Here is a 102300-nt window from a genome sequence, read left to right as displayed (position 1 = left end):
ACTGTTATTTCTCATCGCAACAAAATTTATTAAAGTTAAATTTTGTTACCGAATTATCTAACCTTTACAATTTCGACGAAGGAGAAATCTTCGCGAGAAGCTCGGCAAAGATTGGGTTTTCGTTACGGAGTTACTTGCGAAGATTTCTCCTTCGTCGAAATGACAATATTGTGGAAATTAGAATTTGGAATTTAAGAATTTGAAATTTCTTAAAGAAACTTAGATTTCAACTCTGGAGTCGGAATCATACAGCTTTCTTTCTTGCCGTACCAATTATATCTGTTTTTTGCAACATAATCATAAATCCTATCACTTATAAAAATTGGTACAATTCTAAAAACGGGTGTTAACCTCCATAAACCTCCAAAATTTTTAGCTATTTCAATTACTGCCGAAGACTTATAAAAATAAGCTGTTTTTGGATCGTACAAAATAATACTATCCATTTTAGAAAAACTGATTCCTAGGTGTTTACAGATTGAAATGCCCAATTCTGATTGCAATGCAACAAATCTAAAAATGTCTTTTTTGTCATGGTTTATAATGTATTGCACAGCAGAACTGCACAGATTGCAAACTCCGTCAAAAAGAACTATTTTTTTATTTTTTGGAAGGCTTTCCATTTTATTAGGTTTATTTCAAATTTTACATTTCATGTTTAGATATACATGAAAGTGAACTTGGATTAATTAAATTAGCACTTATTTGTTTTGTTTATTGAATTGTTGTTTTTAATAAATTTTACAAATCAAAAACGGCTTTAATAAATCCTTTAAAATGAATTTTAAAAAATAAAGCATCTATTTTATCGTATTTTAGAAAAACGTTTCTTAAATCGTTTTATTTTGATTTTGTAGTTTTTTAACCGTTTTTAAAGACTGAAAACTGCCACTGACACTGAATTTTTTACTTTTTAACCGCTTCAACCAATTCCAATTCATCTAAACTTACTTTCGAAGTAAAAATTCCGTAATTAACTGTTGCTTTATTTTTTTCGATTAAATCAATACTTCCAACAGATCTTCCGTCAAGCATTCTTACTCTATCACCAACTTTCAAAATTGGTTTTGGTTTTTCAATAACGGGTTTAAGTTTCTTCTCTTTTTTCTCTTTTCGAATTTCCTCAACTTTTACCTGTACTTCAGCAATAATTTCTTTTTGTTTTTCAACTTTTGCTTTTACTTCTTTCGGAGTTGCTTTTTTACGTTTAGAGTTTTCAATCTCAACAATTTTTAAAAATTCACCGATCAGTTCTTTTTTGTTTTTGTTGTTGAAATACTTCTCAGCAATATCATCAATTTTTTGTCCAATGTAAATTATCTTTTGGTTGCTGTCATATAATTCCTGATAGCTTTCCAATTTTTGTTGGATTCTTGTATTGATGTTTTCCATCTTTTTGCTTTCTTCTCGAGCACGAGTTTCTTCTTCTTTCAGATTCAAAGAAGTTTTTTCCAACTTCGAACGCTCTTTCTGAAGTGTTGCAATGGTTTTATCAAAACGAACTTTTCCGACTTCAATTTTCTTTTTTGCACGATTGATCAATCCAAACGGAATTCCATTTTTTTGTGCAACTTCAAATGTAAACGAACTTCCTGCCTGACCCAAAGCTAATTTATACATTGGTTCAAGAGATTTTTCGTCAAACATCATATTCGCATTTGTAGCATATGGTAGCTCGTTTGCTAGAATTTTTAAATTGGAATAATGTGTTGTGATAATTCCGAACGCTTCACGATGATAAAATTCCTCCAGGAAAATTTCAGCCAAAGCACCACCCAATTCAGGATCAGAACCTGTACCAAATTCATCAATTAAAAACATGGTTTTGCTATTACATTTCTTTAAAAAGTAATTCATGTTTTTTAATCGGTAGCTATAAGTACTTAGTTGATTTTCAATAGATTGATTGTCTCCAATATCGGTTAAGATTCTATCAAATAAGAAAGTTTCGCTTCTTTCGTGAACCGGAATCAAGATTCCAGATTGGAGCATTAATTGTAATAAACCAACTGTTTTTAAGGAAATGGTTTTTCCTCCAGCATTTGGTCCCGAAATTACAATTATTCTATTTTCTTGTTTTAACTCAATGGTCTGTGGATGCGTAACTTCTTTTTTCTGTTTATTGTTGAGATATAAAATTGGATGATACGCTTCTCTAAAGAATAATCTTCTTTCTTCTGTAATTGTTGGTAAGATTCCGTTTATTCGATTTGCATATTTTGCCTTTCCCGCAACTACATCAATATCACTCAAAAAATCTTGATATTCAATTAATAAAGGAAGATACGGACGAATTACATTTGATAAATTCTTTAAAATTCTTGTAATTTCTTCTTTCTCTTCGTATTCCAAGTTGGCTAATTCGCGAGAATATTTCAAGGTAGCTTCAGGTTCGATATAAGCAATGCTTCCGGTTTTGGAACTTCCTAAAATTGAACCTTTTACTTTACGACGATACATAGCTAAAACCGCTAAAACTCTACGGTTTTGCACAAAACTTTCTTTAATATCGTCCAGATAACCTAAACCGTTGTACTGCGTTAAAGCGACACCAAAACTTTGATTCACTTTTCCGCGAACTAAATTCATATTTTGTCTAATCCCAGCCAAAGCAGGAGAAGCATTGTCTTTTATCTCTCCATACTTATCTACAATTGCATCAATTGCAGTGATAATGTCTTTGGTTAACTCTACTCTTGAAGCTCTAGCATTTAAATTGGGATAATAGTCATCGAATTTTTTCAAGAAATTCAATAAGACATTTGTTGTTGCAGAAAGATTAGCGATTTTTCTAAAACTTCCCACTTCAAGAAAACTGTCTTCGATTGCAAGAAATTTAATTTCATGCGTTATAGCGTCAAATCCGTGATTTGGAATTGCGTTATTATTTTGAAAAGAAGATACATACTCTGATGTTTGCATCAGCGATTGCATTAATTCTTCTTTATCTCTAAATGGTTTTATTTGTAAAGCCTTTTCTTTTCCAATATCGGTGTTGCAACCATCTGAGATGGTTTCCAAAACAGTTGGAAATTGTAAGTCTTGTAATGTTTTTTCTGTAATACTGATCATTTAATTTCTTTATGAAAGTAGAGGCAAAAGTACGAAAACAATAATGAATTGTGAATTATGAATTATGATTTATAAGTTTTTTTCTTTGCTATCATTTTGACTTTTGACTTTCGATTTTTGATATTTTTCTTTTTAGTAAATATGTTTTTAAGTAATAATTTCTGAAATTCGCATAAAAAAAATCATGGACATAAAAATGCATTCTTCGTGGAAACTAGTTTTAAATGAAGAATTTGAAAAACCATATTTTAAAGAATTAATTGATTTCGTGAAATCTGAATATACAACCAAGGTGTGTTATCCAAAAGGGAGTCAGATTTTTTCAGCCTTTGATCATTGTTATTTTGATCAGGTAAAAGTTGTTATAATTGGTCAGGATCCATATCATGGACCTAATCAGGCAAATGGATTGTGTTTTTCGGTTAATGACGGAATTCCTTTTCCTCCATCACTTCAAAATATTTTTAAAGAAATTGAAGTAGATTTAAATAAGCCAATGCCTAAAACAGGTAATTTGGAGCGTTGGGCAGATCAGGGTATTTTTCTGTTAAATGCAACTCTGACAGTTCGACAATCTGAAGCCGGAAGTCATCAGGGAAAAGGTTGGGAAAAATTTACAGATGCTGTCATCAAACAAATTTCTTCTGAAAAAGAAAATGTTGTTTTTTTACTTTGGGGAGGTTTTGCTCAAAAAAAAGCAGCATTGATTGATGCTTCAAAACATCATATTTTAAAGTCCGGGCATCCATCACCTTTAAGTGCAAACAGAGGATTTTGGTTTGGGAATAAACATTTTAGCCTGACAAATGAGTTTTTGAAATCGAAAGAAATGAAAGAAATTGAATGGTAACAGGCGTAGATGTAAAATTGGTCTTTATGCTTATTTTAATTATCTTTTTTATTCTTGATATTTATAATATTTATTTAATCAGAAAAAAGCTTTTAATAAATTTTTTAAAAGCTTTTTTTTTTAATTTAATATTATAATACAAAGTGTTGATATTTATATAATTGTGTTTTAAAAAGTTTTTTTTAGGAGTAAAAATATCTTTAAAGGCTAGGCATTTTTTTTGTGTAAGCTAGGATTTGTTATGGTTAAGACTATTTTTGCATTTTTGATAAAATGCCACCTATGAAACAAAAACTACTTTTAATTTTTCTTTTTTTTTCTTTTTATATTTCTTATGCACAAGAAATAATTATTATTCCTTCTAATCAATATAATATTGACATCAACAAGTCACTCATAGTAACTAATCTGGACGTAAACTATGTTAACACTACGTGGGAAGGTGAAAAATCTTCTATAACATTGGATGTTAGTTATAATTTTGAAATTCCTGTTAGTGTAATTAAATTAGGGACTCCATATAATTTAATTAATCCAAGCGATAGCAAAAAATACATTCTTTATTTTACTGCATTACCTTTAATTACAATTACTGCAAATAATGAAATTGTAGATGAACCTAACGTTTTAGCTAATTTTAAATTAATTGAGAGCAATCAAAACAGTATAACTTCCGATATAGGAATACAACTTAGAGGAGCTTATTCACAAAGTTTACCTAAAAAATCATTTGAAATTGAATTTTGGGAAGATCAAAATGGTAATGAAACTCATGATGTGAGTTTGTTAGGTATGCATTCTGATGATGGGTATAATTTGCAGGCAATGTATAATGAATCTCTTAGGTTTCATAGTAAAACCAATAATGATTTATGGAAAATGATACACGAGCCATATTATCTGAATTTAGAACCGGAAGTAGTAAGTGGTATTGAAATGAAATATGCAGAACTATTTTTAAATGGTGAATATAGAGGAATATATTGTGTTGGTGAAAAAGTAAACAGAAAGTTATTGAAATTAAAAAAACATAACGGAAGTATAAGAGGAGAGCTCTATAAAGGAGATCAATGGGGAAATAGTTCAACGTTTACATCTTTGATTCCATATAATAATGATGACTTATTGTGGGGGGGGATGGAGTACAAACATCCAAAAGAAGTAACGGATTGGAGTAATTTATATAAATTTGTTGATTTCGTCGTAAATGAGACAAATAGTAATTTTTATGCTGTGTATAAAACTAAATTTGATCTTAATAATGCTGTAGATTATTTTATATTTCTTAATTTGATAAGAGCCACAGATAATAGAGGTAAAAATTTATATATTGCTAAATACACAAACAATGAACCTTATTTTTATGTCCCATGGGATTTAGACGGAACTTATGGAACGATATGGAATGGTCAGCATGAAAATATTACAAATGATTTATTATCTAACGGACTTTACGATCGTCTTTTAAATGATTGCTCAAAAGATGGTTTTCGTGAAAAGCTTAATTTAAGATGGCAGGAATTAAGAAGTACATTAATTACTCATGATAAGTTAATGCTTATGCTTACAAGTAATTATAATACACTAAAAGAAAATGGAGTTTATGAAAGAGAACATCTTGCTTGGCCAGATTATAGTGCTAATGAAAATGAAATAGATTATATCTCTAATTGGCTGGCTAACCGATTGTCATATCTAGATGTGAAATTTTCTGAAAATTGTAATACTTTAGATGTTGTAAATTTTGAAAAAGTCCTTAAAACGATAGTTTATCCAAATCCAACATCTGATATTATTAATATTACTTTAACTGATTTTGGTAAACATACTATATTTATATATGACAGTAATGGGAAATTATTATTGAATAAGAATTCTGAAGGATATTATAATCAAATTTCTATAAAGGATTTTAGTAAAGGAATTTATTACATTAAAATTATAGATTCAGAGAATAAAGTTGATGTAAGGAGTGTTATAAAACAATAAAAAAAAGAAAGCCTGTTATTTTTTTGAACATGCCCCAAAAAGTTAGACACTATTTGGGGCATTTTTTATGGAAAGAAAAGTAAAGTATGACTATGCATTTAAGTTAGAATGTGTAGAATTGGTTTTAAAGAAGCACTATCCAGCTGAATAAGTTTCAAAATTGAAGCAGACTTCAAGATGGAATATTCGAAAGTGGGTGAGTTTTTATAAGACATATGGCGAAATTGGTTTATTGCCAAGAATAAATCAAACCTATTCAGCAAAATTTAAGCTGAAAGTGCTCAAAAGCATAGAAAAGGAATCTCTTCCTTTAATGCAGGCTAATTTAAGATTTAATATTCCCGATATTTCCATATTTTTAAAATGGAAAAAAGATTTTGCTAACTTTGGACTAGTAGGATTACAACCAAAACAAAGAGGCAGACCAGCAATGAGTGATAAAGGCAGAAAACGTAAATCAGACAAACCTCTTACAAGAGAGCAGGAACTGCTGAAAGAAAACGAAAGGCTTCGCTGTGAGAATGAACTGCTAAAAAAGCTTTTAGAAAAATACCAAACAATACAAATTTAATTCTTGACTCAGACCAAGGCTGGCAATATCAAATGAGACATTACCAAGATTTATTAAAACAAAAAGGAATCAAACAAAGCATGTCAAGAAAAGGAAACTGCTTAGATAATGCAATTATTGAAAACTTTTTTGGAATATTAAATCTGGAAATGTTTTATACCCAAAAATTCAAGTCAATAGAACAATTAAAAAAAGAAATTAATAAGTACATAACATATTACAATAACGAAAGAATTAAATCAAATTTGAACAAAATGAGCCCAATAAAATATCGAGCTTATTATTATCAAACTTAATTATAAATTTGTCTAAACTTTTGGGTGCAGTCTATTTTAACAGGCTTTCTTTTTATTTTTTTACAATTTCTTCTAAAACAGCTTTATTTTCATAATTAACTACTTTTAGAATAATCTCTTGATTTTTTACTGTTTTTCCTTCAATGATATAAAGTTTTCCTTTATTGAACGGAACATTACTTTGGTCAAAATCTACATCCCCATAAGTTAATGTATTTTTGACGTCTGCTGTGTCAACCCATTTTTCGCTTAAAGTCTGAACGGCTTTTGGAGAATATTGAAAAGGTTTTGTTCTAAGATTGTTTAGTACTCGAGCATTTGGGAAATAATTACAACGAGTGTCTTTTCCAATAAAAAATCCTGATACAATAAAACATCCCATTACGAGACCAATCAGATAATATGCAAAACGGTATGCGAACTTCATGAAATATTTTTTTTGCAAAGGTACACTAAAGTTCCTTTAGAATACAAGTAAATTAATATCGTTATCTGGCAAATCAAACCAATCGCCAATTGCTTTATTGGTCAAAATTCCATGATATAGATAAATTCCGTTTTTAAGACCTTTGTTGCAACGAATTGCACTTTCGATACCACCATCTTCAGCTATCTGATGGAGGTAAGGAGTTAGGATATTGCTTATTGATAATGAGGCCGTTTTGGAATAACGTGAAGGTATATTGGGTACGCAATAATGTAAAACGTTACTTTTTATAAATGTAGGTTTTTCGTGAGTTGTAACTTCTGAAGTTTCAAAGCAACCGCCAGTATCGATGCTGACATCAACAATTACAGCTCCTTTTTTCATGTGCTCAACCATTGTTTCATTCACGACAATCGGACATCTTTCTTTTCCGCGCATGGCGCCAATGGCTACATCACAACGTCTTAAGGCTTTTAATAAACCTTTTTGCTGAATAGTTGAAGTAAAAATTCTTTGATTTAAATTGTTTTGAAGACGACGTAGTTTTGTAATAGAATTATCAAAAACTTTTACGTTTGCACCAAGTCCAATAGCTGTTTTTGCGGCAAATTCACCAACTGTTCCTGCTCCTAAAATAATAACTTCAGTAGGAGGGACGCCTGTAATGTTTCCAAACAAAAGGCCTTTTCCAAATTCGTTGGTAATCATTAGTTCAGCTGCAATAAGGATTGAAGCCGTTCCTGCAATTTCGCTTAAAGATTTTACTGCAGGATAAGATCCGTCTTCATCTTTAATATATTCAAAAGCTAAAGCTGTAATTTTTTTTTGCGCTAGCGCTTCGAAGTATTCCTTCTTTTTAGTTTTAAGCTGAATAGCTGAAATGATAACTGTTTCAGGGTTAATCATTTCGATTTCTGCTAAAGTTGGCGGCTCTACTTTTAATAGAAACGGACAGCCAAAAACTCTTTTAGTGTCTTTTGTTATTTCTGCACCAGCATCTGCATATTCTTTATCTGTATAACTCGAACTTTCTCCCGCTCCAGATTCGATCATAACGCGATGACCTTCATAAGTTAAGGAAGTCACTGCATCTGGCGTAAGGCAGATACGGCGTTCCTGGTAACTTGTTTCTTTAGGAATTCCTATAAAAAGTTCTCTTTTAAAACGACCAACCTCAAGTTTTTCTTCTTGCGGTATTAATTGTTGTTTTGTAAATGGAGTTAATGTGATTGACATGGATAATGCAAAAAATTAAAGGTACAAATTACGTAAAAAGTTTTAAAATTAGTGTAAAAATTGTGCTAATACTACAGGCCGAATGTTAAAGATTCTGTTTAACACCCAAAATATCGCTTGGGTACACGTACTTTTGTCTGGTACCAATTTTTTGATAATGGCTTTACATAATCTGGGTAATTTGGATATCCAATAGGATTGTCCTTGCAATTGCATTCAGGTTTTTTTTCGTAGATTATGAACATTTTTTTATACGCGCCCACAATTTTATAATTATGTATCGATGTTTTTATACAAAACATAATACAATTTTCTGCTTCGCCAATTTCAATGTATTCACAAAAATTGCTATCAACCAATTGCTTAAATTTCTGTTTATCAGAATTGTTAATCTTGGAAAACAAATTATTAATGTCATTGCTGTTTTTAATGTAATACCTTATGCACTTTCCATCTGCAGGCGCATCGATACTAAGGCTGTCATTTATAAAATTACTATTTCGATCAATAATACTAACAATCTCTTTGCATTTTTCAATTTTAGAAGCTTCCACTTCGTCCGATAAAAAATCTGTCGTTATGCCCAAAAGAAAGAGGAAAAAAAGTCCAATTAAACTAAAGATAGTGGCAAATAAAATAAGTAATTTTTTCTTCAATGATATTTGTTTTAAAATAATCTCAAATCAATTTTAGTTCTCTTTTTCCGTCAGCTAACAATTCGATATTTATGGTAGAATGTTCTTCAGGAATCAAATTTGTAATTTTTTCAGACCATTCAATAAAACACCAATTTCCAGAATATAGATAATCATCAACTCCCATATCTAGCGCTTCGGTTTCTTGTTTTATTCTGTAAAAGTCAAAATGATAGACTTTTTTTGCGTTTGGAATTTGATATTCGTTTACTAAAGAAAAAGTAGGGCTGCTAGTTGTGTCAGTGATTCCAAGGCTTTTACATAGCTGTTTGATTAAAGTAGTTTTCCCAACTCCCATCTCTCCATTAAAAAGGATAATTTTATTAGGATTTGAAGCAATAATCTGCTCTGCAACTTCTTGAATTTGATCTAATGAAAAAACGATGTTCATTTTTATTTTTATTTATATATAAGTCTCAGTCGCAGTTTTCAGTCTCAGTCTGAAAACTTTTAATGGTCTTCCGCGAAAGCGAAATTATTTTTTTTGCCACAGATTAAAAAGATTTTAAAGGATTTTTTTAATTGTCTTAATTTTTTAATCTGTGGCAAAATCTAGTATTTTTAAATCAGTTTCTGGACTGCGACTGAAAACTGCGACTGCAAACTTTTTTATTTCGGATTAAATACCAAGAACGGAATAATCATTTCTTCTAAAGAAATTCCGCCATGCTGATACGTGTTTTTGTAATAACTCACATAATGATTATAGTTGTTTACGTATGCCAAAAAGAAATCATTTTTGGCAAAAATAAACGAACTACTCATGTTTATGGCAGGTAAACCGATTGTTTTAGGTTCTTTTACTACATAAACATCTTTTTGTTCGTAAGTTAAACTACGTCCAGTTTTGTAGCGCAAATTTAGACTTGTATTTTTATCTCCCACAACTTTCGACGGATTTTTTACATTAATGGTTCCGTGATCTGTGGTTAAAATTAATTTGAAGCCTAAAAGCTGTGCTTGCTGAATAATTTCTAATAATGGAGAATTTTTAAACCAGCTTAAAGTTAAAGAACGATACGCTTTATCATCAGAGGCTAATTCTTTTACTACTTCCATTTCGGTTTTAGCGTGCGAAAGCATATCAACAAAATTGTAAACCACGGTTACTAAGTCATTTCCTTTTAAAGCTTTAAAGTTTTCGGCTAACTTTTTTCCGCCAGCATAATTGGTGATTTTAAAATAATCTTCTTTAATATTTAAACCCAAACGTTTCAATTGAGCCGATAAAAATTCTGCTTCATAAAGGTTTTTTCCGCCATCTTCAACATCATTTTTCCAATATTCAGGAAACTGTTTTTCCATTTCTAAAGGCATTAAACCTGAGAAAATTGAATTTCGCGCATATTGCGTAGCTGTTGGAAGAATAGAGTAATAAGGTACTTCTTTTTCTAATTTGTAATAATTTGAAATAACAGATTCGAAAGATTTCCATTGATCGTATCTTAGATTGTCTATTACCACAAATAGAATCGGCTTGTCTTTCTTTTTAAGTTCAGGAACAACAAGTTCTTTAAATAAGGTGTTGGACTGTATCGGTTTATCTGCTTTTGGAGCAAACCAATCTTCGTAGTTTCGTTCAATGAATTTTCCGAATTGGGAATTAGCTTCTACTTTTTGAGATTCTAAAATTTCAATCATCGCTGTATCGTTGATGTCTTCTAGTTTTAATTCCCAAAAAAGCAATTTTTTATACAATTCAATCCAGTCTTCATAAGAATTAACCATTGCCAATTCCATTGAAATTTTTCTGAATTCCTTCTGATAGTCTAAAGTTGTTTTTTCTGTAATTAATCTCGAATCATCCAAGTTTTTCTTCAAACTCAATAGAATCTGATTCGGATTTACGGGTTTAATCAAATAATCAGCAATTTTAGAACCAATGGCTTCTTCCATTATATATTCTTCCTCACTCTTGGTGATCATAATCATCGGAATGGCTGATTTTTTTTCTTTCATTTCAGAAAGCGTTTCCAATCCGCTCATTCCAGGCATGTTTTCGTCGAGAAAAACAATATCAAAATTATCTTCTTCAAACAAGGCAATCGCGTCTAATCCGTTGTTGCAAGTAGTAACTTCGTAATTCTTTTTTTCTAGAAATAATATGTGAGGCTTTAAAAGATCGATTTCATCGTCGACCCAAAGTATTTTTATCTTATCCATAAATCAATTTAATTTTACTGCAATTTAAAGTTATAGAACTTAAAAAGTATTAAAAATAGTATAAAATTACCAAAGTTGAAACATGATTTTATTTTGAATTTTAACATTTTTAAATGTATTTTATTGATAATCATGGTAATTTAAAGTGTGATTTTTAAATAAAAAACACCAAACTCTTTATACTTATTTACTTATATTTGTTGACCAAAAAAATAACTGAACTGTGACTCAGATCAATAAATTAAAAATATTCAACGATCCTATATATGGTTTCATTACGATTCCGAACGAACTAGTTTACGATTTAATTCAGCATCCTTACTTTCAGCGTCTGCGTCGCATTTCGCAGATGGGATTGTCGTATTTGGTGTATCCTGGAGCAAATCATACTCGTTTTCATCACGCATTAGGATGTATGCATTTGATGAAGAAAGCAATTGATACGCTTCGTTTTAAAGATGTTGTGATTTCTGAAGAAGAAGAGAATGCACTTTTAATAGCAATTTTGCTTCACGATATTGGGCACGGGCCATTTTCGCATGCTATGGAAAAAAGTATTGTAGAAGATGTGCATCACGAAGCGATTTCGTTATTGTTTATGAATCAGCTGAATGAAGAATTTGACGGAAGATTAAGTTTGGCAATTCAGGTTTTTAAGGGAGAATATCATAGAAAATTTATGTTGCAATTGATTTCAAGTCAGTTGGATATGGATCGAATGGATTACTTAAAACGAGATAGTTTTTATACAGGTGTTGCTGAAGGAAATGTCAATTCTGAACGATTGATTCAGATGATGAATGTTGAAAACGATGTTTTGGTAATTGAAGAAAAAGGAATTTATTCCGTAGAGAAATTCTTACTTTCCAGAAGATTAATGTATTGGCAGGCTTATTTGCACAAAACTAGTTTAGTAGCTGAGTTAATTTTAATGAAAGTCTTGAAAAGAGCAAAAGAGCTGACTTTAAAAGGTGTTAAATTGCCTTGCAGTGAGCCTCTGATGTATTTCATGCAAAATAAAATTACACTAGAAGATTTTGATGCTGAGAAATTGGATTTGTTTTCGCAATTAGATGATTTTGATATTATTAGCGCGTTGAAAGCTTGGCAGAGACATAATGATTTTATACTTTCTACCTTAAGCAAAATGATTATTAATAGAGATTTGTTGAAAATTAAGCTTAGTGCAGAAAAAATTCCGATGGAAGAATCTCAGTCTTTAAAAGAAGAGTTTGCAGAAGCACATCAAATTTCGGCAGTAGATGCTGGATATTTTATTTTTAGAGGGAAAATAAAAAACCAAGCATACAGTAAAGAAGCAGAACCTATTCGTATTTTGAAAAAAGATAAAACAATTGAAGATGTTGTTGAAGCTTCTGACCAGCTGAATTTGAAATCGTTATCTAAATTGGTGACAAAATATTATATCTGTTTTCCAAAACAACTTATATAAAATTAACATTTAAAACCTATTTTTTATATTTTTGTCGCGATGAAATTTACAGCAGAACAAATAGCAGGAATTTTAGAAGGAGAAGTTGTTGGGAATCCCAATGCAGAAGTTTCTAAGCTTTCTAAAATCGAAGAAGGAGACGAAGGATCGCTTACTTTTTTGGCTAACCCAAAGTATATCAATTATATATATACTACAAAAGCGACGGTAACAATTGTTAATGATAGCTTTATTCCGGAACAAGAAATTACAACTACACTAATTAAAGTGGAAGATGCTTATGCGGCGTTTTCTAAACTTTTACATTTTTATAATCAGGTAAAATTAAACAAAACAGGAATCGAACCACAGTCATTTATGTCTGAGGGAACCAAATATGGAGAAAATCTGTATTTAGGAAGTTTTGGTTATATCGGACAAAATGTAGTTTTAGGTAATAATGTGAAAATATATCCAAATAGTTTTATTGGCGACAATGTTACTATTGGTGATAACGTATTCATTTTTGCTGGTGCAAAAATCTATTCAGAAACTGTAATTGGAAACAATTGCACGATTCACTCTGGCGTTATAATTGGTGCTGATGGTTTTGGTTTTGCTCCAAATGAAAATGGCGAATACAGTAAAGTGCCGCAAATTGGAAACGTTATTATTGAAGATAATGTAGATATTGGCGCTAACACGACAATAGACAGAGCAACTCTAGGTTCGACAATAATTAGAAAAGGAGTTAAGTTAGACAATCAGATTATGATTGCTCACAATGTAGAAATTGGAAAAAATACCGTGATAGCCGCTCAAAGTGGTGTTGCTGGTTCTACAAAAATTGGAGAGAATTGTATGATTGGAGGGCAGGTAGGTATTGCAGGTCATTTAACAATAGGAAATAATGTTAGGCTTCAAGCGCAATCGGGTGTAGCTAGAAACATTAAAGATGATGAAGTTCTACAAGGAACTCCATCTCTTGGATATACAGATTTTAATAAATCGTACGTTCATTTTAAGAATCTGCCTAAAATTGTGGCTGAAGTTGAAGAATTAAAAAAACAAATAATAAACCCAAAAAATGGAAATAATGGTTAAACAGAAGACCATCAAAAATGAAATTTCGCTAACAGGAGTTGGTTTACACACTGGAAAAGAAGTTACAATGACTTTTAAACCTGCACCCGTTAATAATGGTTTCACTTTTGTAAGAGTAGATTTGCAAGGTCAACCGGTAATTGAAGCTGATGCTAATTATGTTGTTAATACTCAAAGAGGAACAAATCTTGAGAAACTTGGTGTGAAAATTCAAACACCAGAACATGTTTTGGCTGCAGTGGTTGGCTGTGATTTGGATAATATTATTATTGAATTGAATGCCTCTGAACTTCCAATTATGGATGGTTCATCAAAATATTTTGTTGAAGCTATTGAAAAAGCTGGAATCGAAGAACAAGACGCACAACGTAATGTTTACGTAGTAAAAGAAGTTATCTCTTTTACAGACGAAGCAACAGGAAGCGAAATTCTTGTTATGCCAAGCGACGAATATCAGGTTACTACTATGGTAGATTTTGGTACGAAAGTATTAGGTACTCAAAATGCTACTCTTAAAAGTTTAACAGATTTTAAATCTGAAATTGCAAGCTCTAGAACTTTTAGCTTCTTGCACGAATTAGAGTCTTTGTTAGAGCACGGACTTATTAAAGGTGGAGATTTAAACAATGCAATTGTATACGTAGATAAAGAAATCTCTGAATCTACAATGGAGAATTTAAAGAAAGCATTTGGTAAAGAAGAGATTTCTGTTAAGCCAAATGGTGTTTTAGATAATTTGACTTTACACTATCCAAACGAAGCAGCAAGACATAAACTTCTTGATGTAATTGGAGATTTGTCTCTTATCGGAGTTCGTATTCAAGGAAAAATTATTGCTAACAAGCCAGGGCATTTTGTAAACACGCAATTTGCAAAGAAATTAGCAAAAATTATCAAAATAGAGCAGAGAAATCATGTTCCTACTTATGATTTGCATCAAGAACCATTGATGGATATTCATAAAATCATGTCTATGCTACCTCACAGACCACCATTCTTGTTAATCGACAGAATTATCGAAATGTCTGATCGTCATGTAGTAGGATTGAAAAATGTTACGATGAACGAGAATTTCTTCGTAGGTCACTTCCCAGAAGCTCCAGTTATGCCAGGTGTATTAATTGTAGAAGCAATGGCACAAACAGGTGGAATATTAGTATTAAGCACTGTTCCAGATCCTGAAAATTACTTAACATATTTCATGAAAATTGATAATGTTAAATTTAAGCACAAAGTGTTGCCAGGTGACACTTTAATTTTTAAATGTGAGTTAATTTCTCCTATCAGAAGAGGAATTTGCCATATGCAGGCTAACGCTTATGCAAATGGAAAATTAGTAACGGAGGCAGAATTAATGGCACAAATAGCAAGAAAACAATAATAAATTATCAAATTTATTGTTTAGGTTTGTTGCTTCAAATTAGAATATTTTAATTAAAAATATAAAACATACAGATGAATCAACCATTAGCATATGTTCATCCAGGCGCGAAAATCGCTAAAAACGTTGTAATAGAGCCATTTACAACAATTCACAATAATGTTGTTATTGGTGATGGTACTTGGATTGGTTCAAACGTCACCATTATGGAAGGTGCTCGAATTGGAAAAAACTGTAACATTTTTCCAGGAGCTGTAATTTCTGCGGTGCCACAAGATTTAAAATTCGGAGGTGAAGATTCTCTTGCTATTATCGGTGATAATTGTACTATTAGAGAATGTGTAACTATAAATAGAGGAACAATTGCTTCTGGTCAGACTGTAATTGGTAATAATTGTTTAGTAATGGCTTATGCTCACATCGCGCACGATTGTGAGATTGGAAATAATGCAATTATTGTAAATGGTGTGGCATTAGCTGGACACGTAGTGGTTGGTAATCATGCTGTTATTGGAGGTTTAGCTGCAATTCACCAGTTTATCCATATTGGAGATCATGCCATGATTTCTGGAGGGTCATTGGTTAGAAAAGACGTTCCTCCGTTTACAAAAGCGGCAAAAGAGCCGTTGTCTTATGTTGGAATCAATTCTGTTGGTTTAAGAAGAAGAGGTTTTACTACTGAAAAGATTAGAGAAATTCAGGAAATCTATAGAATTTTATATCAAAAGAATTACAATACAACTCAAGCTTTAAGTATTATTGAAGCTGAAATGGAAGCGACTCCAGAAAGAGATGAAATTCTAGATTTTATTAGAAATTCTTCTCGAGGAATTATGAAAGGTTACTCAGGTAACTATTAATTTTAGAGTTTAGATTTCTGATTTTAGATTTCTAAGCTATAATTGAAAAATAAAAAATAAAAAAAAAATGAAGATTGATTCTTTGTCTAGAATCTAAAATCTACATTCTAAAATCTAAAATAAAAAAACAAATGGCATCTACATCAGATATTAGAAACGGATTGTGCATTAAATTTAATCACGATATCTATAAAATCATTGAATTTCTTCACGTAAAACCTGGAAAAGGTCCAGCTTTCGTAAGAACAAAATTGAAAAGTTTAACTTCTGGTAAAGTATTAGACAATACTTTTTCAGCAGGTCACAAAATTGACGTTATTCGTGTTGAAACGCATACATTTCAATATTTATACCCAGAAGGTGATGAGTTTCACTTTATGAATGCTGAAACGTTTGAGCAGATTTCTTTAAACAAAAACATTTTGGATGCTCCAGATTTGTTGAAAGAAGGAACAAACGTTATGGTGCAAATCAACACAGAAACAGATTTGCCATTATCAGTAGATATGCCAGCATCTGTAATTCTTGAAGTTACTTATGCTGAGCCAGGAGTAAAAGGAAATACTGCTACAAATGCTACAAAAAATGCTACAGTAGAAACTGGAGCAAACATAAACGTTCCTTTGTTTATCAACGAAGGGGATAAAATTAAAATTGATACAGCTTCAGGTTCTTACATGGAGCGTGTTAAAGAATAGTTATTTTAATTAAGATAATTTGACAATGAGTCAATTAGATAATCTGTGAATCGACATAATTTTGTATATTCACATTCTAATTGACTCATTTTCTAATTTACAAGTTTTCTAATTATACTATATGAAATTTCCAAAGAGTCATTCTTTACAAGAAATTGCCAATTTGCTTAACTGCAAATTTATTGGAGACAAAGACTTTCAAGTTTTAGGCATGAACGAGATACACGTTGTAGAGCCTGGCGATATTGTTTTTGTGGACCATCCAAAATACTATGATAAAGCTTTACAATCGGCTGCAACCATTGTTTTGATAAACAAAGAAGTAGAATGCCCAGAAGGTAAAGCGCTTTTAATCTCAGATGACCCTTTTAGAGATTTTAATATTCTTACCAGACATTTTAAGCCTTTTCAGTTTGCCAATGTTGCTATTGCGCCATCAGCAGAAATAGGAGACGGAACTGTGATTCAGCCAAATTCATTTGTTGGGAACAATGTGAAAATTGGTAAAAACTGTCTAATACATTCTAATGTTTCTATTTACGATCATACTGTAATTGGAGATAATGTAATCATACATGCGGGAACTATTTTAGGAGCCGATGCTTTTTACTATAAGAAACGTCCAGAAGGTTTTGATCAGTTAGTTTCTGGCGGAAGAGTTGTTATTGAGGATAACGTTGGTATCGGAGCTTTGTGCACAATCGATAAAGGTGTTACTGGAGATACAACAATTGGTGCAGGATCAAAACTAGATAATCAAGTGCATGTTGGACATGATACCGTAATTGGTAAAAAATGTTTAATAGCTTCACAAACTGGTATTGCAGGCTGTGTGATTATTGAAGATGAAGTAACCTTATGGGGCCAAGTAGGAACGACTAGCGGTATTACAATTGGTGCAAAAGCCGTTGTAATGGGGCAGACGGGTGTTACTAAGTCAGTTGAAGGTGGAAAATCATATTTTGGTACTCCAATTGAGGAGTCTAGAGAAAAATTGAAACAATTAGCCAATATTAAGAAGATTCCTGAAATTTTAAGTAAATTGAAGTAATATGTCTATTAAAGAATTTGTTCAGAAATTTTACAAGTCAGATGCCTTAATTGATAGCGAAATTTTAAAAATTTATCTGCATCCTGATGTTATTCTTGAATGGAACAGCAGTAAAGGTTTTATTCAGATGGATTATGATTCGATAGTTGAAATGGCCAATGAACTTAGCCGTGCCTATGTGCGCTCTAAAGTTAGAATTAGCCATATTATTACCGAAGATGATTTAGTATCAGTACGTTACTCTCATTTTGTTAAAACAATCGAGAATCCGAGAGAAGAAATGCTTTTAGCGCATTTTGCAACCATTTGGCAGATAAAAGATGATAAACTTTATAGAGGTTATCAAATGAGTCAATTTTCTTAATATTTTTTTGACAATAAAAGAGGCAAAATACATTACAAAACCTTATTTTTGCAACACAAATTTAAAAACTACATAAAATATATATCATGAGTGTTTTAGTTAATAAAGATTCCAAAATAATTGTTCAGGGATTTACAGGAAGCGAAGGTACTTTCCATGCTTCTCAAATGATTGAGTACGGTACTAATGTTGTTGGAGGTGTTACTCCAGGAAAAGGTGGTACTAGCCATTTAGATCGTCCAGTTTTTAATACAGTAAAAGATGCTGTTGACCAAGCTGGTGCTGATACTTCTATCATTTTTGTTCCGCCAGCTTTTGCTGCTGATGCAATTATGGAAGCTGCTGATGCTGGAATTAAAGTAATTATTGCTATTACAGAAGGAATTCCTGTAGCAGATATGATTAAAGCAAATAATTATGTTAAAGAAAGAAATTCAAGATTAATTGGTCCTAACTGTCCAGGTGTAATTACTCCAGGTGAAGCTAAAGTTGGTATTATGCCAGGTTTCGTTTTCAAAAAAGGAACAGTTGGTATCGTTTCTAAATCAGGAACTTTAACTTATGAGGCTGCTGACCAAGTTGTAAAACAAGGTTTAGGAATCACTACAGCTATCGGAATTGGTGGAGATCCAATTATTGGAACTACAACTAAAGAGGCTGTTGAATTATTAATGAACGATCCAGAAACTGAAGCTATCATCATGATTGGAGAAATCGGTGGTCAACTTGAAGCTGATGCTGCAAGATGGGTAAAAGCTGACGGTAACCGTAAACCAGTTATTGGATTTATCGCTGGAGAAACTGCTCCTGCTGGTAGAACAATGGGTCACGCAGGTGCAATCGTTGGAGGTTCTGATGATACAGCTGCAGCTAAAAAACAAATTATGAGAGACAACGGAATTCACGTTGTTGATTCACCAGCTGAAATTGGTAAAAAAGTAAAAGAAGTACTTGGATAATTTTCAAGTTTCAAAATAAAAAATTCCAAAAAAAAAGTCTCAATATCCTGTTGAGACTTTTTTACATTTTAATGGCTGAGGCGTAAATGAAAAAAAACTTAGCATCTTAGAACCTCAGTATCTTAGAAGCTTAAAGAAGAAATATGTACAAAGAATTAGAAAAATTTAAGTCAACAAATAGTTTTGTTTTTACTGTAAATGATAGTTTAGAAGAAGCTTGCAACGCGCCAGAAGGAAGTGCAGGAATCTTTGTTGTTTATGCTGTTGAAGGTGATGAAAAAGAATTGATCATGGTTGGTTCTACAGGAACTGTTCAGAATGACGGAACTTTAAAAAGTAAAAATGGCGGACTTTACGACAAAATCGTAAACGGACACCAATTTGCTAAAACAGGAAGAAAATATTCTTGGCCAGCTCAAATGAAATTAGAAAACATCGAAGCGTTAGAAGTAGTTTGGTACGAAACTTTTAATGCAGATGTAAAAGCTATTCCAACTGCGGTTGAAGGACAGGTTTTGCAAAACTTTTTAGAGGCAAATGGTAAATTGCCAAGATGGAATGTAGCTTTCTAAGTTTCTTTCAATCTTAATATTATCAAAAAACCTTACTAATTAATTAGTAAGGTTTTTTTTATTAAGCTATTGGTTTTTAGTTTTCGGTTTTATATATTTAAACACCAAAAATAAACTAAATCTATGATAAAGAACTACTTGCTATTGCTGGCTTTGTGTCTTTTTTCTTCTTTAAATGCGCAAATAATTAATTTTCCGGATGCTAATTTCAAGGCAAAACTGTTACAGGCTGATATAGATAATTCGATATCTATGAATGATGATGGCACTTCGCAAAAAATTGACAAAAATAATGACGGAGAAATCCAAGAGTCTGAAGCATTATTAATTTCATCATTAGATATTCGACAAAGCGGCATATCATCTTTGGAAGGGATTCAAGGTTTTAAAAATTTATTTTTTTTAGAATGTTCTGATAATGAAATAGTAACATTAGATTTGACAAGTTTACATAATCTTCAAGTAATTTCCTGTGATAGAAACAATTTGATAAATTTAAATGTACAACAGCTAACCAAACTTAATACTATTTCTTGCTGGACCAATAAATTAACAGAATTAAATTTGAATGGGGTACCAAGTTTGCAAAATCTACAATGTAGCGAAAACATGATTACCTCACTTGATCTTACCCAATGCCCTGATTTACTAAATTTAGGATTTTATAAGAATAAAATATCAAATTTAGATTTAAGCAGTTTTTCTAAACTTGAAAATTTGTTTTGCGGTTATAATGAATTAGTTGAACTGGATTTAAGCAGTTCAATTAACATGAAAACATTGCATTGTGATAATAATAAACTTACTAGTTTGAAATTGCCTGTTACTGACAAATTATGGCAGTTAGGTTATGATCATAATTTTTTGGATAACGTAGATGTAAGTCATTTGTCTGGTCTTTTAGAATTATTCTGTACGTCTAATAAAATAACAAAGTTAGATTTGAAAGGGCTTGGAAAACTTCAATATTTGGATTGCTATAATAATGAAATTGATAAATTAGATTTACCGGAAGTACCTGATCTAACATTTTTAAATTGTTTTGGAAATTTGTTAACAGAGATTGATGCGACAAAATCTAGTAAATTGCAAAATTTTTATTGCGGTGAAAATCCATTATTAGAAAGAGTATTTTTGAAAAATGGGAGCATTGAGCCGAATTTGAATTTTTCAAATAATCCTAAGTTAAAATATATTTGCGTAGATGATGATCAGATGTTAGATGTTCAAAATATGCTTGTAAATGAAGGTAATACAGATTGTAACGTCAATTCGTATTGTACTTTTGATATAGGAGGTGAGAGTTCTTCAATTCAAGGAACAAATAGAATCGATTTGAATAATGATGGTTGTGATGTTTTGGATATTCCTGCTTCATTCTTAAAGTTCAAAATTGATGATGGATTGAAATCTGGATATTTTGTAAGTAACGAATCGGGAAAGTATAATATGAAAGTTCGAGCGGGAAACTATAAAATTGAGCCAGTTTTTGAAAATCCGAGTTATTTTTCTATTTCGCCATCCGAAATTCAAGTAGATTTTCCCTCAGCTTCAAGTCCGATTCTACAGGATTTTTGCCTTAATGCTAAAGGTTCTTTTAATGATTTAGAAATTGCAATACTTCCAATTGACGTTGCAAGACCAGGTTTTGATGTAAAATATAAATTGGTTTATAAAAATAAAGGAACTGCTGTTCAGTCAGGAACAATAACTTTTAATTTTGATGATGCAACTTTGGATTTTGTTTCTTCAAATTTTGGAATTTCGAATCAAACTTCTAATAAAATAGTTTGGAATTTTTTAAATCTTAAACCTTTTGAAAACAGAGAGATTGAATTGGTTTTAAATGTCAATTCTCCGATTGAAACTCCAGCAGTAAATAACGGAGATGTATTGAAATACAGTGTTGCAATTAGTTCGTCAGTATCAGATGAAACACCAGGTGATAATCTTTTTGAATTGAATCAAACAGTCGTAGGTTCTTATGATCCAAATGATAAAACTTGTTTAGAAGGAAAAGTCATTAAACCTGAACTTATTGGTGAATATGTTCATTATCTAATTCGTTTTGAAAATACAGGAACTTACAAAGCTGAAAATGTAGTAATTAAGGATATAATTGATACTTCGAAATTTGATGTTTCGACGTTAGTTCCTACTAGTGCAAGTCATTCGTATACAACCAAAATTTCTGATGGAAATAAAGTCGAGTTTATTTTCGAAAAAATAGACCTTCCTTTTGATGATGCAAATAATGATGGTTATATTGCTTTTAAAATTAAAACTCTGCCAACTTTAAATGTGGGCGATTCTTTTGAAAACGAAGCTAATATCTATTTTGATTATAATTTTCCGGTTCTAACAAATAAAGAAACCTCAACATTTAAAACTTTGGGAAGACAAGATTTTGAACTTTCATCTTCTTTTAATATTTACCCAAATCCAGTTCGCAATTATCTACAAATAGACTCGAAAGATTCTATTGAAATACAGTCAATGTATGTTTACAATGTATTAGGACAACTAATTCAAGTAATTCCGAATGCTCATAATATTTCAAAAATTGATGTTTCGAAATTTCAATCTGGGCAGTATATTCTTCAAATCAAAACCGCAACCGGAAAATCGGCAACTAAATTTATTAAGATTTAAAACTTATATTTTGGTTTATTATAAAAGTCTTACTGTGTAAGACTTTTTTTGTTTGAAATTTTACTTGAACATAATTTAGTTAATTAAAATTTAAATTATAGTAAATTTAAGTTTAATCAAAAACAAAAGGTAAATTCTGATGATTTTGGAAAAAGTTTATCTTTTTTTGTAATAAGTTGGTTTTTGATTATTGACTTTTCTATATTTATCAAACAAAAACAAAAAATAATGTTAAAATTTGATTCTTTTAGAAGCTCTTAAAATGAGTTGGCATGTAAAATACTTGTTTAATTTTTGTTAATTAAGCGTTTTATAGGTTAGTTTTAATTCTAGAAAAAAATCAAATTTAGTATACAATTTAATCCCTGTAATTAATCTGTTATTTAAAGAAATTTACCTTAAATAATTTGATTTTACGCCCCAAAGCTTTTTTGTATGAGCCAAATTTTAAAGAACAAAGTTTTAGACGATTTTATTCTATGGAATAATTTGAAAAATGGTAATGAGAAATCATTTTCTTTACTTTTTGAAAAATATTATAGAGACTTAATCAGCTACGGCAATTCACTTTGTCCGTATGAAGAGAAAGTGCAAGATTGTATGCAAGATGTTTTTGCTGATATCTGGCTTTATCGCGACTCTCTTCAAGATAATGTTATTGTTAAAGCTTATTTGCTTTCTAGTGTTAGAAAGCGAATTGCGCGTTTGCATGAAAGGGATCATGTATTTAGGAAAACAACGACGACAGATGTTTTAGAATTTCTTTTTGACTTTTCTATAGAAAACCGTTTGGTTGAAGATGAAGTTACAGCCGAGCGCGTTTTGTATTTAAATAAATTGTTGAACGATCTTCCTGGCCGTCAAAAAGAAGCACTGTATCTGCGTTATCACCAAGGTCTAAGTGTAGATCAAATAGCCGATTTGTTAGATGTAAATTATCAATCGGCCAGCAATCTTTTGCATCGTGGTTTGTTAAGTCTTCGAAAAGAATGGAAAGGCAGTATTCCGCTTTTAATCCTTATATCTTCAGGGGTTTTTTAAAAATTTAAGAAAAAATCAAAAAAAAATCTTAAATAGATGAGTATATAATAAAAAAACTGTCCTCTATGTTTTTGTAACCCTAATAGTGAGATGCAAAAACGTAACAATTATACCGAAATAGAAGACTTCTTAGCTGATGAATCTTTTCAATTATGGATTTTGTCCAAGATTGATGAACAAGGCTGGGAAGAATGGACTCTCGAAAATCTTCAAAGAGCCAAACTTGTTGAAGATGCAAGGCTTGTACTGTTGGCAATGCGAGTTCCAGAATCTAACTTATCTTCAAATGAAGTTCATGAAGCCTTACAGGAAACTTGGCGTAAGATTGAACAAAGAGAAGAACTTTCTCAGCAAACCTCAAAAATAAAAAAATTAAAAGTACAGAGATACTGGATTAGCGGTGTTGCTGCAGCTATTCTAGTTGGTATTTTTTCTGTATGGTTTTTTAGAACTGAATTGACCGCAAATGATAATGAAGTTACTTACAACGAACTGGTTCAAGAAAACAATGAAGGTTTAGTAGAACAAACCAACAATACTGAAAAATCTCAGACCATTACTTTATCTGATGGAAGTTCGGTCTTATTACAGCCCAATAGTAAATTAAGTTACCCTAAAATCTTTACCGGAAACGAAAGAAAGGTGTATTTATCCGGCGAAGGTTTCTTTGAAATTAGTAAAAATCCTAAAAAGCCTTTTTTTGTTTATGCTAACGAAATTGTAACTCGAGTTGTGGGAACAAGCTTTAGAATAAAGGCTTATCCAGATCAGCAAAATGTTGAAGTTCTTGTTCGCACCGGTAAAGTAAAGGTAAAATCGAATGATTTAGTTCGAAGTAACGAAAATAAAGAAATTGTACTGCTTCCAAATCAGGCGCTTCGATTTGCTCGTAAAGAATTGGTTTTTAATAAAATAACCAATATTACGCAAGACCCTATTTTAGTAAGCAGTGTTCGAAATATCGAGCAATTAAGCTTTGAGTTTACAGATATTCCTGTTGCACAAATTCTTGAAACTATAGAGCAGGCTTATTTAGTAGATATTGATTTTCCTCACGATAAATTGAAAGACTGCCGATTAACCACTTCATTAAGCGATCAGCCGTTAGCCGAAAAGCTGAAAATAATCTGCAAAAGCATCGGCAATGATACCAATTATGAAATGAATGGAAATCAGATTGTAATTACGACTTCTGGCTGTAACTAGAATTCTTGATTCAATTAAAATAAAAGAAAAACATCCAAAATTTTAACTAATCAAAAACTAAAAAATAATTTGTAATTGCCTATGTAAAAAATGAATGCATAAAAAAAGTGCCGAGAATGCTGTAACATTATCGACACTTAAATCTGAATAAATCACTCTCTGTAAAGGGTAATTTATGATGTTTCTTAAAATACACGCGAATAGTATTAATCAAAACAAACCAAAATTATGAAAAAACCTGTTGTCAAGCAACGATTACTTCACCAAATCATGAAAATAACGCTGTTTCAGTTTGTGTTAGCGCTTGTGTTTTCAAGTGTTACTCTCGCAAATAATGTAAATGGGCAGAAAAAATTAGATACTAAAGTTACTATTACAGTTGATAATTTAACTTTAGACAATGCTTTATCAAAAATCGAAAAGTCTGCTCATGTAAAATTTTCCTATAACTCAAGACTTCCTCAATTAGGAGAGAAGGTTAGTATAGAAGCAAACCAAGAAACTCTGTCGAGCGTGCTTAGCAGAATATTGGTTCCTTTTAATATTACTTTTTCAGAAGTAAGCAATCAGATTGTCCTTCAAAAGAATACGATTAATACTTTTTCTTATGGAAACAATCATGATTCTTTGTTTGAGATTTTAACTTTTGGACCCATTATTAAAGGAAAAGTTACAGACCAATCAGGAAGTCCGCTTCCTGGCGCTACTGTAATGGCAAAAGGCACAAAAACAGCTGTATTAACAGATTTTGATGGAAATTTTACAATCGAAATGCCTGCAAATGTAGACCGTTTGCTTATTTCTTATGTAGGTATGGAGACCAAAGAAATTGGTATTGACAATACTTCTCCAACAGTTGTTTTAACCGAAGCGGGTCAGAACCTAAAAGAGGTTGTGGTTACTACTGGATACGAAAAAACTTCAAAAAGAACGTTTACTGGTGCTATTAGTAAAATTTCGGGCACCGAATTAAAAATAGATGGTGTAGTTGACGTAAGCCGAATGATCGAAGGTAAAGCGGCTGGGGTTACGGTACAGAATGTTACAGGAACTTTTGGTACAGCTCCTAAAATTACCGTTCGTGGATCTTCTTCAATTTTTGGAGATACAAAGCCATTATGGGTTATTGATGGTGTTGTCCAAGAAGATATTATCAATATGTCTTTTGCTGATTTGGCATCTGGAAATTCAGAGACATTATTAAGTTCATCTGTAGCAGGCTTAAGTGCAAACGATATTCAAAGTATTGAAATTCTTAAAGATGCATCGGCTACGTCAATTTATGGTTCAAGATCGTTAAATGGAGTTGTCGTTGTAACAACAAAGCAAGGGCGTAGAGATTCTCCGTTAAAAATTAGCTACGGATTGGAGCAGACCGTAAGAACAGTTCCAAATTATAGCCAATTTGATATTTTAAATTCTCAGGAATCTATGAGTATTTTCAAAGAAATGGAAGCTAAAGGTTATTTGGACTTGCCAACTACTGTAAACGGAAGATATGGAGGCGCTTACAATATTTTAGGAAGAGCTATAAATACTTACAATCCTGAAACTGGAACTTATTTGGTTAATAATGATCCTGTTAGCCGTAATAATTTTTTGAAGAAATACGAACAAGCCAATACAGATTGGTTCAGCGTTTTGTTTAGGCCGTCTATTACGCAAAATCACTCTTTAAGTTTTTCTGGTGGAGGCAAAAACAATACATTTTATGCTTCATTGGGCTATTACACAGATCCAGGATGGACTATTGCAGATGATGTAAAACAGATTTCTAGCAACATTAAAGGTACTTTTTATGTAAACGATAAATTAAATATAACTTTATCTACATTGGCATCTATTAGAGATCAAGGTGCTCCAGGAAGTTATGAAAGTGAAAAAGATGTTGTTTTTGGTAAAGTAACTCGTGATTTTGATATCAACCCTTTTAATTATGTGTTGAATACAAGTAGAACTTTACGTCCGTATGACGATAATGGAAATTTGGAATACTACCGAAATAACTGGGCTAAAATGAACATCGTAAACGAATTGGCTAACAACTTCATGGAAATTGAGGTAAAAGACATTCGTTTTCAATTGGATTTAGATTATAAAATTAATCCGCATTTAACTTATAATTTAACGGGTTCAGCTCGTTATGCTAATACAAGCCGTGAGCATAAAATTTTAGAAGGTTCAAACGTTGTTGGTGCATACAGAGCAGGAACAGCAATTGGAGAAGATGGGGTAAACACATTGGTTAGAGATCAGAATATCTTTTTATACCAAGATCCAAACGATTTAACAGCTCCAAAAGAATCGGTTTTGCCAAATGGAGGATTCTTAAGAAAGTTTACAAACGACATGACATCTTACAATTTAAGAAATAGTGTTAGCTACAGAAATATATTTAGCGACAAGCACGAAGTAGAAGGCTTGTTTGGAACTGAAATGAGAGTTGTGGATAGAACTAGTGATCAATTTACAGCTGCAGGTTTGCAATATGATCGTGGTTTAACTGCTTTTACAGATCCGAGAATTATTGAAAAAATAATTAATGCTGGAGATTCATACTACGGTTTTAATGAAGAAAAAGAAAGAACAGTTGGTTTCTTTGGTAAAGTAGGTTATACTTATGATAGACGTTATACAGCTTCTGTTACAGGACGTTATGATGGTTCTAATAGACAAGGTGATAGCGATTCTTCAAGATGGCTGCCAACTTATACTTTTAGTGGAAAATGGAATGTGGCTGAAGAAGGCTTCATGAAAGATGTGCAATCAGTAAATACTTTAGCAGTAAGAGCATCATATGGTTTAACAGCTACTGCAGGACCGGCAACAAACTCTTTGGCGATTTACAAAAGTGCCATTACAGATCGTTTCGGACTTGATGATAGAGAATCAGGAATTAGAATTGAAGAGCTTCAAAACGGAAATTTAACTTGGGAAAAACAGTTTGAAACTAATATCGGACTTGATCTTGGAATGTTTAATAACAGAGTGCAGCTGACAACAGACGTTTACCGTCGTAAAGCTTTTGATCTTGTAGATTATGTAATTACTTCTGGTATTGGTGGACAAAGAATTAGACAAGGTAACAATGCCGATATGGAGACTAAAGGTTTGGAGGTTGGTATTACAACTAAAAACATTAATGGTAAAGATTTTAAATGGTCTACAAATCTTAATTTTTCTGTTTATCATCAAGAGATTACAAAATTGCAGAACACGCCAACGGCATTCGATTTAGTTGATTCAAACGGAGGAAATACGGTTGGACACCCAAGAAATTCATTATACTCTTACCAATTTACAGGTTTAAACAACCAAGGTCTTCCTACGTTTATATTGCAAGATGGAGCAGAGAATAATATTACAGATGCTAATTTTCAGGATAATTTAAATGTTACTAAATATTTAAAATATGAAGGTTCAATCGAGCCTAATAAATCATTTGGTTTTGCCAATACATTTACATACAAAAACTTGTCTCTGTACATATTCTTTGTAGGTTCGGGAGGAAATAAAGTTCGTTTAAATCCTGTATACGATAGTACTTACGATGATTTGACGGTATTTACAAAAGACTTTACAAACCGTTGGATTAATCCTGGTGATGAAAATTACACCAATGTTCCAGTTATTGCAGACAGACGTTTAAATGCTAATTATGGCGGAGACCGTACTTTGGCAAGAGCTTATAATACATACAACTATTCTGATGTTCGTATTGCAGATGGAGATTTTGTCCGATTAAAAAATATATCATTAAGCTGGGAATTTCCTGCTGATTTTAAAAAGAAAATCGGTGTGAGCACTTTTACATTAAAAGGCTCGGCGGTAAATCCTTGGTTAGTTTATTCTGATAAAAGATTAAATGGACAAGATCCTGAGTTTCGTAATTCTGGAGGAGTTGCTTTTCCTGTAACAACTCAATACACATTTACTTTAAACCTTTCATTATAATTGTCAAAATCATGAAAAACTTAAAAATAGCATTATCCCTATTAATACTTATTTGTATTACTAGCTGCGATGATTTCTTGTCGGAGAAACCAGATAATAGAACAGAAATTGATACGCCAGAAAAAATAAAAGAATTATTAGTAGAAGCCTATCCTCAAATGAGTTATTTCGAGATTGCTGAAACTATGTCTGATAATGTTTTTGATAGCGGATTACCAACTACGATTATTAGGAATGAGCAAAATTACAATTGGGAAATTAATACAGATGCAACTGATATTGATACTCAGGCTTATTACTGGGATGCTTGTTATAAAGCAATTGCACATGCAAACAAAGCTTTAGAAGCAATAGAAGAGTTGGGGAGTCCGGCAAGCTTAAATCCGCAAAAAGGTGAAGCTTTGATGGCGAGAGCGTATTCGCATTTTATGCTGGTTTCATTATGGTCAAAACGTTACAATCCAGCAACTGCCGATACAGATTTAGGGGTTCCTTATGTAACAAAACCAGAAACGGAATTGATAACAAAATACAAAAGAAACACACTTGCCGAAGTATATGCTTTTCTTGAAAAAGATATTGAAGAAGGTTTAAAATACGTGACAAACGATTATAAAGAACCAAAATTTCACTTTAATGTAGCGGCTTCAAAAGCTTTTGCAAGCAGATTTTATTTGGTAAAAGGAAATTGGGATAGAGTAATTGAATTGTCTGATGACTTAGGATCTAGACCTTCAGCAATAAGAGATTTTTCAGTTTACGAACCTTTAAGTGTAGAAGATCAACAGTTAAAATACGGAGCTAGTGATGTTGGAACCAATCTTTTGATCGTTTCTGCAAATACGATCGTAAGTAGAGTATACCATTTAAATCGTTTTAATTTATCAGGTTTACGCCGTCCAGAAATCTTTGGAACAAGCACAAATCTTTTCGGAAAAGCGTATTATTATAATTTCTATTCTTCAAACGGAAGTATCACATTGTTCTTGCCTAAGTTTTATGAATACTTTAAATATTCTAACGTAACAGCTGGAATTGGAGATCCTTATGTTGCTGAAGTATTATTAAGTAACGATGAGTTTTTCTTAAACAGAATCGAAGCGCATGTAATGAAAGGAGATATTGCTACGGCTACTGGAGAATTAGAATATTTCTTAGCGACAAGAACTCCAACATACAATCCGACAACAGATAAATTGACTGAGGCTAGAGTAGTGGCTAAATTCCCTGTAATTGCAGACGAATATACGCCATTCTATACAATGACTCCAGTACAGACCTCTTATGTAAAAGCAATTGCAGAAACAAGAAGAAGAGATTTTATACACGAAGGACTTAGATGGTTTGATATTAAACGTTTTAACCTAGTGGTTAGACATGAGACATCAAACAAGCCAGCTAATATTTTAGTAAAAGACGATAACAGAAGAGCATTGCAAATTCCGTTGCACGCTTCAAGTACTGGTATCGAACTAAATCCTAGATAATCTTAAAAATGAAAATTATGAAATTATTAAAATATAATAAAATTGCGGTTTTAGCTCTAGTTTCGATAACTCTATTTTCATGTGGAAGTGATGACTTGCCTGGAGAAAGCCAATTAGATTTTACACAACCAGAGAAAACAAGTTTAGATAATTGGATTGATGCAACTTATTTAAATTCATACAACATTAATGTTCAGTATAAATGGAACCAAAATACGGTAGACAACAGTCGTTATTTATTTCCGCCAGACGTTAATAAAGTAAAACCGGCTCTTGAAATAGTGGAAACCATTTGGCTAAAAAGTTATGCCGCAATTGGAGGTCCAGATTTTGTAAAGAAAATTGCTCCAAGAGAAATTGTTTTGGTTGGAGGAGTTAATTTAAATAGTGTTGGAACCAAAACTTTAGGTTTGGCCGAAGGAGGACAGAGAGTTACTTTGTTTGAAACAGATTATATCGATAAATCGGATCGCGAAAACGTAGCACAATTTATACATACAATTCAGCACGAATACATCCATATTTTAAATCAGAACAAACCTTTTGACGAAAAAACTTGGAAAACGCTTACACCGGGAGGTTATACTGCAGATTGGTACAATTTTGAAATTGAAGAATCAAATGAGCTTGGATTTATTACAAGTTATGCAAGATCAAATATTAACGAAGATTTTGCAGAAACTGCAGCAATGATTCTAATTTATACAAAAGCAGAATACGCGGCATTTTTGGATGGTATTGAAAATCCTTTTGCTCTTCAGGCTTTAAAATCAAAAGAAGCTATTGTGGTTAAGTATTTCAAAGAAGCATTCAATATGGATTTTTATGCTTTAAGAGACGAAGCAGAAAAGAATACAACATCTGTAATAAATTAAAACAAGCATTATGAAAATGAAACAACTATATAAGTACTTATTTGCAGCTGTTTTAATACTGCAATTGATCGCCTGTAATAATAATACAGATGCAGAACAACTTTTTAATGATACGCCTACCGCTCGATTAAATAAGCAAAAAACAGAGTTAAGCGAAGCATTGCTTTCATCTCAATACGGGTGGAAAGCGGTTTATTTTACAGATAATACCGTTTTAGGAGGATATACCCATTTATTTAGATTTGCAGACGATGGAACTGTACAAATGGCATCAGATTTTGATACTGATACAGCTACCTATAAAAGTGAATACGCGATTCAAGTAGGAAGCACGGTGAGTTTAACTTTTACGACAAAAAATAGAATTCATCTTTTGTCAGATTCAGACAATTATCCCATTCCAGCATTGCGAGCAAAAGGTTATTTAGGAGATTTTCAATTTTTGTACTATGGACAAGAAAATGGAGAAATCATTTTTAGAACCAACAGAAGTAATCAGGAATTACGTTTTGTAAAAGCAACGGCAGAAGATTGGACAGAATTGCCTAAAAATCTTCTGATGGAAAAGAATGTTATTGGAGGAGAAGAAAGACCACTTTTTAGACTATTAGAAACAAATGATGGTACGACTACACATAAATTCGATTTTTCATTTACGGCAGTAACGCGTTTTGCAAACTCAAATTCGATTGAAAACGGTTACTCTGTAAGCTACGACATGGGAATAGGATATTCTCCAACAGGAATTGTAGTAAGTCCTGCAGTTGAAGTAGGCGGGCAAAAATTATCAAATTTTGTTTATAACGATACTGATGGAAGCTTTACTGCAACAGGAACAGGTGGCGTATCTGCAGTTATAAAGTATACTGATAAACCGCTAGTTCTTACAGACGATTATAAATTATTGCTTCCAGGTAAACCATTAGCTTGGTTTGGATTCTTTGTAGACGATTACACAATCGATTCTCCTGCAAACTCACCGTTATTTTACGCTGAACTAGCAAAAGTAAACGCATCGTTGCCGGCAGGACAAAGCATCGCATCTATTGAAATCTATAGCAATCATGCTATTGGAACTTTTATCTATTACACTTTTGTCGGAAGATCTCCTTTACAGCATCATGTTACTATTGAAGAAGACGCAGCAGGTAAGAAAATGATTTTGAAACATAAATCATGGAACGGAAATACTACCGTAGCGACACCATTCTTCTTGGCAAGTATAGATAAATACTTCATGGATCCGCAAGGAATTTATGTAAAAGCAGAAACTTTCAGATTATTCTACGCAGATCCGGTTTATACATTTACAAGCGCGTCAAGCCCATTTAGAATGACAACTTGGAAACTTAATTAATTTTAAAGAGCAGCTTATTTTTTTGAGCTGCTTTTATCCAGCATAATTTCTGAATCAAGTATATAACTTCTTAATTTATAGATATTATGATTAAAAAAATAATTACACCAGCAACAATAGCAATATTCTTTTGGCTAATAGGACTGCTGATTGTAAATGAATATTATTATCCATATTTAAGACCTTATTTGTATCTGTCAATAATAATTGCGATTGCATGTGTAGTCATGGATAAGATTAATGAAGATAAAGACGAATAAATATTGCCAATAAGTTTTAAGGCTGTAAAAATATAATAGTGATACCAACTGCATCTTTAAAAATGCGGCACAATCATATTGAAGATTTTTAGTTTTGTTTTTTTATTTTGGGGAAACAGCTCATTTTATGAGCTGTTTTTGTTTTTTAAGTTTAATCTTTCTTTATGTAAAAATATTATACTTTTTTTCTTATATTTAAAGCTGAAATTAATTTTTCATGTCTGAAAACTCAACAGACATTAACGGATTGAGTTTACCAAAAAACCAAAGAACAATAATTATGTTAAAATCAATTTTAAATTTTCAAGGGGTTGAGATTTTGAACCGCGAAGAGCAAAGAAGTATTAAAGCTGGTGATTTAACTTGGGATTGTCAAACAGGAGATGGAGCCGTAATGGGGCAATACATTCATCCTTGTATTGATCAGCCAGTTGAGATTATTCCAGCTCCAGAATTTGATTTGCCTTAATTATATTACTAGGTAAACTTTAAGTAATAAAGCCGTTTCAAATTGAAACGGTTTTTTGTTTTATGCTAAAGAAAAGCTCTTATTTATAAATTACACTAATGCTATTTTTTTTAAAAAGGGAAATATTATATATTTGACAAGTCATTTATAGCGTAGGTAAAACTTATGGAATTTTCTTTTTTAGCAGAAAATGCAAATAAGTAATGGCACAAGCTGTAAAGAAATATTAACATTAATTTTGAATATGAAATTACTAGAAGGAAAAGTTGCAATTATTACTGGTGCAAGCCGTGGAATTGGAAAAGGAATTGCTGAAGTTTTTGCTAAACATGGAGCAAATGTTGCTTTTACATACAGCTCATCTGCAGCATCTGCAGAAGCTTTAGAAGCAGAATTAAATGCTTTAGGAGTAAAAGCTAAAGGATACCAATCTAATGCAGCAGATTTTAACGAAGCGCAGACTTTTGTTGATGCTGTTTTAGCAGATTTTGGAACTGTTGACATCTTAATCAACAACGCTGGAATTACAAAAGACAATTTGTTAATGCGTATGTCTGAGGCAGATTTTGACCAAGTAATTGATGTGAATTTGAAATCGGTTTTTAATATGACAAAAGCGATTCAGAAAACTTTCTTGAAACAAAGAGCAGGATCTATCATTAATATTAGTTCTGTTGTTGGAGTTTCTGGAAACGCAGGTCAAACAAATTATGCAGCTTCTAAAGCAGGTGCAATCGGATTTACTAAATCTGTAGCTCTTGAGTTAGGTTCTCGTAATATTCGTTGCAATGCAATTGCTCCAGGTTTTATCGAAACTGAAATGACTGCAAAATTAAGCGAAGATGTAGTAAAAGGATGGAGAGAAGGTATTCCGTTGAAACGCGGAGGAACTACAGAAGACGTTGCTAACGCTTGTCTTTTCTTAGCTTCAGACATGAGTGCTTACATTACAGGACAAGTTCTTAATGTTTGCGGAGGAATGCTAACCTAAGGTACTGAGGTGCTAAGTTGCAAAGGTTCAAAGGTTTTGAAATCTTTGAATTATTAATCTTCCAATTACTGAATAATTATGACTACAAACACGATTCTTTTATTATTGCTTTCTTTAGTAATTGCTGGTGGTTTGTCGTATTTTCAATATTTTTTCAAAGCCAAAAGTAAATCCAATGTGATTATACTTTTGGCTTTTTTACGTTTTCTAGCCATTTTCGGATTGTTGGTTTTATTGATCAATCCGATTATTTCAAAGAATTCTCTCGAAATCACCAAAACGCCTCTGGCAGTTGTGGTTGATAATTCGAGTTCTATTGCTGCTTTAAAATCAGACCAGAAAGCGGTTGAATTATACCAGAAATTGGTTTCGAATCCAGCTTTAAAAGAAAAATTCGATGTTCAAACTTATCAGTTTGATAATGATTTTAAAACTTCAGACCAATTTGATTTCAAAGGAAATCAGACTAATTTAGACGAAGTTGCTAAAAATCTAAAAAGCATCCACAAAAATCTGATTTTCCCAACAGTCATTATTACTGACGGAAATCAAACTACAGGAAACGATTATGTATATCGTTTTGATCCTGTCAATAAAGTTTATCCTTTGGTTGTGGGAGATACAACCACTTTTTTTGATTTAAAAATCAATCAGCTAAACGTAAATAAATACGCTTTTCACAAAAATAAATTTCCGGTAGAAGTTTTTCTGCAATATGCAGGAGACAAAACCACAAATGCAGAATTTACCATTTCGCAAGGAAACGCAGTTGTTGCAAAAGAAAAACTATCTTTCTCGCCATCAAAGAAAACAGCTTCGCTAAACTTGCTTCTTCCAGCAGACAAAGTAGGATTGCAAATTTATAAAGCCAATATTCAATCATCTGCAAAAGAAAAAAACAGTTATAATAACGTCAAAAATTTTGCAGTAGAAATCATAGATCAAAAATCAACTGTTGCGATTGTCTCTGCTATAAATCATCCAGATATTGCCGCTTTAAAACGTTCAATTGAAGTTAATGCACAGCGTAAAGTAATTTTAGCTAAACCAAATCAAATTAGCGATTTAGATGATGTTTCTGTTTTGGTTTTATATCAGCCAACAATAGCTTTCAAAGCGATATTTGACAACAATAAATTAAAAGGAATAAATACCTTTATTATCACAGGAAACAATACCGATTTCAATTTTCTAAATCAGCAGCAGAACAATCTGGTTTTTAAAATGAGTAATCAGCGAGAAGATTTTTTATGTGAATTCCAATCAGCCTTCAACCTGTTTGCAATAGATAATATTGGTTTTGAAAATTTCCCGCCTTTGCAAAATCCGTTTGGAAATATCAGTACTAACGGAAATGTGTCTGTATTACTTTCTTCAAAAATTAGAAACGTTTCTACCAATGCGCCTTTATTGGCTTTCGCAGAAAATCAAGGAAAAAGAACCGCTTTTCTTTTAGGAGAAAATAGCTGGAAATGGCGTTTGCAAAGTCATGTCGATAATCAGTCATTTGAAAAGTATGATGTTTTTATGGATAAAATTATTCAATATTTAGCATCATCGACTTCAAAGAAATCGTTAGTAGTATCTCACGAAAGTTTTTATAATTCTGGCGAAGAGATCATTATTAACGCGCAATATTTCAATAAAAATTATGAGTTTGATGAAAAAGCCAGACTTACCATTACTGTTGTAAATGCTGCGACAAAACAAACTAAGAATTATGATTTATTGAAAGGAAGTAATTCTTTCTCTGCTAATTTAGAAGGACTTCCGGCAGGAAAATACAACTTTACAGTAAAAGAATTAAACTCGAATACTTCATACGCAAGTCATTTTGAAATTTTAGATTTTGATATCGAAAAGCAATTTGTCAATCCAGATGTAGTTAAATTACAGCAATTGGCTCAGCAAACAGGAGGAAAAGCTTTCTTTGAAGATCAAGCCGATCAGTTGATTAATACACTTTTAGAAAACAAAGAATACAAATCAATCGAGAAAAATATCTCAAGTAAAACGCCAATTATTGACTGGGTTTGGTTATTGATTTTGATTGCTACTTTACTGACAATTGAATGGTTTGTTAGAAAGTATAATGGGTTGCTTTAAAAATGAATTGATTATGTCTTTTAAAAAAGTTTTCATTTTCTTTAGTCTGTTTTTTTGTACTATTTTTTTTTGGATTTATATAAACGCTAGAAAAGAAAATAGAAATGACTATCAATTTGTGATCACTAAAATTAATGAAAATGCAAAAGGTAACATTACTGTGGATGGTGTGGAAAAGAAATTCAATTTTGCTAATTTTAATTCTTATAAGATCGATATTCAAAAAGACGACAGTTTAGTTAAAAAAGCATTTTCAAAAAAAGTTTATATTTATAGAAAAGATAAAAAAATAGGTAAATATAATTTAGTTTTACTATTAAACGAATCTGGAACATTTCCAATAGATTGGCAATAATTATTTATCTTTAATTTTTTTGAAATGGACTTCAGGCTAAAAGTTTTCTACACTGTTGCGCTCCGCCTTAATTTTACTAAAGCGGCAACAGAGTTATACATTACGCAGCCAGCGGTTTCTAAACATATTCAGGAATTAGAGGAAACATATAAAACAAAACTCTTCGAACGAAACGGTTCTAAAATCGCTTTGACTCCAGCTGGAAAAATCCTTCTAAAATATACTAAAAGTATTTTCGATATCTATCGCGAAATAGACTTTGAAATGAGTTCTTTCAATAAAGAACGTCAAGGTTTGCTTAGGCTAGGAGCCAGTACAACCATTTCACAATATATTATTTCTCCAGTTTTGGCCAGTTTTCATCAAAAGCAAAAAGATATAAAAGTGAATTTGCTGAATGGAAATACAGAACAAATAGAAAATGCCTTAATCAATAAAGAAATCGAGATCGGAATTGTAGAAGGACAATCTAAAAATCAATCTATAAAATACATTCCGTTTTTAAAAGACGAATTGGTTTTGGTTTGTAACAGCAACAATTCTTTTGTCAAACAAAATGAAATTTCAGTAAACGATTTAAAATCAATGAAATTCATAACTCGCGAACGCGGATCTGGAACACTTGAAGTTATAGAATTTGCGTTAAAAAAAGCGGGTTTAAAATTTTCAGATTTGCAAATAGAGATGCAATTAGGAAGTACAGAAAGCATAAAATCATATTTACTAAACTCAGATTGTTTTGCTTTTATGTCTATTCATGCTGTGAGCAAAGAGCTGAAAAATAAAGAATTGATTGTTTTAGATGTAGAAAAGTTAGCAATAGAAAGATATTTTTATGTGGCTACATTACAAGGAAAATCAGATTCATTATCTGAGCTGTTTATTCAAAATTTAGCATCTCATTATAACTTGAAGTTATAGCCAATTGCAATTTACGATTGGTGTTTTCAATATAAACGGCGGAACTTTGCTACATAATATCAATACCCATTTATTTTGAAAACAAAAGAACAAACCACAGCACAATTATTTGAAATTAATCAATCATTCCAACAAGTCCTTTTTCTTGCTGTAATTCTTTTATGTTTATTTTCGATTATTTCTCCGCCGATCGCACTTTTGTTTGGCGTTTTAATTGTGAATCTTTTCGGAAATCCATTTGTAGAATTTAATCATAAAGCCATCACATTTTTGCTGCAGTTTTCGGTAGTCGGTTTAGGGTTTGGAATGAATGCTAATAGTGCAGTTTCAGCTGGAAAAGAAGGCTTTGTTCTAACGGTTTTTTCAATCTTCAGCACTTTACTTTTTGGATTATTGTTAGGCAAATGGCTTAAAACAGAGAAAAAAACGTCTCACTTGATTTCTTGCGGAACAGCAATTTGCGGAGGAAGTGCAATAGCAGCTATTTCGCCCGTTATCAAATCAAACGAAAATCAGACTTCAATTGCTTTGGGAGTTATTTTTATACTCAATTCAATTGCTTTATTTGTTTTTCCGTTTATCGGACATCAATTAGATTTGTCACAAAAAGATTTCGGTCTTTGGTGCGCTATTGCCATTCACGATACGAGTTCTGTAGTTGGTGCTGCCAATAAATATGGTGCAGAAGCATTGCAAGTTGCTACGACAGTAAAACTAGCCAGAGCTTTATGGATTATTCCCATTTCAATCTTGACCGCTTTTCTTTTTAAAAGCAAGAATTCAAAAATCAAGATTCCTTATTTTATAGGTTTGTTTGTTATAGCAATGCTAGTAAATACGTATGTTCCGTCAACAGCCATTTTTACAGGACATCTTGTAGGTATTGCAAAAATTGGTCTAACCATAACTTTGTTCTTAATTGGAGCAACTTTAAACTTCGCTACTTTAAAAGCAGTAGGAGTAAAGCCATTACTACAAGGGGGTTTTCTTTGGATTTTTATTGCTGTTTTAGCTTTAGTATCAATTCTTTATTTGAACTAATATTTTTTAACCGCAAAGAGCACAAAGAATTACGCAAAGTTCGCAAAGTTTTTTGTGCAAAGCTTTGCGAACTTTGCGTTTTATTCAAAATTTTAGGTAAATAAACTTTGCGCTCTTTGCGGTAAAACTATACTCAAAGTTTTTCAACTATTATTTTACATTGGAGAATTTTACAATTGGTTTGTCCATCATTTTGTAAAATTTTCCTTTGAATGAATAACGTCTTTCAATCTCAAAATCAAATGCTTTTTTGGTTTTGGCCATTGTTGCAATTTCTTCGGGAAATGTAACGTCAAATTCATCTTCACCTCTTGCTTTTATATTATAAGTTCCTTTTGTGGTAATGATAATGTCTCTAAAATGTTTCTTAGAATTATCATTGACTACTTTGTAAGATCCGCTCCAAGCAATAAAAGAAGAGTTAGTTAGCTGATAATTATTGACTTCCAGAATGGGCTGATATTTCCCGCCAAAACCAGCAATGAGGTAAAGATAGCCTTCGTAAGCGCCGCCAGCACCACCGTTTGCATGAATTAAAGTAAAAGCATATTGATCTTCTCCAATTTCAACCAATTTAGGAGTCGGACATCGCGCAAAAGCCCCAAACGCAGCTACTGCAGGTTGGAAAGATCTCATTTCCCAAACATTATCATTCTTTGCAAACTTAGCCACGCCTAACAATCCGCCAGAAAAACGCCCTGTTTGAAGTCCGTCTTCGTCATGAACAGAATGATTAAAAGCTAAAATTTTAAATTGATTTCCTTTTGAATCGCTGTAATCAATATTCGCTATAAGCCTTGTGGCAACGCCTTCTGTATAAGGAAACATTTGATCGCCTTCTACGCCATTTACATCAAGAAAAGGAGAAGGTTGGCATGATTTGCATTTCCAGCTTATAAAAGTATTTTTATCAGAAAGATGATATAAATTGCCAGGAAATAGTTTTTGCATTGTTTTCTCACCGTTTAGCGGATCGGAAACTTTAACGATTCTTTTCGGGTTTAACAAGGTGTCGCTAATATTTTTTAGCTGTAAATCAGTTTCTTGTGCAAAGCAAAAAGTAGAAATTAATAGAAATAAATTTAAGGTAATCTGGCGCATAGAATTGAATTTTGTTAGTAAAGCAAATGTATAAAGAAAATTAGTGTTAATATAAGCTTATACTCTTTTTAAAGCTTAAAATCTAAAAAAATTAAAATTGTAGAATCTTATTGATAGTATTTTTTGCGTATTCTTTAATTAAAGCTAAATTTGCTCCCTCTAATAAAAAAACAAATGAAAAAAATCCAAATGAGACCAAAATTAATCGCTTTCGGTGCATTAATTATTGGCTTTATTATGCTGTCATGGGGAAATGTTGGCCATGAGCGTATTAACAAAGCTGCTGTAATGGCTTTACCAAAACAATTACAGATATTTTTCTACAATCACATTGATTTTATTACACAAGAAGCTTCGGTTCCAGATATCCGTAAATATGCTTTAAATTATAAAGAAGAAGGCCAAAGACACTATTTTGATATGGAAAACTTTGGTGCTGCTGACACTTATCCAAAAACATTAGAAGAAGCGAAACAAAAATACGATGCTAAATTCTTATCGGATAACGGAATCTTGCCATGGTATTTGGAAGAAATGATGGCAAAATTGACTAAAGCTTTTAAAGAAAAAAACAAAGCTGAAATCTTATTCCTAGCGGCAGATTTAGGTCATTATGTGGGTGATGCACACATGCCATTGCATACTTCTGCAAATCACGATGGACAATTGACAGACCAAAAAGGAATTCATTCACTTTGGGAAAGCAGATTGCCAGAGCTGTTTGTTAAAAATTACAAATTAAATGTTCCTGAAGCACAATATTATCCAGATGTTCACAAAGCAATTTGGGACTTGATCAACGATACGCACAGTTTAGCACAGCCTTTATTGGATATCGACAAAAAACTAAGAGTAGCAACTCCGCAAGACAAAGTGTTTAAAATGGATGCTGAAGGAAATGTATTAAAAACGAAATACAATACAGCTGTTTTCTCTGATGACTATGCTAAAAAACTGCACGAACAATTGAATGGAATGGTTGAAAGCCAAATGAAAAAAGCTATTGCAGCAACTGCAAGTTTCTGGTATACGGCTTGGATTAATGCTGGAAAACCAGATTTGAGCGATTTAGACGCACCAGCTGTGACTCAAAGAAACTATCAATTTTTACAGGATGATTTGAAAATGTTCCAAAAAGGAGATTTGTTTGGAATGAAAAGTCAAAACGATTAAGTTTTTGTTTCAATTTTCCTATTGAAATAGAAAAAAAGCCGCAAATTATAGAATTTGCGGCTTTTTTGATTGCTTACATTAACGAATGTTTGCGTATAATTTTTTATTCTTATTGGCTAAATCTTTAAACTGGTATTCTTTCTCTTTCAATACGTAAGAAGCTGATTGATAATAAGAAATAGTTTCGTTAACTAGATTCTTGTTTTCAGTTTTTAAAGGTATTTCATCATAATGAATTTGGAATTCGGGAGAAATCCTAGCTTTGCTATTAAGTTTTAATTGAAACTGTTTTATTTGTTGTTTTGGAGATAAAATAGTTAAAACATTGTCTTTTATTAATCCTAAATCTTGATAGGTAGCAATAAAAGCTCTTGGCTGATAATCTGGTTTGAAAACATCACATCCAAAGAATTTACTTTGATAATCAAAATTTAAAAGGCCAAATAATGTTGGCATAACATCTATTTGAGACATCATTTTAGTATATTTTTCAGGCTTCATATCTGGGGTATATATTAAAGCTGGAATTCTGTATTTATCTAACGGAAGTTCTGTTTTTCCAGCGCTCGAAGCACAATGATCGGCAACAATTACAAAAACCGTATTTTTAAACCAAGGCTGCTTTTGAGCTTGCTTAAAGAATTGGTTTAAAGCATAATCGGTATATTTTACGCCGCCATCACGCGATTTAATATTTCCAGGAATGTCGATTTTATTATTTGGATAAGTAAAAGGCCTGTGGTTGCTTACTGTCATAATATGATTGAAGAAAGGCTTATTCTCTTTAGCTTCAGCATTCATAACTTTAATCGCTTTATTGTACATATCTTCATCACAAACTCCCCAAACATTAGAAAAAGTAACTTCATTTTCGGCAAAACTAGATTTGTCAATAATTTGATAACCATTTCCAGTATAGAAATCCTGCATATTATCAAAAAACGCATCTCCGCCGTACATGAATTTCACATTGTAACCTTTTTGAAGAAAGACAGATCCAGTCGAAAATTTATTTTTATTATCCTCTCTTTTTACAACGCTTTCTCCAGCTGTTGGAGGAAGACATAGGGTTACGGCTTCTAAACCTCGTACAGTTCTGTTTCCGGCCGCATACACATTTGTAAACAGCAGACTTTTTTGAGCAAGACTATCCAAAAATGGTGTAATATTTTGTTCGTTTCCGTACGTTTTCATGAAATCGGCACTTAAACTTTCAATTGTAATTAAAACTACATTTTTACGTTGTTCGAGCGAATCCTCTTTTATTTCATGTAAAGTATTTTTCCCTGAAATAGTGGGCATTTCTTGCTTTAGAATTGCAAAAGCTTTTTCGTTTGGAATCGTTTTGTAGAATTTAAAATAATCTAATTTGTTGTTCTGAAAAGCCAAATAGAACTTATAAATACCATTCGATTGAAGCTCATTAACAAATATGTTTTTAGAGTTTTCTGTTTTAGCTAAGCTAGGAATCGCCAATAAAGAAAAAACAAATAAAACGCCGTAAATGGCTGTAATTTTTAATTTTTCATTGAAGCTAGGAATCTTGTCAATATAGTTTCTTGATTTTTTTATGATAAAAAACGTTATAATTCCAGTGATAATAAATAATGCAGAGAAAATAGGAATTACAGGATAAGACTGCATAATGTTTCCAATTACTTCATTGGTGTAAATCAAGTAATTGACAGCAATGAAATTGTATTTAACACCAAATTCATTCCAGAAGAAAAATTCACTTATTGCGTTTTGTAAAATCAGTAAAACGTAAAGAAAAATTACAAAAGCAAAAAGCCAAAATCGAATCTTATCTCTGTGCTTTGGCAAGAAAAGAAAAAGCGAAAAAAGGAGCGTTTTTATCGAAACAAAAATCAAAACGATTCTAGGCAAAGCGCCACCGTATTCATCAAAAATGCTTTTTCCGGAAGCGATATAAATTAAAAGCGCCACAAAACCTCCAAGTATAATATATCCGTAAGGTTTGTTGTATTTAGAATTTGAAATAAAAATAAGATACAGCCACAAGAAACCTGAAGCTAAAATAAAAACAAAAAAGTCTGACACTAAACCTAATGAAAAGATTTTCAAGCTTTCAGCAAAAGTAAACGAACTTTGTGTAATTGGATGAAACAGTAAAACTATTCTAAGTATGAAACTCACGATAAAATAGAATACTGTAAGATTGTAAAAAGGTGAAAGTTTTTTATAAAAATCCATATGTTTTATTTTTTTACAAAATTACTTTCGAATGATTAATGCCAGATTAAGTTCCACTTTTACCTTACTTAACGTTAACTTAAAGTTTGCTTAAGATGCTGATTTTCTTTATTTATTGGGATATTCAATTATTTCCCAGTTCTAAATTTTCTATCTTTGAATTGAAAAAATGAAATTCAAATTTTAATCAGATACGATAAATGCATATTTTAATAGTTGAAGACGAAGTAGGAATTGTTCAATTTCTAAAACAAGGTTTGCAAGAAGAAGGTTATCAAATTACGACCGCAGCCGATGGTTCTAAAGGTTTTGAATTGGTTCAGGAACAAAAATTTGACTTGATTCTTTTAGATTGGATGTTGCCAAAAATCAATGGTTTAGATCTTTGCAAGGCAATCAGAGTTAAAGATCATACTACTCCAATTATTTTTTTGACTGCAAAAGATACGGTTCAGGAAACTATAGAAGGATTAAAAGCTGGAGCAAACGATTATATCAAAAAGCCATTTAGCTTCGAAGAATTGGTTGAGCGAATTAAAGTTCATTTTAGAAATAAACAACAAGCTGAAACTTTGAATCTTGGAAACATTACAATGGATTTGGCGAGACATATTGTTCTAAAAGGTGAGGAAGAAATTTCGCTTACACAGCGTGAGTTCGAATTGTTGGCCTATTTAATTCAGCATAAAGGAAAAGTCTGCACAAGAAATCAGATTTTAAGAGATGTTTGGGAAATCAACTTTGAATACGATACAGGTGTTATTGATGTTTTTATGAATGCAATTAGAAAAAAACTCAATCTTAAAATTGAAGAAGATTATATAAAAACTATCCGTGGCATTGGATATATCGCCAATGATTAATAAAATGACTTCATTATCCTTTAGAAATAGAATTGCATTAAATTATATAGTAGGAACAGGATTGCTAGTGTTGGCAGTCTTTTCTGCTATTTATTTTATTGTAAGACTCACCGTTTACAATCATATCGACGAGAATTTAAATATAGAAGTTCAGGACCATTTTAAAGAACTAAGAATAGAAAAAGGCGCTGTAATTTTTATGGATGCCGAAGAATGGGAGGAAAGAGAACATAATTCAGTAGATGTAAACCCTATTTTTGTTCAGTTTTTGGATTTGAACAAAAAAATTATCGAAAAATCGCCTAATTTAAAAAATGAGAAACTCGTTTTTCATGGTAAGAAAGAAGAATTTCATCCTTTTGACACGAAATTATTAGGAAATAAAATTCGCCAGATACAAGTTCCACTTCATGTACAATCTAAAAAAGTGGGTTATTTGATTATTGCAATGTCGCTTTCTGATTCTTCAAAAGTTTTGGATAATCTAATGGACACTTTATTGATTGCTTTTCCCATTATTCTTTTGATTTTATTTTTTCTAGCAAGATTTTATGCAGGGCGAAGTATTAAGCCAATAAATAATATTATTCAAACTTCAAAGATTATTACTAAAGACAATCTGAAAGCAAGAATTCCGTTGCCAAAAACAAGGGATGAATTGTTTACGCTTTCGAAAACAATTAATAATTTGTTGAACAGAATTGAAGATGCAATTGAACGCGAAAAACAGTTCACATCTGATGCTTCGCATGAATTAAGAACGCCTTTAACTGTTATTAAAGGAACACTTGAAGTACTTATTCGTAAACCTCGTGACAACAAGGAATACGAAGAAAAAATAAACTACTGTATTAATGAGGTTGACCATTTAAATTCTCTTGTAGATCAGTTGCTTATGATGGCTCGTTTTGAGAATCAAAAACAGAACATTTTAAAAGAAAAGGTTTATCTGAACGCAGTCGTTTTGGACGTGCTGACATTAAATACAGAGAAAATAAAGTCCGGACAAATAAATGTGATTTTGGATGCTCAAGAAGAATTTTATATTTATTCTGATAATTATTTAGTTGTAACTATTCTTCGAAATATCATTTCAAATGCTGTTAAGTATTCTAAACCGAATAGTGAAATTAGAATTTCATTATCAAGAGAAAATCAAAAAATTTCGTGCACTATTTCAGATCATGGAATTGGAATTGCAAAGAAAGATTTAGAGTCTATTTTGAATCCGTTTTTTAGATCAGATTCCTTAAATCACTCTGAAATAAAAGGAACAGGGCTTGGTTTGTTTATTGTAAAACGAATGACCGATCTGCTTCAGATTAAATTTAAAATTGAAAGCGAAATCGGGAAAGGAACCAAGGTATTATTGGTTTTTGAAGAATATGATAATTCGTTAAAGTAATTTTAAATTCATCAAGTAAAATGCTATAGAAAACGATTTTTAACAATAAACTGTCGTTAAGTTAAAATAAAAATTGCTTTTTAATTATTTTATCTAGTATATTTGCAACCGAATCAAAGAAGTAAAAAACAAAACCAATCATGATTTCAATTCAATTACATCATCATCATTTACATTATTGCTCTCAAGCGATGTGTTAATGATATGCGTGTAAATCATCATATTTTAAAACCCGTTTGAGTACATCAAACGGGTTTTTTAATTCTAACTCTCTTTGTACTCAAACTATTAATCCAACAAACAACTAAAAAAATGAGTACTTTAAAAATTGCAATTCAAAAATCGGGTCGTTTAAACGAAGACAGCATTCAAATTCTAAAAGATTGCGGTATTTCAATCAACAACGGAATCGATCAGTTAAAAGCAGAAGCTTCAAACTTTCCTCTTGAAGTTTTATACCTTAGAAATTCAGACATTCCACAGTATTTAATTGACGGAGTAGTAGATTTAGCAATTGTTGGCGACAATCTTTTGGTAGAAAAAGGAAAAGGAATCGAAGTGGTTCAGAAACTTGGCTTCTCAAAATGCAAAGTTTCGGTAGCGGTTCCTAAAACTTTCGAATACAATTCGGTTCAAGATTTAGCCAATCTTCGTATTGCAACTTCTTATCCAAACACGGTTAACGAATATTTCAGTAAATTTGGTATAAAGGTAGATATTCACCAAATTTCTGGTTCAGTAGAAATTGCACCAAATATTGGACTTGCAGATGCAATTGTTGATATCGTTTCAAGCGGAAGCACTCTTTTTAAAAACAACTTAAAAGAGGTTGAAGTAATCTTAAAAAGCGAAGCCGTTTTGGCAGTTTCTCCAAAAGTTTCTCCAGAAATCCAAAAACACATTGATACTTTAAAATTTAGAATTCAAGCGGTTTTAAGAGCTAGAAATTCGAAATATATCCTAATGAACGTTCCAAACGATAAAATCGAAGCGGTTGGAAAAATCCTTCCCGTTTTGAGAAGTTTAACGGTTCTTCCTTTGGCTCAAGAAGGTTGGAGTAGTGTTCACTCTGTAATCGACAAAGATACCTTCTGGGATGTAATTGACCAGCTAAAAGAAGTAGGAGCAGAAGGAATTCTAGTTTGCCCAATTGAGAAAATGGTACTATAAAAAAGAAATTACAATTTTTAAAATCCAAATTCCAAACTGTAAGTGCAGCTTTGCGAACTTAGCGTTTTTCTAGACAAAGAGAATAATAAAACCTTGCGCCCTTTGCGTTAAAAAAATAAAGGCATGAATAAAATAGATAATCCAAAACCAGAAATCTGGTCAGAAATATTAAAAAGGCCAACCAAAACCGTTGATGATATTGAGGTTACAGTAAAAGAGATCTTCAAAGAAGTACAAAGAAAAGGAGATGAAGCTGTAGCAAAATACACTTCTATTTTTGATGGAATTTCACAAGATAATTATGAAGTTTCAGAAGAAGAAATAACTGAAGCGATTGGTTTGATTCCGAACGAATTAAAAGAAGCTATTGAATTAGCAAAAGAAAATATTTATAAATTCCACAACGCTCAGAAAACAGACAGAGTAGAAGTGGAAACAATTGAAGGAGTAAATTGCTGGCAAGAGAAAAGACCAATTCAAAAAATTGGTTTGTACATTCCTGGAGGGACAGCGCCTTTATTTTCTACTGTTTTAATGTTGGCGGTTCCTGCTGAAATTGCGGGTTGTAAAGAAATTGTATTGTGTTCTCCACCAGATAAAAAAGGGAAAATTAATCCAGCAATCTTGTATGCGGCGAATTTATGCGGCGTAACGAAAATTCTAAAAGTTGGAGGAATTCAGGCAATTGCTGGAATGACTTTTGGAACGCAGTCAATCCCTAAAGTATACAAGATTTTTGGTCCAGGAAATCAATTTGTAACGGTAGCAAAACAATTGGCAACGCAATTTGGAGTTGCAATTGACATGCCTGCAGGGCCTTCAGAATTATTAATTGTGGCCGATGATACAGCGGTTCCAGCTTTTGTGGCTTCAGATTTATTATCTCAAGCAGAACACGGAACAGATAGCCAAGTGATTCTAGTTTCGACTTCAAAAAAACTAATTGGAGAAGTAGAGAAAGAAGTACAATCTCAGTTAGAAGCGCTTCCAAGAAAAGCAATTGCAGAGAAAGCGATCGAAAATTCGAAATTGATTTATGTGGAGAACGATCAAATCGCTTTAGATTTAATCAACGAATATGGACCAGAGCACTTTATAATCTGTTCTGAATATGATGATTTCTACTGTAACGGAATCGTAAATGCAGGTTCTGTTTTTATTGGAAATTATACGCCTGAAAGTGCCGGAGATTACGCTTCAGGAACGAATCATACTTTGCCAACAAATGGTTATGCAAAGAATTACAGCGGTGTAAATCTAGACAGTTTTATGAAATCGATGACTTTTCAGAAAATTACTAAAGAAGGAATTCTGAATATAGGAAGCGCCATCGAAACTATGGCTGAAGCTGAAGGTTTACAAGCGCATAAAAATGCTGTAACATTAAGATTGAAGAGTTTAGAATAAGGAAGTAGAGTAGAAGAAGCAAAGAATACTGTAGCATGAGAAGTCTTTTTTCTTTAATCTTGACTCTTTCTTCTAAAAAAAATAAATAAAAATGAAATTCGATATAAATACAATAACACGTGAAAACGTAAAATCCTTAAAACCATATTCGTCTGCAAGAGATGAGTTTGAAGATTTTGATACAGCCGAAATGATTTTTTTGGATGCTAATGAAAATCCGTTTCAAAATGGCGTAAACCGCTATCCGGATCCGCAACAGAACTCAGTTAAAGCTATATTGGCTAAAAATAACTTAGTAAAGCAAAATCAGATTTTATTAGGAAATGGGAGTGACGAAGTTTTAGACTTGCTTTTTAGAGCTTTCTGTGAACCTAGTAAAGACAATATTATTTCGCTTCCTCCAACATACGGAATGTATGGCGTTTTAGCGAATATTAATGCTGTTGAAAACAGAGAAGTTCTCCTTTCCACAGATTTTCAGCCTCAAGTTGAAAAGATTCTAGAAGCGGTTGACGAGAATACCAAAATTATCTTTTTATGTTCGCCAAACAACCCAACAGGGAATTCATTTTCAGATAAAAGTGTAGTTAAACTGCTTCAAAATTTCAAAGGTCTAGTTGTCATTGATGAAGCTTATATTGACTTCTCAGATAAAGAAAGCTGGCTGACAGAAATTGACGAATATCCAAATTTAGTGATTACACAAACACTTTCAAAAGCGTATGGTTTGGCTGGAATTCGATTAGGAATCTGTTATGCTTCTGAAGCTGTGATTTCGGTTTTAAATAAAATTAAACCGCCTTATAATGTAAACGAATTGACGCAGCAAAGAGCGAAAGAACGTTTGAAAGATTCTGATAAAATAAAACAAGAAATTGCTTCAATTATTGAGCAAAGAGAAGAATTGCTTAAAGTTTTACTTGAAGTAAGTTTTGTTGAAAAAGTATATCCAACAGAAGCCAATTTTATTTTAGCCAAAGTAGATGATGCTAACAAAAGATACGATCAATTAATTGAAAAAGGAATCGTTATTCGCAATAGAACAACACAGCCTTTATGCGAAAATTGTCTTCGTTTTACAATTGGAACAAAAGAAGAAAACGCGGTTGTAATTAGAGAATTGAAGTTATTGAGCTAAAAATTATTAGCCACAGATTAAAAAGATTAAAATGATTTCCTTTCTGTGCGTGATTTTTAGCCACGAATTACACAAATTACACGAATTGAATTAGAGAAATTCGTGAATTCGTGGCTAAAAAATCATGTTAATCTGTGAAATCTGTGGCAAAACAAAAAAATATGAAAAAAGTACTTTTTATCGATCGTGATGGAACGATTGTTTTAGAACCTGAAAACTTACAATTAGACAGCTTGGATAAACTAGAGTTTTATCCAAAAGCGTTTCAATATCTGGCAAAAATTGCCAATGAATTAGATTACGAATTGGCAATGGTAACCAATCAGGATGGTTTAGGAACGGATAGTTTTCCTGAAAACACCTTTTGGCCAACGCAGAATTTCATTCTAAAAGCTTTTGAAAACGAAGGAGTTGTTTTTGATGAAATCTTCGTAGACAGAAGTTTTCCAGAAGAAAATGCGCCAACACGCAAACCAAGAACAGGAATGCTGACTAAATATTTAAACAATCCAGAATATGATTTAGAGAATTCCTTTGTTTTAGGAGATCGTTTAACAGATGTGGAATTGGCTAAAAACCTAGGTGCGAAAGCCATTTTTATGAATGAAACAGATGGCGCTGGAAGCAATGAAATTTCAGCAAAACGTGAAGAATTGAACGAAACAATCGTTTTGCAGTCAATGGATTGGAAGAAGATTTATGAATTTTTGAAATTAGAAGCGCGTTCTGCTTCTATTACGCGTAAAACAAACGAAACGGATATTTACATCAACTTAAATCTTGACGGAACAGGAAAAAGTAAAATCGATACTGGAATTGCATTTTTTGATCACATGTTAGATCAAATTTCACGTCACGGTCAAATGGACTTGGAAATTACTGTAAAAGGCGATTTAGAAGTAGATGAACACCATACCATAGAAGATACTGCAATTGCTTTAGGAGAAGTTTTCGCGAAAGCGTTAGGAAATAAGCTAGGAATCGAGCGTTACGGTTTCTGTCTTCCTATGGATGATTGTCTAGCACAAGCAGCAATTGATTTTGGAGGAAGAAACTGGCTGATTTGGGAAACCGAATTTAAACGCGAAATGGTGGGTAAAATGCCAACAGAAATGTTCTATCACTTCTTCAAATCATTTACAGACGGCGCAAAAGCCAACTTAAATATCAAAGCAGAAGGAATCAACGAACATCACAAAATCGAGGCAATATTCAAAGCTTTCGCGAAAGCAATAAAAGTAGCCGTAAAAAGAGACACTGAGAAAATGATTTTGCCTTCGACAAAGGGAATGCTTTAAAATTTGTTTCAAGTTTCAGGTTTAAAGTTTCAAGTTGCTTAACAGAACGTGAAACCTGAAACTTTAAACTTGAAACAAAACAAACAAAAAACAAAATGAAAATAGTAATTATAAATTACGGAGCAGGAAATATTCAGAGCATTATGTTTGCTATTGAAAGATTGGGATTTAAGGCAGTTTTGAGTAATAATCCGGACGAAATTAAATCGGCCGATAAAGTGATTTTCCCGGGCGTGGGCGAAGCGAGTTCGGCAATGGCTAAACTTCGTGAAAGCGGTTTGGATGGTTTGATTCCAGAATTGAAACAGCCTGTTTTAGGAATTTGCCTTGGAATGCAATTGATGTGCAATAAAACAGAAGAAGGAAATACAGAAGGTTTAGGGATTTTTGATGTTGATGTTTTGAAATTTTCAAACAACGTAAAAGTGCCACAAATGGGATGGAATCAGATTTATGATTTAAAAACCGATTTGTTTAAAGGTATTTCTGAAAATGAATTCATGTATTTGGTTCATAGTTTTTATGCGCCAAATTGTGATGAAGCTATTGCTACAACAAATTACGACGTTGAATATGCATCGGCTTTGCAGAAAGATAATTTTTACGGAACTCAATTTCACCCAGAAAAAAGCGGTGATGTTGGGGAAAAAATACTAGGAAACTTTTTGAAATTAAATTCCAAAATTAAAAACCAATAAAAATATTAATCGGTTTTGGAGAATCAAAAATCTAAAATCGTTAATCTAAAATCTAAAATTAAATGCGAATAATACCAGCCATAGATATCATTGAAGGAAAATGCGTTCGTTTGTCCAAAGGTGATTATGATACTAAAATAATTTACAATGAAAATCCGCTTGAAGTAGCGAAATCATTTGAAGCACACGGAATTGAATATTTGCATTTAGTTGATCTTGACGGTGCAAAATCGAGCAAAATTGTCAATTATAAGATATTGGAACAAATTGCCAATCAAACGAGTTTAAAAATTGATTTTGGAGGCGGATTAAAGTCGGATGATGATTTGAGAATTGCCTTTGAAAGTGGTGCAAACCAAATTACGGGCGGAAGTATCGCGGTAAAAAACAGAGCAATTTTCGAAAAATGGATTTCAGAATACGGTTCAGAAAAAATTATTTTAGGAGCTGATGCTAAAGATGAAAAAATTGCGGTTTCAGGCTGGTTAGAAGAATCAAATGAAGATTTGGTTCCGTTTATTCAAGATTATCAATCAAGAGGAATTCAGTATGTTATTTGTACAGATATTGCCAAAGATGGAATGCTTCAAGGTCCAAGTTTCGATTTATACAGTAAAATTTTAGCAGAAGCTGAAGGCATAAAACTAATCGCTTCTGGCGGAATTTCAACTTTTGATGAGCTTCCAAAACTAGCTGAGTTAGGCTGTGAAGGAACAATTATCGGAAAAGCGATCTACGAAGGAAGAATTACTTTAAAACAGTTAGAAAATTATATTTTAAATAAATAGATTATTTCGCAAAGATGCACAAAGTAAAACGCAAAGATTCACAAAAAAATCTTTGCGAATCTCTGCGGACTCTTTGTGAGACTCTGTGAAACAACAAAAATATGTTAGCAAAAAGAATAATACCTTGCTTAGATATAAAAAACGGAAGAACCGTAAAAGGCGTTAATTTCGTTGATTTGCGCGATGCTGGAGATCCTGTGGAATTAGCTGAAATTTATTCAAGAGAAGGAGCAGATGAGTTGGTCTTTTTAGATATTTCGGCAACAGAAGAGAGACGCAAAACACTGGTAAATATGGTGCGAAGTGTTGCGGAGAAAATCAATATTCCGTTTACAGTTGGCGGCGGAATTTCATCTATAGAAGATGTTGATATTCTGCTGAATAACGGAGCCGATAAAGTCTCAATTAATTCATCGGCAGTAAAAAATCCACAGTTGATTAATGATTTAGCACAGAAATTTGGAAGTCAATGTGTTGTAGTTGCAATCGATGCCAAACAAATTGACGGACAATGGATTGTACATTTAGTTGGCGGAAAAGTGCCAACTGAATTAAATTTATTCGATTGGGCTGTTGAAGTTGCAGAACGTGGTGCTGGAGAAATTTTGTTCACATCGATGGATAATGACGGAACTAAAAACGGTTTTGCAAATGAAGCTTTGGCTAAACTTTCAGAACTAGTAAATATTCCGATTATTGCTTCGGGAGGCGCTGGAAATATTCAGCATTTTGTAGATTCTTTCAAAGAAGGAAAAGCTGATGCAGCTTTAGCGGCAAGCGTTTTTCACTTTAAGGAAATCGAAATCAAAGCTTTGAAACAAGAACTTAAGAATAATGGTATTGAAGTAAGGTTGTAAAAAATCCAAATTTCAATCAATAAATAAAAAAATCAATTTCAGCTTTAAGAATCTAAAATCTGAAATCAAAAATCTAAAATAATTATGGCCATCGATATCAAAAGCGCACACGGATTAATTCCGGCGATCATTCAGGATGCAGAAACAAAAAATGTTTTGATGCTGGGTTATATGAACGAAGAATCGCTTCAAAAAACAATAGAAACACAAAAAGTAACTTTCTTTAGTCGTTCAAAACAAAGACTTTGGACGAAAGGTGAGGAGAGTGGCAACTTTTTAAACTTAGTAAGCATTAAAAACGACTGCGACGGAGATACGCTTTTAATTCAGGCAAAACCAGTTGGGCCGACTTGTCACACAGGAGCAGATACTTGTTGGCAAGAGCCAAATGATGCGAATTACGGTTTTATTTCTCAATTAGAAAACACAATCAAAACCAGAAGAGAAAATGCTGATTCTGAGAAAAGTTATGTAGCTTCTCTATTTGAAAAAGGAATCAATAAAATTGCTCAAAAAGTTGGCGAAGAAGCTGTAGAAGTGGTTATTGAAGCTAAAGATAATAATGATGATTTGTTCCTTAGCGAAAGCGCTGATTTATTGTTTCATTATTTGATTCTGCTTCAAGCAAAAGGATATCAATTGAATGATGTTGTGGAAGTTTTGAAGAAACGTCAAAAATAGTTTCAAATAATTCCGTAAGCATCTATATGATATAGCCCGCGGTTTCAACCGCGGGAAACGTATTGCTATATTGCATGTCTTCCCGCGGTTGAAACCGCAGGCTATGTTTGTATTATCTTTTATAACAAAAAAATATACTATTTTAGTGTAAAATAATAATTTATGCGATTAGCTGTATACTTGTTTTTGCTTTTGGTTCCGATTTTAAACTATGGCTTTAAGAAAAATGTAATGCCATATTCGTTGGTTATTTCTAAAGCCGTTTTGATTGTTGACGGAACTATTTCTAAAGTTTCTAAAAATGAATATGAGTTCACGATAAGTGAGTTCATAAAAGGGAAATCGAGCTCAAAAATTAATATAGCAATCTGGAAAGAATGGTTATGTGATCCAAGAAATAAAGAATTAAAAAAAGGACAGAGAATGATTTTATTTTTGGAAAGATCTCCATATGGAAATTTTTATCCAATTAATGAAAGTACTGGAGAGCTGTATGTAGATAATAATGCTTTTCTCGATATATTCTTACCCAAAGCTTTTTTAAATCTTACAATTCTAAAGAAAGGGATTTCTATGTTTTTGGAAACGTATGCATTTTATGGAAATTTTAATGATAGATTTTATCAAAATGCTCATTTTGTACGCAACAAGTCTATTTTTGAAGTTTATAAAATGACAAAAACTAATACGGCTTTTAAGTTTTTAGTTGAGGATGCAGAATATTTTAAGCCAACAGAAGTACAATTTTTTCCCATTATATAATTACTTCACAAACTCAAAAACAGCAAATTCTTGCGGTTGATGAAATCCAAACTTTAAACTATTATAAGCCTGTAAAGCAAGATATTCGGTTGTGTTACCGTAATCGATTCTAAAAGCATTTCCTTTCCATTTAGTTCCGACTTTAGGTTTCGAAAAACCGCCATTTTTAATTTTTCTAAGACTAGAAAAAGGAATTTTTATTTCTACAGTGTATCCGTCTTTATTGATTTTACTGACAGTTTCTAAACCTTTAGCATCAAAATCCATTGAGGTATTCCATCCTCCGCATTCTTCCGAAATGCATTTTAAAAGTAAATCATATTTTGTAGAAAATGCGTTTACTCCAATTTCAATATAGTTTTGGCTATCTCCGTCTGGATCAAGAAAAATTTCAGCTAAATCATCTGTTTGAAAAATCTGCGAATCTTTTATTTGTGGCGTTCCAACAATTTTAGAATCAGTGCAGTTGTAAGCGATGTAAAGGTTTTTATTATTCCACGAAAGCGAAACCAAGGTTTTTTGAGTGGCGCTTTCTCCTGTATTATGAATTACAAAAGGGCCAAGAAAAGGTATTTTCCAGTCGGTTAAATCACCATCGATCTTTATTTTTTTATTTGTTTTATGAATGAAGATATTTTGTGAATTAACAGTAGTTGCAATTATTACCAGCAAAAACGAAAGTATTGTGCCAAATCTCATATATGATTCTAGTATTTTAAAACCACTAAAATAGAGAAGATTAATTGAAATAAATGATTTTTTTTTCTGTCGGAAATCATAAAATTTTAAAATACTTGATCTGAATGTTTACATTTGTTGAAAATAAACTGATTTAAATCCTTTATTTCGTACAAATTTATAAATAATGAAAAAATATTTTAGTGGCATTTTTATCGCCTTTTTGGTTGGTTTTACTGCCAATGCTCAGGGACTTTTAAATAAGTCAGAAACCGTTTTTACACATCAGGATACTTTACGCGGAAGCATCACAAAAGAAAGAGCCTGGTGGGATTTAAAATATTATCATCTTGATGTAAAGGTTAAGCCTGCAGAAAAATTTATTTCAGGTTCAAATACTGTTCGTTATACTGTTTTAACAGAGAACAATCTTATGCAGATCGATTTGCAGCAACCAATGAATATTACCAAAGTAACTCAGAATGGTAAAGATTTAAAATTTGAAAGAAATGGAAATGCTTTCTTTATTACTTTAACAGAAAAGCAAAAAGTTGGTGCAGTAAAAGAAATCGTAGTTTTCTTTGAAGGAAAACCTAAAGAAGCTGTTAGAGCTCCTTGGGATGGTGGTTTCTCTTGGAAAAAAGATAAAAACGGAAAAGATTTTATTGCGACATCTTGCCAAGGTTTAGGTGCAAGTGTTTGGTGGCCATGTAAAGATCACATGTACGATGAAGTAGAAAATATGCTAATCAGCGTAAATGTTCCAGGAGACTTAACAGAGGTTTCAAACGGAAGATTACAGAGCGTTAAAAAAGAAAAAGACGGAACTAAAACTTTCAATTGGTATGTTGCAAATCCGATTAATAATTATGGCGTAAATATCAATATTGGTGATTATGTGAATTTTTCTGAGGTTTTTAAAGGCGAAAAAGGAAACTTAGACTGCAATTATTATGTTTTAAAAGATAATCTAGCTTTAGCAAAAGAGCAGTTTAAAGATGCTCCAAAAATGCTGAAGGCTTTTGAAAGCTGGTTCGGACCTTATCCGTTCTACGAAGACAGCTATAAATTGGTTGAAGTTCCATATTTAGGAATGGAGCACCAAAGTTCTGTAACTTATGGCAATCAATATAAAAATGGATATTTAGGACGTGATTTGAGCGGAACAGGATGGGGATTAAAGTTTGATTTTATCATTATTCACGAATCTGGGCACGAATGGTACGCTAATAATATTACCTACAAAGATATTGCTGATATGTGGGTTCATGAAAGTTTTACAAACTATTCAGAAAGTTTATTTGTTGAATACTATTACGGAAAAGAAGCTGGTGCAGAATATGTTATAGGCTGTAGAAAAAACATTCAAAATGATATTCCAATTATCGGACATTATGATGTGAATAATGAAGGTTCTGGCGATATGTATCCAAAAGGAGCTTCGATGTTGCATATGATTCGTCAGGTCATCAATGATGATGCAAAATGGAAATCGATTTTAAGAGGTATGAATAAGACTTTCTATCATCAAACGGTTACTGGAAAACAGATTCAGGATTATATTAATGAGCAATCTGGAATTAACTTCAACAGGGTTTTTGCACAATATTTAACTACAACTCAAATTCCGGTTTTTGAATATATGTTTAAAAACGGAACTTTCGGTTACCACTGGACAAACTGTGTTTCTAAATTTGATATGCCAGTAAGAGTAAAATTAAACGGTGTTGAAACTTGGCTGAAACCAACGACAGAATGGCAATCAGTAAAAACAACAAGTGAAGACAGAAAAGTAGAAGTAGATAAAGATTTCTATGTAACAACTTCTAATATAGTCGAATAAAAAAACGATAATTTTCAATTTTTAAAATCCCAAATTCCAATTATCGGAGTTTGGGATTTTTTTATGGTTATTAACCCGACACGTTTTAAAAACCTGTCGGGTTTGTTGTTTTTAGCGTTTAGTATGTCATCCTGAACGAAGGATCACACTAGAAACTATCTAAAGGTAATTCTCCAATCTTTGTTGATTTACGAGTGTGATCCTTCGTTCGTCAGGATGACAAAAAGGGTTGAAAAACTTTGTTTTTCAACCCTTTTGATTGGAATTTGGAATTTCTTTATTGGAATTTAAAACATTTATCTGTTATTCAACTTCGCTTTCTCCTTTATAATATCAGCAATTTTTCTGTTTTCAATTTTACTTTCCAACCACGAAATAATATCAAGATATAAGAAAGCTCTTTTTTCGTAAGTGTTCTTTTCAAGTTCTACGAAACGAGTATGCATTTTTTTGAATTCTTTTTTGATGTCAGCAGGGTAAAAGTTGTTTAGGTTTCTTAAAAACTTGATAATTTCTTTTTGAACTTCGTGCAAGTCGTTCATTTTCAATAAGAACTTATATGTGCTTTTCAGGTGATTTTCTAAATAATAATCTTTCCCAAGCTCGTAATGCGCAATCAGAGACAATAATCTTGCAAAGCACATTAAATCTTCGCGCATGGTCAAGTTTTTGTTGTTGATGATTTTATCTAAGTAATTAATGCATTCATTGTATTTTTCGTTACCAAAATAAATAGAAGCAATCTTATAGAAAAACAACATTTCGTGATGCTCGTCAAGATGTTCGCTGTGTACTTTCAGTTTATTTAAAATCTCAGGAATCAAATATTCGCTTTCCGCGAAAGTACCTTCTAAAATATGTAGATTTAATTTATTGTTGTATACATATAAGAAAGACAATGATGCAAGATTATCATTTGAAGGAAACTTAGGATCTGCAATCGTTTCTTCTAAAAGATTCAAATATCTCTTGAAATTCGAGGTATATTTCAGCATATAAAGCGATTCCAGAAAATAGTGGTTTCCTTTTAAGAAAAACACAGGATTCAGATAAATCATATTTGGATTATCATAAAAAAGCTGAACCCATTTGTAGGCAAATTTATAACTCGCCAAGAAATCTTGCACTAGGAAGCTTCGCCAAAGATTAGCATTATAAAACCAGTATTTTTCGCGGAACCCAAACTTGCTTTCGTCTAGTTTTGCTATATGTCTGTTAAAATAGTCGTCTATATATTTGTATTCCTCATCACTCTTTACGTAACCCGTTTTTAGCATGATGCCGTACAATTGAAGCGATAAGTTAGATAATTTGCTTGAAATGGTATTTCGGTAGTTTAACTCTTTGGCCTGAACAACCAATTCGTCAGCACGGCCTTGAATACTTCGTGTAATATATTGCGATTCTATTAGTTTTTCGAATTCAACAATTTCATACGCCATATATTTTTCGTCATTTTCTAAAGCTTGCTGTTTGGTTTTGTCTAGAATTTTTAAACTCTGTTTGTATAATCCTTTATTATATAGAATAACAGCAAAATCCATTTGCTCTCGAAGCTGATAACGAATGTTCTGACTAGGAATATTTAACCTTATACTGACTAGAATCTGTTTGTATAAGTATGATTTTAAATTAGATAACTGTACTTTTTGGATAATACCACTTTTAAGAATGAGTTTTTCATCATAAACTTCAGATTTATCTAAAATATTGAATAATTCGATAAATTTTGTGTTTGAACTCGTTTCTAATCGGCTTGCAAAAATTTTAAACTGCCTTTTTTCTGATTTCGAAAGTGATTTGATTAGAACAAATAAGAAATCTTTTTGATGGTTAGCCATTGTAAAAAATAATAATATAACTTATTGGTTATGAGTTGTTTAGTATAAGATAAAACGTTTTATGAACAGTATAATTTCATTAAAATGAATTTCATACTGTAATAGTACAATATATATTTGTTATCAAGATGTGAAATTACATTAAATTAATGAATATGAATAGAGAGAAAGTTCAAATTTTTGACACCACATTGCGAGATGGTGAACAAGTTCCAGGATGTAAGTTAGATACTAAGCAAAAATTAGTTATCGCAGAACGACTAGACAAAATGGGAGTTGACATTATCGAAGCAGGCTTTCCTGTGTCAAGTCCGGGCGATTTTTTATCGGTCTCTGAGATTTGTAAAATTGTAGAAAATGCAACCGTCTGCGGACTTACAAGAGCCGTAAAAAACGACATTGATGTTGCAGCAGCTGCTTTAAAGCACGCTAAGAAACCAAGAATCCATACTGGAATCGGAACTTCAGAATCTCATATACTCCACAAATTACAAACAACGCCTGAAGATATTATTGCAAGAGCAAAATTTGCTGTAGCGCATGCTAAATCTTATGTAGAAGATGTAGAATTCTACGCAGAAGATGCAGGTAGAACAGATAATGCGTTCTTAGCTAAGGTTTGTGAAGAAGTTATTAAATCTGGAGCAACTGTATTGAATATTCCTGATACTACTGGATACTGTCTTCCAGAAGAATACGGAGCAAAAATTAAATACTTAAAAGAAAACGTAAAAGGAATCGAAAACGTAATCCTTTCATGTCACTGTCATAATGATTTAGGAATGGCAACTGCAAACTCAATAGCAGGTGCTATAAATGGAGCAAGACAAATAGAATGTACTATTAATGGTATTGGTGAAAGAGCTGGAAATACGGCACTTGAAGAAGTGGTAATGATTTTCAAACAGCATCCTTACTTAAATTTAGATACAAACATCAATACAAGAGAATTGAACGAAATGAGTCGTTTGGTTTCTGAAAGTATGGGAATGATTGTACAGCCAAATAAAGCGATTGTTGGAGCAAATGCTTTTGCACACAGTTCTGGAATTCACCAAGATGGTGTTATCAAAAATAGAGCAACTTACGAGATTATGGATCCGCTAGATGTGGGTGTTAATGAATCTTCAATCATTTTAACAGCAAGAAGCGGAAGAGCTGCTTTGGCTTACCGTGCTAAAAAAGTGGGTTACGAATTGACAAAAACACAATTAGATATCGTTTACATCGAATTTTTGAAATTTGCTGACATTAAAAAAGAAGTGGTTGATGCAGATATTCATCAGATTATCGAAGCTTCTAAAATAGAAGGAGAATTAATCAGAAGTTAATATTTCAAAATAAGAATTTAAGGAACAATAAGGATTTAAAGACATAAATAGCGAGAGATTATGAATTTAAAAATAGCAGTTTTACCAGGAGATGGAATTGGACCTGAAGTAATTTTACAAGCTAAGAAAGCTTTGTACGCCATTGGCGAAGTGTATAATCATGAATTTGTTTTTGAGGAAGCGCTGATGGGAGCGGTTGCTATTGATAAAACGGGAAGTCCTTTGCCGGAACAAACGCTGAATCTCTGTTTAAATACAGATGCAGTTTTGCTTGGTGCGATTGGAGATCCGAAATACGATAACAACCCAAATGCAAAGGTTCGTCCGGAGCAAGGATTATTAAAACTGCGAAAAGAATTAGGATTGTTTGCTAATATTCGTCCTATAAAACCTTATAAAGCCTTAATTGAAGCTTCTCCTTTAAAGAAAGAAATTATTGAAGGAGCTGATTTTACCATTTTTAGAGAATTGACAGGTGGAGCTTATTTTGGAGAAAAAACACTTAATGAAGAAGGAACACACGCTTCAGATTTATGTGAATATTCAGAAGAAGAAATTACTAGAATTGCACATTTAGCTTTTAAGTCGGCACAAAAACGACGCAAAAAGCTAACAATGGTAGATAAAGCCAATGTTTTGGAGACTTCAAGATTGTGGAGAAAAGTTGTTCAGAAAGTGAGCGAAAATTATCCAGATGTTAAACTTGATTTCTTATTTGTGGATAATGCAGCGATGCAGCTGATTTTAAATCCGAAACAATTTGATGTGATTTTGACTGAGAACTTGTTTGGAGATATTTTATCAGACGAAGCAAGCGTAATTACAGGATCTATCGGTTTACTGCCATCAGTATCTTTAGGAGAAAAAAATGCTTTGTTTGAGCCAATTCACGGATCATATCCGCAGGCAAAAGGAAAAAACATCGCCAATCCGATTGCTTCGATTTTAGCGGCAGCGCTTTTGTTAGAGCATTTTGGATTAACTAAAGAAGCTCATGTAATCTATAAAGCTGTAGAAAAAGCAATTGAATACAAAGTGGTTACAGTTGATTTGAAACCAGATTCAAAATTTGGAACAAACGAAGTAGGAGAGTTCGTTTCTAATTTTATTTTCAGCAAAGATGATTTGCTGTATTTCAATAATGATAATGTAAGTATTGGACAATCTACAATTGTTTAATATTTTTTGTTAAAATGTGAAGATAATAACAAGAAGACTTTGAAATGTTGAGATTTTATTTTTTTACTTCCAGAAGTTTGCTTACTTTTGTGACACTAAAAAAATAAATGATGCAAATCTCAATTATTATTACTTCTGTCGTTGTTGTCAATGTGATTCACACATCTGCATCGGGAATGTTATAAATATAATTGAAAGACTATATTACAAACCTTCCAAATTCTGGAAGGTTTTTTTTTGAATAAAAAATTAAAAATTAATAAAAGCAATAATGGAATTAAATAAGTACAGCAAGACCATCACACAAGATCAAACACAGCCTGCGGCACAAGCTATGTTGTACGGAATTGGTTTAACTGAAGAAGATTTAAAGAAAGCACAAGTTGGTATTGTGAGCATGGGTTACGATGGTAACACTTGCAACATGCACCTTAATGATTTAGCAAAAGATGTTAAAAAAGGTGTTTGGGATGCGGATCTTGTCGGACTTATTTTTAATACCATTGGTGTCAGTGACGGTATTTCTAACGGAACTGAAGGTATGCGTTACTCACTGGTTTCTAGAGATGTAATTGCAGATTCTATTGAAACTGTTGCCGGAGCGCAATGGTATGATAGTATTATTGCAATTCCTGGTTGCGATAAAAATATGCCAGGTGCATTAATTGCAATGGGGAGATTGAATCGCCCGTCAATGATGATTTACGGTGGTTCTATTCACTCTGGAAAATGGAAAGGAGAATCTCTTAATATTGTTTCTGCTTTTGAAGCTTTAGGAAAAAAAGTAAAAGGCGAAATCACTCCAGAAGATTTTAAAGGTGTTATTCAGAATGCTTGTCCAGGGGCTGGTGCTTGTGGTGGTATGTATACTGCAAACACAATGTCTTCTGCAATTGAAGCATTAGGAATGAGTTTGCCTTACAGTTCTTCTAATCCTGCTTTAAGCCAAGAAAAAAGAGACGAATGTTTGGAAGCTGGAAAAGCAATCAAAATATTATTAGAAAAAGATATCAAGCCAAGAGACATTATGACTCGTAAGGCTTTCGAAAATGCAATTACAATTGTAGCCGTTTTAGGAGGTTCTACAAATGCGGTTATGCACTTAATCGCAATGGCACACTCAGTTGGAATTACAATTACTTTGGATGATTTCCAAGCGATTAATGATAGAACACCAGTATTGGCAGATATGAAGCCAAGCGGTAAGTATATGATGGAAGACATTCACGAAGTTGGAGGTATTCCTGCGGTAATGAAATACTTGCTGAAAGTAGGACTTATTCACGGAGACTGTTTGACCGTAACAGGAAAAACAGTGGCAGAAAACTTAGCTTCAACTCCAGATTTGCAAGACGGACAAGAAGTAATTCATGAAATTCAAAAAGCATTAAAACCGACAGGAAATATTCAGGTATTATACGGAAATCTTGCTTCTGAAGGTGCTGTAGCAAAAATCAGCGGTAAAGAAGGAGAATATTTCGAAGGACCAGCTGTTGTATTTGAAGGTGAATTTGAAGTAATTCCAGGTCTTCAAGCCGGAAAAATTAAACCAGGTAATGTAGTCGTCATCAGAGGTTGTGGGCCAAAAGGTGGTCCGGGAATGCCTGAGATGCTGAAGCCTACATCTGCGATTATTGGAGCTGGATTAGGAAGCAGTTGTGCACTAATCACAGACGGTAGATTCTCGGGCGGTTCGCACGGTTTCGTGGTAGGTCACGTTACACCAGAAGCATATGACGGTGGTGGTATTGCACTAGTAAAAGATGGAGATTTAATTGCTATCGACGCTGTGAAAAATACAATCGACTTGAAGATATCTGACGAAGAATTTGCAGCAAGAAAAGCGGCTTGGGTTCAGCCGAAATTAAAAGTTGACAGAGGGGTTTTACTTAAATACGCTAAATCGGTTTCGAGTGCATCAACAGGATGCGTAACCGATAATTAATTACAATAACAATTTCAAAAAGCAATAACAATTACAATATCAAAAGTCAATAGCAATTACAATAAAAAATATAAAAGATTAATTTAAAATTGATTTTTGCCGTTGCCATTGAATTTTGATATTGAAATTGACATTGAAAAAACAATATACTATGAAAATATCAGGGGCAGAAGCCGTTATAAGATGTTTATTAGCAGAAGGAGTAGATTTAATTTATGGTTACCCAGGAGGTGCTATAATGCCAGTTTACGACGAATTATATAAATTTCAAGATCAGTTACACCACGTTTTAGTACGTCACGAACAAGGTGCAACACATGCAGCTCAAGGTTATGCAAGAGCTACGGGAAAAGTAGGGGTGGCAATTGCTACTTCTGGACCAGGTGCTACAAATTTAGTGACTGGTATTGCAGATGCTCAAATCGATTCAACTCCGTTAGTATGTATTACAGGTCAAGTTGGAAGACATTTATTAGGATCTGATGCATTTCAGGAAACAGATATTATCGGAATTTCGACTCCGGTTACAAAATGGAATTTTCAGGTAACTGAAGCTTCTCAAATTCCTGAAATTATTGCAAAGGCATTTTACATTGCTCGTTCTGGTCGTCCAGGGCCTGTATTGGTAGATATTACTAAAAACGCTCAGTTTGATGAGTTCGAATTTAGTTATGAAAAATGTACAGGGATTAGAAGTTATGTTCCGGTTCCAAAATTAAATTTAGATAAAGTTGCTGAAGCAGCAGCTTTAATCAATAGTGCCAAAAAACCTTTTATTGTTTTTGGACAAGGAATTATTTTGGGTCAGGCAGAAGCTGAGTTTAAAGCGGTGGTTGAAAAAGCTGGGATTCCAGCAGCTTGGACAATTTTAGGATTATCAGCTTTACCGACAGATCATCCTTTAAATGTTGGTATGTTAGGAATGCACGGAAATTATGCGCCAAATTTATTAACAAACGAATGTGATGTTTTAATTGCTTTCGGTATGCGTTTCGATGATCGTGTTACGGGTAAATTAAGCACTTATGCAAAACAAGCAAAAGTAATTCACTTCGAAATCGATCCTGCAGAGGTTGATAAAAATGTGAAAACAGAAATCGCAGTTTTAGGAGATGTAAAAGAATCTTTAGCTGCTTTACTGCCTCTTCTTGATGCAAAATCACATGATTTATGGCACAATGAATTCAAAGAATTGAATAAAATTGAGTACGATTCAGTAATAAAAGAAGAATTAAATCCAACAAATGGTAAAGGAATTTCGATGGGAGAAACTATCGAAATGATCAACAAACACTCAAAAGGAGATGCCATTATCGTTTCAGATGTGGGTCAGCACCAAATGTTTGCTTGCCGTTATGCTAAATTCAATTCAACTAAAAGCAACATTACTTCTGGAGGTTTAGGAACTATGGGATTCGCATTACCTGCTGCAATTGGAGCAAAAATGGGAAAACCAGAGCGTGAAGTAGTGGCGGTTATTGGTGATGGAGGCTTCCAAATGACAATTCAAGAACTTGGAACTATTTTCCAAACTCAAGTTCCGGTAAAGATTGTTATTTTAAATAATGAATTCTTAGGAATGGTTCGCCAATGGCAGGAATTATTCTTTGATAACAGATATGCTTCAACAAAAATGATTAATCCAAATTTTGTTGCAATTGCTGAAGGATATCATATCAAATCTAAAAAAGTTACACAGCGTGAAGATCTAGATGCAGCGGTCGCAGAGATGCTAGCTTCAAAAGACTCATACTTCTTAGAAGTTGTAGTCGAAAAAGAAAACAACGTTTTCCCAATGATTCCAACAGGAGCTTGTGTGTCAGAAATTAGATTAAGTTAAGAAAAGTTTCAATCCCGATTTTTATCGGGAAAAAAAAAACTAAAAAACAACATGGAAGATAAAACATTTACCATATCGGTATACTCAGAAAATAATGTGGGTTTATTAAATAGAATATCTGGAATATTCTTAAAGCGTCACATTAATATATTAAGTCTAAATGTTTCAGAATCAGAAATAGAGAATGTTTCAAGATTTATCATCGTAGTAAATACGACAGAAAAATGGGTTCAGAATATTGTAGGCCAGATTGAAAAACAAATTGAAGTTATAAAAGCATTTTATCATACAGATGAAGAAACGATTTTCTTAGAAAATGCTTTGTTTAAAATCGCTTCAAGTTTGTTGTTTGACGAGAAACAGATTCAGAATATCATCAAAGAAAGCCAGTCTACAATTGTAACGGTTTCTCGTGATTTCTTCGTGATTTCAAAATCAGGAAGACGTTCTGAAATTGAAGAATTATACGAAAAGTTCAAACCATACGGAATTATGCAGTTTGTGCGTTCGGGAAGAATATCAGTTTCTAAACAAAAAATGGAGATTTCTGCTTTATTAGAAACCTTTAAATAATAAAATCTTAGTTATATATAATCAATATTAAAATTTCATTTCATTAAATATTAAAACAAAAATGGCAAATTATTTCAATACATTACCACTTAGATTACAATTAGAACAATTAGGAGTTTGCGAATTTATGGAGCAATCTGAATTTGCAGACGGAATTGCAGCATTGGCTGGAAAGAAAGTTGTAATTGTTGGTTGTGGAGCACAAGGTTTGAATCAAGGTTTAAACATGAGAGATTCTGGTTTAGATATTTCTTATGCATTGCGTGCAGATGCAATTGCAGAAAAAAGAGCTTCTTATAAAAATGCAACTGAAAATGGTTTTACGGTAGGAACTTATGAAGAATTGATTCCAACTGCAGATTTAGTTTGTAACCTTACACCAGACAAACAGCACACGGCTGTGGTAACTGCTATTATGCCATTAATGAAACAGGGATCTACTTTGTCTTACTCTCACGGATTCAACATTGTAGAAGAAGGAATGCAGATTCGTAAAGACATCACTGTTATTATGTGTGCTCCTAAATGCCCAGGTTCTGAGGTACGTGAAGAGTACAAAAGAGGATTTGGGGTTCCAACTCTTATCGCTGTTCACCCAGAAAACGATCCAAACGGATTTGGTTTAGATCAAGCAAAAGCTTACGCTGTAGCAACTGGAGGACACAGAGCTGGAGTTTTAAGATCATCTTTCGTAGCTGAAGTAAAATCAGATTTAATGGGTGAGCAAACTATTCTTTGCGGTTTATTGCAAACGGGATCTATTTTATGTTTCGACAAAATGGTTGAAAAAGGAATTGATGCTGCTTATGCTTCTAAATTAATCCAATATGGATGGGAAACTATCACTGAAGCTTTAAAACACGGTGGTATCACCAATATGATGGATCGTTTAAATAATCCTTCTAAAATTGAAGCTTACGAATTAGCAGAAGAATTGAAAGATATCATGCGTCCATTATTCCAAAAACACCAAGACGATATCATTTCTGGAGAATTCTCTAGAACGATGATGGCTGACTGGGCTAATGATGATGTTAACTTATTGAAATGGAGAGCTGCAACAGGAGAAACTAACTTCGAAAAGACGGCTCCACAAGAAGCTCCAATTTCAGAGCAAGAATATTTTGATAATGGAGTATTAATGATTGCTATGGTAAAAGCTGGTGTTGAGTTAGCTTTTGAAACAATGACTGAGGCTGGAATCATCGAAGAATCTGCTTACTACGAGTCATTACACGAATTGCCATTAATTGCAAACACAATTGCAAGAAAGAAATTGTTTGAAATGAACCGCGTAATTTCTGATACTGCTGAGTACGGATGTTACTTATTTGATCATGCATGTAAGCCATTATTGACTGAATTCATGAAAAAAGTAGAAACTAATATTATTGGTAAACCATTTTCAACATCAAACGGAGTTGATAATGCAGTATTGATCGCTGTAAACAAAGAAATTCGTCAACACCCTATCGAAGAAGTAGGAGCTTGGTTGAGAGAGTCTATGACAGCAATGAAAAAAATTGGATAATAAAAAAAAAGGGAATTCCCGCAGAATTCGATTTTGCGGGATTTGCACTGTATCAATGATTTGTAATATTTTGAATTAGTAAGCACTTATTAAGATAAAAGATATAGATGCATATTGCATTCACTTAACTTCGATGAGAGAGTTAAGTGAAGCGGATCCCTAATAATGGGGTATATTTATAAAATATACTTGTTGAAATTTCTGTTTTAATTAATAATGATGCTGCTATTTTCAAAATAGAGAAAAGTCTCGCAGTGCGGTTTGCAAAAAATTAATTGTTATTGAAATTTGTTAAATTAAAAAAGGCATAATATCTATTTATTATGCCTTTTTTGCCTTAAGTGCCAATAAAAAATAAAGGATTTAAAATAATTTCAGATAATTATCATATTTTATTAAATAAATGTTTTTTTTTAATAAAATTTATGAATTAAATTATTTCACGGATACGTTCAGATTTAATACATTTATAAAAAAATTCAACAAACGATGAGCTATTACAAAATTGAAAATTTAGAACAATACTTTAAACATTACAATAAATCAATAAGGGAGCCAAGAAAGTTTTGGGGAAAAATAGCTGAGGAGAATTTCACATGGTACCAGCAATGGGAAAAGGTTGTTGATTTTAATATGGCTGAAGCAGAAGTAAAATGGTTTACAGACGCTAAAGTTAACATTACTAAAAACTGTATTGATAGACATTTAAGCAAAAGAGGAGAGAAGACGGCAATTATTTTTGAACCGAACGATCCTTCTGAAGAAGCTTTACATATAACGTATAATGAATTATACGAAAGAGTTTCAAAAATGGCAAACGTTCTTCGCGAGCAAGGTGTTCGTAAAGGAGACAGAGTTTGCATTTATTTGCCAATGATTCCAGAATTGGCAGTTTCTGTTTTGGCTTGTGCTAGAATTGGAGCTATTCACTCTGTTGTTTTCGCTGGATTTTCAGCTTCTGCAGTTTCTGCGAGAATCAACGATTGTGAGTGTAAAATGGTAATTACATCAGACGGAGGTTATAGAGGAAACAAAACAATTGACTTAAAAGGAATTGTAGATGAAGCTTTAGATACTTGCCCTTCTGTTACAAAAGTGTTAGTTGCAAAAAGAACTAAGACAGATGTGAAAATGAAAGAGGGCCGTGATGTTTGGTTGCAGCCATTATTAGACGCAGCTTTAGACAACAGCGTTGCGGAAATTATGGATGCCGAAGATCCGTTATTTATTTTATATACATCAGGATCAACAGGAAAACCAAAAGGTATGGTTCATACTACTGCCGGTTATATGGTTTATACTGCGTATACTTTCAAAAATGTTTTCAATTACGAAGACAATGATATTTTCTGGTGTACAGCAGATATCGGATGGATCACTGGTCACTCTTATATATTGTATGGTCCATTATTAAACGGAGCTACAACTGTAATTTTTGAAGGAGTTCCTTCTTATCCAGATTTTAGCCGTTTTTGGGATATTATCGAAAAACATAAGATTACACAATTCTATACGGCACCAACTGCAATTCGTTCATTGGCAAAAGAAAGTTTAGATTATATTCAAAAATATCCTCTAAAATCTCTTAAAGTTATTGGATCTGTTGGAGAGCCAATTAACGAAGAGGCTTGGCACTGGTTTAATGACCACGTTGGAGATAAGAGATGTCCGGTTGTAGATACGTGGTGGCAGACAGAAACTGGAGGAATCATGATTTCGCCAATTGCTTTTGTTACGCCAACAAAACCAACTTATGCAACATTGCCATTACCTGGAATCCAACCTGTTTTAATGGATGAAAAACGTAATGAAATCGAAGGAAACCAAGTAGTTGGAAGTTTATGTATTAAATTCCCATGGCCAGGAATCGCTAGAACTATTTGGGGAGATCATCAACGTTATAAAGACACTTATTTCTCTGCTTTCCCTGGAAAATATTTTACAGGTGACGGCGCTTTAAGAGACGAAGTCGGTTACTACAGAATTACAGGTAGAGTAGATGACGTAGTAATTGTTTCTGGTCATAATTTAGGAACTGCTCCAATTGAAGATGCGATCAACGAGCACCCAGCTGTTGCAGAATCTGCTATTGTTGGATTCCCTCATGATATTAAAGGAAATGCTTTATACGGTTATGTAATCTTGAAAGAAACAGGAGAAGTTCGAAATAAAGAAAACCTTTCTAAAGAGATCAACCAATATATTGCAGACCACATTGGGCCGATCGCTAAATTAGATAAAATCCAGTTCGTTTCTGGTTTGCCTAAAACGCGTTCTGGAAAAATTATGCGTAGAATTTTACGTAAAATCGCCGAAGGAGATTTTTCTAATTTCGGAGATACTTCAACTTTATTAAACCCTGAAGTAGTTGAGCAAATTATGAAAGAAAGAATTTCTTAAGTAAAAATATAAATCTAAAAACGCCTCTTAAAATTAAGAGGCGTTTTTTATTAATCGATTATAATTTGTTAATTTAAAAATGTAGATTTTTTTTATTATTCTGCAATTTTTATGTTTACATCGTTTACGAAAACAAGAGTTTCCGAATTACTTAAGTTAGTAAGAGATAAAATTCCATTTTTTTTCTCATTGACTCCATTTATTTTAAAACAAAATTCATTACCATCTTTATCTCGTAAAGTTACATATTCAGTATTGTTATCCGAATAATTCTGACAGCTGCGTGAGACAGTATATTTGTACATCACTTTCATTTGGTTGTTGTCATAATTGTAAACATTTCCATCTTGATTAAAAACCCATTTAGTATTCAAATTTGTTTTAGAATACCAGCTTCCTAAGATACGCTTAGATGAGGGATCTTGTTTTTGTGCAAAAATTGTTGATGCAAAAAATAGCATGGGTAAAATAAATAATAGTTTTTTCATAGAATTTAAATTTAAAGTAGATTTTCTGTTTGTACTGCTGAGATAATTTATACCAAAGTTACGAGGGGCTTTTTTGTAGTTTTAGTAATTGATGTTTTTTTTAAAAATTTATTTGATTCCCAATCTAGATTTTAGTTTTAAGAACAAAAGTCCAATTCGGTATGCATCTTCAGAAGAAGAATTGCGATCACTTTTTGGAATTTTATAAATTTCGCATAAATCGTCAAGCGAAAACTGTTTGTCGTTTATATCAGTCAATTTTCTGTACATCACATCGACGTCTAAAGCTTCATTTTTTAATCGGCCACAATTCAAGCGTTCTAGGGCAGCATTCAGCATTTCAATATCAAAATTGATATGATGCCCAACTAAAATTGAATTTCCGATAAATTTTACAAAAGCTTCAAGAGCATCAGGTTCAGGCATTTTCATCATTTTGCTTTCAATGATAAATTCATTAGAAAGTCCGTTATCCTGAAGGTATTTATATTGTAATAAGACTGTTTCGAAACTTTCCTTAATAACAATGCTGTCGTCAATAACTGAGAAGGCTCCAAGAGACAAAACAACATCTTTATCCGGATTTAAGCCAGAAGTTTCAGTAGACAAAACCACAAACTTATTAGGTTTGGTTTCGAATTTAGTCAAATAGTCTTTCCAGAACTCTGGATAGTCTTTGTTAATGTTTTTTAGCCAGTCTAGCATATTTTATGAGAATTGTGTCAATTGAAATTTACTCTTAATCAGTTCCTCCAGGTCTTTCATTGGGGACAGTGCATTTTTTAATTTCTCTTTGTCAGTTTTTGACATTTCTCTTAAATTAATATATTGGCCCGAGTCGTCATTTTTTAATCCTTCAACAGTTCTAAATTTAGAAAGCGTTAAGAAAGCTTCTGCACAGCTTAAATAAATTTCAGCATTTTTAGAATCTGTAATTGCCAACTGTTTGAACCTTAAGTAAGTATTTTGAATTCCTTTAATATTTGCATTTAATATCAATAAACGTGCTCCATCAATTAATGGCATCAAAGCTCTAGTCTTAATATCAAATTTATCTTTGTTAGGACCGTCTTCTTCAACAATAAATTTCTTGAAAAAGCTTAAAGGAGAATTTCTCTTCAAAGCATCGTTCCCTAAAAAGTCAAAGAATAAAGTGTTGTTAACGGCATTCTTAAAAATCACGTTTTCAATAGCTTCTTCAATTTTTGGTTCTCCAAAAACAATTTCGTAATCAAAGAAAATACTGCTCAAATCATTACTGTTTTCTCCCGGAGTATTCATCCAGCTGTTGTATTGTTTTGTCCAGTCGCTCAATGATTTGCACCAAAGCATATTGCTTCCCATATGTCCATTTGGACAATAATCGTAGCCCACTTTTTCTAATATAGAAGTAGTGCGTTTTGCCAATCTTAAGAAATAATCTTTTACTTCTCTGTATTTTTCTGGCGTAACATCTTCAAAAATTAAGATACTATCTTGATCTGTAAGTAATAATTGCTCCTTACGACCCTGACTACCAATGCTTAACCAAGCGAAACGTGCAGGAGGGGAGCCTAAATCTAAAATAGATAATTCGACTGCTCTCTTAATAATAGCTAGGTTAATCTCGCTTGCAATATTGCTAACGTGCGAGATGGGAATATTTTTTTGGATCGAATTCTGAATCAAATCTGATAGACGATCACGTATTTGTTTTAAATCTTTTGGAAGCTGAGAACGTTTAATCTCTTTAATTAACACACCAGGGTTACTAGCTTGAGCTACAATAAGATCGTGCTCAGAAATAATCCCCTTAACTACAGATTTACTTGTGCCATCTTTAGTAACACATAAGTGCGTTACATTGTGTTTTAGCATTAATAATTGCGCTTCGGCCAAAGAGACATTTTCTAGAACTGTTACAACTGGCGACGACATAATTTTATCGATAGATTCAGTAATAGGAAAGCGTCCTGTTGCAATTTTTGACGATAAATCGGCATTGGTAACTATACCAATTGGGTGATTTTTTTCGCCACAGATTATAATGTTATCTAACATAGAATCTGTCATTAAAATGGCAACGTCTTTAATTATAGAATCTGCTTTTGTCGTTAACGGTGAATTATTGTAGTTAAGTGACTGAATGTATTGCATTTCTGTCTGCTGATCTATATAATCAGAATCTGAAACTAACTTGCCGTTAGAACTCATGCTGTCTTTGGTGTGGCGTGAATTAACGGCGAAACTCTCTAGAAGAAAGTTTAATACATCAGAATTATTGGCTACAAAAGGTCTAAAAACAGCAATTGGAATAGCATATACAATACTTTCTTCACGCGCTTTAGCCGTCATCATGTAGTTATTTTTGGCAAAAAACGGACGCAAACCAAAAATATCGCCTTCATGACACTTATTTATGATAGTTTCTTCGGCATCAGCAATAGTCGTAAGATTAATGACACCAGAAGCTACAACATAAAAGTTCTCATGAAGCGGATCGTTATTTTGAAATAATACCGCATGCTTTTCTAAATTAATGACACGAATATTCGTAGCAATATCTGATAATTCCTGAAAAGTTAAATTATCAAACGGTTTGTATTCTTTTAAAAAATCTGCAATATGTTCAGCAACTGTATTCATATATGTGATAATTTATTTTTAAAGTATCGAATGTAAAAATAGTAAAATAAACTCTTACAATGAAAGTTCTTTAGTAGAAACTAATTATTTTAAAGAAATGTTAAAAGATAATGACAATAAGACTTGCAAAAACTTTTAGGTTTTGAAATTTTGAATATTTAGCATTGGCAAAAAGATGATTTATTCTGAGCAACAATAATTAACCGGATTGATAATACTGAGATATTTGAAATTATTTTACATCCAAAATCATATAGCGAATTTATGAACAATTGAATTTAAGAAAAATGTTTTGATTAGAAAATAAACTGGTAATCCAGCGCGCTAAATTTTTAATATTTAAGAATTTTTGAAAATAAAAATCATACAGCGTATTTATGAGCGATTTTAATTTAGAATACAAACTGTATAATCTAGCAATTCAAATTTTCAATATTTAAGAATTTTTGGAAAATAAAATCATACAACGCATTCTCAGAGATTTTAATTTTAGAAATAAAAAGTAAAACTCTCAAGCAAAATATAACTCTAGAAGCAAGGATGATAAATTTCCGCTAAATGAAAACATTTTAAACTAAAAGTTGTACAGCGTATTTGTAGGGCAGCTTTTAAAATATTCTATTTTACATAATATAAATTATAGGTCAAAATAAAATGGTTGAGATTGAGGCTCAGGGCTTTGTAAAATCAGACCGTTTAAATTCTTGTTCATATTTGTTACTTTTTTCTCTCACTGCTTTTATAAAGCCCTTTGCTTTTTTACGATAACTGACAAAAAGTGATTTAAAATTTATTCTAATGACTTTTCTTTTTTTGCTTTTATCCTTTTAATCATTTCACTGTGTGGGATAATTTTTCCATTTTTAATTTCGTCTTTAGCTTCTTGAATTTCTTTCAATAATTTTTCTAAAACATATCTGTTCTTTTATTCATTTTATTTTAAAATTTTATGTGTTTAACTAGATTCAAATCATTTAACCAATGCTTAGTTGGTCATCAACCGTTAATTGGAATAATACTTCACCATTCAAATCAACATTTTTATAATTTCCATCAGATTCAAATTCGACAAACTCTATTTTCATTGCTTGCCAATGTACTTGATTTTCGGCGCTTGCATGAACATTTATTTCGTTCGAAAATTCGCCTTTTTTATTGATTATTTGCGGATTCCAATCAGTTCTTACATCAAGTTTTTCAGCAATAAACTTTGAAGCCTCCATTGTACATTCCATAAAATCAATTTTACCATATGTATTATGCATTATTGCAATTCTATTTCTTAAAAATCTAACTGTTGCATCAGAATTTCTTTCAAACATTGTCGAAACATCTATAGTTGATCTTCTTCCTTGATTTCTCAAATTATTGGCTCCATGCTTAATTGAATCAGCCAAATCATGTAAGATTTCATAGGCTCTATTTTCTTGAGCTAAGTCATAAGGCCTAGCTTGTATTAATGCTTCAGGTAAATGCTTTATTGAGATTGTTAATGCATTTGCAGAAGTTATAAAGTCATTTATTGCAGGATTCATCGATAAAGGTGTTGAAAATTTCATATTAAGAATTTCCCAAGGCTTTATAACTTCAGATATAAATTTTATAGCTTCTTCTCTCATAGTTTAAAGATGATTAATTAATAACACAAAAGAATGTTATTCATACAATTTATTCAAAATCATATCTTTTGGTACAATATCACCTCCGCCATTTTTATTAAATTGCAATACTTCATCTTTTACAAATAAAACTGCGCTAGATGTAACTCCGTTTTTATCTTTCAATTTTATTTGAGCTTTATCGCCATGCGGATATACATGTCCGGAAACTTCCAAAATTCCTGAGTTTAATTCTTTATGATCGCTTGTAACTTCGGCGGTTCCAAAAATCTTATAATTGGATTGTGCAATCGTAATTGTAAAAATATACTCTTTCTTGCAGTCTTTACATTTTTGGTTTCCCCAAGTTCCTGAGAATTTATTTTGCTGTGAGAATGCTTGCAAGGAAATTAAAAATGCCAGGAAAAGAAATTTTTTCATTGTAATTTGTTTTATTAGAATCTGAACCAAATATAAATCAAAAAAGCATCACAAATTTGCGATGCTTTTTCTAAATCTTTTAAAATTTACAATTTTTTCAAATAAACCGATTTTCCGTTTAACGAAACATCAATTTGATTGTTTTTTTCGTTAAAAGTTGTTCGTAAAGCATTTCCGTTAAAAATAGTAACGTCGCCATACACATGACCCGCTTCACTAGAAGTATAATCAAATTTTACTTTTTTGTTTCCTGGTTCAATACCTAATTTGTAACTAGAAAATTTTGTTCCTCTTAAATCGAAATCTTGCTGCGAATCGATAATTTTTCCATCAGCGTAAAAATTGGTAACCGATTTACTTAATGTAATGTCTGGATAATATTGATTCACTTTTTTAAGAAGCTCGTACTGCTCAACGCTGGCTTCTTCTTGTTTTGACGTAATAGTTTGAGCAAATGAAATTGATGTAAATAAAACTGCTAATAACAAAAGGTACTTTTTCATACTTTCTTAATTTAAAGATTAATAGATAGTTACGCTCAATAATTTTCGCGATTACTTTAATTTATTGTTTTAAACTTCTTCAAGTTCTATAACAAGGTATGAAATCTTTACCTTTGCAAAAAATTATAAGCCCTTTTTTAATATAATGACAACAAAAAAATATATTCAGCTCATCCTCATATTAGGTTCTTTAACCGCTCTAGGTCCTTTTTCAATAGATATGTATCTGCCTGGTTTCTCAGGAATTGCGAAAGATTTAAATACTACTGTCGCTAAAGTTTCTATGAGTTTATCCAGTTATTTCATCGGAATTTCGGCTGGACAATTGCTTTATGGACCTTTATTAGACCGTTTTGGACGTAAAAAACCGTTATTTATTGGACTTTTGGTATATATTCTCGCTTCTTTAGGATGCATTTATGTTGCTGATATAGATTCATTTATATTGCTGCGCTTTATTCAGGCTATCGGAAGCTGTGCTGCCACAGTTGCTTCTGTAGCAATGGTTCGTGATTTATTTCCTGTAAAAGATATTCCAAAAGTGTTTTCACTTTTAATGTTGGTTGTTGGGCTTTCTCCAATGTTGGCACCAACTGTTGGCGGTTATGTTACAGAAGATTTAGGCTGGCACGCTGTATTTTTTATTTTGATGTTCATGGGAATTTTGATTTTGGCAGCTTCACAATTCGGACTTCCAGATACTTATAAACCAGATACTTCAATTTCTTTAAAACCAAAACCGATTATATCTAATTTTCTGTTAGTTTTAAAAGAGCCTCAATTTTATACTTATGCCTTTACTGGAGCAGTCGCATTTTCGGGATTGTTTTCTTATGTAGCGGCTTCGCCTCTAGTTTTTATGGATATTTATAAGGTTGACGCTAAAACGTACGGATGGATTTTTGCTCTAATGTCTGTTAGTTTTATTGGTTCTAGTCAGTTAAATTCTATGTTGCTAAAGCGATTTTCTAGCGAACAAATGATTTTTGGAGCTTTAATTTCGCAATCTGCTATTAGTATCGTATTCTTGATTTTGGCTTTAAATGATCTTTTAGGATTATACCAAACTATCGGAATGTTGTTCTTGTTTTTAGCCTGTTTAGGAATCTCAAATCCAAATACGGCTGGCTTAACGCTTGCTCCTTTTGCTAAAAATACCGGAAGTGCTTCTGCATTAATGGGCGCAATTCAGCTAGGAATTGGAGCTTTGGCCTCGTTTGCAGTTGGTGTTTTTGTAAAAAGTTCTGTAATACCTATGGTTGCCATTATGACCACTACAACTATTACGGCATTTATTATTTTAAATATCGGAAAACGATTTATAAAAGAAAAAGTTGAATTGTCAGATAGCGACGATATAATGATAGGACATTAAAAGTTTTAAATTCCAAAAAAAGAAATTCCAAATTCCAAAACTAAAACTTCAATAGTTTAAATATAAAAAGCCAAAATCAAAAGATTTTGGCTTTTCTATAAATTGGAATTTGGAATTTCAAAAATTTGGAATTTTTAAAATTTGGAATTTTTAAAATTTATTGGAATTTTACAAAACCTAATTTTGTGTCTTTTTATCTGGTCTAATAATCATTCTAAGCGATTGATCTTTTGCGAAATAAGCAACCATCCAATTCCAGAATGTATTTAATCTGTTTCTGTAAGTGATCAACGAAATTAAGTGTATAAACAACCAAATGATCCAAGCAAAGAAACCTTTAAAATGCCATTTTGGACTAGGTAAATCTACAACAGCTTTTGCTTTTCCTATAATAGCCATAGATCCTTTGTCTTTGTAGGCAAATGGTTTAAGAGGTTTATTGACTACCATGGCTTTGAAATTTTTAGCCAGATTTAAACCTTGCTGAATGGCAACCTGAGCAACTTGTGGATGTCCATCAGGGAAATTTTTATCTCCTGATGCAATTGCTGTATCACCAATTGCATAGATATTATCTACACCGTTTACTTTATTGTATTCGTCAGTTGCCATGCGTCGGCCACGTCCGTAACTTTCTTTCGGAATTCCTTCAAAGATTTTTGCAGAAACACCGGCAGCCCAAATTAAGTTTTTGGTTTTAATGGTTTCTCCATTTTCAAAAACTACTGTATCATCAACGTAATCAACAACTTTAGTGTTCAGTTTTACAACAACTCCAAGTTTTGTCAATGCCTCCAGAGTATCTTTTTGTGAATCTTTGCTCATTGGTGCCAAAAGTGCGTCTCCACCATCAACCAAATAAACATTGCTTGCAGAAGTATCCAATTCTGGATATTCTTTAAGGAGAATATTTTTTCTCATTTCAGCAAACATTCCAGAAACCTCCACTCCTGTTGGCCCCCCTCCCGCCACTACAATTGTAAGTAATTTACGTCTTTTTCGCATGTCCTTACATATGGCTGCTTTTTCAAGGTTTTTAAGCAATGTGTTACGCATTACGATGGCATCATTTAAGGTTTTCATCGGAATGGCATTTTTCATTACGTTTTCCATACCAAAATAACTCGTTTCTGCACCAGTGGCAAAAACAAGATAATCGTATTCAAGTTCTCCGTTGCTTAAAGTGATTTTCTTTTCGGCAGGAGAAACAGATAATAATTCGCCAAGACGAAAGCTTAGATTTTTTTTACCTGCAAAAAATTTTCTAAAAGGATAACTAATGCTCGAAGGTTCTAAAAACGCCGTAGCAACTTGATATATAAGTGGTGGGAAAAAGTTATAATTATTCTTGTCTACAAGTGTTACTTGTATTTGAGGCTGATTTACAAGTTCTTTTGCTAGGTTAATTCCTGCAAATCCCCCTCCAATAATGACTATTCTCATATATGTTGTATTAAGTAGGATTATAAAATAATTCCTTATAAATATACAACTTTAATATGCAATGACAATTGTCATATTTATTACTTTTTGAATTTTTTAACTGTTTTTTCAACTACATCGATTTTGTTCTGTAAGACATAACTTGCTATTAATTTCTCGATTAGTTCGTCTTTTGTCAAATGATGGAATACGGTTTTTACTCTCGTTTTCAAATCTTGCGAAAGCTCATGATTGGGCTTTGTTTTGAAGATTTGTTTTGCCCACAAAAGCATATTGTTTTCTTCAAGACTTGCTGCTGAAGGTTTTTTAAATTCAGAGAATTTAATTCCTAATTCTCTTTCAAAATCAGCAATTTCAAAAACTTCTTCTTGCTGTAAAACCGTCAAAGAAAGTCCTTTTGCTCCCGCCCTTGCTGTTCTTCCGCTTCGATGCACGTAGTTTTCGTAAGTGTCAGGCAAGTGATAATTAATTACATACGAGATTTCTTTTACATCGATTCCTCTCGCAGCCAAATCGGTTGCAACCAAAATATTGATATGCCCTTCACGAAACTGTTCCATAATTCGATCACGAATTCCCTGTGTCAAACTTCCGTGAAGTGCTCCCGAAGAAAATTTATTGATGGCCAGATTTTTAGCTAATTTATTAACAGCAGCTTTAGTTTTACAGAAAATAATTCCTCTTTCGCCGTCTCTAGAATTTAAGAAATGCATTAAGACCTCCAATTTTTCAATCGGATCTACTACAATATATTCGTGGTCTATTCCTTCATTTCCAACAGTTTCCATATTGGCACTTATCTGAACCACATTTTTGTTCAAATAATTCTGAATCAGCTGTTTTATGGTTCCGGGAAGTGTGGCAGAAAATAATAAAGTACGGTGCTTTTTAGGCAGTTCCGCAACAATTTCGTCTAAGCTTTCTTTAAGAATGGCCACCATTTCGTCGGCTTCATCCAAAACCAAATATTCGGTTTGTTTTAAATCGATTGCTTTACGCTGAATTAAATCGATTAAACGTCCTGGAGTTGCCACTACGATTTGAGCACCTTCTTTTAACCTTTCGATTTGTGGTTTTATTGGAGTTCCTCCGCAAATTGAAGCAATAGATATATTAGGAATATATTTTGAAAAACTTGCTAAGTTTCTAAAAATCTGCTGTCCCAGTTCTCTCGTTGGAACTAATATTACAGCTTGAACTATTGTTGATTCTGCATTTACCAATTGTAACAAAGGCAATCCAAAAGCAGCAGTTTTTCCGGTTCCTGTTTTTGCTAAACCAACAATATCATGGGTTTCGCTCAAAAATAACGGAATTGTTTTTTGTTGAATTTCTGTTGGTTCAACAATATTTAATTCGCTTAAAGCTTTTAAAATTGGAGCTGAAAGTCCTAATGTTGAGAATGGTTTAGACATTTTTTTTTAGTTTTTTTTGTTTCACGTTTCATGTTTCAAGTTACATAGAAACTTAATAAGTTGAAAGGAGAAATTACATTTACACTGAAATGCGATTTCTCCTTTTGTATTATAAATAATGTTTTAGATTCCAATAACTTGAAACATGAAACCTGAAACAATTAAACTTTTAAATTATCAATCCGGTTCGTTCATGATTTTCTCACGATATTTTTTTCCAATCAATAAAGTCAATCTTTGTTTGTAATCGTCAACCAGCCATTCGCGGTAGTTTTTACTACATTGGCTCAAACATTTAGAATAACGTTTGATACGGTCTTCGATATCATCTTCTAATTCTTTAGCTAGCATTTTTGCTTCCTGAAGTGTTTCTGTATTGTCTACACACATTCCGGCATGCTGATCTAAAGATTTGTCTAAAACCACTTTTGAGCGAAGATTTTGTTTGATGATTAATTTGTGTTCTTCATCAACATCAAAACTAACGTCTGCCGTTTTGCTAAATTTGGCACGCAATTCTGGTGGCATACTGTATTTAAAGAACATCTCGATTTCATGATCATCACGAAGATTCTCCAAATAAAACTCTGGCGATTTAAAAATATGCTGCCAATTTACAGGATCGCTCCATAAACCAAAACGAGCGGCGTTGTTTCCTAAATCGATAACTGTAAATTCATCTTTTCCAGGTAATTTACGAGAACCACGACCAATCATTTGGAAATATAGCGTCAATGATTTTGTTGCTCTATTCAAAATAATAGTTTCTACAGTTGGTTCGTCAAAACCAGTTGTCAAAATTCCGACAGAAGTCAAAATAGCATCTGGAGTCTTTTTAAACCATTGCAGAATGTCTTTACGCTCTTCAGAACTACTTGTGTTGTCTAAGTGACGAATATCGTAACCCGCTTCTCTAAACGTTTCATATACATATAATGAAGTATGAATACCGTTATTGAAAATTAATGTTTTCTTTCCTAAAGAACGTTCTGTATAGGCATGAAGCAGTTTTTCCTGCATCAAAGTATTCGTATACAAATCATCTGAAGATTTTACAGTATAATCTCCATTGATACCCACTTTTAGCGAAGTCAAACCAACATCATAGCTGTAAGTTGTAGCTTTTGCCAAGAAACCTTTTTCAATCAAAGAACCAATAGTATCACCCACAATAAGTTCGTTATAACTTTGGTGCATTGGTAATTTTATGTTCGAACTCAAAGGCGTTGCTGTTACTCCAAGAATAAAAGCATTTTTAAATGAGTTTAATAGTTTTCTAAATGAGTTGTAGTGTGCCTCATCAATAATAACCAAACCGATATTATCTAGATGAAGTTTTTCATCGTTAATACGGTTTTTTAAAGTTTCAACCATCGCCACGAAACAAGAAAAATCATTCTGATCGGGCAATTCTTTTACTTTACTATTGATTATTTTGTTTGTTACACCAAAACCAGTTAACATTTTTGAGGTTTGTTTACAAAGTTCGATTCGGTGCGTTAAAACCACCACTTTTTTATCATTATGAGATAAATAGCGGCGAACGATTTCAGAAAATATTACTGTTTTTCCTCCTCCTGTTGGAAGCTGATACAGTAAGTGGTGTTTTGGAGGAGCATTGTCTAAACGGTCAAAAATAGCGTCAATATCGCCTTTTTGGTATGCATACAGTTCTTTCTTCTCTTCTCTTTGTATTTCTAAAGTGTTTTGAGACATTGTTTATTTTTGGATTTTTGCAAAAATACATCGAAAAAACAGTTATTCATCTTCTTTTAACTTAAAATAAATGTTTTTTTTAAATAAAGATTTTTTATGAGAAAGGGTTTTAATAGTCGATTTTTTCCAAAATTGCCTCAAAATCGTACTTATTTTTCCATTTTTGCTCGGAAGTTTCGTTCTGAATTGCATTAATTCGCAATTTAAAATCGTTAAAAATTCCGTTTGAGACAACAAAATTTACCGCTTGCTCGAAAGAATTAAGGATGCTTTTGTAAAACAATTCCTGCTTAATGAAATTTTGCGAAGAAAACGTTTGTGCAATTTCGATATTGTAAAGCATAATATCTGCAACAATATAAGAATCTACTCCAAGCATCATAAAATGCTTAATTAATTTTTGAGCAACCGATCTTCGCATTTTAGCTTTTGGACGCCATTTTGCTCCAGGCTTTTTAATAGGGAAATATTCGTGCGAGATTTTGACTTTTGCATCCTGAAGCAATTTGTCTTCTTTTGGGTTGAAAACAAAGTCATAATACACTTTTACAGGAGTAAATTTCTCGTACAATTCTATCAATTGTTCTTCGAGTTGTTCTTTCGTTAATTCGCCTAAATATTTTTTTAAATCTCTTTTACTCATACAGTAAAGATAATTTCCAAATTCTTAAATTCCAAATTCGAATTTTAAGGCGATTGAACGTATTAAATTTTGAGTTTTTTAAATCCTAAAATCAATCCAGAATCCTTAATTTTGCTGGCATAAAACTTAAAAAATATATACATGCTCAAGATTTTCAAAATTACTGCCATTTTAGAGGGAATCTCTTATTTAGTATTATTTGCTAATATGTTGATTATCAAAAATAATAATCCTGAACTTTACCATACATTATTACGTCCGTTAGGAATGACACACGGTGTTCTATTTATCGGATATATTCTTTTAGCCTTTTTATTGAAAAAATCAATGAATTGGGACTTAAAAACATTTGCAATCATTCTAGTTGCTTCTCTTATTCCGTTTGGAACTTTTTACATCGAGAAAAAATATTTAGAAACTAAAGCAAATGCATAAGCTTTTGGAGAAAATATTTAATTTTTTATATCCTGTTTTTAGAGATTGGGGAATGAGCCGTAATGTTGCGTCTTATACCAGTCTGATCTTTAATATCGCTATTTTAATAGCATTGGCTTATGTAATTTATTACGCAGCCAAATTTCTTTTGGTCACTTTGACCGCTGTTTTTGCGCAACGTACCAAAACCAAGTTTGACGATTATTTAATCCAGAACAAAACAACAAGATATACCGCTTATTTAATTCCGTTTTTCTTTATATACAAAGCCGTTCCCGTTATTTTGGACAAATATGAATATTGGGAATCGATTTTCGGAAAAATTGTCGGTATCTATATTGTATTACTTGGATTGTGGATTGTTCGAACGGTTTTTAATTCGTTACGAGATTACTTAAAACAAAAGCCTGAATATAGCGACAAGCCAATTGACAGCTTTGTTCAGGTTATTATGATTGTGCTTTGGATTTTTGGGGTTGCCATGATCATTTCGACTTTATTCGGAATTAAGAAAGGCGAATTATTAACCATTTTAGGAACACTTTCGGCCATTATCATCTTAATTTTTAGAGATACAATTCTAGGATTTGTTTCGAGTGTTCAGGTTGCCATAAACGATATGGTTCGTATTGGCGACTGGATTACAATGGATAAATTTGGTGCCGATGGAGACGTAATCGAAATCAATCTAACAACGGTAAAAGTTCGAAATTTCGACAATACCATCACCACAATTCCAACGTATGCATTAAGTTCAGATTCGTTTCAGAACTGGCGCGGAATGCAGAAATCTGATGGAAGACGTATCAAGAGACATGTTTTAATAAAAAGCAGTACGATCCGTTTTTTGAATGATGAAGATTTGCATCAGCTAAAAAAAGTACAACTGATAACCTCTTATATAGATAGCCGTCAAGCGGAAATTGATAGATACAATGATCTTAGAGGAATTGATAAAACGCTTTCGCTAAATGGCCGAAACATGACCAATTTAGGTTTGTTTAGAAAATATATCATGCAATATTTAAATGATCATCCAGGATTGAACAAAAATATGCATATCATGTGCCGACAATTACAGTCAACTGCACATGGAGTTCCTTTAGAAATTTATGTGTTTTCTAGTGATAAACGTTGGGCCAATTACGAGTACATTATGGCTGATATTTTCGATCATGTTATGGCTTCGGTACGATATTTTGATCTTGAAATTTTTGAATTGCCTTCTACGTTGAGTTAGTTTTTGTTTCAGGTTTCAAGTTTCAAGTTGACTTAGATTGCGCATATTTAACCGCAAAGAGCGCAAAGGGTTACGCAAGGTTCGCAAAGTTTTTTGATAAAGCTTTGCGAACTTTGCATTTTTATTAAACTCCAATACAAAAAAAACTTTGCGTGCTTTGCGGTAAAACACACAATCCACTTCAACTTGAAACTTGAAACCTGAAACCTGAAACCTGAAACAAAAAAACTACTTCTCCTCTATCCTTTCAAACAGAAATTCAGGATTATGATACTCAATTGGAACTTCTGGGACGTAACACGGAAGATTAAAATAAGTTCCGATTACTCCTTTTCCTAGATAAAGCTTTTCGTCTTTCTTTAAAAGGGCCAATGGAACTCTTTTCCAAGCACCGCCAAACGAAATGTAATGATAATCACCTCGAAGCGTATCGCCTCTTAAATCTCCTCGTACATCGCCAGAATCTTTTCCGGTTCCGTAATGAATAATTTCATAGCGTCCGTAAAAACGTTTGTCATTTATATGGATATCCAAAACCGCTGTGTCTTTATTGTTTACAGCACGATATAATTGATGATTGTATTTTTCTTTATCTTCTTTAGAATTGCAAGAAGCTAGTAATAAGCAGAGAAACAGAAATAATCTCATAATTTATTTTTATAAAAACAAAAATAGGCTTTTACTATGGGATTATTTCTTTAACTTTAAATAAAACTAAAAAGAAAAAAACATGGAAGATAGAGACACTTTTTTAAAAGAATTCAGAGGCGAAACTTTAGGAACGGTAAGTGCTCAATCTTCAGCAGATGAGATCTTTCAAAACCAGACCATCAGGCCTATTTTAAAACTCCAAAACGACTTATTCATTGCCGTTTTCATCAATTATGTAAACAAAAACAAACCTGATTTCTATTCTTATTCAGTTGAAAAGAAACTACAGACCATCGAAAATTCTATTCAGAAAGACATAAAATTCAGAAACTCTTTAAAAGGAATTGTAATGGCGCTTTTTACTGTAGAGGAATACAATACATACATTCAAAACTCCTCTGATCTAAATAAACGAATGATGAATTTATTGATTGATAGATTGAAAAATCAGGTGCAATTGTTTGAAGTGGAATCAAATTAGAATCAAAAAATGTTCAACCAATTCCGAAACAAATTTCCTTTATCAGAAGAAAAATGGAACGAATACGTCGGTTATTTTAATCGTATTGAAGTTCCTGCGAAAACCACTCTTTTAGAAGAAGGCGAACTTTCCAAAAAACTTTATATCATCGAAAAAGGCTGTATTCGGGTTTGGTTTAACAATAACGGAAAAGATCTGACTACGCAATTCTTTTTTGAAAATCAGAGTGTTGCTTCTATCGAAAGTTTTATGAAGAAACTTCCGAGTCCGACAAATATAGAAACGATTGAGCCTTCAATTTTGTGGTGGATTCATAAAAATGATCTGGATAAAATTCTAGAAGAAATCAAAGAAATTCGAGAATTGAGAGATAGGCTCATTAGTATGCTTTTTGAGCGTACTTTTGATTATATGAAGTATTTTGTTTCATTTATAAAAGACTCGCCTGTAGAGCGATATATTAATTTAATTAAAGAAAGGCCTCAAATCATATTGCGTGTTCCGCAACATTATATCGCTTCTTATTTAGGCATAACAACTGTACATTTAAGCAGATTAAAAAGTAAATCAGTAAATAAAAATAATTGACATTTTAATATAAGTCAAAGTCAAACTTAAACTACCTTATATTACTTATATGGTTTAAGAAAAATTTGATAACAAATGTTATCGTCTGCCCGTAAACGGCTTCCTAATTTTGCTTCATAAAATTTAACAATTATGAAAGCAGCAGTAGTTTATACAAAAGGCGAATTGCCAAAATATGCAGAGTTTCCGGAACCAATTGCATCAAATGAAAACGAAATTTTGGTTTCGATAAAAGCCGTAGCCATTACAAATCTGGATAAAGGCATTGCAAGTGGAGATCATTATTCTTCGGAAAAAGAAAATCAAAACGGATTTATAGTTGGAAGTGACGGAATTGGAGTTCTAGAAAACGGAACAAGAGTTTATGCCCGCGGAATCTCAGGAACAATCGCCGAAAAAGCTTTAGTAGAGCAAAACCGAATGGTGGTTTTGCCAGACGGAATTGACGATGCAACAGCCGCATCAATGCCAAATGCAGTTGCAGGTTCGGCAATGGCGCTTCGTTTTAGAGCTGGAATAAAGCCTGGTGAAACCGTTTTAATAAATGGAGCAACTGGTTTTACAGGACAAATGGCAGTTCAAATTGCAAAACATTACGGAGCTAAGAATATTATTGTTACGGGAAGAAACGAAAAAGCCCTTAAAAATCTTTTAGAAATTGGTGCAGATCAAATTGTTTCCTTAAAACAAGAGGATGAATCTTTTGTTTCTCAGTTAAAAGAAATCCATAAAAATACTCCAATAGATATTGTAATAGATTATTTATGGGGACATTCGGCAGAACTTATTCTTTCTGTTTTAAAAGGAAATGGAAACTTTACACATAAAACGCGATATGTTTCTGTAGGCTCAATGTCTGGAGATACTATTCAATTATCTGCGCAGATTTTACGGAGCGTTGATCTTCAGTTATCCGGTTCAGGATTAGGAAGCTGGACAAAAGAAGAAGTCAAATTGTTGTTTTCTGAAATACTTCCTGAAATGTTTCTTTTGGCTTCAAAAAATATACTAAAAGTAAATATTGAAACGGTAAATCTAAACGATATTGAGAAAATGTGGAATGCAGAACTTTCTGATGGGAAACGCTTGGTAGTTCTTATTTAAAGCTTCTAAGGTTCTAAGTTGCTAAGATTCTAAGTTTTTTTCTTAGCGTCCTAGCAACTCAGCATCTCAGAGACTTAGTATCTTAGTAACTCAAGGAGAACTTCCTCAAATCTGTTTCTTGGTAAAAACTGATCTTCAAGTGCTTTTGTAAACGGAATTGGAGAATCTAAACTCGCTACACGTTTTACAGGGGCGTCAAGATATTCGAAGCAATTTTCCATAATTAAAGCCGAAATATCACTTGCGATTCCGCCAAACATAGTGTCTTCTTGGTAGATCATAGCTTTTCCTGTCTTTTTTACCGAAGTAAAAATGGTTTCAGTGTCTAAAGGCTGTAAAGTTCTTAAATCAATTAAATCGGCATCAATTTCTGGATGCTTTGCCAAAGTGTCTAAAGCCCAATGAACAGGTGCTCCAAATGAAATAATGGTAACAGAATTTCCTTCTTTAACCAACGCCGCTTTACCTAAAGGAATAGTGTAATAGTCTGTTGGAACATCTTGATAAATACTTCTGTATAATAATTTATGTTCGAAGAATAAAACTGGATTCGGATCATTAATAGAGGTGTTTAGAAGTCCTTTTGCATCATAAGGAAATGCAGGATAAACGACTTTTAAACCTGGAGTTTTAGTAAACCAAGCTTCATTGGTCTGCGAATGAAATGGTCCTGCCTGAGTTCCTCCGCCGCAAGGCATACGAACGACAACATCGGCATTTTCGCCCCAGCGATAATGAGATTTGGCCAATAAATTTACAATTGGATTAAATCCGGTTGAAACAAAATCTGCAAACTGCATTTCTACAATTGCTTTAAATCCGTTGATTGATAATCCCATTCCTGTCGAAACAATGGCACTTTCACAAATTGGCGTATTTCGTACTCTATCTTTTCCAAAAGCATCAACAAAACCATCTGTAATTTTAAAGGCTCCACCGTATTCGGCGATATCTTGCCCCATAATAACTAAGTTTTTATGACGCCACATAGATTGCTCCAAACTGTTTCGTATGGCATCTATAAAACGAATATTTGTAGAATCAGAGTTATGTGTATATTCTTCATATTGAAATGGTTTATAAACATCATCTAATTCTCCACTGTAAGTTGGTTCTATTTCAGGTTCTGCATTTGCCATCGCCCAATTTTCATCAATTTCTTTTTTTATATCAGCGTGAAATTGTTCGTCTTGTTCTGCCGTTAAAATTCCGTTATCCGTTAGATATTTTCTGTAATTGGTAACAGGATCTCTCAGTTCCCATTGATCCATTAAATCCTGAGGAACGTATTTTGTACCACTCGCCTCTTCGTGCCCGCGCATTCTGAACGTTTTAAATTCCAACAAAATAGGACGCGGATTTTCTTGCATTTCCTTTTTTAGCTGAGACAATTTATTATAAACTTCAACTATATTATTTCCGTCAATAATCCAGCTTTCAATTCCGTAGCCAATTCCTTTATCGGCAAGGTTTTCGCACGCATATTGTTCGTTTGTCGGAGTTGAAAGTCCGTAGCCATTATTTTCAATGATAAACATTACAGGCAATTTCCAAACGGCGGCAATATTTAAAGCTTCGTGAAAATCTCCTTCGCTTGTAGCGCCTTCTCCAGTAAAAACTGCTGTAATTTTTTTATTGTCTTGAAGTCTATTCGCAAGTGCGATTCCGTCAGCAATTCCTAACTGCGGACCCAAATGCGAAATCATTCCGATAATATTGTATTCTTGCGTTCCAAAGTGAAAACTTCTGTCTCTTCCTTTGGTAAAACCATTTGCTTTTCCTTGCCATTGCGAGAATAAACGATGAAGCGGGATTTCTCTTGTTGTAAAAACGCCAAGATTTCGGTGCATTGGAAGAATGTATTCGGACTGATCTAAAACGGCAGTTACTCCAACGGCAATGGCTTCTTGTCCTATTCCAGAAAACCATTTAGAGACTTTTCCTTGTCGTATCAGGATCAGCATCTTCTCCTCGATCAATCTTGGCTTTAATATCTTTTTATATAAATCTAATAACTCGGTGTTAGTAAGGTTTTGTCGGTAAAAAATCATGAAAATTTTTGTTTTTTAGTGTTTCAAATATAACAATTTGCGCCAATTTTATTGGATTATGCTATAAAATTTTAATAAGAAATCTGCTTTTAATGCCTGAGCTTAAGATTATTTTCTAAAATATTATCTACCTTTGTTAGCGAAAGGTGCTTATGACACCTTTTATCTTTTAAAATAAAAAATGTAAAGTATGCAAAACATTCCTAGTGTAGACTTACGTGATTTCCTTTCGGACGACCCGAAACGTAAACAAAAATTTGTAAATGAAATCGGCAGTGCATTTGAAAACATTGGCTTCGTTGCCTTAAAAGGTCATTTCCTTGATGATCAATTGGTAAACGAACTTTATGGTGAAATTAGAAATTTTTTCGCCTTGCCAATAGAGACTAAGCATAAATATGAAATTCCTGGAATCGGCGGACAAAGAGGTTATGTTTCTTTTGGAAAAGAACATGCTAAAGGACGCAAAGAAGGAGATTTAAAAGAGTTTTGGCATTTTGGTCAATACGTTGACAAAGATTCAAGATGGGCTTCAGAATACCCAGACAATGTTGAAGTTACCGAATTACCACGTTTTAATGTAGTGGGTAAAGAAGCGTACCAAAAACTAGAAAAAACTGGGGTTTATGTTTTAAGAGCTTTGGCTTTACATTTAGGTTTAGATGAGTTTTATTTTGATAATTATGCAAAAGAAGGAAACTCAATCTTAAGACCCATCCATTACCCACCTATTACTTCTGAGCCAGAAAACGCAATTCGTGCAGCAGCTCATGGTGATATTAACTTGATTACCTTATTAATGGGAGCTCAAGGTAAAGGATTGCAAGTTCAGAACCACAATGGCGATTGGATTGATGCTATTGCTGAAGATGACGAATTGGTGATCAATGTTGGAGATATGTTATCTAGACATACCAACAACAAATTAAAATCTACAATTCATCAAGTTGTAAATCCGCCAAGAGAATTGTGGGGAACTTCACGTTATTCGATTCCATTTTTCATGCATCCAGTAAGCGATATGCGTTTGGATTGCCTTGAAAATTGTATTGATGCAGAAAACCCGAAGAAATATGAAGATATTTCTGCCGGAGAGTTCTTATACGAACGTTTAGTAGAATTAGGTTTAATTAAAAAATAAACTTACATAAATTTTAAATTAAAAATTCCAAATTCCAAGTTTTTCTTGGGGTTTGGAATTTAATTTTTAAATATCTTTATGCTTGAAATTTATTTTTAGAATAAAAAAATATGGACTTTAAAGATCAATTAAAAAACTTATTTCCAGATCACGTAGAATCGAATGAACCTGAGCAAGTTGAAGAACAGGAACACGTTCTTTATGTTCAGAAAGAACCAATGATTTGTAAATTTGAAAAAAGAAAAGGAAAACCAACTACTATAATTGAAGGTTATGAAGGCTCTGATGAAGATTTTAAAATCTTAGCCAAAGAAATTAAAACCAAATTGAGCGTTGGAGGAACTTTTAAAGACGATTCGATTATAATTCAAGGCGATTATAGAGACAAAATTATGGCAATCCTAAAAGAAAAAGGATTCAAAACCAAACGTGTAGGAGGCTAATGATTTTAGATTTTAGAATATAGATTTTAGATTAAAAACTCAGAACCTTAGCATCTTAGAAACTTAGCAACTTAAAAAAATGATTCAATCATCAGAATTAATACTAAATCCTGACGGAAGCGTTTACCACTTAAACCTTCGTCCTGAACATATAGCACACGACATTATATTTGTTGGTGACCAAAATAGAGTAGAAAAAATCACTCAATTTTTCGATTCGATCGAACATTCTGCTCAAAAAAGAGAATTTAAAACCCAAACCGGTATTTATAAAGGTAAAAGAATTTCGGTAGTTTCTACAGGAATCGGCCCTGATAATATTGATATTGTGCTAAACGAATTGGATGCGTTAGTAAATATTGATTTAAAAACGCGTCAGCCAAAAGAAAAATTGACTTCTTTAAACATTATCAGAATTGGAACTTCGGGTTCTTTGCAGGAAGATATTCCAGTTGATAGCTTTGTGATGTCAAAATTCGGATTGGGATTAGACAATATGCTTCGCTCCTACTTAATTGACGACGTTTCGATTACAGAAATTGAAGATGCATTTGTAGAACATACAAACTGGGATCCAAAAAAAGGAAAACCTTACGTAACGCAGTGTTCTGAAAAATTAGAAAAACTAATAGAATCAGATAAAATTTTTAAAGGAATTACGGCAACAGCTGGAGGATTTTACGGTCCTCAAGGAAGAGTTTTACGTTTGAATATTCAAGATGAAGAATTGAATAACAAAATGGATAATTTTAGTTTTAATGAAACTAAAATCACTAATTTAGAAATGGAAACTGCGGCAATCTACGGGCTTTCGGCTCTGTTAGGTCACAATGCTTTATCGCTGAATGCTATTATTGCAAATCGTGCTAGCGGAACTTTTAGTGAAGATCCGTATAAAGCAGTAGATGAGCTTATTGCATATACATTAAATAAATTGGCAGGAAACTAATTAATTAGAACTTGATGGAAAGTGTTATTCTCAAATTTGAGCAGTTATTGAATGAGAATGTAAATTATATTCCAACAATACAGAATGAAATTTTAGACGCAAAAAATCCTGGCAAATGGTCTAAGAAAGAGGTTTTAGGTCATTTGATAGATTCTGCAATCCATAATCTGGTACGTTTTACAGAGATTAATTATTCGGAAAAACCATATCGTCACAGACCGTACAATCAGATCGATTTAGTAAATTTAAATCAGTATAAGAAAACAGATATTAAGGACCTGACTCAGTTGTGGTTTTCAATAAACAATCAGATTGTTAGAATCATGAAATCTGTAGACAAAAATGCTTTAGATTATAAAATTATTTTAAGCGATGAATCTGTAATTGATTTAAGGTTTTTAATGACCGATTATGTAGAACATTTGGAACATCATATTAATCAAATAAAATCATAGAATTTATGTTTTTACGAGTGGCACGACATACGAATGATTTAGAGAAAATAGAGAATTTTTATGTCGATATACTCGGGTTTGAACGATTGGGCGGATTTGAAAATCATCATAATTATGATGGCGTCTTTATTGGAAAACCAGGCTTTGACTGGCATTTTGAGTTTACTCAATCTAAAGCCACGGCCCAGCATACATTTGATGAAGATGACGCAATGGTATTATATCCTAAAACTATTGCAGATTATGATAAATTAGTAAATAAATTAACGCAACAGAATATTGCAGTTATACCATCGCTGAATCCATTTTGGAATGAAAATGGAAAAATGATTCAGGATCCAGATGGTTATAGAATTGTAATATCACCTTTAAAAGCTGTAATTAGCGAAATTGAATAATGGAACAGGAAACTCATAAAAAAATATTATTTAAATATTATAGTGATTATCTAGATGAAGTAGTGTCTGAAACCATGTGGGCAGAAATTATAGATCTGGAAAAAGGACTTTTTAAATTGGATAATATTCCGTTCTTTGGACCTTTAATTGCTACTGATGACATTTTTTATGCAGAATATGACGAAACAGAAGAACGTTTTATGCATAGGAAAACGATCCAAAATTCTGGTAACTCGATTATTCAGGTTGCAGTTTTAGAAAAAGGTTTTGATAAAGAAATCATTCGGGAGAAATTAAAAGCGTTAAATTGTTTGTCTGAAGGATTAAATGAAACTTTTTTTGCGGCAGAAATCACCAAAGATATTGATTATTCTTTGGTAAGAAGCCTTCTGAACGAATACGAATCACAAGACATTATCGAATTTGCAGAACCTTGTCTTTCAGAAAAGCACCGAGCAGATTTATTAAAAAATTAAAAATTTGAATACATAAAAACATTGCTTTTTACTATATCCTTTTAATTTTGTAGGAAAAGTAAATATTGTAAAGTAGTGATATTTTTATGTGTCAAAACAATTTTGACGAATAAAAAACTAACCATAAGATTACGCATACGCATACCAAGCAACTTAACTTAAACTTAAAATAAATGAAAACTGTCAAAATTGCGGGTGTTCCGGAACACTTCAATTTGCCGTGGCATCTATGTATCGAAAACGGCGAATTTGAGGAAGAGAACATCGATTTACAATGGACAAATGTACCCGAGGGAACCGGGAAAATGTGTCAAATGCTTCGAGACGGAGAAACAGATCTTGCTGTTATTTTAACCGAAGGAATTTTAAAAGACATTGCAGCTGGAAATCCGAGCAAAATTGTTCAGGTTTATGTGCAATCTCCTTTAATTTGGGGAATTCACGTTGATGCAAAATCTGATTTTCAGACGTTGAAAGATCTTAAAAACAAAAAAGCAGCTATTTCCAGATTAGGATCGGGATCGCAATTAATGGCTTATGTAAATGCAAATGAGCAAGGCTGGGAAATGGATGATCTCGAATTTGAAATTGTAAATACAATAGATGGTGCTGTAGACGCTTTGACCAATAAAAAAGCCGATTATTTTATGTGGGAACGTTTTATGACTAAACCGCTTGTAGATAAAGGTGTTTTTAGAAGAATTGACGACTGCCCTACTCCTTGGCCTTCATTTATTATTGTAGGACGTGATGAGTTCTTAAAAAAGAATGCCAAAACGGTAGAGACGATTCTTAAAATAATCAACAAAACAACGGTTGATTTTAAAGAAATCCCAGAAATCGACAAAAAATTATCTGAACTGTTTAATCAAAAAGCAGAAGATATTAAAGAATGGTTGAAACTGACTCAGTGGTCACAGAAAAATTTGACAGAAAAATCTTTTAATAAAATTCAAAATCAATTATTTGATCTGGGAATTATTGATAAAAAAAGTATTTTTGTAGAAACAGTAAAAGCTTTGTAAATACTGCTTTTTGATTCGTATGATGAAATTCCCTAAAATTGACTTACCGCATTTAAAATCCAAACTACAGGTGAAATCGCCGTGGGATAGGATTATTATTTCGCTGTTGAGTCTTTTGATCACCATACCGATTTTCATCATACTGCATCAAAATTTGATCGATTTAGAGTGGGCATTCAATCTAGATCGTATATTTATCTTTATTTTTGTTTTTGCAACTGTGTTTTTTCTTCTGATGTATCTTAGAACAATTATTATTCTGTGCGTTGCAGTTTATTTGTTGATTCTATTTTACGGATCGGTAATTGGAAATTATGGTTTTAACGAAATCTCAGAAGATTACAATTCTATGATTTATACCATGTCAGATAATCCATATCCGCAGGATATTATTGTGGCAAAACTGCTTCCATTTCCTAATAAATCAAAGATTTTAAATGCTATTGAATATCAGAACCCTAAAGTGCGAAACTTTGCTATCATGGCAACTTCAAAGCATTTTAAAGGCATTAGAGGTTATTCAGATTATCGTACCATAATTCAGTGTTTTGCTGTTTTTAAAGAAATAAACGGCAGATGGAATTATGTAAACGATCCAAAAGACGGTGATTATATCGCAACCGCCAGTGAATCACTTGAGTATTTCTCAGGCGATTGTGATGATCACTCTATTTTGATGGCTGCAGCTGTGCGTTCTATTGGCGGAACTCCTCGCCTTATTCATACCAAAGGGCACATTTATCCTGAAATTTTAATTGGTTCGATGATCGATTTGGAAAAAGTCAATTATCTTATCAAAAACGTTCTTTTTGTAAAAGAAAGCTACGGCAAAAAACTCCACTACCACATAGACGAGCGCGGACAGGTCTGGATGAATCTGGATTATACCGCAACTTATCCTGGAGGTCCATTCATGTACGAGGAAATTTTAGGAGCTTTAACACTTAATTAGTAGCCTCTAAAAGTCAGTTTGTCCAATTAAGACGCTTTTAATAGTTAATTTGTAAAAGACTGGTTATCAGCAAAAGCACCGAAAACAAAGACTTTCTGTATTAAAAGCAATTCATTTTTAGAAGTAAAAAAAATCTTTATAAATATTTGATTACGAATATTTTAATGTTATTTTTTTTTGTAACTTTTTCCTGTTTAACTTTTAATCACAAAATCATGAAAAACTCAAAATTATTTACCCTCGTAATTGCCATTGCTGTCGTTGTATTAATTGTTTCATGTCATCGTAAAAGAGACAAGCTTGTGAATTCATGGAAAGTTAGTGCCGTAGAACCAAAAGAAACCGTTTCTGATTCTACAAAAAATGCAATTTTAACCAATGGGATGCTTACTTTTACTGAAGATGGGCATGTTACTGGATATTTGCTTCGTGAAATCACAGACGGAACTTACGCGTTAAGTCAAAAAGGTAAAAAACTTGTTATTAAAGACGAAGTTGGAACACCATATGTTTGTGAAAGCACGATCACAGATGATAAATTAATTTTAGATACCAAAGAAGCCAAACTAACATTTGATAAAATTTAGAATACAAATTACCTTGTAATTTGATACAAAAAACCATTCACTACAATTGTAAAGAATGGTTTTTTGATTTTTAAAACTAAAATAAATATCTTTGCACTACTTAAATAAGCACTCCTATATGTGAAAAATAATTTCTTTCAGGAAAATTGAGTAAGCGATCACGATTTTGTGATGGCTAGAATATTTATCTATAAAAGAAAGGAATTATGCTTATTCTTCAAAATATCTCTTATCAGCATGAGAATAAAGACATGCTGTTTCAAAACATTGGCTTTACGCTAAACCATCACGACAAAACCGCTTTGGTCGGAAATAATGGTGTCGGAAAATCAACCTTATTAAAAATTATTGCTGGCGAATTGCAACCCTTTTCAGGGCAAATCATTCAGGATTCTAAACCTTATTTTGTTCCGCAATTATTCGGTCAGTTTAATGACTTGACGATTGCTGAAGCTTTGCAAATAAAGGAAAAAATAGCTTCACTTAAAGAAATACTTGAAGGTGTAGTAACCGAAGAAAATCTTCAATTATTGGATGATGATTGGACAATTGAAGAACGCTGTAATGAAGCTCTCTCCTATTGGCAATTGCATGATCTGGATTTAAACCAGAAAATGGAAACTTTAAGTGGCGGACAGAAGACAAAAGTATTTCTGGCAGGAATTATGATTCATGAACCCGATTTGGTTTTATTGGACGAACCTAGTAATCATTTAGATTTTGCGGCAAGAACATTATTGTACGATTTTATAAAATCGACCTCAATCACGCTTTTAATTGTAAGCCACGACAGAACTTTGCTTAATATTCTGAATAAGACTTTAGAAATGACAAAAGATGAAATTTCGGTCTATGGTGGCGGTTATGACTTTTACAGCGAACAGAAAAAAGTAGAAAATAATGCTTTAGAACAAGACGTTCAGAGCAAAGAAAAGGCATTGAAAAAAGCCAAAGAAAAAGAACGAGAAAGTATCGAACGCCAAAACAAATTAGATTCGAGAGGAAAAAAGAAACAGGAAAAATCGGGTGTTGCCAGAATTATGATGAATACACTTCGAAATAAAGCCGAAAACAGCAGTTCAAAGATCAAGGATGTTCATGCTGAAAAAATAAGTGGTATTTCTGAAGATTTAAGGAACCTGCGTTCGTCGCTTCCCGCTATAGATCAAATGAAATTTGGTTTTAATAATACTTCTTTTCTTAAGGGAAAAACGCTTTTTAAAGCTTCAGAAATCAATTATAGTTATTGCGAGAAAGATCTTTGGAATGAAAATCTAAGTTTTGAAATTCTGTCTGGTGATCGCTTGGCAATAAAGGGATTAAATGGTTCTGGAAAAACTACTTTAATTAAAATTATTCTGGGCGAGTTGAATTCAACAAAAGGGCAAATTACTTCTTTAGCCAAAAAAGCAATTTACATCGATCAGGATTATTCTTTATTAAATCAAAACTTGAAAATTTATGAGCAAGCTCAGATTTTTAACGATTCTGGTTTGGAAGAACACGATATCAAAATGAGATTAAATCGTTTTTTATTTTCTAGAAATGATTGGAACAAACCTTGTAATGCGTTAAGCGGTGGCGAAAGAATGCGTTTAATGCTATGTTGTCTAACGATTAGCGATGAAGCACCAGAAATTATCATTCTAGATGAGCCAACAAACAATTTGGACATTCAAAATATCGAAATCCTTACTGCGGCTATCAATGAATACCAAGGCACTTTAATTGTGATTTCGCACGATCAGTCGTTTTTGGAACAAATTAATATCGGAAAAAGTATTTCACTTTAAAACGAAAACAATTAGCGCTAAGAATTATCTTGGCGTTTTTCTTTAGTATTAATTTGATATTCAAAATATTAAATTAAAATTTCCGTAAATTGCAGTAAAAACTGATGAAATTCAAATTGAACGTTTAATTAAAATTAAAAATTTTATGAAGCCAAAAAACAGAATTTTTCCCGTCCTACTTGCATTTACCTTATTAATAACCGAAACTGTTCTTCCTTGTACAAGAGTTGTTTACGAAGGTTTGAACGGAACAATTATTACAGCACGTTCAATGGATTGGCGCGGAGAAATTCCTGCCAATTTATGGATTTTTCCTCGCGGAATTGAAAGAGCTGGAGAAGCCGGAACGAGTTCTATTAAATGGAAATCCAAATATGGAAGCGTTATTACGAGTTCTTGGGATATTGCTTCTTCTGATGGAATGAACGAAAAAGGACTTGTAGGCAATCTTTTATGGCTTGTAGAATCGCAATATCCTGCATTTGAGAAAAATGGAAAAGTAAAAGGCTTGGCGGTTTCTTTATGGCTTCAATATGTTTTGGATAATTTTTCGACAGTTGCAGAAACGGTGTCGGCATTAGAAAAAAACGATTTTGTAATTACCTCTTCACATATTCCAGGAACCAATATTTTTGCTACAGTCCATTTATCTATTTCTGATTCTAGTGGAGACAATGCTATTTTTGAATATATAAATGGTAAACTGGTGATTCATCATGATAGAAAATATGTGGCAATGACCAATTCTCCAATTTTTGATCAGCAATTGGCAATCAATGCGTATTGGAAAGGAATTCCCGGCACGATTATGCTTCCTGGAACGAATCGCGCAGCAGATCGCTTTGTACGGGCTTCCTATTATATTGATGCAATTCCAAAGACAGATAATACAAGAACGGCGTTGGCTAGTGTTTTTGGTGTAATTCGAAATTGTTCTGTTCCTCTTGGGATTTCGTCTGAAACTGAGCCTAACATCTCATCTACGCGTTGGAGAACGGTAGCCGACCAGAAAAACTTGGTTTATTATTTTGACAACGTTTTAAATCCGAATGTAATTTGGGTCGAATTCAGTAAAATTGATTTTAGTGAAAAAGGAAAAATCAAGAAATTGAGTCTCGCTAATAATGAAAACTACGCAGGAGATTCTCTTCTAAACTTCAAAGAAACAAAACCTTTTCAGTTTGCTGGTTTAGATTAATCTAAATGAAAAGCATACGTAAAACCTTCAAATTGATAAGTTTGAAGGTTTTCTTTTTGAAAAAAAGCTAAAAAAAATATTGCGCAGTCAAATGACTTCATTATATTTGCAGTCAAATAACTGCGTAATGGAAATTAGAAGAGACGTTTTTCAAGCAATAGCCGATCCTACTCGAAGAGCTATATTAAGTTTAGTTGCCATTCAGGCTATGACTCCCGGGGCAATTGCCGAGAATTTTAATTCGTCAAGACAGACGATTTCAAAGCATATTCAAATTCTAAACGAATGCGAATTATTGCATCAGACACAAAACGGAAGAGAAATTTATTATCATTTAAATCCTGAAAAAATGAAAGAAATTGACAAATTCATCGAACCTTTTAGAAAAATGTGGGATGATCGTTTTAATAAGTTAGAATCAATTATGAAAAACTACAAAAAATAAAACCATGGAAAAGAAAACCAAAATTCATGCTGAAGACGACAGGCATGACCTTGTGATTACAAGAGAATTTGATTTGCCTGTAGAATTATTATTTAAAGCTTATGAAGATCCTGAAATTGTAGCACAATGGATGGGAACAAAAGTTTTGAGACTCGAAAATAAAAAATATGGTGGCTGGGAGTTTGAGACAAGCGATGCTAATGGAAATGTAGTTTTTAAAGCCAATGGTGTTATTCATGATTTTGTTCCCAACCAAAAGATAGTGCGCACTTTTGAGATGGAAAATATCAATTTTGCGCCTCAGTTGGAGTTTCTTGAATTCGAAAAACTAACAGATGACACGAGTAAATTAACAATGCAGATTATTTACAAATCAATCGAACATAGAGTGACGCAATTGAAACTGCCTTTTGCTCAAGGTTTGAACATGGCACATAATAGACTAGAAGAAATTGTAACTAAAATAAAATAATTATGACAAAACGTAATAGAATTATTTATTGGATTGCTACACTTTGGCTGGCTTTAGGAATGACGGCTACCGGTATTGTACAACTTATACCAATGAAAGAAGAGGCAGAAATGATACAACGTTTAGGCTATCCTCTATATTTTTTAACGCTTTTAGGAGTTTGGAAACTTTTGGGCGTTATCGCAATTTTGATTCCTAAATTTGGTGTATTGAAAGAATGGGCATATGCAGGCTTCTTTTTTGCAATGTCTGGAGCTGTAGTGTCGCATTTGGCTATAAAAGATGAGGCTTCAACACTTTTTGGACCTGTATTATTAATTGTTTTAACTGTAGTTTCTTGGTATTTCAGACCAGAAAATAGAAAATGCAGTTCTAACTAAAAAACTCAAATCATGAAAAAGCAATTAACAGCAAATGAACAAGAAGAACTTTTAAGCATTCTTGAAAAACGTTTTGAGAAGAATAAAAGCCAACATGAAAATCTGGATTGGGCAAAAATAGAAGCAAAATTAAAAGCTAGTCCATTAAAATTGTGGTCTCTTGACGAAATGGAAAGAACGGAAGGCGAACCAGATGTTGTGGGTTATGATGAAAAAACAGATGAATATCTTTTTGTAGACTGTTCGGCTGAGAGTCCTAAAGGTCGCAGAAGCATTTGTTACGATCATGAGGCGCTAGAAAAAAGAAAAGAACACAAACCCGCCGACAGCGCTATCAATATGGCACAAGAAATGGGAATTGAAATTTTAAACGAAGAACAATATAAAGAACTGCAAAAGCTAGGAAAATTTGATACTAAAACTTCGAGCTGGATTTTAACTCCGCCAGAAATACGAAAATTGGGAGGTGCAATATTCTCCGATTTCAGATATAATACTGTTTTTGTATATCATAATGGAGCCGATTCTTATTATGCCGCGAGAGGCTTTCGCGGTTTATTGAGAGTTTAAAAATTAAAGACCTTCAAGTACTTTTGAAGGTCTTTTTTTATTCTCTTAAAATCTTTTCCATTTTTTTGCCTTTGGCGATTTCATCAATCAATTTATCTAGATATCGCATTTTTTGAATTAATGGATCTTCAATCTCCTCTACTCGATATCCGCAGATGACTCCAGTAATTTTGGATGCATTCGGATTGATTTCTGGAGCTTCAGCAAAGAAGGTTTGAAAATCTACCTTCTTTTCAATTTGTACTTTAATTTGATCGTCACTATATCCTGTAAGCCATTTGATTACGATATCTAACTCTTCTTTGGTTCTCCCCTTTTTTTCGACTTTTTGAATGTATAAAGGATATACGCTAGAAAATAGTATTTTGTAAATTCTTTCTGTTTTCATAATGCTATGTTTTAGGATAAAAGCTTTGTTGTAAAGATAAATCAAAAGAATAAAAAAGGAAAACGCAATGAATATTTTTAATACCTTAGACTTAAAAATGACATTGATAAACAATCTTAAATAACTATTTATATGGAAAATAATTCAAATGAAATTACTCCAAAAGTCACTGGAATTGGTGGAATTTTCTTTTTTCTTGACAATCCGAAAGAAACAAAAGATTGGTATGCTAAAAATTTAGGATTGGAAATAAACGATTGGGGTTCTGCAAGTTTTGAATCTCGAAATCTTGAAAATCCAGAGCAAATTGAATCGACACAATGGTGCCCTTTTAAGAAAGGGGATGCCTATTTTTCTCCATCTAAGAAAGATTTTATGGTTAATTACCGTGTTCAAAACATTGAAGGGCTTGTAACGCAATTAAAAGCAAACGGTGTTACTGTTCTTGATGACATCGAAGCGTATGATTACGGAAAATTTGTTCATATAATGGACACAGAAGGCAATAAAATTGAACTTTGGGAACCTTAATTGAGTTGTGAGTTATGAATTATGAGTTAGAAGTTATTCCCAAAGCTGGAAAATAATATGTTTAATACATTAGTTAAAATAAACTGTCATTCAAAAAATAGGTTTTTAAAACTGATTGCTGGCAATTTATTAGAGAAATTATATTGCTGTGAAATCAATTGCGCTGAAATGGACAAGAGTGTTTTGTTTGCGCATCACGGACGCGGGTGTACAATTGTTGCTTCTAAAATTTGCGAAAATGTAGTAATTTTTCAAAACGTTTCTATCGGAGCCAATTTGAAGTATAATAAAATTAGTAAAGAATGGGAAAATGTTGGAAACCCTATTATTGCTAAAAATGTTGTAATTGCCGATGGAGCTAAAATTTTGGGTCCAGTGGTAATTGGAGAAAATTCTGTTATTGGCGCTGGATCTATTATCACAAAAGATATTCCGCCCAATAGTATAGCTTTTGGAGTAAATAAGTTTAAACCAAAAGACATGAATTACGATTTTATATTCAACCCAAATGTGATACATCCAAGTAAGATAATTGAAGCGAATAAAAATTTAGTTAACGAATTTAATAAACAGAATAAATCTGTTTAAAAACACAAAAGCTCCATTATTTCTAAAGGAGCTTTTGTGTTATGTTTTTTCTTAATTCCAAATCTCATTCATTTCTGTCAAGATGATGGGCTTTCCTTCAGTTACAACAATGGTATGTTCGTGTTGTGCCATGAATCCGCCTTTATTTCCAACCATTGTCCAACCATCTTTTAGGGTTTCAGCATATGTAGAAGCGGTAGAAATAAACGTTTCAATTGCTACAACAGAATTCTTCTTAAATCTTGTTTGATTAAAACGATCTCTGTAATTCGCAATTTCATGCGGCGCTTCATGAAGACTTCTGCCTACTCCATGTCCAGTTAGGTTTTTAATTACTTTGTAACCGCGTTTTTTGGCTTCGGTTTCAATTAAAAAACCAATATCAGAAATACGAACGCCACCTTTTATATTGTGAATCGCTTTATGTAAAATATCTTTAGAAGCATCGACGAGTTTTTGATGCTCGTTTACATCTGAACCAATTACAAAAGAACCTCCATTATCTGACCAAAATCCGTCTAATTCTGCAGAAACATCGATATTGATTAAATCGCCTTCTTGTAAAATTCTTTTTTCAGACGGAATTCCATGGCAAAATTCGTTATCAACACTAATACAAGTCCAACCAGGAAATCCATACGTTAGATAAGGCGCAGATTTCGCTCCTAAATCATTTAAAATTTGTCCGCCGTAATCGTCTAATTCTTTTGTAGATATTCCAGGTCTGGCAAATTTTCTCATTTCTTTTAAAGTAAAAGCTACAGCCTCACTTATTTTTTTCATTCCTGCTAATTCTGCTTCAGTTGTAATGGACATTGTTTTGCTTCTTAAAAATTAATAACGGGTTAAATTTACTACTTTTCTCTAGAACGAATCGTTATTATAATGCTAAAACCTTCCAAAATCAATGACTTTGGAAGGTTTTCTTATTTTACCAAGGACTTTCTTCACTTTCGTCTTCAATATCATTACTGAAGAATTTTCCTGTTGGTCCATTTTCATCTAACAAAGTGTGTTTTATTATAAAACTAGCGGCGCTTTCTACACTTCCTGATCCGCTATGATGATTGAAATCGGTTGCGGTATAGCCTGGATCAATTGAGTTTACTTTGAATGGCAGTTCTTTTAATTCATGAGCTAAAGTAACTGTAAAGGCATTTAAAGCAGTTTTGGAAGAAACGTATGAAATTGCCTTTATTGCATAATATTTCCAAGTTGGATCGCTGTGCAAAGTCAGAGAACCAAGTCCAGATGTTATGTTACTGATTCTCGGACTGTCTGATTTTTTCAATAATTCAAGAAAAGTCTGTGTAACGGTTATGACTCCGAAGAAATTCGTATCAAAAACCTTCTGAATGTTTTTGATAGAAGTCGTAGAAGGATCTTGCGGAATATCGCCTAGAATTCCAGCGTTATTGATCAGGATATCCAATTTGCCTTTTTCTTTTTCAATGCTATTTTTTGCTGCTAAAACACTTTCTGCATTTGTGACATCAATTTGAATAGCTTGAATGTTTTGAAATCCTTTTTCATGCAATTCTTTTACTACTTCTTCTCCTTT

95 protein-coding genes (1 of these 95 cut by a window edge) are annotated in these 102300 nt (G+C 32.6%); 69 read left to right on the top strand and 26 right to left on the bottom strand.

Annotation, left to right across the window (positions count from 1 at the left end):
- Window positions 1-209: 209 nt before the first annotated feature.
- Both AC3Y25_RS17420 and AC3Y25_RS17415 read right to left on the bottom strand, forming a co-directional pair.
- Window positions 210-623, bottom strand: coding sequence for a thiol-disulfide oxidoreductase DCC family protein (locus AC3Y25_RS17420; RefSeq protein ID WP_489903601.1), 414 nt, complete (start codon window positions 621-623; stop codon window positions 210-212).
- A gap of 283 nt (window positions 624-906) precedes the next feature.
- Entirely contained in the window at window positions 907-3072 is a 2166-nt protein-coding gene (locus AC3Y25_RS17415) for an endonuclease MutS2 (protein ID WP_489903600.1), read from the bottom strand.
- Between the two features lie 184 nt (window positions 3073-3256).
- Here AC3Y25_RS17415 and AC3Y25_RS17410 point away from each other — a divergent pair, with 184 nt between their 5' ends.
- The 4 genes from AC3Y25_RS17410 (at window position 3257) to AC3Y25_RS17395 (ending at window position 6778) form a co-directional block, all read left to right on the top strand.
- On the top strand, window positions 3257-3922 hold the full coding sequence (locus AC3Y25_RS17410) for a uracil-DNA glycosylase (RefSeq protein ID WP_489903599.1): 666 nt from the start codon (window positions 3257-3259) through the stop codon (window positions 3920-3922).
- A 282-nt stretch (window positions 3923-4204) separates the two neighbouring features.
- Window positions 4205-5911: a CotH family protein gene (locus tag AC3Y25_RS17405; protein WP_489903598.1), complete on the top strand. Its 1707-nt coding sequence runs from the start codon at window positions 4205-4207 to the stop codon at window positions 5909-5911.
- A gap of 160 nt (window positions 5912-6071) precedes the next feature.
- Window positions 6072-6482 carry a hypothetical protein gene (locus tag AC3Y25_RS17400; RefSeq protein WP_489903597.1) on the top strand — a complete coding sequence of 137 codons (411 nt, stop codon included), beginning with the start codon at window positions 6072-6074 and terminating at the stop codon, window positions 6480-6482.
- Entirely contained in the window at window positions 6461-6778 is a 318-nt protein-coding gene (locus AC3Y25_RS17395; RefSeq protein WP_489903603.1) for a transposase, read from the top strand. Before AC3Y25_RS17400 ends, AC3Y25_RS17395 begins: the two co-directional genes overlap by 22 nt.
- Window positions 6779-6830: 52 nt before the next feature.
- Here AC3Y25_RS17395 and AC3Y25_RS17390 read toward each other — a convergent pair whose 3' ends face one another.
- The 5 genes from AC3Y25_RS17390 to porX all read right to left on the bottom strand — a co-directional run bounded on the left by AC3Y25_RS17390 (window position 6831) and on the right by porX (window position 11299).
- A complete protein-coding gene (locus AC3Y25_RS17390; protein WP_095929268.1) occupies window positions 6831-7205 on the bottom strand; it encodes a DUF4258 domain-containing protein in 375 nt (124 codons plus the stop codon).
- A gap of 36 nt (window positions 7206-7241) precedes the next feature.
- Complete coding sequence (locus tag AC3Y25_RS17385) at window positions 7242-8441, bottom strand: alanine dehydrogenase (protein WP_489903596.1); 1200 nt, start codon at window positions 8439-8441, stop codon at window positions 7242-7244.
- 98 nt (window positions 8442-8539) lie between these two features.
- The gene (locus AC3Y25_RS17380; RefSeq protein ID WP_489903595.1) at window positions 8540-9097 is read right to left on the bottom strand and encodes a hypothetical protein; all 558 of its coding nucleotides are present in this window, start codon (window positions 9095-9097) and stop codon (window positions 8540-8542) included.
- Between the two features lie 22 nt (window positions 9098-9119).
- Window positions 9120-9527 carry a tRNA (adenosine(37)-N6)-threonylcarbamoyltransferase complex ATPase subunit type 1 TsaE gene (gene tsaE / locus AC3Y25_RS17375; protein WP_489903594.1) on the bottom strand — a complete coding sequence of 136 codons (408 nt, stop codon included), beginning with the start codon at window positions 9525-9527 and terminating at the stop codon, window positions 9120-9122.
- Between the two features lie 218 nt (window positions 9528-9745).
- Complete coding sequence (gene porX, locus AC3Y25_RS17370) at window positions 9746-11299, bottom strand: T9SS response regulator signal transducer PorX (RefSeq protein WP_095929271.1); 1554 nt, start codon at window positions 11297-11299, stop codon at window positions 9746-9748.
- Window positions 11300-11522: 223 nt separating this feature from the next.
- Here porX and AC3Y25_RS17365 point away from each other — a divergent pair, with 223 nt between their 5' ends.
- The 22 genes from AC3Y25_RS17365 (at window position 11523) to AC3Y25_RS17260 (ending at window position 38435) form a co-directional block, all read left to right on the top strand.
- Window positions 11523-12752: an HD domain-containing protein gene (locus tag AC3Y25_RS17365; RefSeq protein ID WP_095929272.1), complete on the top strand. Its 1230-nt coding sequence runs from the start codon at window positions 11523-11525 to the stop codon at window positions 12750-12752.
- 39 nt (window positions 12753-12791) lie between these two features.
- Complete coding sequence (gene lpxD, locus AC3Y25_RS17360; RefSeq protein WP_095929273.1) at window positions 12792-13835, top strand: UDP-3-O-(3-hydroxymyristoyl)glucosamine N-acyltransferase; 1044 nt, start codon at window positions 12792-12794, stop codon at window positions 13833-13835.
- Window positions 13828-15216 (top strand): bifunctional UDP-3-O-[3-hydroxymyristoyl] N-acetylglucosamine deacetylase/3-hydroxyacyl-ACP dehydratase, encoded by a 1389-nt coding sequence (locus AC3Y25_RS17355; protein WP_095929337.1) that lies wholly within the window; start codon window positions 13828-13830, stop codon window positions 15214-15216. The genes lpxD and AC3Y25_RS17355 overlap by 8 nt, the downstream gene beginning before the upstream one ends.
- 74 nt (window positions 15217-15290) lie before the next feature.
- Window positions 15291-16076, top strand: a complete 786-nt coding sequence (lpxA, locus tag AC3Y25_RS17350; protein WP_091497682.1) for an acyl-ACP--UDP-N-acetylglucosamine O-acyltransferase — start codon at window positions 15291-15293, stop codon at window positions 16074-16076.
- Between the two features lie 131 nt (window positions 16077-16207).
- On the top strand, window positions 16208-16774 hold the full coding sequence (gene efp / locus AC3Y25_RS17345) for an elongation factor P (RefSeq protein ID WP_095929274.1): 567 nt from the start codon (window positions 16208-16210) through the stop codon (window positions 16772-16774).
- Window positions 16775-16895: 121 nt separating this feature from the next.
- The gene (locus AC3Y25_RS17340; protein WP_489903593.1) at window positions 16896-17825 is read left to right on the top strand and encodes a UDP-3-O-(3-hydroxymyristoyl)glucosamine N-acyltransferase; all 930 of its coding nucleotides are present in this window, start codon (window positions 16896-16898) and stop codon (window positions 17823-17825) included.
- A gap of 1 nt (window position 17826) precedes the next feature.
- Window positions 17827-18189, top strand: a complete 363-nt coding sequence (locus AC3Y25_RS17335; RefSeq protein WP_489903592.1) for a nuclear transport factor 2 family protein — start codon at window positions 17827-17829, stop codon at window positions 18187-18189.
- An 86-nt stretch (window positions 18190-18275) separates the two neighbouring features.
- Window positions 18276-19148, top strand: a complete 873-nt coding sequence (gene sucD, locus AC3Y25_RS17330; RefSeq protein WP_057118027.1) for a succinate--CoA ligase subunit alpha — start codon at window positions 18276-18278, stop codon at window positions 19146-19148.
- A 143-nt stretch (window positions 19149-19291) separates the two neighbouring features.
- Entirely contained in the window at window positions 19292-19720 is a 429-nt protein-coding gene (locus AC3Y25_RS17325) for a hypothetical protein (protein ID WP_489903591.1), read from the top strand.
- A gap of 123 nt (window positions 19721-19843) precedes the next feature.
- Window positions 19844-22372 (top strand): DUF7619 domain-containing protein, encoded by a 2529-nt coding sequence (locus AC3Y25_RS17320; protein WP_489903590.1) that lies wholly within the window; start codon window positions 19844-19846, stop codon window positions 22370-22372.
- Between the two features lie 435 nt (window positions 22373-22807).
- Complete coding sequence (locus AC3Y25_RS17315) at window positions 22808-23413, top strand: RNA polymerase sigma factor (protein ID WP_489903589.1); 606 nt, start codon at window positions 22808-22810, stop codon at window positions 23411-23413.
- A 90-nt stretch (window positions 23414-23503) separates the two neighbouring features.
- Window positions 23504-24619 carry a FecR family protein gene (locus AC3Y25_RS17310; RefSeq protein WP_379800963.1) on the top strand — a complete coding sequence of 372 codons (1116 nt, stop codon included), beginning with the start codon at window positions 23504-23506 and terminating at the stop codon, window positions 24617-24619.
- A 228-nt stretch (window positions 24620-24847) separates the two neighbouring features.
- Window positions 24848-28573 carry a SusC/RagA family TonB-linked outer membrane protein gene (locus tag AC3Y25_RS17305; RefSeq protein ID WP_489903588.1) on the top strand — a complete coding sequence of 1242 codons (3726 nt, stop codon included), beginning with the start codon at window positions 24848-24850 and terminating at the stop codon, window positions 28571-28573.
- An 11-nt stretch (window positions 28574-28584) separates the two neighbouring features.
- On the top strand, window positions 28585-30060 hold the full coding sequence (locus AC3Y25_RS17300; RefSeq protein WP_489903587.1) for a RagB/SusD family nutrient uptake outer membrane protein: 1476 nt from the start codon (window positions 28585-28587) through the stop codon (window positions 30058-30060).
- A gap of 17 nt (window positions 30061-30077) precedes the next feature.
- On the top strand, window positions 30078-30935 hold the full coding sequence (locus AC3Y25_RS17295; protein ID WP_489903586.1) for a substrate import-associated zinc metallohydrolase lipoprotein: 858 nt from the start codon (window positions 30078-30080) through the stop codon (window positions 30933-30935).
- Between the two features lie 16 nt (window positions 30936-30951).
- Window positions 30952-32292 (top strand): DUF4302 domain-containing protein, encoded by a 1341-nt coding sequence (locus AC3Y25_RS17290; protein ID WP_489903585.1) that lies wholly within the window; start codon window positions 30952-30954, stop codon window positions 32290-32292.
- A 477-nt stretch (window positions 32293-32769) separates the two neighbouring features.
- The gene (locus AC3Y25_RS17285; RefSeq protein WP_489903584.1) at window positions 32770-33021 is read left to right on the top strand and encodes a hypothetical protein; all 252 of its coding nucleotides are present in this window, start codon (window positions 32770-32772) and stop codon (window positions 33019-33021) included.
- Between the two features lie 244 nt (window positions 33022-33265).
- Window positions 33266-34012: a 3-oxoacyl-[acyl-carrier-protein] reductase gene (fabG, locus tag AC3Y25_RS17280; protein WP_095929284.1), complete on the top strand. Its 747-nt coding sequence runs from the start codon at window positions 33266-33268 to the stop codon at window positions 34010-34012.
- Window positions 34013-34090: 78 nt separating this feature from the next.
- Entirely contained in the window at window positions 34091-36118 is a 2028-nt protein-coding gene (locus AC3Y25_RS17275; protein WP_489903583.1) for a hypothetical protein, read from the top strand.
- A gap of 13 nt (window positions 36119-36131) precedes the next feature.
- Entirely contained in the window at window positions 36132-36473 is a 342-nt protein-coding gene (locus tag AC3Y25_RS17270) for a hypothetical protein (RefSeq protein WP_489903582.1), read from the top strand.
- Window positions 36474-36497: 24 nt separating this feature from the next.
- Window positions 36498-37394, top strand: a complete 897-nt coding sequence (locus tag AC3Y25_RS17265; RefSeq protein WP_489903581.1) for a LysR family transcriptional regulator — start codon at window positions 36498-36500, stop codon at window positions 37392-37394.
- A gap of 75 nt (window positions 37395-37469) precedes the next feature.
- On the top strand, window positions 37470-38435 hold the full coding sequence (locus tag AC3Y25_RS17260) for a YeiH family protein (protein WP_489903580.1): 966 nt from the start codon (window positions 37470-37472) through the stop codon (window positions 38433-38435).
- Between the two features lie 150 nt (window positions 38436-38585).
- Here the strand turns inward: AC3Y25_RS17260 and AC3Y25_RS17255 are convergent, their stop codons facing one another.
- Window positions 38586-39386 (bottom strand): hypothetical protein, encoded by an 801-nt coding sequence (locus AC3Y25_RS17255; protein WP_489903579.1) that lies wholly within the window; start codon window positions 39384-39386, stop codon window positions 38586-38588.
- 324 nt (window positions 39387-39710) lie between these two features.
- On the opposite strand from AC3Y25_RS17255, the gene AC3Y25_RS17250 reads away from it, so the two are divergent.
- The gene (locus AC3Y25_RS17250; RefSeq protein WP_379800952.1) at window positions 39711-40709 is read left to right on the top strand and encodes a zinc dependent phospholipase C family protein; all 999 of its coding nucleotides are present in this window, start codon (window positions 39711-39713) and stop codon (window positions 40707-40709) included.
- Between the two features lie 78 nt (window positions 40710-40787).
- Here AC3Y25_RS17250 and AC3Y25_RS17245 read toward each other — a convergent pair whose 3' ends face one another.
- Window positions 40788-42923 carry an LTA synthase family protein gene (locus AC3Y25_RS17245; protein WP_489903578.1) on the bottom strand — a complete coding sequence of 712 codons (2136 nt, stop codon included), beginning with the start codon at window positions 42921-42923 and terminating at the stop codon, window positions 40788-40790.
- A gap of 200 nt (window positions 42924-43123) precedes the next feature.
- Here AC3Y25_RS17245 and AC3Y25_RS17240 point away from each other — a divergent pair, with 200 nt between their 5' ends.
- From AC3Y25_RS17240 to AC3Y25_RS17190, 11 genes are all read left to right on the top strand, one after another.
- A complete protein-coding gene (locus tag AC3Y25_RS17240) occupies window positions 43124-43786 on the top strand; it encodes a response regulator transcription factor (RefSeq protein ID WP_427873743.1) in 663 nt (220 codons plus the stop codon).
- Window positions 43787-43790: 4 nt separating this feature from the next.
- A complete protein-coding gene (locus AC3Y25_RS17235) occupies window positions 43791-45191 on the top strand; it encodes a sensor histidine kinase (protein ID WP_489903577.1) in 1401 nt (466 codons plus the stop codon).
- Window positions 45192-45503: 312 nt separating this feature from the next.
- Complete coding sequence (hisG, locus tag AC3Y25_RS17230; protein ID WP_095929293.1) at window positions 45504-46361, top strand: ATP phosphoribosyltransferase; 858 nt, start codon at window positions 45504-45506, stop codon at window positions 46359-46361.
- 123 nt (window positions 46362-46484) lie between these two features.
- A complete protein-coding gene (gene hisD, locus AC3Y25_RS17225) occupies window positions 46485-47768 on the top strand; it encodes a histidinol dehydrogenase (RefSeq protein WP_489903576.1) in 1284 nt (427 codons plus the stop codon).
- Between the two features lie 91 nt (window positions 47769-47859).
- Window positions 47860-48906, top strand: coding sequence for a histidinol-phosphate transaminase (hisC, locus tag AC3Y25_RS17220; protein ID WP_489903575.1), 1047 nt, complete (start codon window positions 47860-47862; stop codon window positions 48904-48906).
- Window positions 48907-49067: 161 nt separating this feature from the next.
- Window positions 49068-50204: a bifunctional histidinol-phosphatase/imidazoleglycerol-phosphate dehydratase HisB gene (gene hisB / locus AC3Y25_RS17215; protein WP_489903574.1), complete on the top strand. Its 1137-nt coding sequence runs from the start codon at window positions 49068-49070 to the stop codon at window positions 50202-50204.
- Window positions 50205-50299: 95 nt separating this feature from the next.
- Window positions 50300-50902, top strand: coding sequence for an imidazole glycerol phosphate synthase subunit HisH (hisH, locus tag AC3Y25_RS17210; protein ID WP_489903573.1), 603 nt, complete (start codon window positions 50300-50302; stop codon window positions 50900-50902).
- Window positions 50903-50964: 62 nt separating this feature from the next.
- Complete coding sequence (gene hisA, locus AC3Y25_RS17205; RefSeq protein WP_489903572.1) at window positions 50965-51690, top strand: 1-(5-phosphoribosyl)-5-[(5-phosphoribosylamino)methylideneamino]imidazole-4-carboxamide isomerase; 726 nt, start codon at window positions 50965-50967, stop codon at window positions 51688-51690.
- Between the two features lie 101 nt (window positions 51691-51791).
- Window positions 51792-52547, top strand: coding sequence for an imidazole glycerol phosphate synthase subunit HisF (hisF, locus tag AC3Y25_RS17200; RefSeq protein ID WP_489903571.1), 756 nt, complete (start codon window positions 51792-51794; stop codon window positions 52545-52547).
- A gap of 81 nt (window positions 52548-52628) precedes the next feature.
- The gene (hisIE, locus tag AC3Y25_RS17195) at window positions 52629-53228 is read left to right on the top strand and encodes a bifunctional phosphoribosyl-AMP cyclohydrolase/phosphoribosyl-ATP diphosphatase HisIE (protein ID WP_489903602.1); all 600 of its coding nucleotides are present in this window, start codon (window positions 52629-52631) and stop codon (window positions 53226-53228) included.
- A gap of 162 nt (window positions 53229-53390) precedes the next feature.
- The gene (locus AC3Y25_RS17190; RefSeq protein ID WP_427873751.1) at window positions 53391-53990 is read left to right on the top strand and encodes a hypothetical protein; all 600 of its coding nucleotides are present in this window, start codon (window positions 53391-53393) and stop codon (window positions 53988-53990) included.
- Here AC3Y25_RS17190 and AC3Y25_RS17185 read toward each other — a convergent pair whose 3' ends face one another.
- Window positions 53991-54689 carry a carbohydrate-binding family 9-like protein gene (locus AC3Y25_RS17185; protein ID WP_489903570.1) on the bottom strand — a complete coding sequence of 233 codons (699 nt, stop codon included), beginning with the start codon at window positions 54687-54689 and terminating at the stop codon, window positions 53991-53993. It abuts the gene before it with no gap.
- A 166-nt stretch (window positions 54690-54855) separates the two neighbouring features.
- Between AC3Y25_RS17185 and AC3Y25_RS17180 the strand changes: the two genes are divergently transcribed.
- A complete protein-coding gene (locus AC3Y25_RS17180) occupies window positions 54856-56511 on the top strand; it encodes a M1 family metallopeptidase (protein WP_489903569.1) in 1656 nt (551 codons plus the stop codon).
- A gap of 296 nt (window positions 56512-56807) precedes the next feature.
- On the opposite strand, the gene AC3Y25_RS17175 is transcribed toward AC3Y25_RS17180, so the two are convergent.
- Window positions 56808-58352, bottom strand: coding sequence for a hypothetical protein (locus AC3Y25_RS17175; protein WP_250836110.1), 1545 nt, complete (start codon window positions 58350-58352; stop codon window positions 56808-56810).
- Window positions 58353-58507: 155 nt separating this feature from the next.
- Between AC3Y25_RS17175 and AC3Y25_RS17170 the strand changes: the two genes are divergently transcribed.
- The 7 genes from AC3Y25_RS17170 to acs all read left to right on the top strand — a co-directional run bounded on the left by AC3Y25_RS17170 (window position 58508) and on the right by acs (window position 69151).
- Window positions 58508-59683, top strand: a complete 1176-nt coding sequence (locus AC3Y25_RS17170) for a 2-isopropylmalate synthase (RefSeq protein ID WP_095929340.1) — start codon at window positions 58508-58510, stop codon at window positions 59681-59683.
- A gap of 60 nt (window positions 59684-59743) precedes the next feature.
- Window positions 59744-60862: a 3-isopropylmalate dehydrogenase gene (leuB, locus tag AC3Y25_RS17165; RefSeq protein WP_489903568.1), complete on the top strand. Its 1119-nt coding sequence runs from the start codon at window positions 59744-59746 to the stop codon at window positions 60860-60862.
- Between the two features lie 271 nt (window positions 60863-61133).
- Window positions 61134-62807 carry a dihydroxy-acid dehydratase gene (gene ilvD, locus AC3Y25_RS17160; protein WP_286968265.1) on the top strand — a complete coding sequence of 558 codons (1674 nt, stop codon included), beginning with the start codon at window positions 61134-61136 and terminating at the stop codon, window positions 62805-62807.
- 151 nt (window positions 62808-62958) lie between these two features.
- Complete coding sequence (ilvB, locus tag AC3Y25_RS17155) at window positions 62959-64647, top strand: biosynthetic-type acetolactate synthase large subunit (RefSeq protein ID WP_250836113.1); 1689 nt, start codon at window positions 62959-62961, stop codon at window positions 64645-64647.
- A gap of 51 nt (window positions 64648-64698) precedes the next feature.
- The gene (gene ilvN / locus AC3Y25_RS17150) at window positions 64699-65220 is read left to right on the top strand and encodes an acetolactate synthase small subunit (protein ID WP_144212769.1); all 522 of its coding nucleotides are present in this window, start codon (window positions 64699-64701) and stop codon (window positions 65218-65220) included.
- A gap of 61 nt (window positions 65221-65281) precedes the next feature.
- Window positions 65282-66751, top strand: coding sequence for a ketol-acid reductoisomerase (gene ilvC, locus AC3Y25_RS17145; protein ID WP_095929308.1), 1470 nt, complete (start codon window positions 65282-65284; stop codon window positions 66749-66751).
- Window positions 66752-67240: 489 nt separating this feature from the next.
- Complete coding sequence (gene acs, locus AC3Y25_RS17140; RefSeq protein WP_489903567.1) at window positions 67241-69151, top strand: acetate--CoA ligase; 1911 nt, start codon at window positions 67241-67243, stop codon at window positions 69149-69151.
- Window positions 69152-69246: 95 nt separating this feature from the next.
- Here acs and AC3Y25_RS17135 read toward each other — a convergent pair whose 3' ends face one another.
- The 6 genes from AC3Y25_RS17135 to AC3Y25_RS17110 all read right to left on the bottom strand — a co-directional run bounded on the left by AC3Y25_RS17135 (window position 69247) and on the right by AC3Y25_RS17110 (window position 74806).
- Window positions 69247-69639: a hypothetical protein gene (locus AC3Y25_RS17135; protein WP_489903566.1), complete on the bottom strand. Its 393-nt coding sequence runs from the start codon at window positions 69637-69639 to the stop codon at window positions 69247-69249.
- A 108-nt stretch (window positions 69640-69747) separates the two neighbouring features.
- Window positions 69748-70344, bottom strand: coding sequence for a 3'-5' exonuclease (locus AC3Y25_RS17130; protein WP_095929311.1), 597 nt, complete (start codon window positions 70342-70344; stop codon window positions 69748-69750).
- A 3-nt stretch (window positions 70345-70347) separates the two neighbouring features.
- Window positions 70348-72264, bottom strand: a complete 1917-nt coding sequence (locus AC3Y25_RS17125) for a DUF294 nucleotidyltransferase-like domain-containing protein (protein ID WP_489903565.1) — start codon at window positions 72262-72264, stop codon at window positions 70348-70350.
- A 974-nt stretch (window positions 72265-73238) separates the two neighbouring features.
- A complete protein-coding gene (locus tag AC3Y25_RS17120; protein WP_489903564.1) occupies window positions 73239-73883 on the bottom strand; it encodes a hypothetical protein in 645 nt (214 codons plus the stop codon).
- A gap of 36 nt (window positions 73884-73919) precedes the next feature.
- Window positions 73920-74303, bottom strand: coding sequence for a hypothetical protein (locus AC3Y25_RS17115; protein WP_095929341.1), 384 nt, complete (start codon window positions 74301-74303; stop codon window positions 73920-73922).
- A gap of 86 nt (window positions 74304-74389) precedes the next feature.
- The gene (locus AC3Y25_RS17110) at window positions 74390-74806 is read right to left on the bottom strand and encodes a hypothetical protein (RefSeq protein WP_250836118.1); all 417 of its coding nucleotides are present in this window, start codon (window positions 74804-74806) and stop codon (window positions 74390-74392) included.
- Between the two features lie 145 nt (window positions 74807-74951).
- Here AC3Y25_RS17110 and AC3Y25_RS17105 point away from each other — a divergent pair, with 145 nt between their 5' ends.
- On the top strand, window positions 74952-76181 hold the full coding sequence (locus AC3Y25_RS17105; RefSeq protein WP_489903563.1) for a multidrug effflux MFS transporter: 1230 nt from the start codon (window positions 74952-74954) through the stop codon (window positions 76179-76181).
- Window positions 76182-76358: 177 nt separating this feature from the next.
- On the opposite strand, the gene AC3Y25_RS17100 is transcribed toward AC3Y25_RS17105, so the two are convergent.
- From AC3Y25_RS17100 to AC3Y25_RS17085, 4 genes are all read right to left on the bottom strand, one after another.
- A complete protein-coding gene (locus AC3Y25_RS17100; protein WP_489903562.1) occupies window positions 76359-77624 on the bottom strand; it encodes an NAD(P)/FAD-dependent oxidoreductase in 1266 nt (421 codons plus the stop codon).
- A gap of 80 nt (window positions 77625-77704) precedes the next feature.
- Complete coding sequence (locus AC3Y25_RS17095; protein ID WP_489903561.1) at window positions 77705-79039, bottom strand: DEAD/DEAH box helicase; 1335 nt, start codon at window positions 79037-79039, stop codon at window positions 77705-77707.
- Window positions 79040-79216: 177 nt separating this feature from the next.
- Window positions 79217-80755: a DEAD/DEAH box helicase gene (locus AC3Y25_RS17090; protein ID WP_095929316.1), complete on the bottom strand. Its 1539-nt coding sequence runs from the start codon at window positions 80753-80755 to the stop codon at window positions 79217-79219.
- A gap of 109 nt (window positions 80756-80864) precedes the next feature.
- Complete coding sequence (locus AC3Y25_RS17085) at window positions 80865-81398, bottom strand: DUF6155 family protein (protein WP_489903560.1); 534 nt, start codon at window positions 81396-81398, stop codon at window positions 80865-80867.
- Between the two features lie 141 nt (window positions 81399-81539).
- Here AC3Y25_RS17085 and AC3Y25_RS17080 point away from each other — a divergent pair, with 141 nt between their 5' ends.
- Window positions 81540-81833 carry a DUF3817 domain-containing protein gene (locus tag AC3Y25_RS17080; protein ID WP_095929318.1) on the top strand — a complete coding sequence of 98 codons (294 nt, stop codon included), beginning with the start codon at window positions 81540-81542 and terminating at the stop codon, window positions 81831-81833.
- Window positions 81826-83073, top strand: a complete 1248-nt coding sequence (locus tag AC3Y25_RS17075) for a mechanosensitive ion channel family protein (RefSeq protein ID WP_379801367.1) — start codon at window positions 81826-81828, stop codon at window positions 83071-83073. The genes AC3Y25_RS17080 and AC3Y25_RS17075 overlap by 8 nt, the downstream gene beginning before the upstream one ends.
- A gap of 228 nt (window positions 83074-83301) precedes the next feature.
- Here the strand turns inward: AC3Y25_RS17075 and AC3Y25_RS17070 are convergent, their stop codons facing one another.
- A complete protein-coding gene (locus AC3Y25_RS17070; RefSeq protein WP_489903559.1) occupies window positions 83302-83721 on the bottom strand; it encodes a hypothetical protein in 420 nt (139 codons plus the stop codon).
- A gap of 82 nt (window positions 83722-83803) precedes the next feature.
- Between AC3Y25_RS17070 and AC3Y25_RS17065 the strand changes: the two genes are divergently transcribed.
- The 3 genes from AC3Y25_RS17065 to AC3Y25_RS17055 all read left to right on the top strand — a co-directional run bounded on the left by AC3Y25_RS17065 (window position 83804) and on the right by AC3Y25_RS17055 (window position 85897).
- Window positions 83804-84205, top strand: coding sequence for a glyoxalase (locus AC3Y25_RS17065; protein WP_379801366.1), 402 nt, complete (start codon window positions 83804-83806; stop codon window positions 84203-84205).
- Between the two features lie 9 nt (window positions 84206-84214).
- Window positions 84215-84793: a Crp/Fnr family transcriptional regulator gene (locus AC3Y25_RS17060; protein WP_489903558.1), complete on the top strand. Its 579-nt coding sequence runs from the start codon at window positions 84215-84217 to the stop codon at window positions 84791-84793.
- 132 nt (window positions 84794-84925) lie between these two features.
- Complete coding sequence (locus tag AC3Y25_RS17055; protein ID WP_489903557.1) at window positions 84926-85897, top strand: quinone oxidoreductase family protein; 972 nt, start codon at window positions 84926-84928, stop codon at window positions 85895-85897.
- Between the two features lie 74 nt (window positions 85898-85971).
- On the opposite strand, the gene AC3Y25_RS17050 is transcribed toward AC3Y25_RS17055, so the two are convergent.
- Window positions 85972-87948 (bottom strand): alpha-ketoacid dehydrogenase subunit alpha/beta, encoded by a 1977-nt coding sequence (locus AC3Y25_RS17050; protein ID WP_489903556.1) that lies wholly within the window; start codon window positions 87946-87948, stop codon window positions 85972-85974.
- Between the two features lie 190 nt (window positions 87949-88138).
- On the opposite strand from AC3Y25_RS17050, the gene AC3Y25_RS17045 reads away from it, so the two are divergent.
- From AC3Y25_RS17045 to AC3Y25_RS16975, 15 genes are all read left to right on the top strand, one after another.
- Window positions 88139-89089 (top strand): isopenicillin N synthase family dioxygenase, encoded by a 951-nt coding sequence (locus AC3Y25_RS17045; RefSeq protein WP_489903555.1) that lies wholly within the window; start codon window positions 88139-88141, stop codon window positions 89087-89089.
- Window positions 89090-89199: 110 nt separating this feature from the next.
- Window positions 89200-89532: a translation initiation factor gene (locus AC3Y25_RS17040; protein ID WP_057117964.1), complete on the top strand. Its 333-nt coding sequence runs from the start codon at window positions 89200-89202 to the stop codon at window positions 89530-89532.
- A gap of 79 nt (window positions 89533-89611) precedes the next feature.
- On the top strand, window positions 89612-90481 hold the full coding sequence (locus AC3Y25_RS17035) for a nucleoside phosphorylase (RefSeq protein WP_379801362.1): 870 nt from the start codon (window positions 89612-89614) through the stop codon (window positions 90479-90481).
- 14 nt (window positions 90482-90495) lie between these two features.
- Window positions 90496-90936, top strand: a complete 441-nt coding sequence (locus AC3Y25_RS17030) for a DinB family protein (RefSeq protein ID WP_489903554.1) — start codon at window positions 90496-90498, stop codon at window positions 90934-90936.
- 5 nt (window positions 90937-90941) lie between these two features.
- Window positions 90942-91334, top strand: a complete 393-nt coding sequence (locus tag AC3Y25_RS17025) for a VOC family protein (protein WP_489903553.1) — start codon at window positions 90942-90944, stop codon at window positions 91332-91334.
- Entirely contained in the window at window positions 91334-91810 is a 477-nt protein-coding gene (locus tag AC3Y25_RS17020) for a DUF4265 domain-containing protein (RefSeq protein WP_379801359.1), read from the top strand. Before AC3Y25_RS17025 ends, AC3Y25_RS17020 begins: the two co-directional genes overlap by 1 nt.
- Window positions 91811-91983: 173 nt before the next feature.
- Window positions 91984-92835, top strand: coding sequence for a substrate-binding domain-containing protein (locus AC3Y25_RS17015; RefSeq protein ID WP_250836134.1), 852 nt, complete (start codon window positions 91984-91986; stop codon window positions 92833-92835).
- 19 nt (window positions 92836-92854) lie between these two features.
- Window positions 92855-93787, top strand: coding sequence for a transglutaminase-like domain-containing protein (locus AC3Y25_RS17010; protein WP_250836135.1), 933 nt, complete (start codon window positions 92855-92857; stop codon window positions 93785-93787).
- A 215-nt stretch (window positions 93788-94002) separates the two neighbouring features.
- On the top strand, window positions 94003-94374 hold the full coding sequence (locus tag AC3Y25_RS17005; protein WP_250836136.1) for a hypothetical protein: 372 nt from the start codon (window positions 94003-94005) through the stop codon (window positions 94372-94374).
- 206 nt (window positions 94375-94580) lie between these two features.
- A complete protein-coding gene (gene abc-f / locus AC3Y25_RS17000) occupies window positions 94581-96167 on the top strand; it encodes a ribosomal protection-like ABC-F family protein (RefSeq protein WP_489903552.1) in 1587 nt (528 codons plus the stop codon).
- A 145-nt stretch (window positions 96168-96312) separates the two neighbouring features.
- On the top strand, window positions 96313-97365 hold the full coding sequence (locus AC3Y25_RS16995; RefSeq protein ID WP_489903551.1) for a linear amide C-N hydrolase: 1053 nt from the start codon (window positions 96313-96315) through the stop codon (window positions 97363-97365).
- 127 nt (window positions 97366-97492) lie between these two features.
- Complete coding sequence (locus AC3Y25_RS16990) at window positions 97493-97810, top strand: ArsR/SmtB family transcription factor (RefSeq protein ID WP_008464153.1); 318 nt, start codon at window positions 97493-97495, stop codon at window positions 97808-97810.
- A 4-nt stretch (window positions 97811-97814) separates the two neighbouring features.
- Window positions 97815-98282: an SRPBCC domain-containing protein gene (locus AC3Y25_RS16985; RefSeq protein ID WP_489903550.1), complete on the top strand. Its 468-nt coding sequence runs from the start codon at window positions 97815-97817 to the stop codon at window positions 98280-98282.
- Window positions 98283-98284: 2 nt separating this feature from the next.
- Window positions 98285-98662 carry a DoxX family protein gene (locus AC3Y25_RS16980; RefSeq protein WP_489903549.1) on the top strand — a complete coding sequence of 126 codons (378 nt, stop codon included), beginning with the start codon at window positions 98285-98287 and terminating at the stop codon, window positions 98660-98662.
- A gap of 12 nt (window positions 98663-98674) precedes the next feature.
- A complete protein-coding gene (locus tag AC3Y25_RS16975; RefSeq protein ID WP_489903548.1) occupies window positions 98675-99232 on the top strand; it encodes a DUF4256 domain-containing protein in 558 nt (185 codons plus the stop codon).
- Window positions 99233-99269: 37 nt separating this feature from the next.
- Here the strand turns inward: AC3Y25_RS16975 and AC3Y25_RS16970 are convergent, their stop codons facing one another.
- The gene (locus AC3Y25_RS16970) at window positions 99270-99620 is read right to left on the bottom strand and encodes a DUF2200 domain-containing protein (protein WP_489903547.1); all 351 of its coding nucleotides are present in this window, start codon (window positions 99618-99620) and stop codon (window positions 99270-99272) included.
- A gap of 132 nt (window positions 99621-99752) precedes the next feature.
- Here AC3Y25_RS16970 and AC3Y25_RS16965 point away from each other — a divergent pair, with 132 nt between their 5' ends.
- On the top strand, window positions 99753-100151 hold the full coding sequence (locus AC3Y25_RS16965) for a VOC family protein (RefSeq protein WP_489903546.1): 399 nt from the start codon (window positions 99753-99755) through the stop codon (window positions 100149-100151).
- Between the two features lie 168 nt (window positions 100152-100319).
- On the top strand, window positions 100320-100739 hold the full coding sequence (locus AC3Y25_RS16960) for a serine O-acetyltransferase (RefSeq protein WP_489903545.1): 420 nt from the start codon (window positions 100320-100322) through the stop codon (window positions 100737-100739).
- 51 nt (window positions 100740-100790) lie between these two features.
- Here AC3Y25_RS16960 and map read toward each other — a convergent pair whose 3' ends face one another.
- Both map and AC3Y25_RS16950 read right to left on the bottom strand, forming a co-directional pair.
- Window positions 100791-101555, bottom strand: a complete 765-nt coding sequence (map, locus tag AC3Y25_RS16955) for a type I methionyl aminopeptidase (protein ID WP_379801348.1) — start codon at window positions 101553-101555, stop codon at window positions 100791-100793.
- A gap of 115 nt (window positions 101556-101670) precedes the next feature.
- Window positions 101671-102300: the 3' portion of an SDR family oxidoreductase gene (locus AC3Y25_RS16950; RefSeq protein ID WP_489903544.1), read on the bottom strand. It continues 108 nt past the right edge of the window; only the last 630 of its 738 coding nucleotides appear in the window; its start codon lies beyond the right edge, outside the window; its stop codon occupies window positions 101671-101673.

The sequence above is a fragment of the Flavobacterium sp. LK-23 genome (assembly GCF_058135255.1).
This window is presented reverse-complemented; position numbering and strand designations above follow the sequence as displayed.

Excerpts from the sequence above, each read along its gene's own strand:
- AC3Y25_RS17420 (WP_489903601.1), bottom strand. The coding sequence starts at position 623 with ATGGAAAGCCTTCCAAAAAATAAAAAAATAGTTCTTTTTGACGGAGTT.
- AC3Y25_RS17415 (WP_489903600.1), bottom strand. The coding sequence starts at position 3,072 with ATGATCAGTATTACAGAAAAAACATTACAAGACTTACAATTTCCAACT.
- AC3Y25_RS17410 (WP_489903599.1), top strand. The coding sequence starts at position 3,257 with ATGGACATAAAAATGCATTCTTCGTGGAAACTAGTTTTAAATGAAGAA.
- AC3Y25_RS17405 (WP_489903598.1), top strand. The coding sequence starts at position 4,205 with ATGAAACAAAAACTACTTTTAATTTTTCTTTTTTTTTCTTTTTATATT.
- AC3Y25_RS17390 (WP_095929268.1), bottom strand. The coding sequence starts at position 7,205 with ATGAAGTTCGCATACCGTTTTGCATATTATCTGATTGGTCTCGTAATG.
- AC3Y25_RS17385 (WP_489903596.1), bottom strand. The coding sequence starts at position 8,441 with ATGTCAATCACATTAACTCCATTTACAAAACAACAATTAATACCGCAA.
- tsaE (WP_489903594.1), bottom strand. The coding sequence starts at position 9,527 with ATGAACATCGTTTTTTCATTAGATCAAATTCAAGAAGTTGCAGAGCAG.
- porX (WP_095929271.1), bottom strand. The coding sequence starts at position 11,299 with ATGGATAAGATAAAAATACTTTGGGTCGACGATGAAATCGATCTTTTA.
- lpxD (WP_095929273.1), top strand. The coding sequence starts at position 12,792 with ATGAAATTTACAGCAGAACAAATAGCAGGAATTTTAGAAGGAGAAGTT.
- AC3Y25_RS17355 (WP_095929337.1), top strand. The coding sequence starts at position 13,828 with ATGGTTAAACAGAAGACCATCAAAAATGAAATTTCGCTAACAGGAGTT.
- lpxA (WP_091497682.1), top strand. The coding sequence starts at position 15,291 with ATGAATCAACCATTAGCATATGTTCATCCAGGCGCGAAAATCGCTAAA.
- efp (WP_095929274.1), top strand. The coding sequence starts at position 16,208 with ATGGCATCTACATCAGATATTAGAAACGGATTGTGCATTAAATTTAAT.
- AC3Y25_RS17340 (WP_489903593.1), top strand. The coding sequence starts at position 16,896 with ATGAAATTTCCAAAGAGTCATTCTTTACAAGAAATTGCCAATTTGCTT.
- AC3Y25_RS17335 (WP_489903592.1), top strand. The coding sequence starts at position 17,827 with ATGTCTATTAAAGAATTTGTTCAGAAATTTTACAAGTCAGATGCCTTA.
- sucD (WP_057118027.1), top strand. The coding sequence starts at position 18,276 with ATGAGTGTTTTAGTTAATAAAGATTCCAAAATAATTGTTCAGGGATTT.
- AC3Y25_RS17325 (WP_489903591.1), top strand. The coding sequence starts at position 19,292 with ATGTACAAAGAATTAGAAAAATTTAAGTCAACAAATAGTTTTGTTTTT.
- AC3Y25_RS17320 (WP_489903590.1), top strand. The coding sequence starts at position 19,844 with ATGATAAAGAACTACTTGCTATTGCTGGCTTTGTGTCTTTTTTCTTCT.
- AC3Y25_RS17315 (WP_489903589.1), top strand. The coding sequence starts at position 22,808 with ATGAGCCAAATTTTAAAGAACAAAGTTTTAGACGATTTTATTCTATGG.
- AC3Y25_RS17310 (WP_379800963.1), top strand. The coding sequence starts at position 23,504 with ATGCAAAAACGTAACAATTATACCGAAATAGAAGACTTCTTAGCTGAT.
- AC3Y25_RS17305 (WP_489903588.1), top strand. The coding sequence starts at position 24,848 with ATGAAAAAACCTGTTGTCAAGCAACGATTACTTCACCAAATCATGAAA.
- AC3Y25_RS17300 (WP_489903587.1), top strand. The coding sequence starts at position 28,585 with ATGAAAAACTTAAAAATAGCATTATCCCTATTAATACTTATTTGTATT.
- AC3Y25_RS17295 (WP_489903586.1), top strand. The coding sequence starts at position 30,078 with ATGAAATTATTAAAATATAATAAAATTGCGGTTTTAGCTCTAGTTTCG.
- AC3Y25_RS17290 (WP_489903585.1), top strand. The coding sequence starts at position 30,952 with ATGAAACAACTATATAAGTACTTATTTGCAGCTGTTTTAATACTGCAA.
- AC3Y25_RS17285 (WP_489903584.1), top strand. The coding sequence starts at position 32,770 with ATGTCTGAAAACTCAACAGACATTAACGGATTGAGTTTACCAAAAAAC.
- fabG (WP_095929284.1), top strand. The coding sequence starts at position 33,266 with ATGAAATTACTAGAAGGAAAAGTTGCAATTATTACTGGTGCAAGCCGT.
- AC3Y25_RS17275 (WP_489903583.1), top strand. The coding sequence starts at position 34,091 with ATGACTACAAACACGATTCTTTTATTATTGCTTTCTTTAGTAATTGCT.
- AC3Y25_RS17270 (WP_489903582.1), top strand. The coding sequence starts at position 36,132 with ATGTCTTTTAAAAAAGTTTTCATTTTCTTTAGTCTGTTTTTTTGTACT.
- AC3Y25_RS17265 (WP_489903581.1), top strand. The coding sequence starts at position 36,498 with ATGGACTTCAGGCTAAAAGTTTTCTACACTGTTGCGCTCCGCCTTAAT.
- AC3Y25_RS17255 (WP_489903579.1), bottom strand. The coding sequence starts at position 39,386 with ATGCAAAAACTATTTCCTGGCAATTTATATCATCTTTCTGATAAAAAT.
- AC3Y25_RS17250 (WP_379800952.1), top strand. The coding sequence starts at position 39,711 with ATGAAAAAAATCCAAATGAGACCAAAATTAATCGCTTTCGGTGCATTA.
- AC3Y25_RS17245 (WP_489903578.1), bottom strand. The coding sequence starts at position 42,923 with ATGGATTTTTATAAAAAACTTTCACCTTTTTACAATCTTACAGTATTC.
- AC3Y25_RS17240 (WP_427873743.1), top strand. The coding sequence starts at position 43,124 with ATGCATATTTTAATAGTTGAAGACGAAGTAGGAATTGTTCAATTTCTA.
- AC3Y25_RS17235 (WP_489903577.1), top strand. The coding sequence starts at position 43,791 with ATGACTTCATTATCCTTTAGAAATAGAATTGCATTAAATTATATAGTA.
- hisG (WP_095929293.1), top strand. The coding sequence starts at position 45,504 with ATGAGTACTTTAAAAATTGCAATTCAAAAATCGGGTCGTTTAAACGAA.
- hisD (WP_489903576.1), top strand. The coding sequence starts at position 46,485 with ATGAATAAAATAGATAATCCAAAACCAGAAATCTGGTCAGAAATATTA.
- hisC (WP_489903575.1), top strand. The coding sequence starts at position 47,860 with ATGAAATTCGATATAAATACAATAACACGTGAAAACGTAAAATCCTTA.
- hisB (WP_489903574.1), top strand. The coding sequence starts at position 49,068 with ATGAAAAAAGTACTTTTTATCGATCGTGATGGAACGATTGTTTTAGAA.
- hisH (WP_489903573.1), top strand. The coding sequence starts at position 50,300 with ATGAAAATAGTAATTATAAATTACGGAGCAGGAAATATTCAGAGCATT.
- hisA (WP_489903572.1), top strand. The coding sequence starts at position 50,965 with ATGCGAATAATACCAGCCATAGATATCATTGAAGGAAAATGCGTTCGT.
- hisF (WP_489903571.1), top strand. The coding sequence starts at position 51,792 with ATGTTAGCAAAAAGAATAATACCTTGCTTAGATATAAAAAACGGAAGA.
- AC3Y25_RS17190 (WP_427873751.1), top strand. The coding sequence starts at position 53,391 with ATGCGATTAGCTGTATACTTGTTTTTGCTTTTGGTTCCGATTTTAAAC.
- AC3Y25_RS17185 (WP_489903570.1), bottom strand. The coding sequence starts at position 54,689 with ATGAGATTTGGCACAATACTTTCGTTTTTGCTGGTAATAATTGCAACT.
- AC3Y25_RS17180 (WP_489903569.1), top strand. The coding sequence starts at position 54,856 with ATGAAAAAATATTTTAGTGGCATTTTTATCGCCTTTTTGGTTGGTTTT.
- AC3Y25_RS17175 (WP_250836110.1), bottom strand. The coding sequence starts at position 58,352 with ATGGCTAACCATCAAAAAGATTTCTTATTTGTTCTAATCAAATCACTT.
- AC3Y25_RS17170 (WP_095929340.1), top strand. The coding sequence starts at position 58,508 with ATGAATAGAGAGAAAGTTCAAATTTTTGACACCACATTGCGAGATGGT.
- leuB (WP_489903568.1), top strand. The coding sequence starts at position 59,744 with ATGAATTTAAAAATAGCAGTTTTACCAGGAGATGGAATTGGACCTGAA.
- ilvD (WP_286968265.1), top strand. The coding sequence starts at position 61,134 with ATGGAATTAAATAAGTACAGCAAGACCATCACACAAGATCAAACACAG.
- ilvB (WP_250836113.1), top strand. The coding sequence starts at position 62,959 with ATGAAAATATCAGGGGCAGAAGCCGTTATAAGATGTTTATTAGCAGAA.
- ilvN (WP_144212769.1), top strand. The coding sequence starts at position 64,699 with ATGGAAGATAAAACATTTACCATATCGGTATACTCAGAAAATAATGTG.
- ilvC (WP_095929308.1), top strand. The coding sequence starts at position 65,282 with ATGGCAAATTATTTCAATACATTACCACTTAGATTACAATTAGAACAA.
- acs (WP_489903567.1), top strand. The coding sequence starts at position 67,241 with ATGAGCTATTACAAAATTGAAAATTTAGAACAATACTTTAAACATTAC.
- AC3Y25_RS17135 (WP_489903566.1), bottom strand. The coding sequence starts at position 69,639 with ATGAAAAAACTATTATTTATTTTACCCATGCTATTTTTTGCATCAACA.
- AC3Y25_RS17130 (WP_095929311.1), bottom strand. The coding sequence starts at position 70,344 with ATGCTAGACTGGCTAAAAAACATTAACAAAGACTATCCAGAGTTCTGG.
- AC3Y25_RS17125 (WP_489903565.1), bottom strand. The coding sequence starts at position 72,264 with ATGAATACAGTTGCTGAACATATTGCAGATTTTTTAAAAGAATACAAA.
- AC3Y25_RS17120 (WP_489903564.1), bottom strand. The coding sequence starts at position 73,883 with ATGAGAGAAGAAGCTATAAAATTTATATCTGAAGTTATAAAGCCTTGG.
- AC3Y25_RS17115 (WP_095929341.1), bottom strand. The coding sequence starts at position 74,303 with ATGAAAAAATTTCTTTTCCTGGCATTTTTAATTTCCTTGCAAGCATTC.
- AC3Y25_RS17110 (WP_250836118.1), bottom strand. The coding sequence starts at position 74,806 with ATGAAAAAGTACCTTTTGTTATTAGCAGTTTTATTTACATCAATTTCA.
- AC3Y25_RS17105 (WP_489903563.1), top strand. The coding sequence starts at position 74,952 with ATGACAACAAAAAAATATATTCAGCTCATCCTCATATTAGGTTCTTTA.
- AC3Y25_RS17100 (WP_489903562.1), bottom strand. The coding sequence starts at position 77,624 with ATGAGAATAGTCATTATTGGAGGGGGATTTGCAGGAATTAACCTAGCA.
- AC3Y25_RS17095 (WP_489903561.1), bottom strand. The coding sequence starts at position 79,039 with ATGTCTAAACCATTCTCAACATTAGGACTTTCAGCTCCAATTTTAAAA.
- AC3Y25_RS17090 (WP_095929316.1), bottom strand. The coding sequence starts at position 80,755 with ATGTCTCAAAACACTTTAGAAATACAAAGAGAAGAGAAGAAAGAACTG.
- AC3Y25_RS17085 (WP_489903560.1), bottom strand. The coding sequence starts at position 81,398 with ATGAGTAAAAGAGATTTAAAAAAATATTTAGGCGAATTAACGAAAGAA.
- AC3Y25_RS17080 (WP_095929318.1), top strand. The coding sequence starts at position 81,540 with ATGCTCAAGATTTTCAAAATTACTGCCATTTTAGAGGGAATCTCTTAT.
- AC3Y25_RS17075 (WP_379801367.1), top strand. The coding sequence starts at position 81,826 with ATGCATAAGCTTTTGGAGAAAATATTTAATTTTTTATATCCTGTTTTT.
- AC3Y25_RS17070 (WP_489903559.1), bottom strand. The coding sequence starts at position 83,721 with ATGAGATTATTTCTGTTTCTCTGCTTATTACTAGCTTCTTGCAATTCT.
- AC3Y25_RS17065 (WP_379801366.1), top strand. The coding sequence starts at position 83,804 with ATGGAAGATAGAGACACTTTTTTAAAAGAATTCAGAGGCGAAACTTTA.
- AC3Y25_RS17060 (WP_489903558.1), top strand. The coding sequence starts at position 84,215 with ATGTTCAACCAATTCCGAAACAAATTTCCTTTATCAGAAGAAAAATGG.
- AC3Y25_RS17055 (WP_489903557.1), top strand. The coding sequence starts at position 84,926 with ATGAAAGCAGCAGTAGTTTATACAAAAGGCGAATTGCCAAAATATGCA.
- AC3Y25_RS17050 (WP_489903556.1), bottom strand. The coding sequence starts at position 87,948 with ATGATTTTTTACCGACAAAACCTTACTAACACCGAGTTATTAGATTTA.
- AC3Y25_RS17045 (WP_489903555.1), top strand. The coding sequence starts at position 88,139 with ATGCAAAACATTCCTAGTGTAGACTTACGTGATTTCCTTTCGGACGAC.
- AC3Y25_RS17040 (WP_057117964.1), top strand. The coding sequence starts at position 89,200 with ATGGACTTTAAAGATCAATTAAAAAACTTATTTCCAGATCACGTAGAA.
- AC3Y25_RS17035 (WP_379801362.1), top strand. The coding sequence starts at position 89,612 with ATGATTCAATCATCAGAATTAATACTAAATCCTGACGGAAGCGTTTAC.
- AC3Y25_RS17030 (WP_489903554.1), top strand. The coding sequence starts at position 90,496 with ATGGAAAGTGTTATTCTCAAATTTGAGCAGTTATTGAATGAGAATGTA.
- AC3Y25_RS17025 (WP_489903553.1), top strand. The coding sequence starts at position 90,942 with ATGTTTTTACGAGTGGCACGACATACGAATGATTTAGAGAAAATAGAG.
- AC3Y25_RS17020 (WP_379801359.1), top strand. The coding sequence starts at position 91,334 with ATGGAACAGGAAACTCATAAAAAAATATTATTTAAATATTATAGTGAT.
- AC3Y25_RS17015 (WP_250836134.1), top strand. The coding sequence starts at position 91,984 with ATGAAAACTGTCAAAATTGCGGGTGTTCCGGAACACTTCAATTTGCCG.
- AC3Y25_RS17010 (WP_250836135.1), top strand. The coding sequence starts at position 92,855 with ATGATGAAATTCCCTAAAATTGACTTACCGCATTTAAAATCCAAACTA.
- AC3Y25_RS17005 (WP_250836136.1), top strand. The coding sequence starts at position 94,003 with ATGAAAAACTCAAAATTATTTACCCTCGTAATTGCCATTGCTGTCGTT.
- abc-f (WP_489903552.1), top strand. The coding sequence starts at position 94,581 with ATGCTTATTCTTCAAAATATCTCTTATCAGCATGAGAATAAAGACATG.
- AC3Y25_RS16995 (WP_489903551.1), top strand. The coding sequence starts at position 96,313 with ATGAAGCCAAAAAACAGAATTTTTCCCGTCCTACTTGCATTTACCTTA.
- AC3Y25_RS16990 (WP_008464153.1), top strand. The coding sequence starts at position 97,493 with ATGGAAATTAGAAGAGACGTTTTTCAAGCAATAGCCGATCCTACTCGA.
- AC3Y25_RS16985 (WP_489903550.1), top strand. The coding sequence starts at position 97,815 with ATGGAAAAGAAAACCAAAATTCATGCTGAAGACGACAGGCATGACCTT.
- AC3Y25_RS16980 (WP_489903549.1), top strand. The coding sequence starts at position 98,285 with ATGACAAAACGTAATAGAATTATTTATTGGATTGCTACACTTTGGCTG.
- AC3Y25_RS16975 (WP_489903548.1), top strand. The coding sequence starts at position 98,675 with ATGAAAAAGCAATTAACAGCAAATGAACAAGAAGAACTTTTAAGCATT.
- AC3Y25_RS16970 (WP_489903547.1), bottom strand. The coding sequence starts at position 99,620 with ATGAAAACAGAAAGAATTTACAAAATACTATTTTCTAGCGTATATCCT.
- AC3Y25_RS16965 (WP_489903546.1), top strand. The coding sequence starts at position 99,753 with ATGGAAAATAATTCAAATGAAATTACTCCAAAAGTCACTGGAATTGGT.
- AC3Y25_RS16960 (WP_489903545.1), top strand. The coding sequence starts at position 100,320 with ATGGACAAGAGTGTTTTGTTTGCGCATCACGGACGCGGGTGTACAATT.
- map (WP_379801348.1), bottom strand. The coding sequence starts at position 101,555 with ATGTCCATTACAACTGAAGCAGAATTAGCAGGAATGAAAAAAATAAGT.